At 69.6% G+C, this 112170-nt stretch carries 110 protein-coding genes, 6 tRNA genes, 1 other RNA gene and 1 pseudogene (2 of these 118 only partly in view); 52 read left to right on the forward strand and 66 right to left on the reverse strand.

All coding sequences use genetic code 11. The annotated features are described in order from the left end of the window. The 3 genes from OG766_RS16740 to OG766_RS16750 all read left to right on the forward strand — a co-directional run. Positions 1-1022, forward strand: partial view of a sensor histidine kinase gene (locus OG766_RS16740; protein ID WP_266379901.1) — the 3' portion only. The gene continues 325 nt to the left of window position 1, outside the view; 1022 of the gene's 1347 nt are visible here — the last part of the coding sequence; its start codon lies beyond the left edge, outside the window; it ends in the stop codon at positions 1020-1022. Continuing rightward, on the forward strand, positions 961-1602 hold the full coding sequence (locus OG766_RS16745) for a response regulator transcription factor (RefSeq protein WP_328725680.1): 642 nt from the start codon (positions 961-963) through the stop codon (positions 1600-1602). The genes OG766_RS16740 and OG766_RS16745 overlap by 62 nt, the downstream gene beginning before the upstream one ends. 22 nt (positions 1603-1624) lie before the next feature. Continuing rightward, positions 1625-1700: transfer RNA gene (locus OG766_RS16750), tRNA-Gly, on the forward strand. A 44-nt stretch (positions 1701-1744) separates the two neighbouring features. Here the strand turns inward: OG766_RS16750 and OG766_RS16755 are convergent. From OG766_RS16755 to ffs, 6 genes are all read right to left on the reverse strand, one after another. Next, positions 1745-2644, reverse strand: coding sequence for a phosphoribosylaminoimidazolesuccinocarboxamide synthase (locus OG766_RS16755; protein WP_266379907.1), 900 nt, complete (start codon positions 2642-2644; stop codon positions 1745-1747). 71 nt (positions 2645-2715) lie between these two features. Beyond that, positions 2716-4203, reverse strand: coding sequence for a N,N-dimethylformamidase beta subunit family domain-containing protein (locus OG766_RS16760; RefSeq protein ID WP_266379909.1), 1488 nt, complete (start codon positions 4201-4203; stop codon positions 2716-2718). 265 nt (positions 4204-4468) lie between these two features. Next, positions 4469-6289, reverse strand: a complete 1821-nt coding sequence (locus OG766_RS16765) for a hypothetical protein (protein ID WP_328725681.1) — start codon at positions 6287-6289, stop codon at positions 4469-4471. Between the two features lie 340 nt (positions 6290-6629). Next, positions 6630-7880, reverse strand: coding sequence for a phosphoribosylamine--glycine ligase (gene purD, locus OG766_RS16770; protein WP_266379912.1), 1251 nt, complete (start codon positions 7878-7880; stop codon positions 6630-6632). A 61-nt stretch (positions 7881-7941) separates the two neighbouring features. After that, complete coding sequence (locus OG766_RS16775) at positions 7942-10287, reverse strand: DNA polymerase III subunit gamma and tau (protein ID WP_328725682.1); 2346 nt, start codon at positions 10285-10287, stop codon at positions 7942-7944. Between the two features lie 96 nt (positions 10288-10383). After that, positions 10384-10478, reverse strand: an RNA gene (gene ffs / locus OG766_RS16780) — signal recognition particle sRNA small type. Positions 10479-10551: 73 nt separating this feature from the next. Between ffs and OG766_RS16785 the strand changes: the two genes are divergently transcribed. Then, positions 10552-10639: transfer RNA gene (locus tag OG766_RS16785), tRNA-Ser, on the forward strand. Between the two features lie 79 nt (positions 10640-10718). Here OG766_RS16785 and OG766_RS16790 read toward each other — a convergent pair. From OG766_RS16790 to OG766_RS16850, 13 genes are all read right to left on the reverse strand, one after another. Next, a complete protein-coding gene (locus tag OG766_RS16790) occupies positions 10719-11951 on the reverse strand; it encodes a tyrosine-type recombinase/integrase (RefSeq protein WP_328725683.1) in 1233 nt (410 codons plus the stop codon). Next, positions 11951-12193 carry a helix-turn-helix domain-containing protein gene (locus tag OG766_RS16795; RefSeq protein ID WP_328725684.1) on the reverse strand — a complete coding sequence of 81 codons (243 nt, stop codon included), beginning with the start codon at positions 12191-12193 and terminating at the stop codon, positions 11951-11953. Before OG766_RS16795 ends, OG766_RS16790 begins: the two co-directional genes overlap by 1 nt. Positions 12194-12427: 234 nt before the next feature. Next, positions 12428-13714, reverse strand: a complete 1287-nt coding sequence (locus tag OG766_RS16800; protein WP_328727487.1) for a replication initiator — start codon at positions 13712-13714, stop codon at positions 12428-12430. Between the two features lie 148 nt (positions 13715-13862). Beyond that, positions 13863-14051, reverse strand: a complete 189-nt coding sequence (locus OG766_RS16805) for a hypothetical protein (protein ID WP_266374137.1) — start codon at positions 14049-14051, stop codon at positions 13863-13865. 5 nt (positions 14052-14056) lie between these two features. Further along, positions 14057-14251 (reverse strand): hypothetical protein, encoded by a 195-nt coding sequence (locus OG766_RS16810; protein WP_328725685.1) that lies wholly within the window; start codon positions 14249-14251, stop codon positions 14057-14059. Positions 14252-14344: 93 nt separating this feature from the next. Beyond that, a complete protein-coding gene (locus tag OG766_RS16815; protein WP_328725686.1) occupies positions 14345-14710 on the reverse strand; it encodes a SpdD-like protein in 366 nt (121 codons plus the stop codon). 24 nt (positions 14711-14734) lie between these two features. Then, complete coding sequence (locus OG766_RS16820; protein WP_266374132.1) at positions 14735-14929, reverse strand: hypothetical protein; 195 nt, start codon at positions 14927-14929, stop codon at positions 14735-14737. A 19-nt stretch (positions 14930-14948) separates the two neighbouring features. Further along, the gene (locus OG766_RS16825; RefSeq protein ID WP_266374131.1) at positions 14949-15140 is read right to left on the reverse strand and encodes a mobile element transfer protein; all 192 of its coding nucleotides are present in this window, start codon (positions 15138-15140) and stop codon (positions 14949-14951) included. Positions 15141-15145: 5 nt separating this feature from the next. Then, complete coding sequence (locus tag OG766_RS16830; protein WP_266374129.1) at positions 15146-15328, reverse strand: hypothetical protein; 183 nt, start codon at positions 15326-15328, stop codon at positions 15146-15148. Positions 15329-15343: 15 nt separating this feature from the next. Beyond that, positions 15344-16039 carry a DUF2637 domain-containing protein gene (locus OG766_RS16835; protein WP_266374127.1) on the reverse strand — a complete coding sequence of 232 codons (696 nt, stop codon included), beginning with the start codon at positions 16037-16039 and terminating at the stop codon, positions 15344-15346. A 72-nt stretch (positions 16040-16111) separates the two neighbouring features. Further along, a complete protein-coding gene (locus tag OG766_RS16840) occupies positions 16112-16297 on the reverse strand; it encodes a hypothetical protein (RefSeq protein ID WP_328725687.1) in 186 nt (61 codons plus the stop codon). Positions 16298-16382: 85 nt separating this feature from the next. Beyond that, the gene (locus OG766_RS16845) at positions 16383-17750 is read right to left on the reverse strand and encodes an FtsK/SpoIIIE domain-containing protein (RefSeq protein WP_328725688.1); all 1368 of its coding nucleotides are present in this window, start codon (positions 17748-17750) and stop codon (positions 16383-16385) included. Between the two features lie 5 nt (positions 17751-17755). After that, positions 17756-18094, reverse strand: a complete 339-nt coding sequence (locus OG766_RS16850; protein WP_328725689.1) for an SCO3933 family regulatory protein — start codon at positions 18092-18094, stop codon at positions 17756-17758. A 349-nt stretch (positions 18095-18443) separates the two neighbouring features. Between OG766_RS16850 and OG766_RS16855 the strand changes: the two genes are divergently transcribed. Then, positions 18444-19577: a helix-turn-helix transcriptional regulator gene (locus tag OG766_RS16855; protein ID WP_328725690.1), complete on the forward strand. Its 1134-nt coding sequence runs from the start codon at positions 18444-18446 to the stop codon at positions 19575-19577. Here the strand turns inward: OG766_RS16855 and OG766_RS16860 are convergent. Together OG766_RS16860 and OG766_RS16865 are read right to left on the reverse strand one after the other, a co-directional pair. Next, positions 19561-20352, reverse strand: a complete 792-nt coding sequence (locus OG766_RS16860; protein WP_328725691.1) for an NUDIX domain-containing protein — start codon at positions 20350-20352, stop codon at positions 19561-19563. The two genes, OG766_RS16855 and OG766_RS16860, sit on opposite strands and share 17 nt — an antisense overlap. Positions 20353-20815: 463 nt before the next feature. Further along, positions 20816-21253: a hypothetical protein gene (locus tag OG766_RS16865; RefSeq protein ID WP_328725612.1), complete on the reverse strand. Its 438-nt coding sequence runs from the start codon at positions 21251-21253 to the stop codon at positions 20816-20818. Positions 21254-21515: 262 nt separating this feature from the next. Here OG766_RS16865 and OG766_RS16870 point away from each other — a divergent pair, with 262 nt between their 5' ends. Next, the gene (locus OG766_RS16870; RefSeq protein ID WP_328725692.1) at positions 21516-22592 is read left to right on the forward strand and encodes an HNH endonuclease; all 1077 of its coding nucleotides are present in this window, start codon (positions 21516-21518) and stop codon (positions 22590-22592) included. 735 nt (positions 22593-23327) lie between these two features. On the opposite strand, the gene OG766_RS16875 is transcribed toward OG766_RS16870, so the two are convergent. After that, positions 23328-24536, reverse strand: a complete 1209-nt coding sequence (locus OG766_RS16875) for a DUF262 domain-containing protein (protein ID WP_328725693.1) — start codon at positions 24534-24536, stop codon at positions 23328-23330. 653 nt (positions 24537-25189) lie between these two features. Between OG766_RS16875 and OG766_RS16880 the strand changes: the two genes are divergently transcribed. Further along, positions 25190-26011, forward strand: coding sequence for a ParB/RepB/Spo0J family partition protein (locus OG766_RS16880; RefSeq protein WP_328725694.1), 822 nt, complete (start codon positions 25190-25192; stop codon positions 26009-26011). Positions 26012-26120: 109 nt separating this feature from the next. Here the strand turns inward: OG766_RS16880 and OG766_RS16885 are convergent, their stop codons facing one another. Beyond that, positions 26121-27224 carry a hypothetical protein gene (locus OG766_RS16885; RefSeq protein WP_328725695.1) on the reverse strand — a complete coding sequence of 368 codons (1104 nt, stop codon included), beginning with the start codon at positions 27222-27224 and terminating at the stop codon, positions 26121-26123. Continuing rightward, the gene (locus OG766_RS16890) at positions 27221-28585 is read right to left on the reverse strand and encodes a DNA cytosine methyltransferase (RefSeq protein WP_328725696.1); all 1365 of its coding nucleotides are present in this window, start codon (positions 28583-28585) and stop codon (positions 27221-27223) included. Before OG766_RS16890 ends, OG766_RS16885 begins: the two co-directional genes overlap by 4 nt. Positions 28586-28701: 116 nt before the next feature. On the opposite strand from OG766_RS16890, the gene OG766_RS16895 reads away from it, so the two are divergent. Continuing rightward, positions 28702-29166 (forward strand): very short patch repair endonuclease, encoded by a 465-nt coding sequence (locus OG766_RS16895; protein WP_328725697.1) that lies wholly within the window; start codon positions 28702-28704, stop codon positions 29164-29166. Here the strand turns inward: OG766_RS16895 and OG766_RS16900 are convergent. The 3 genes from OG766_RS16900 to OG766_RS16910 form a co-directional block, all read right to left on the reverse strand. After that, positions 29141-29332 carry an AbrB/MazE/SpoVT family DNA-binding domain-containing protein gene (locus tag OG766_RS16900; protein WP_328725698.1) on the reverse strand — a complete coding sequence of 64 codons (192 nt, stop codon included), beginning with the start codon at positions 29330-29332 and terminating at the stop codon, positions 29141-29143. The genes OG766_RS16895 and OG766_RS16900 overlap by 26 nt on opposite strands. Positions 29333-30173: 841 nt before the next feature. After that, positions 30174-30683, reverse strand: coding sequence for a hypothetical protein (locus OG766_RS16905; protein ID WP_266379918.1), 510 nt, complete (start codon positions 30681-30683; stop codon positions 30174-30176). A 709-nt stretch (positions 30684-31392) separates the two neighbouring features. Continuing rightward, positions 31393-31842: a hypothetical protein gene (locus tag OG766_RS16910; protein WP_266379921.1), complete on the reverse strand. Its 450-nt coding sequence runs from the start codon at positions 31840-31842 to the stop codon at positions 31393-31395. 219 nt (positions 31843-32061) lie between these two features. Between OG766_RS16910 and OG766_RS16915 the strand changes: the two are divergent. Next, a pseudogene (locus OG766_RS16915) lies at positions 32062-32145 on the forward strand (methyltransferase); the annotation flags it as partial. Here OG766_RS16915 and OG766_RS16920 read toward each other — a convergent pair. Beyond that, complete coding sequence (locus tag OG766_RS16920) at positions 32146-32451, reverse strand: transcriptional regulator (RefSeq protein WP_266379924.1); 306 nt, start codon at positions 32449-32451, stop codon at positions 32146-32148. Next, complete coding sequence (locus tag OG766_RS16925) at positions 32448-32945, reverse strand: hypothetical protein (protein WP_266379927.1); 498 nt, start codon at positions 32943-32945, stop codon at positions 32448-32450. The genes OG766_RS16920 and OG766_RS16925 overlap by 4 nt, the downstream gene beginning before the upstream one ends. A gap of 128 nt (positions 32946-33073) precedes the next feature. Here OG766_RS16925 and OG766_RS16930 point away from each other — a divergent pair, with 128 nt between their 5' ends. The 3 genes from OG766_RS16930 to OG766_RS16940 are packed head-to-tail and all read left to right on the forward strand — an operon-like array spanning position 33074 to position 34564. Then, positions 33074-33430 carry a hypothetical protein gene (locus OG766_RS16930; protein WP_266379930.1) on the forward strand — a complete coding sequence of 119 codons (357 nt, stop codon included), beginning with the start codon at positions 33074-33076 and terminating at the stop codon, positions 33428-33430. A gap of 14 nt (positions 33431-33444) precedes the next feature. Continuing rightward, complete coding sequence (locus OG766_RS16935) at positions 33445-33813, forward strand: DUF6233 domain-containing protein (protein ID WP_266379933.1); 369 nt, start codon at positions 33445-33447, stop codon at positions 33811-33813. Positions 33814-33868: 55 nt separating this feature from the next. After that, positions 33869-34564: a DNA alkylation repair protein gene (locus OG766_RS16940; RefSeq protein ID WP_266379936.1), complete on the forward strand. Its 696-nt coding sequence runs from the start codon at positions 33869-33871 to the stop codon at positions 34562-34564. A 201-nt stretch (positions 34565-34765) separates the two neighbouring features. Here OG766_RS16940 and OG766_RS16945 read toward each other — a convergent pair whose 3' ends face one another. The 4 genes from OG766_RS16945 to OG766_RS16960 form a co-directional block, all read right to left on the reverse strand. Next, positions 34766-37159, reverse strand: coding sequence for an ATP-binding cassette domain-containing protein (locus OG766_RS16945; RefSeq protein ID WP_443045607.1), 2394 nt, complete (start codon positions 37157-37159; stop codon positions 34766-34768). A gap of 154 nt (positions 37160-37313) precedes the next feature. Beyond that, positions 37314-37724 (reverse strand): VOC family protein, encoded by a 411-nt coding sequence (locus OG766_RS16950; RefSeq protein ID WP_266379940.1) that lies wholly within the window; start codon positions 37722-37724, stop codon positions 37314-37316. A gap of 217 nt (positions 37725-37941) precedes the next feature. Continuing rightward, a complete protein-coding gene (locus OG766_RS16955) occupies positions 37942-38547 on the reverse strand; it encodes a GOLPH3/VPS74 family protein (protein ID WP_266379943.1) in 606 nt (201 codons plus the stop codon). Positions 38548-38854: 307 nt separating this feature from the next. Beyond that, a complete protein-coding gene (locus OG766_RS16960) occupies positions 38855-40294 on the reverse strand; it encodes a DUF6777 domain-containing protein (protein ID WP_328725699.1) in 1440 nt (479 codons plus the stop codon). Between the two features lie 958 nt (positions 40295-41252). Here OG766_RS16960 and OG766_RS16965 point away from each other — a divergent pair. The 7 genes from OG766_RS16965 (at position 41253) to OG766_RS16995 (ending at position 48835) form a co-directional block, all read left to right on the forward strand. Beyond that, positions 41253-42068 (forward strand): CAP domain-containing protein, encoded by an 816-nt coding sequence (locus tag OG766_RS16965; protein ID WP_266379947.1) that lies wholly within the window; start codon positions 41253-41255, stop codon positions 42066-42068. Positions 42069-42317: 249 nt separating this feature from the next. Then, the gene (locus OG766_RS16970; RefSeq protein ID WP_266379950.1) at positions 42318-42734 is read left to right on the forward strand and encodes a YciI family protein; all 417 of its coding nucleotides are present in this window, start codon (positions 42318-42320) and stop codon (positions 42732-42734) included. Positions 42735-42783: 49 nt separating this feature from the next. After that, the gene (locus OG766_RS16975; protein WP_266379953.1) at positions 42784-44031 is read left to right on the forward strand and encodes an RNA polymerase sigma factor; all 1248 of its coding nucleotides are present in this window, start codon (positions 42784-42786) and stop codon (positions 44029-44031) included. Between the two features lie 140 nt (positions 44032-44171). Continuing rightward, the gene (locus tag OG766_RS16980) at positions 44172-45440 is read left to right on the forward strand and encodes a YncE family protein (RefSeq protein ID WP_266379955.1); all 1269 of its coding nucleotides are present in this window, start codon (positions 44172-44174) and stop codon (positions 45438-45440) included. A gap of 251 nt (positions 45441-45691) precedes the next feature. Continuing rightward, positions 45692-46501 carry a class I SAM-dependent methyltransferase gene (locus OG766_RS16985; RefSeq protein ID WP_266379957.1) on the forward strand — a complete coding sequence of 270 codons (810 nt, stop codon included), beginning with the start codon at positions 45692-45694 and terminating at the stop codon, positions 46499-46501. A gap of 50 nt (positions 46502-46551) precedes the next feature. Continuing rightward, positions 46552-47133, forward strand: coding sequence for an HhH-GPD-type base excision DNA repair protein (locus tag OG766_RS16990; RefSeq protein WP_266379960.1), 582 nt, complete (start codon positions 46552-46554; stop codon positions 47131-47133). A 160-nt stretch (positions 47134-47293) separates the two neighbouring features. Continuing rightward, a complete protein-coding gene (locus tag OG766_RS16995) occupies positions 47294-48835 on the forward strand; it encodes a M28 family metallopeptidase (RefSeq protein WP_266384205.1) in 1542 nt (513 codons plus the stop codon). 192 nt (positions 48836-49027) lie between these two features. On the opposite strand, the gene OG766_RS17000 is transcribed toward OG766_RS16995, so the two are convergent. After that, positions 49028-50641, reverse strand: a complete 1614-nt coding sequence (locus OG766_RS17000) for a helicase HerA-like domain-containing protein (RefSeq protein WP_266379962.1) — start codon at positions 50639-50641, stop codon at positions 49028-49030. A gap of 109 nt (positions 50642-50750) precedes the next feature. Between OG766_RS17000 and OG766_RS17005 the strand changes: the two genes are divergently transcribed. Both OG766_RS17005 and OG766_RS17010 read left to right on the forward strand, forming a co-directional pair. Continuing rightward, positions 50751-51047: a type II toxin-antitoxin system VapB family antitoxin gene (locus OG766_RS17005; RefSeq protein WP_006377352.1), complete on the forward strand. Its 297-nt coding sequence runs from the start codon at positions 50751-50753 to the stop codon at positions 51045-51047. Between the two features lie 123 nt (positions 51048-51170). Further along, positions 51171-51794 carry a LytR C-terminal domain-containing protein gene (locus tag OG766_RS17010; RefSeq protein WP_266379965.1) on the forward strand — a complete coding sequence of 208 codons (624 nt, stop codon included), beginning with the start codon at positions 51171-51173 and terminating at the stop codon, positions 51792-51794. A gap of 61 nt (positions 51795-51855) precedes the next feature. Here OG766_RS17010 and upp read toward each other — a convergent pair whose 3' ends face one another. Beyond that, on the reverse strand, positions 51856-52491 hold the full coding sequence (upp, locus tag OG766_RS17015; protein ID WP_266379968.1) for a uracil phosphoribosyltransferase: 636 nt from the start codon (positions 52489-52491) through the stop codon (positions 51856-51858). 86 nt (positions 52492-52577) lie between these two features. Here upp and OG766_RS17020 point away from each other — a divergent pair, with 86 nt between their 5' ends. The 8 genes from OG766_RS17020 (at position 52578) to OG766_RS17055 (ending at position 58000) form a co-directional block, all read left to right on the forward strand. Continuing rightward, the gene (locus OG766_RS17020) at positions 52578-52781 is read left to right on the forward strand and encodes a hypothetical protein (RefSeq protein ID WP_266379971.1); all 204 of its coding nucleotides are present in this window, start codon (positions 52578-52580) and stop codon (positions 52779-52781) included. A gap of 188 nt (positions 52782-52969) precedes the next feature. Further along, complete coding sequence (locus tag OG766_RS17025) at positions 52970-53488, forward strand: tRNA adenosine deaminase-associated protein (RefSeq protein WP_266379974.1); 519 nt, start codon at positions 52970-52972, stop codon at positions 53486-53488. 62 nt (positions 53489-53550) lie between these two features. Continuing rightward, a complete protein-coding gene (gene tadA / locus OG766_RS17030; RefSeq protein ID WP_266384208.1) occupies positions 53551-54024 on the forward strand; it encodes a tRNA adenosine(34) deaminase TadA in 474 nt (157 codons plus the stop codon). 48 nt (positions 54025-54072) lie between these two features. Beyond that, a tRNA-Ser gene (locus OG766_RS17035) sits at positions 54073-54157 on the forward strand. Positions 54158-54605: 448 nt separating this feature from the next. After that, entirely contained in the window at positions 54606-54770 is a 165-nt protein-coding gene (locus OG766_RS17040) for a hypothetical protein (protein ID WP_266379977.1), read from the forward strand. A gap of 358 nt (positions 54771-55128) precedes the next feature. Next, entirely contained in the window at positions 55129-55959 is an 831-nt protein-coding gene (locus OG766_RS17045; RefSeq protein WP_266379980.1) for an RNA polymerase sigma factor SigF, read from the forward strand. Between the two features lie 234 nt (positions 55960-56193). After that, positions 56194-57120: an RNA polymerase sigma factor SigF gene (locus OG766_RS17050; RefSeq protein ID WP_266379983.1), complete on the forward strand. Its 927-nt coding sequence runs from the start codon at positions 56194-56196 to the stop codon at positions 57118-57120. 112 nt (positions 57121-57232) lie between these two features. Next, positions 57233-58000, forward strand: coding sequence for a hypothetical protein (locus OG766_RS17055; RefSeq protein ID WP_328725700.1), 768 nt, complete (start codon positions 57233-57235; stop codon positions 57998-58000). A gap of 35 nt (positions 58001-58035) precedes the next feature. On the opposite strand, the gene OG766_RS17060 is transcribed toward OG766_RS17055, so the two are convergent. After that, positions 58036-58254, reverse strand: a complete 219-nt coding sequence (locus tag OG766_RS17060; RefSeq protein WP_266379987.1) for a hypothetical protein — start codon at positions 58252-58254, stop codon at positions 58036-58038. 200 nt (positions 58255-58454) lie between these two features. Here OG766_RS17060 and OG766_RS17065 point away from each other — a divergent pair, with 200 nt between their 5' ends. The 4 genes from OG766_RS17065 to OG766_RS17080 all read left to right on the forward strand — a co-directional run bounded on the left by OG766_RS17065 (position 58455) and on the right by OG766_RS17080 (position 62836). Then, on the forward strand, positions 58455-58904 hold the full coding sequence (locus tag OG766_RS17065) for a MarR family winged helix-turn-helix transcriptional regulator (protein WP_266379990.1): 450 nt from the start codon (positions 58455-58457) through the stop codon (positions 58902-58904). Positions 58905-58919: 15 nt separating this feature from the next. Next, entirely contained in the window at positions 58920-61430 is a 2511-nt protein-coding gene (locus tag OG766_RS17070; protein ID WP_328725701.1) for an MFS transporter, read from the forward strand. Between the two features lie 110 nt (positions 61431-61540). After that, positions 61541-62356, forward strand: a complete 816-nt coding sequence (locus OG766_RS17075) for a YceI family protein (protein WP_266379995.1) — start codon at positions 61541-61543, stop codon at positions 62354-62356. A gap of 9 nt (positions 62357-62365) precedes the next feature. After that, positions 62366-62836 carry a PPOX class F420-dependent oxidoreductase gene (locus tag OG766_RS17080; protein ID WP_266379998.1) on the forward strand — a complete coding sequence of 157 codons (471 nt, stop codon included), beginning with the start codon at positions 62366-62368 and terminating at the stop codon, positions 62834-62836. Positions 62837-62929: 93 nt separating this feature from the next. On the opposite strand, the gene OG766_RS17085 is transcribed toward OG766_RS17080, so the two are convergent. The 9 genes from OG766_RS17085 to OG766_RS17125 all read right to left on the reverse strand — a co-directional run bounded on the left by OG766_RS17085 (position 62930) and on the right by OG766_RS17125 (position 72142). Further along, positions 62930-63697 (reverse strand): TetR/AcrR family transcriptional regulator, encoded by a 768-nt coding sequence (locus tag OG766_RS17085; RefSeq protein ID WP_328725702.1) that lies wholly within the window; start codon positions 63695-63697, stop codon positions 62930-62932. A gap of 100 nt (positions 63698-63797) precedes the next feature. Then, positions 63798-65984, reverse strand: a complete 2187-nt coding sequence (locus tag OG766_RS17090; protein WP_328725703.1) for an ArnT family glycosyltransferase — start codon at positions 65982-65984, stop codon at positions 63798-63800. After that, positions 65981-67327: a glycosyltransferase gene (locus OG766_RS17095; RefSeq protein ID WP_266380007.1), complete on the reverse strand. Its 1347-nt coding sequence runs from the start codon at positions 67325-67327 to the stop codon at positions 65981-65983. Before OG766_RS17095 ends, OG766_RS17090 begins: the two co-directional genes overlap by 4 nt. A 26-nt stretch (positions 67328-67353) precedes the next feature. Further along, complete coding sequence (locus tag OG766_RS17100) at positions 67354-68943, reverse strand: sensor histidine kinase (protein WP_266380010.1); 1590 nt, start codon at positions 68941-68943, stop codon at positions 67354-67356. A gap of 5 nt (positions 68944-68948) precedes the next feature. Beyond that, positions 68949-69689 carry a response regulator transcription factor gene (locus tag OG766_RS17105; RefSeq protein ID WP_328725704.1) on the reverse strand — a complete coding sequence of 247 codons (741 nt, stop codon included), beginning with the start codon at positions 69687-69689 and terminating at the stop codon, positions 68949-68951. 68 nt (positions 69690-69757) lie between these two features. After that, positions 69758-70702 carry an amidohydrolase family protein gene (locus OG766_RS17110; RefSeq protein ID WP_266380016.1) on the reverse strand — a complete coding sequence of 315 codons (945 nt, stop codon included), beginning with the start codon at positions 70700-70702 and terminating at the stop codon, positions 69758-69760. Between the two features lie 89 nt (positions 70703-70791). Continuing rightward, the gene (locus tag OG766_RS17115; protein ID WP_266380019.1) at positions 70792-71679 is read right to left on the reverse strand and encodes a DUF2797 domain-containing protein; all 888 of its coding nucleotides are present in this window, start codon (positions 71677-71679) and stop codon (positions 70792-70794) included. Positions 71680-71746: 67 nt separating this feature from the next. Then, positions 71747-71819: transfer RNA gene (locus OG766_RS17120), tRNA-Arg, on the reverse strand. Between the two features lie 232 nt (positions 71820-72051). Beyond that, a tRNA-Ser gene (locus OG766_RS17125) sits at positions 72052-72142 on the reverse strand. Between the two features lie 224 nt (positions 72143-72366). Between OG766_RS17125 and OG766_RS17130 the strand changes: the two genes are divergently transcribed. Both OG766_RS17130 and OG766_RS17135 read left to right on the forward strand, forming a co-directional pair. Further along, on the forward strand, positions 72367-72846 hold the full coding sequence (locus OG766_RS17130; RefSeq protein WP_266380022.1) for an SSI family serine proteinase inhibitor: 480 nt from the start codon (positions 72367-72369) through the stop codon (positions 72844-72846). A 260-nt stretch (positions 72847-73106) separates the two neighbouring features. Beyond that, positions 73107-77090, forward strand: coding sequence for a PAS domain-containing protein (locus OG766_RS17135; protein WP_328725705.1), 3984 nt, complete (start codon positions 73107-73109; stop codon positions 77088-77090). A gap of 149 nt (positions 77091-77239) precedes the next feature. Here the strand turns inward: OG766_RS17135 and OG766_RS17140 are convergent, their stop codons facing one another. From OG766_RS17140 to OG766_RS17175, 8 genes are all read right to left on the reverse strand, one after another. Continuing rightward, positions 77240-78892, reverse strand: coding sequence for a long-chain fatty acid--CoA ligase (locus OG766_RS17140; RefSeq protein ID WP_266380026.1), 1653 nt, complete (start codon positions 78890-78892; stop codon positions 77240-77242). Positions 78893-78982: 90 nt separating this feature from the next. Next, entirely contained in the window at positions 78983-79528 is a 546-nt protein-coding gene (locus tag OG766_RS17145; protein ID WP_266380028.1) for a SigE family RNA polymerase sigma factor, read from the reverse strand. Between the two features lie 224 nt (positions 79529-79752). After that, positions 79753-80919 carry a lipid-transfer protein gene (locus tag OG766_RS17150; protein ID WP_266380030.1) on the reverse strand — a complete coding sequence of 389 codons (1167 nt, stop codon included), beginning with the start codon at positions 80917-80919 and terminating at the stop codon, positions 79753-79755. Next, entirely contained in the window at positions 80916-81311 is a 396-nt protein-coding gene (locus OG766_RS17155; RefSeq protein WP_266380033.1) for a MaoC family dehydratase, read from the reverse strand. The genes OG766_RS17150 and OG766_RS17155 overlap by 4 nt, the downstream gene beginning before the upstream one ends. Continuing rightward, positions 81308-82420, reverse strand: a complete 1113-nt coding sequence (locus OG766_RS17160) for an acyl-CoA dehydrogenase family protein (protein ID WP_328725706.1) — start codon at positions 82418-82420, stop codon at positions 81308-81310. Before OG766_RS17160 ends, OG766_RS17155 begins: the two co-directional genes overlap by 4 nt. 1 nt (position 82421) lies before the next feature. After that, a complete protein-coding gene (locus OG766_RS17165) occupies positions 82422-83411 on the reverse strand; it encodes a bifunctional MaoC family dehydratase N-terminal/OB-fold nucleic acid binding domain-containing protein (protein ID WP_328725707.1) in 990 nt (329 codons plus the stop codon). Next, positions 83408-84571 carry an acyl-CoA dehydrogenase family protein gene (locus tag OG766_RS17170; RefSeq protein ID WP_328727488.1) on the reverse strand — a complete coding sequence of 388 codons (1164 nt, stop codon included), beginning with the start codon at positions 84569-84571 and terminating at the stop codon, positions 83408-83410. The genes OG766_RS17165 and OG766_RS17170 overlap by 4 nt, the downstream gene beginning before the upstream one ends. A 250-nt stretch (positions 84572-84821) precedes the next feature. Next, the gene (locus OG766_RS17175; RefSeq protein WP_266380042.1) at positions 84822-85133 is read right to left on the reverse strand and encodes a hypothetical protein; all 312 of its coding nucleotides are present in this window, start codon (positions 85131-85133) and stop codon (positions 84822-84824) included. A gap of 350 nt (positions 85134-85483) precedes the next feature. Here OG766_RS17175 and OG766_RS17180 point away from each other — a divergent pair, with 350 nt between their 5' ends. Next, on the forward strand, positions 85484-86353 hold the full coding sequence (locus tag OG766_RS17180; protein ID WP_266380045.1) for a bifunctional DNA primase/polymerase: 870 nt from the start codon (positions 85484-85486) through the stop codon (positions 86351-86353). A 7-nt stretch (positions 86354-86360) separates the two neighbouring features. Here OG766_RS17180 and OG766_RS17185 read toward each other — a convergent pair whose 3' ends face one another. Next, positions 86361-87239, reverse strand: coding sequence for a DUF817 domain-containing protein (locus tag OG766_RS17185; RefSeq protein ID WP_328725708.1), 879 nt, complete (start codon positions 87237-87239; stop codon positions 86361-86363). Between the two features lie 368 nt (positions 87240-87607). Between OG766_RS17185 and OG766_RS17190 the strand changes: the two genes are divergently transcribed. Further along, complete coding sequence (locus OG766_RS17190; protein WP_328725709.1) at positions 87608-89002, forward strand: LAETG motif-containing sortase-dependent surface protein; 1395 nt, start codon at positions 87608-87610, stop codon at positions 89000-89002. A gap of 142 nt (positions 89003-89144) precedes the next feature. On the opposite strand, the gene OG766_RS17195 is transcribed toward OG766_RS17190, so the two are convergent. Next, complete coding sequence (locus tag OG766_RS17195) at positions 89145-89957, reverse strand: DUF427 domain-containing protein (protein WP_266380050.1); 813 nt, start codon at positions 89955-89957, stop codon at positions 89145-89147. Between the two features lie 250 nt (positions 89958-90207). On the opposite strand from OG766_RS17195, the gene OG766_RS17200 reads away from it, so the two are divergent. The 4 genes from OG766_RS17200 to OG766_RS17215 all read left to right on the forward strand — a co-directional run bounded on the left by OG766_RS17200 (position 90208) and on the right by OG766_RS17215 (position 92614). Further along, a complete protein-coding gene (locus tag OG766_RS17200) occupies positions 90208-90903 on the forward strand; it encodes a L,D-transpeptidase (RefSeq protein WP_266380053.1) in 696 nt (231 codons plus the stop codon). Positions 90904-90958: 55 nt separating this feature from the next. After that, positions 90959-91192, forward strand: a complete 234-nt coding sequence (locus OG766_RS17205) for a hypothetical protein (RefSeq protein ID WP_266380055.1) — start codon at positions 90959-90961, stop codon at positions 91190-91192. 275 nt (positions 91193-91467) lie between these two features. Beyond that, positions 91468-92208: a hypothetical protein gene (locus OG766_RS17210; protein WP_266380058.1), complete on the forward strand. Its 741-nt coding sequence runs from the start codon at positions 91468-91470 to the stop codon at positions 92206-92208. A gap of 10 nt (positions 92209-92218) precedes the next feature. Further along, positions 92219-92614, forward strand: a complete 396-nt coding sequence (locus OG766_RS17215; RefSeq protein WP_266380061.1) for a hypothetical protein — start codon at positions 92219-92221, stop codon at positions 92612-92614. A gap of 430 nt (positions 92615-93044) precedes the next feature. Here the strand turns inward: OG766_RS17215 and OG766_RS17220 are convergent, their stop codons facing one another. Beyond that, positions 93045-93494 carry a hypothetical protein gene (locus OG766_RS17220; RefSeq protein WP_266380064.1) on the reverse strand — a complete coding sequence of 150 codons (450 nt, stop codon included), beginning with the start codon at positions 93492-93494 and terminating at the stop codon, positions 93045-93047. A 139-nt stretch (positions 93495-93633) separates the two neighbouring features. Between OG766_RS17220 and OG766_RS17225 the strand changes: the two genes are divergently transcribed. Next, positions 93634-93885 carry a hypothetical protein gene (locus OG766_RS17225; RefSeq protein ID WP_266380066.1) on the forward strand — a complete coding sequence of 84 codons (252 nt, stop codon included), beginning with the start codon at positions 93634-93636 and terminating at the stop codon, positions 93883-93885. A gap of 366 nt (positions 93886-94251) precedes the next feature. Here OG766_RS17225 and OG766_RS17230 read toward each other — a convergent pair whose 3' ends face one another. The 4 genes from OG766_RS17230 to OG766_RS17245 form a co-directional block, all read right to left on the reverse strand. Further along, positions 94252-94668 (reverse strand): TY-Chap domain-containing protein, encoded by a 417-nt coding sequence (locus tag OG766_RS17230; protein ID WP_328725710.1) that lies wholly within the window; start codon positions 94666-94668, stop codon positions 94252-94254. Then, the gene (locus OG766_RS17235) at positions 94665-95159 is read right to left on the reverse strand and encodes a DUF6301 family protein (protein WP_328725711.1); all 495 of its coding nucleotides are present in this window, start codon (positions 95157-95159) and stop codon (positions 94665-94667) included. Before OG766_RS17235 ends, OG766_RS17230 begins: the two co-directional genes overlap by 4 nt. Before the next feature lie 723 nt (positions 95160-95882). Further along, complete coding sequence (locus tag OG766_RS17240; RefSeq protein ID WP_266380076.1) at positions 95883-96038, reverse strand: hypothetical protein; 156 nt, start codon at positions 96036-96038, stop codon at positions 95883-95885. 162 nt (positions 96039-96200) lie between these two features. Further along, positions 96201-97034: a PIG-L family deacetylase gene (locus tag OG766_RS17245; protein ID WP_328725712.1), complete on the reverse strand. Its 834-nt coding sequence runs from the start codon at positions 97032-97034 to the stop codon at positions 96201-96203. A 554-nt stretch (positions 97035-97588) separates the two neighbouring features. Between OG766_RS17245 and OG766_RS17250 the strand changes: the two genes are divergently transcribed. Next, positions 97589-97885, forward strand: coding sequence for a hypothetical protein (locus OG766_RS17250; protein ID WP_328725713.1), 297 nt, complete (start codon positions 97589-97591; stop codon positions 97883-97885). Further along, positions 97882-98757: a tyrosine-type recombinase/integrase gene (locus OG766_RS17255; protein WP_328725714.1), complete on the forward strand. Its 876-nt coding sequence runs from the start codon at positions 97882-97884 to the stop codon at positions 98755-98757. Before OG766_RS17250 ends, OG766_RS17255 begins: the two co-directional genes overlap by 4 nt. A 143-nt stretch (positions 98758-98900) precedes the next feature. Here the strand turns inward: OG766_RS17255 and OG766_RS17260 are convergent. Further along, positions 98901-98987 (reverse strand) — tRNA-Ser (locus OG766_RS17260). A 101-nt stretch (positions 98988-99088) separates the two neighbouring features. Next, complete coding sequence (locus tag OG766_RS17265) at positions 99089-99280, reverse strand: hypothetical protein (protein WP_266380080.1); 192 nt, start codon at positions 99278-99280, stop codon at positions 99089-99091. 190 nt (positions 99281-99470) lie between these two features. On the opposite strand from OG766_RS17265, the gene OG766_RS17270 reads away from it, so the two are divergent. Beyond that, complete coding sequence (locus OG766_RS17270; RefSeq protein ID WP_266380081.1) at positions 99471-100604, forward strand: glutathione-independent formaldehyde dehydrogenase; 1134 nt, start codon at positions 99471-99473, stop codon at positions 100602-100604. Positions 100605-100721: 117 nt separating this feature from the next. Here OG766_RS17270 and OG766_RS17275 read toward each other — a convergent pair whose 3' ends face one another. Beyond that, complete coding sequence (locus OG766_RS17275; protein WP_266380084.1) at positions 100722-102182, reverse strand: S1C family serine protease; 1461 nt, start codon at positions 102180-102182, stop codon at positions 100722-100724. A 308-nt stretch (positions 102183-102490) separates the two neighbouring features. On the opposite strand from OG766_RS17275, the gene OG766_RS17280 reads away from it, so the two are divergent. The 3 genes from OG766_RS17280 to OG766_RS17290 all read left to right on the forward strand — a co-directional run bounded on the left by OG766_RS17280 (position 102491) and on the right by OG766_RS17290 (position 105087). Then, positions 102491-103282 (forward strand): glycerophosphodiester phosphodiesterase, encoded by a 792-nt coding sequence (locus OG766_RS17280; RefSeq protein WP_266380087.1) that lies wholly within the window; start codon positions 102491-102493, stop codon positions 103280-103282. Between the two features lie 107 nt (positions 103283-103389). Beyond that, positions 103390-103989: an ATP-binding protein gene (locus OG766_RS17285; protein WP_266380090.1), complete on the forward strand. Its 600-nt coding sequence runs from the start codon at positions 103390-103392 to the stop codon at positions 103987-103989. A gap of 126 nt (positions 103990-104115) precedes the next feature. Next, positions 104116-105087 carry a DUF5926 family protein gene (locus OG766_RS17290; RefSeq protein ID WP_328725715.1) on the forward strand — a complete coding sequence of 324 codons (972 nt, stop codon included), beginning with the start codon at positions 104116-104118 and terminating at the stop codon, positions 105085-105087. 299 nt (positions 105088-105386) lie between these two features. On the opposite strand, the gene OG766_RS17295 is transcribed toward OG766_RS17290, so the two are convergent. Together OG766_RS17295 and OG766_RS17300 are read right to left on the reverse strand one after the other, a co-directional pair. Next, on the reverse strand, positions 105387-105947 hold the full coding sequence (locus OG766_RS17295) for a hypothetical protein (RefSeq protein ID WP_328725716.1): 561 nt from the start codon (positions 105945-105947) through the stop codon (positions 105387-105389). A gap of 251 nt (positions 105948-106198) precedes the next feature. Then, positions 106199-106912, reverse strand: a complete 714-nt coding sequence (locus OG766_RS17300; protein WP_328725717.1) for a bifunctional DNA primase/polymerase — start codon at positions 106910-106912, stop codon at positions 106199-106201. Between the two features lie 453 nt (positions 106913-107365). Here OG766_RS17300 and OG766_RS17305 point away from each other — a divergent pair, with 453 nt between their 5' ends. Both OG766_RS17305 and OG766_RS17310 read left to right on the forward strand, forming a co-directional pair. Then, positions 107366-108889, forward strand: coding sequence for a PP2C family protein-serine/threonine phosphatase (locus OG766_RS17305; RefSeq protein ID WP_266380101.1), 1524 nt, complete (start codon positions 107366-107368; stop codon positions 108887-108889). A gap of 113 nt (positions 108890-109002) precedes the next feature. Then, positions 109003-110466 (forward strand): aminopeptidase P family protein, encoded by a 1464-nt coding sequence (locus OG766_RS17310; RefSeq protein ID WP_328725718.1) that lies wholly within the window; start codon positions 109003-109005, stop codon positions 110464-110466. 36 nt (positions 110467-110502) lie between these two features. On the opposite strand, the gene OG766_RS17315 is transcribed toward OG766_RS17310, so the two are convergent. Beyond that, positions 110503-110946: an ATP-binding protein gene (locus tag OG766_RS17315; protein ID WP_266380108.1), complete on the reverse strand. Its 444-nt coding sequence runs from the start codon at positions 110944-110946 to the stop codon at positions 110503-110505. Positions 110947-111160: 214 nt separating this feature from the next. Here OG766_RS17315 and OG766_RS17320 point away from each other — a divergent pair, with 214 nt between their 5' ends. Both OG766_RS17320 and OG766_RS17325 read left to right on the forward strand, forming a co-directional pair. Next, positions 111161-112012: a hypothetical protein gene (locus OG766_RS17320; protein ID WP_266380111.1), complete on the forward strand. Its 852-nt coding sequence runs from the start codon at positions 111161-111163 to the stop codon at positions 112010-112012. Between the two features lie 116 nt (positions 112013-112128). Then, positions 112129-112170, forward strand: partial view of a YcnI family copper-binding membrane protein gene (locus OG766_RS17325; RefSeq protein WP_266380115.1) — the start only. Its footprint extends 699 nt past the window's final position; 42 of the gene's 741 nt are visible here — the first part of the coding sequence; its start codon is at positions 112129-112131; its stop codon lies beyond the right edge, outside the window.

Here is a 112170-nt window from a genome sequence, read left to right on the forward strand (position 1 = left end):
CGGCCGTCTCGTCGACAGGGCTGCTGGTCATGATGCTGGCGACGGCGCTGCTGCCCTTCGTGATCAGCCAGTGCCTGATCACGAAGGGCAGCACCCTCGCTCTGACCCAGGGGGCGGTGCTGGCCGTGATCGCCGGGCTGCTTCCCCTGCGCGGGGCCACGTCGGCCGACGTGGCGCACTTCGCCGCTGTGGCCGGCTTCACCATCGCGTGGACCGCGTTCACCATCCGCGTCTCCATGTGGGTCCTCGCGGTGATGTGGGAGCTGCGCGAGGCACGCGACGTGCAGGCGCGTCTCGCGGTCGCCGAGGAACGGCTGCGGTTCGGACGGGACCTGCACGACGTGCTGGGGCGCAATCTCGCGGTGATCGCGCTGAAGAGCGAACTCGCCGTGCAACTGGCCCGGCGGGGACGGCCGGAGGCCGTGGAGCAGATGGCCGAGGTCCAGCGCACGGCACAGGAGTCGCAGCGTGAGGTGCGCGATGTCGTACGCGGATACCGTGCGGCGGACCTGCACACGGAACTCGCGGGCGCGCGAGGCGTGTTGACGGCCGCGGGGATCAACTGCTCGATCGGGTCGCCGGACTCGGACCTGCCGGCCGAGGTCCAGTCGGCGCTGGCGTGGGTCGTCCGCGAGGCGACGACCAACGTGCTGCGGCACGGGGACGCGGCGCGCTGCTCGATCCGCCTCGCGGTGTCCGCCGGCTCCGCGGTGCTGACGGTGGAGAACGACGGCGTACGCAACTCGACTGCTCCGGATGCCACGCGAGGGCAGGGCTCGGGACTCGCGGGACTCCGGGAGCGGCTGGCCGCGCTGGGCGGCACGCTGGACGCGGAGCGCACGGCGGGCGACCGATTCCGCCTCACGGCGGAGGTTCCGCTACCGCGAGCGGCCGTGGAGTGCCCGTCCCCGAACGCCGGCGGGACCGGCGATGCCCCAGAACAGACCGGCGGGACCGGCGATGCCCCGGAACAGGAGGACGACCGTGAACCAGGATCGCGTGCGGGTGCTGCTCGCCGATGACGAGCACCTGATCCGCGGCGCGCTCGCCGCGCTGCTCGCGCTGGAGGACGATCTGCTCGTCGTCGCCGAGGCCGCGTCGGGATCCGAGGCACTGGCCATGGCGCGGGCACACCGGCCCGATGTGGCCGTACTGGACCTGCAGATGCCGGGCGGGGACGGTGTGAAGGTCGCCACATCACTGAGGGCCGAGCTGCCGGAGTGCCGGACCATGATCGTGACCGGTCACGGCCGCCCGGGGCATCTGAAGCGCGCGCTCACCGCCGGTGTCCGCGGCTTCGTACCGAAGACCGTCAGCGCCCAGCGGCTCGCCGAGATCATCCGCACCGTCCACGCGGGAAACCGTTACGTCGACCCCGAGTTGGCCGCCGACGCGATCTCCGCCGGGGACTCCCCGCTGACCGCGCGCGAGGCCGAGGTGCTGGAACTGGCCGGGGACGGCGCGCCCATCGCGGAGATCGCCGAGCGGGCATCGCTGTCCCAGGGAACGGTCCGTAACTACCTGTCGTCGGCAGCCGTGAAGCTGGGCGCCGAGAACCGGCACACCGCGGTGCGTCTCGCACGCGAGCGCGGTTGGGTATAGTGGTCCTCGCGCTACGGCGCATGCGGACGTGGCTCAGTTGGTAGAGCATCACCTTGCCAAGGTGAGGGTCGCGAGTTCGAATCTCGTCGTCCGCTCCAGAGAAGAAGCCCCCCGGCCGATCGGCCGGGGGGCTTCTTCGTGACTACGACCAGGTGGTGCCGGTCAGCAGCTCGTACGCCTCCAGATACCGGTCGCGGGTCGCGTCCACGACGTCCTGCGGCAGTGCGGGCGGCGGCTGCTCGCTCTTGCGGTCCCAGCCGGAGGCCGGCGAGGTCAGCCAGTCGCGTACGTACTGCTTGTCGTACGACGGCTGGGCGCGGCCCGGCCGCCACTGGTCGACGGGCCAGAAGCGCGAGGAGTCCGGAGTCAGCACCTCGTCGGCGATGATCAGCTGCTCGCCGTCGAAGCCGAACTCGAACTTGGTGTCGGCGAGGATGATCCCGCGCTCCCGGGCGATGTCACGGGCGCGTGCGTAGACATCGAGGGTCGTCCGGCGCAGCACGGCGGCGGTCTCGGCGCCGACCTGGTGGGCGACCTTCTCGTACGACACGTTCTCGTCGTGGTCGCCGACGGCCGCCTTGGTGGCGGGGGTGAAGATCGGGGCGGGCAGCTCGGAGCCGTCCACGAGGCCCTCGGGCAGGGCGAGGCCGCAGACCGTACGGGTCTCGTTGTACTCGGCGAGGCCGGAGCCGGTCAGATAACCGCGGGCGACGCATTCGACCGGCACCATGTCGAGCGCCTTGCAGATCAGGGTGCGGCCGGCCCAGTCGGCGGGGGCGCCGGCCGGGAGGTCGGTGGAGATCACATGGTTGGGGACGAGGTCCACGAGACGCTCGAACCACCAGAGGGAGAGCTGGGTGAGCACCCGCCCCTTGTCGGGGATCTCGGTCGGCAGCACCCAGTCGTACGCGGACATGCGGTCGCTGGCGACCATCACGAGGTCACCGGTCCGGGTCTCGTACAGGTCGCGGACCTTGCCCGTGTGGAGATGGGTCAGCCCCGGAACCTGAATCGGCTCGGGCTTTTCTACGAATCCGGACACGGTTCCTCCGCGTAGGTTGATCCAGGAGCGCTTCGATTCTCTCGCACCCTGGGAGCGCGGCCGGTCGCGGGTCAGTCGCGTTTGCAGATCCGGTCGAGGAGGTTGGCGGTGGCCCGCTGGATCCGCTCGTCCACATGGCCCGGCCGGTCGAGCGCCGGAGACCAGGCGAAGGTGCCGGAGGCGAAGACGAGAGCGCCGGAGGGAGCCCGGTAGAGGGAGGTCTCCTGATGGCGGACGGCGCCCTCGCCGTCCGCGTAGGGCGAGTGGGCGAGCAGGATGCGGCCCTCGTGCTCGGGCAGCGGCGTGCGCGGGAAGTAGCGGTCGGCCTCGCCCGCGACCAGGCCGGGGATCTCGTCGCCGTCGCCGGCGCCGGTCGCCTCCCAGAGCCAGTGGTCGGCGTTGCGCACGACCAGGGGGTGGGGCTCGGGGACCCGGCCCGCGTACTGGATGCCGAGCAGCTGCTGTTCGGCCCGGTCGACCTCGCGCCAGAGTGCCGAGCGGCCGGGGCCCCGGCGCTTGCGGCAGGTCAGCAGCCGGTCGTCGACGCCGGACGCGGACGGGCCGAGCTCCACCTGCCAGTACATGGTGTTGGCGGAGAGGAAGACGAGGGAGGTCCCGTGCTCGCGGGCGAGTTCGGCGGTGCGGCGCATGGGCGCCGACCAGTACTCGTCGTGGCCGGGGAAGACGAGGCCCCGGTAGCGGGTGGGGTCGACCCTGCCGGCGTGCAGATCGCGGGTGTCGGCGTACGCGAGGTCGTATCCGTACCGCTCGGCCCAGCGGATGAAGTCGTAGGCGTGCCCGACATGGAGCGGGAGGCCCGCGCCCGCGTACGGACGGTCGAAGGAGACGGTGATCGCCGCGTCGTCCTCGCCGAGCAGCCTGCCCTGCTCGTCCCATGCGTGGTACAGGCTGGCGCCGGTCCGCCCGTCCTCCGGATAGAGGTTGTACGCCTGCCAGGTGATGTCGGGCAGCAGCAGGAGCAGATCGGCCGGATGACTGTCGCGGACGGTGAAGGGGATGTGCGAGCGGTAGCCGTCGGCGGTGGTGAGCACGGCGACGTACGCGCCGATGGACCAGTAGGACGGGATCTGCAGCCGCCAGGAGAGCCACCAGTGGTGGCAGGAGACCGTGCGGTCGGCGGCGAGCGGGGGCGGCTGGACGATGCCCGCGAGACGGGGGCTGGTGGTGATCTTGGCGGCGCCGTCGCCGCTGTAGTGACCGATCCGGTAGACGTCGACGGAGAACCGCTGCGGCGGGTCGACCGTCACATGGAAGTCGATGGCCTCGCCCGGGGCGACGGCGCCGGTGGACGCGAAGCCCTTGATCTGACGGTGCACGTCGTCGGCGGTACGCAGGCCTCGGGCACGCTTGACGCTGCCGGCGAGCGGGTCCGGGTCCACGTACCAGGGGACGACCTGGCCGGTGTCGTCGAAGTAGTGCTCGCTGCCGCGCAGCCAGGGCAGCGGGCCCTGGCCGAACGGATCCGTGACGGCATGGGCGAGGGCGCCCGATTCCCATCGTCGAATCTGCTCCGCCCGACGAATCTCCTCCGCCCCCATGGTGCGCCCCTCCCTCGGCCCCCCGGAACCTGTCCTGTCACGCCGACTGTCAGCGTCGTTGCCCAGCACATCACATAACGCGCGCACTCCGTCACCGTTCGTCGCGAATTGACGTGAACGGAACTCACTATTCCTGTTTCGACGGCACAAAAGGTGCGTATGGGGCGGCAGGCGCGGGTGAAGCGGGTGAAGCAGGTGGGACCGACGGGGGCTGCGGGGTGGCGGGGCTGCGATGCACCCGGGCCGTGGTCGGGTGGCGGGGTGGTCAGACCAGCCTGACGGGTTTCTCCGGGCGGATGCCCGTCGTCGTGAGCCAGGTGCGCAACGGCTCCGGGTCACCGTCCTCGACCAGGCTCAGCACCCGGGAGCCCAGGTCCGTACGCCGCTCGCCGTCGATCAGCAGGGCCGGCCCGTCGAGCCAGTCCATGCCGGGAACGGCGCCTGCCGTGTCGACGGCGGCGCAGCAGACCATCGCGGTGACATGGTCGGCGAGCAGCTCCCGTGCGGTACGGGGCGGCTGGAGCGGTACGAGCGGCAGCGGATCGGTGCCCCAGACGTCGAGGGCGCCCGCCGCGGAGTCCACGACCCGCGGCACCGCAGAGCGCTCACGGGCGGCCTCTTCTCGGGCCACGTCCGCGCTGATCCGGGCGGCAAGGACGGCGCCCGGGGCGGGGTTGGTCGGGTCGGCAGGGTCGGCGAGGTCGCCCGCGGCGAGGTCGGCGGGATCGTTCGGATCAGCCGGATCTGCCGGATCTGCCGGATCTGCCGGATCTGCCGGATCGGCCTCGGGAACGCCCTGCGCCATGGCCTCCGGCACGCCCCCGGACGGGCCCGTGGCGGTGACCGGACCGTCGCCGGAGAGGTGCTCCATCACCCGGGCGAGCGTCGGCCCCGCCGGGACGCCGGTGGCGGGCCGTACCCCCATCGCGTCCAGAACGCGGTGCAGCCTCGCGGCTTCCGTGCGCCATTTCCGGTCCACGACCTCTTCCGGGTACTGCTGCCAGTCCACCGGGGACCACTCGGGTCCGGCCTCGGCGGGCCCACCGTGGAAGAGGCGCGCGGCCAGCAGAGAGGCCGCTTCGTCGACCGCGCCCGGCTCCTCCAGCAGATCGCAGGCGGGACGCTCACCGAGCCGGGACGCGAAGCCCTCGGCGAGCCGGTCGCGGCGGGACAGCTCCGTCAGCGCCGAGACCACCCCGGCGTCGAGGCGGCTCGGCCACCGCCCCATCCGCCAGGCGGGCAGTGCGACGCGGGTCAGCAGCCGGTCCCAGCCCGCGTAGGCGAGGCCGACCTGCTCCTGGGCGACGATCCGCAGACCGTAGTCCACCGCCTGGGCGCGCTCGGACCCTGCCGCGGCGACACCCCGCTCCATCTCGGCGGCGTGGCGGCGACAGCCGTGCAGCAGCAGCCGGGCGATCCGGCCGACGAAACCGAACGCGAGCCGTCGTGCCGGATCGAGACCGGGGCGGGTGCCGAGCCCCACCGCCGCGTCGAGGCCGCGGACGAAGCGGCGGGCCGCGGCTATGTCCGGGTGCGCCGAAGGACCCGTACCGGCGACGACCGGGGCGAGGACGGCGCGCAGCTCGGCGACCCGCATCCACCACAGGAACGGGGAACCGATGACCAGGACAGGAGCACCGTCCCCGGTGGTGCTGCCGCGGGGGGTGTGCGACGGATGCGTACGGTCCTCGAGCCAGCTGTCGCAGTCAGGGGTGAGGGCTATCGCGGAGGGCGCCGGGACGTCCAGCCGGTCGGCCAGATCCTCCACCAGCCGGTACAGATCCGGGGCGGAGGCCTCGGCCAGCGGCACCGTCGGGCTGACGGCGGGCCTGGCCCTGGCGATCACGGCGGCGACGACGGCGGCCACCAGCAGCACGACCACGGCGGTCGAGGTCACCGCCCAGCGTGCGGCGTCCCAGGATTCGCCGCCGATCCGGCCGGTGACCTCGCCGACGAGCAGCACTACGGCGACGGCGGCGGGAACCAGCGCGAGGGCCAGTGCCCTGCTGCGCACGCGCAGCACGGCGAGAGCCCGGGAGCGCGCGGCCAGCGCGCCCACTTCCTCACCGAATACGGTTCCGGACACGGCCGGACTCACCCCCTCTGCCCCTCTGCCCTACGGCGGCGTTGCTCACTCCCCCACTGTGGCACCCGCCACAGACATCGCAATGCCGGTGGGCCAAGTGCCGGAACGCTTGCGCCGCACCCTAGTTGGGGCGCGAGCGGGCGTCATCCGGATGGGGCAGCGGTCACTCGATGGAATGCCTTTGGGCAAAGCTGCTGACAGCCGCTGACATGGGGTGAAGAGGCCTTCAGCCCCCGGGGACGGATGGTGCCGGGGCGGGGGCGGGGGCCGGGGCCGAGACCGAGGCTGGTGCGGGGGCGGAGGCCGGTGCGGGGGCCGGTGCGTGACCGGCCCCGCACGGTCAGGCTCGCGCGGCCTTCGCGGCGATGTCCTTGCGGTGGTGCGAGCCGTCCAGGTGAATGCGGTCCACCGCGGCGTACGCCCGGTCGCGGGCCTGTACGAGGTCCTCACCGGTCGCCGTCACCGACAGCACTCGGCCGCCGGCGCTGACGATGGCGTCGCCTTCCTTCCTGGTCCCGGCGTGCAGGACGTACGCGTCGGGGGCGTCCTGCGCCGCGACGGTGTCCAGTCCCTCGATCGGGTCGCCGGTACGGGGGGTGGCCGGGTAGTTGTGGGAGGCGATGACGACGGTGACGGCGGCTTCGTTGCGCCAGTTCAGCGGAGGCTCGTCGTCCAGCGTGCCCTGCGCGGCGTTGAGGAGGACGCTCGCGAGCGGCGTCTTCAGCCGGGCCAGGACCACCTGGGTCTCGGGGTCGCCGAAACGGGCGTTGAACTCGATGACCCGTACGCCACGGCTGGTGATGGCGAGCCCCGCGTACAGCAGGCCAGAGAAGGGCGTGCCGCGGCGGTGCAACTCGTCCACCGTGGGCTGGAGCACGGTCTCCATGACCTCGTCGACGAGCTTCGGGTCGGCCCAGGGAAGCGGCGAGTAGGCGCCCATGCCACCGGTGTTGGGGCCCTCGTCCCCGTCGAGTGCCCGCTTGAAGTCCTGCGCGGGCTGCAGCGGAAGCACCGTCTCGCCGTCGGTGATGGCGAAGAGGGAGACCTCGGGTCCGTCCAGGAACTCCTCGATGACGACGCGGCCGCAGGCGAGCGCGTGCTCGCGCGCCTCTTCCAGGTCGGGGGTCACGACGACGCCCTTGCCCGCCGCGAGACCGTCGTCCTTGACGACGTACGGCGCACCGAACGCGTCCAGCGCCTCGTCGATCTCCTCGGGCGTCGTGCAGACGTAGCTGCGCGCGGTCGGGACGTTCGCCGCGGCCATGACCTCCTTGGCGAAGGCCTTGGAGCCCTCCAGCTGGGCCGCCTCCCGGGACGGGCCGAAGCAGGGGATGCCTGCGGCCCGTACGGCGTCGGCGACACCGGCGACGAGCGGCGCTTCGGGGCCGACGACGACCAGCTCCGCCTGGAGTTCGGTGGCGAGCGCGGCCACGGCGTCGCCGTCGACGGCGTCCACCGGGTGCAGCTCGGCGACTCCCGCGATTCCGGCGTTGCCGGGCGCGCAGTGCAGAGCTGAGACGTCGGGGTCGAGGGAGAGAGCGCGGCACAGGGCATGTTCGCGGGCGCCGCCGCCGATGACGAGGACCTTCACGGCAGCCAGGGTAGCCCGCTCGCCACTCGTGACCTTGTGCGGGCCACCGAAGCGCCCGCACCTACTCGTTTGTGTATTCCTCCACAACCGTGGCACCGAGCTCCCGGACGATCAGGTCGTGGCCCGACAGCGCGGAGTCCACAAGGTCCGGATCGTCCTCCTCCGGGATGTCGTCCTCGGGTGCGACGGATCGCGGAGCGGCCGGGGCCTGCGGGGCGGGCGCACGCGGGGGCTCCGGGGCGGACGGCGTCTGCCGTGGAGCGGGCGCGGGGGCCGCCGCTGAGGTCTGCGGAGCCTGCTGCACCGGGCGGGCCGGCTGCTGGGCGGGCGCCGCCGGGGGGGCCTGGTCGGGCCTGCCGCCGTAACCTCCGCCGCCGCCACTTCCGTATCCGCCGCTGCCGCCGCCGTATCCGCCGCCTCCGCCCGCGCCGGGCGATCCCGCCGGGGGCTGTCCCGCGCCACCCGACGGATCGATGATCGCCTCGATCTTCCACTGGAGGTTGAACTGCTCGGCGAGCGCCTGCTTGAGCACGTCCTCGCTGCCGCTGCTCGCGAAGTTGTCGCGCGCGCCGGCGTTGATGAACCCGAGCTGGAGGGTGGTGCCGTCGAAGCCCGCCACCTGTGCGTTCTGACTGAGCAGGATCCACGTGAAACGGCGGCGGTTCTTCACCGCCTCCAGGATGTCCGGCCACATGGTGCGCACCTGGCCCGCTCCCTGAGCCGCGGCGGGGGCGACGGCCGCGGGCGCGGACTGGGGCGGAGGCGCGGCGGCGGGTGTGGCGGTCGGCGTGGCCGACGGCGTGACCGCGGGCGCGGGCTCCGGACGGCCCTGGCCCTGGCCCTGGCCGGGCGCGGTGGCGGAGGGCCAGGCACCGGGCCGGGACGCGGCGGACGCACCGGAGCCGGGGCTCGCGGCACCCGGCCAGGCTCCCGGCCGGGGAGCGGGGGGCTCCTCGGCAGGGGCGGCGGGCGTCGCGGGCGACGGCTGGGGAGCGGGGGCCGCGGGCTCGGCGGGCTGCGCCTGCGCCTGCGGAACCGAATGCGGCTGTGGCTCGGCCTGGACCTGAGGCGGGGCTTGGGGCTGGGGTTGAGCCTGGGGCTGAGGCTGGGGCTCGGGGGCCGGTCCCCCGCCCCGTACCGCCGCGCGCGCGGCAGCGGGACCGCCGCCCGGCACCATCGGCGCATGCGCCTCCGGCCCCGGTACGTACCCCATCGCCGGCCCGGAGCCCTGCGCCACGAACGCCGCCCCGCCGCCTCGCTCCAGCCGGTCGAGCCGCGCCTGCACGGAACGCTCGTCGTCGAAGGCCGCGGGGAGCAGCACCCGGGCACAGATCAGCTCCAGCTGCAGCCGGGGCGAGGTCGCGCCCCGCATCTCCGTCAGCCCGGTGTTGACCAGGTCGGCGGCCCTGCTGAGCTCGGCGGCCCCGAAGACCTGGGCCTGTGCCTGCATCCGCTCGACCGCGTCCGAGGGGCCGTCGATGAGCCCCTTCTCCGCCGCGTCCGGCACCGCCGCCAGGATCACGAGGTCCCGCAGCCGCTCCAGCAGATCCGCGACGAAGCGCCGAGGGTCGTTGCCGCCCTCGATGACCCGGTCCACGACCTCGAACGCCGCGGCCCCGTCGCCCGAAGCGAACGCGTCCACGACCGAGTCCAGCAGCGACCCGTCCGTGTACCCGAGCAGGGACGTCGCCATCGCGTACGTCACACCGTCCTCGGCGGCGCCGGCGAGCAACTGGTCCATGACGGACATCGAGTCACGCACCGACCCGGCCCCGGCGCGCACGACCAGCGGCAGGACACCGTCCTCGACGGGAATGGCCTCCTTGGCGCACACCTCTCCCAGGTAGTCCCTGAGGGTCCCGGGCGGCACGAGCCGGAACGGATAGTGGTGCGTACGCGAACGGATCGTCCCGATGACCTTCTCGGGCTCGGTCGTCGCGAAGATGAACTTGAGATGCTCCGGGGGCTCCTCGACCACCTTCAGCAGGGCGTTGAAGCCCGCCGAAGTGACCATGTGGGCCTCGTCGATGATGTAGATCTTGTACCGGCTGGACGCGGGCCCGAAGAACGCCTTCTCCCGCAGCTCGCGGGCATCGTCCACACCACCGTGCGACGCGGCGTCGATCTCGATGACATCGATCGACCCGGGCCCGTTCCGCGCGAGGTCGCGGCAGGACTGGCACTCGCCGCAGGGGGTCGGCGTGGGCCCCTGCTCACAGTTCAGACACCGCGCGAGGATGCGCGCGCTGGTCGTCTTTCCGCAGCCGCGCGGCCCACTGAACAGGTACGCGTGATTGACCCGGTTGTTCCGCAGCGCCTGCTGCAGCGGGTCGGTGACATGCTCCTGCCCGATGACCTCGGCGAAGGACTCGGGTCGGTAGCGGCGGTACAGCGCAAGGGACGACACGCATACGAGGTTATCGGGGCCCACCGACAACCGGCCCCGCCCACCGTCGTCCCGGCAGCCACCTCGCGGGAAACCCGGCGGTGAACGCACCGAAACGCAAACGCCCCCCACGCACCCGCCAGAGCCGACCTACCCTTGCTGCCTTCCGGCCCTGGGGGAGTTCAGTCAGATAGCGCCACGTGAGGGGCTCCGCACAGAGTACCTGATGACGGGGGCAGGGAACGAGTTCGCGAGCACTCCTCCCCGTCATGTAATGTTCCCAGCGGAGGATTCGCCTAGAGGCCTAGGGCGCACGCTTGGAAAGCGTGTTGGGGGCAACCCCTCACGAGTTCGAATCTCGTATCCTCCGCCAGTGCCTCACCGGGCACGAAGTCGAAGGGCCCCACCGTTCGCGGTGGGGCCCTTCGACGTGCGTGGTCTCATTTTTGGTCTCATTCGGCCCCGGAGGAGCCCCACAGCTTCTCGCCGACCTGATCCGCGACCTTACGGAGCATGGGGCCGGTCACATGCATGTAGCGAGCCCGCATCCGCGCGGCACCGCCCGGCTCCCAGCCCATGATCGCGTCCACGATCACGTCCGGGACCCCGAGCAGGAGGAGGACCGTGCCCGCCGTGTGCCGGGCATCGTGCAGCCGCCCGTCACGCACTCCCGCGTCCCGGAGAAGCCGCTTCCAGAGGTGGTAGTCGGTGTTCGGGCTCAGCGGCCCGCCAGTCGGTGAGGCGAAGACGTAGCCCTTGGCCTCCCAGTCGCCCCCGGCTTCTGCACGCTCCCGGTCCTGCTCCTCCTTGTGCTTGCGAAGCAACTTGATCAGCGGATCAGGCAGACCCACCGTGCGGCGGCCGGATCGCGACTTCGTGTTCTTGTGCTCGCGCCGGATCTGCTCGCGCTTTGGGCAGTAGCCAGGTTTCCTGCCGCATGGCTCACTACCGCAGCCGTGGCGGTACCGCGGCCGTAGCCGGTTCCGGCGGATTCGGACGTACCCAGCATCGAGGTCCACGTCCTCCCACTGAAGTCCGAGAGCTTCGCCCTGGCGAAGGCCGAGCGCCAAGGCGACGACCCACCGTGCGCTGTTGCGCAGCTTCGACGCCTCCAGGAGCAGGCTCTGGACCTCCTCGATGGTGTACGGCTCGATTTCCTCCTCTTCGATCCGGGGAGCCCGGGCGATCTCAGCGACGTTCCGGGAGACGTGGCCGCGCCGCCGGGCCTCAGCGAGTGCCACACGCACGGTGCGGTGCACGTGATGTGCGGTCCCGGCCTTGCTGCCGTCGCGCTGCATCTTGGCGTAGAAGGCTTCCAGGTGCTCCGGCTCCAGGCGGTCGAGCCGGTGTGCCCCAATGCCCGGGCCCAAGTGGACGCGCACGTCGACCTCGTAGCCGTCGTACGTGTTCTCGGAGACGTACTTCTTGGCGATCTCGTGCACCCAGTGTTCCAGCCAGTTCCCGAGCGTCCACATTTCGCCGGGCTTGCTTAGGTTGCCTGCGTCGCGCTTCCGCTCGATCTCACGGACTGCTTTGACAACCTCGGCCTTTGTCTTCCGGCCAACGTGTCGCCGGTCCGGCTTGCCGTCGGGGCGTACGCCGACCGAGACGCGACCATGCCACCGGCCATCGGCGCCCTTGTAGATGGAGGCGGCGCCGTTCGGCTCACGGCTCGTCTTCGCCATCACGCACCCCCAGCCCAGGGAGCGGCGGAAGCCTTGCGCAGGCGTGCCACGTACACAGCCAGGGCGTCAGCCGGGATGCGCCGCAGGTTTCCGACCTTGACCGACTCGATTTCGCCCGAGGCGATGAGCGCGAAGCACGTCGTTCGACCGATGCCTAGCCGACGAGCAGCTTCCTCGACAGTTAGGAGCAGGAGCGTTGGGTCGGCAGTCACAAGGGTCACTGCGGGCGCTGCTGGAGTCACATCCCCTCCCAAGGATCGAGGCCGAGCAAGGTCAGGACTTCACGTGTGGGCACAAACATGGAGCCACCGCAGACGGGGCACGGGAATCGCCGTTCGGTCGAGTGGCGGCCGTCGCCACCACACTCCAGGCAGGCCGTCCACTCCCCCGCGGCTAGGGCAGCGGAGCAGGCCGCGCGGTCGGTGCAGTCCTGTCGGCACACCGGGCAGTCCGTACCTGGCACGATCGGCAGACGATCAGACATGGTCAGCCCCTTCCTGGATGTCAGCTGACGCTGAAGCGGCGAGCCATTCCTCGGCGCGGCCGAGGCCCGTTCCGGCGAAGGTCCAGTGCGCGAGGACGAGGGTGGGGTCATCGTCGGCCGGTTCGGTCGGCACAGGGTGCGAGTCACCGTGCGCGATGGCGGCTTGGAGGCGTCGCCATTCGGCTCGGGCGGTGCGTAGGGCGCCGAGGGTGGTGGAGTAGCGGCGGGTTTTGGTGGAGAAGTGGCCGCGGAAGCCGAGCATGTGGGCCCAGGCGCGCAGGCGGAGGTCTTCCAGGTCTTTGCGAGCGCCGAGGGTCCAGGCGGTGCGGATGAGCCGGCGGGCGTGTTCGGGGATGGACTTGCGGCCGAGTTCGGCGAGGAACCGGAGGGGGCGGTCGAGGGTGCCGGTCGCTGTTTCGGCGCCCTTGGTGGCGTACTTGGCGATGTAGGCGGCGACGGCGCGTTCGGTCAGTTCGGCGGGGCCGTCGAAGTCGGCGGAGCGGATGGGCCGGATGTCGAGCTGGGTGCCGAAGGCGAACGTGTGGGCACGGCCGTCGACCACAGGGCCGGGGACGTCGGCGGCTTTGGCGGCTGCGCGGATCGCGTCGGTGAGGAGTTCGGCGCTGCCCCAGGCCGGGGGCGGGGTGTCGCCGCCTTCGGGGCCGTCGAGGCGGATGACGGCGTGGAAGTGGATGGCGCCGCGGCGCTGGTATTCGGCGACTTTGGCGAAGGAGACGCGGGCGTGTTCCTTGAAGTCGCGTTGGGTGAGTCCGGCGCGCTTGGCGACTTCGCGGCGCAGGTAGATGGAGAAGCGGGCCCAGATCTTGGAGGCGTGCGCGTTCCAGAGGACGGCTGCTTCGTAGTCGTACGTTTCGGGGTGGAGCGGGGTGCCGAGTTCGGGTGCGTCGTCGGGGTGTGGGGTGCCGCAGCGGCAGTGGCCGCGGGTGGGTCGGTTGTGGACGGGGCCGAAGCTGGGGGCGGTGAAGGTGGCGAAGACCCGGGGGTGGGTGGCGACGCGTTCGGGGGTGCCTTTGCCGCCGCGGAGGCCTGCGGTGATGAGTTGGTAGGTGTCGCGGCGGTAGGTCTCTGCGCAGGCCGGGCAGCGGGTGGTGCGGCGGTTGTTGCAGCGGACGAGGAGGTTCCCGGCGGGCAGGTCGGCCGCGGTCAGGTGGTGCAGGATTTCGCCGGTGCCGGTGTGGACGTCGGTGCGGTGGCCGTCGAGGCGGATGGGTGTGGTGCAGCCGCCCAGGCCCCGAAGTTGGCGCATGAGGCCGGGCATGGTGCCGAGTGAGGCGAGGAAGGCGAGGTCACGCACGGGAGGCGGCGCGGTCGTGGTCGTGGTCAAGGCAGAGTCCTCCTTTCAGAGGAAGCAGAGCGGGGCCGGGGCACCGGCCGGGGGGAACGGCGGCTGGTGCCCCGGCGGGTGGTCAGCGGTGGGGGCAGGTGTTGCGGTGGTCGATCCAGGCGGCGACCAGGTCGCGGACGTTGTCGTCGCCCTTGGCCCGTGCAGTGGCACCGCAGCAGCAGGCGTAGGAGCCGGTAGCGGGGACGTCCCGGGCGGGTTTGGCGACGTGGACGCCGGGGCGGTCGGCGGTGGGCGCGAGGTCGGCGGCCATGGCCGTCAGCGGGCGATTACGGCGGCGTCGGGCAGCTGGCGCAGGGGCGGGATGGTGCCGGTGCCCTGGCAGGTGCGGCAGTGGGCGGTGATGGTGCGGCGCTGGCCGCCTCGGTCGCGGCCGCCGAGGGTGACGGCGGCGGAGGCGAAGCCGTCGCAGGAGGGGCAGACGCGGGCCGGGGCATGGTTGTGCTGGGGCATGATGGTGGGTCCTTCCGGTTGATGAGATCGGGTAGGGGCTGGGCCGTCCGGGCGGCGGAGACTTGGCGGTTTCAGGGCCGCCCGGAGGGCCGGTCAGCGATGGCGCGGGTTGCCGTTGAGCAGGGAGCGCAGGACGACGGCGCAGACGGCGACCGAGGCCGCGGTGATGGCGACGGCGAGCAGCATGGAGACCAGGACCGCGCCGACCACGAGGACGACCGCGGCACCGCCGCCGATCGCGACGAGGAGACCGGTCGGGCTGAGCCGGACCGCAGGCGCCGAGGAAGCAGCCGGGGCCGGAACCACGGCGGGGGCCGGCGTGGTGTGCTGGCAGGCACACGCGGCGGACGACTGCTCGACGACCGCGGCCGGGGCCGGGTGGAGGGCGAGCGGGGTGACGATGCCGGTCGGGGTCGGCATGGTCGGGGTCGGCATGGTCGGGATGCGGGGTCGGAGCATTGTGGATCTCCCTTCTGGATTGGGTTACTTGGTGGTGCCGTTGACGGCGTCGACGCCGGTGCGGGTGCCGGACTCGATGGCCGGGGCCAGGAAGGTGTCGGCGAGGAGGAAGCCGCCGAGGAGGAGCACGACGATCAGCCACGTCGGCGGGCGCATGAGCTTGATCCCGAAGTAGCCGAAGATGGCGACCAGGACGATCAGCGGAAGTTCGACGTTCACGGCAGTAGCTCCCTGGTGGTCAGTTGGCGCGGCAGCGGTGGGTGCGGGCGGCGAGCTGGGCGGCGGACTGGCTGGAGTAGTCGGCGGACCAGCCGCAGTCGTCCCGGGAGCAGACGGCGGCGTGCTTGGTGCGGCCGTTCCGGTCGCGGTGGGTGGCGATCTGCACGGGGCCGATCCGCATCACGGAGTGGAAGAAGTCACGGGCAGGCATGGAGATCAGCTCTCCGATCGCAGGCTGAGTCCGGGGAACTCGGCGAGGATGCGGGCGGCGTCGGCCGGGTCGGTGACACGATTTGCAGCTTCTTCGGCGAGTAGCCGGGCCAGAGTCGTGCGACCGGAGTCGGCCATTTCGCGGGCTGCTGACAGGTATTCGTCTCGTGTCGGTTCGTGTCCGGGCATGGATAGTCCGTCCTTTCAGGCGAGGTGGGCGGCGAGCTGGTCAGCCATCGGGCCGGGCAGGCCGAGGCGTTCGCGCAGGGTGTTGGCATCGATCGGAGTGCCGGTCGCCGAGCGGTGTGCGTCGGCGAGCTTGCGGGCGTGGTCGACGAGCGCCGGAGGCACATCGGCAGGGGGCGGAGCGGCGGGCAGGGCCGGAACCGGCTCCGCAGCCTCGACCGCATCCGGGGCAGGGTTCGGGGCGGGCGCCGATTCGGCCGGCACAGCCACCGGCTCGACGACCGGCAGCGGCTCAGCCTCGACAGCCTCAACGGCACTGTCAGCAGCAGCAGCGGCCGGGGCGGTGGGTGAGTGGACGAGCAGGGTGCCGCCGAGGAAGGCGAGCGCGGGCCACCCGGCGACCAGGATGCGCAGCCAGTCCGGGACGTTGCTCAGGTCGAGCAGACCAGCGGTTGCGACGTTGGCGCCGAGCGAGGCAGCCAGGGCGACGGCGAACCAGGTCCACGCAGCACCGGCCGACTCGCCCTGTGCACGGAGGATCCGCAGGCGCCGCCAGGCAGCGACGAGCAGCAGATCCACGGAGACGGGGTAGGCCCACGCCTTCCAGCCGTCCTGTCCGGCAGCGGCAGCGAGGTCGTGCAGGTGGGCGAAGGACAGCGCCCCGGCGATCACGGCTTGCACGAGCACGGCATCCAAGCGGACCTTGCGGGTCATGTCTTCACCTCCTTGAGGAGTTGGGCTGGGGCCGGGCGGGGAGTCGAGTCCGGCCGCCCGGTCCCGGCGGGGTCAGTCGGTCGGGGTGCCGGTGCCGAAGCAGGTCAGGCAGAGTGCGGCCTGCCGGTCGGCGGTCTCCCTGGGCTTGCGGGCGGAGCCGACCCGGACGGTTACGGCGGTCTCGCCGGTGCCCTTGCAGTCCGGGCACTTCTTCGCCCGGGGCTTGCGGGCGGTGGTGGTGGTCTTGCGTGTGGTCATGGGTGGTGCCTCCTGCCGGTTTCGGGCATGGGCGGGGTAGGGACTTGGCGCGTAGCGGTCGCGCCGACCGGGATGGAGGTGCGGGTCAGGCTGTGGCGGGCTTGGTTGCCGCTGCCGGGGCCGGGAGTTTGACCGGGGCGAGGTCTGGCAGCACCGGGCGGAAGGGCTCCAGGCCCTCCAGTACGGGGGTGCGGTGGGCGTTGGCGGTGCAGGCGTTCACGGCTTGGCGCATCGTGGTGAACGGTGTGCGGATGCGGACCCAGCCGCCCGTGGAGTCACCGGCCACGGCCATGCCGGGGCGCTCGACGGGGATCTGTGTCGTGGCCAGCACGGCGTCAGGGGAGATGTCGCCGAAGGCCATCTTGGCGGAGGCTTCATCGTTGACCCGGTGCGAGATGCGGCCGGTGAGCTGGGCGCGGAGCATGGTGATCCCGTCGCCGAGTTCGGCACCGAAGCGCTGCCCGCAGACCTCGACGTAGATCCCTGCGGCGCGGCCGAGCTGGACGAGGCGGACCAGGGCGGTGATGATCCGCTCGCGGCGCTTCTTCTCCGCGGTGTTGGAGAACAGCGCCAGCTCGGCGACCTCATCGACGAGGAGGACCACAGGCACCGGTCGCAGATGCTCGGGCAGGCCCCAGATGTCAGCGGTGATCTCCGCGTCCGGGGTGTCCGCGCTGATCCGCTGCTCGCGCCGGATCACCTGATAGGTGTCGGCCATCCGCTCAACGAGGGCTTCGAGCAGATCGGCCGCGTCGTCGGGGTTGTCGGCCAGCGCGGAGAACCGGCGGGCCAGCGGGGCGAGTTCAACGCCTTGCTTGCAGTCGATCCCGACCAGGGCGACGTGCTGTGTGGCGAGTTCCTTGACCAAGCGGCGCTGGTAGACAGACTTCCCCGACTTCGTCGCGCCGAGGTCCAGCGAGTGCGGCACCTCCTGATAGTCGCGGTAGTGGACCTCTCCGTCTTCCCGCAACGCGACCGGGATCCGAAGCCCCTCACGCTCGACCTTCGCAGGCATCTGCACCCGCTGGAGCACGTCGTACCCGGTCATGCGCAGCTCGACCACACCCGACTTGATCTCACGGGAGGTGACGCCGTGCATGGAGAACGAGTGCCGCAGCCGGTCCGTGGAGGCCGCGAAGTCGAACGCGTCCTGACCAGGACGCAGCTTCACGCGCAGCATCAGCCCGGTACGGGTCGGCCGGATCCGCAGGATGCGCGGAGGACGGGACTCAGGCGCCGGACGATTGGCCAGGCGGGCCAGAGTGAGCCGGAACCGGGACGGCGGAACGGTCAACCCGCACGCGTCCATGACCGAGGCGTACCGCACGACCACCCGCACCAGCGCGAGACTGATGCCGATGCTCAGCCAGTACCAGGCCGGGCGCAGCCGCCGCAGCACCAAAGCTGCGGCGACCACCACCAGGGCTAAGACGAGGAACGTGTTCGTCGACATTCCGCTCAGCCCTTCGCGGACGGAGCGACCAGCGCAACCGCGCGGAACGCGATCCCGAACCGCTTCTCACCGTTGAACGTGTTCTCCCAGTCCCGAGCCTTGAGGCCGACGACCTTGATCGGCATACCGAGCGTGATCCCCTCCGGGACACCGGTCTCCGGAACCGACACGGTGTAGAGGTTCGCCTCACCCTCATCAGCAATGGTGAGACCGACCGTCATCATCTTCGCCTTGGTCTCCCGGTCCACGGCGATCTCACCGGTCTCCTTGTTGATGACCTTGTGCTTCGGCTCGACAGCGACGAAGACGACAGCGGTCGAGGTGTCGATCTTGAACGATGACATGATGGAAGCTCCCTGATAGGGGCGAGAAGCGGCGGCTTGCTTGGCGGTAGGGCGCCGCTTCTGCGTTGGCTTGTGGGAGTCCTGCGACAGCACCGCAGGACCTTCGCGTTCCAACTGGTGCGCACCAGTAGATTGCATCTGGTGCGCACCAGTTGTCAAGCGTTGCCGCCGTCCGGCTTTCTCAACTCGCCTTCCTGCGACGCTTCTAGAGAACCGCGTAGCTCAACCACCCGGTAGCCAACACAGGTTCACTGCGGTTCCGTTAACCCCTCCTGTTAACCCCTGCGGACCTGCGCTGATGTGAGGCATGCTGGTCTGGAGCTGTCAACGGCATGCGAGGGCGGTACAGGTGCTCAACCGGCTGCGAGAGGTGAGGAACGCGCGCGAGTGGTCGCAAGCGCGGCTCATCCACGAGATCGAGAAGTACGCGCGGAGGCATACGCTCGACGTTGGCTCGACCGCCAGCCTGCGCGTCTACGTCTCGGAGTGGGAGAACGGCAAGCGCTCCATCAGCGAGCGCTACGCGCAGATCCTGCGGCCAGTCTTGGGCGTCACCGATGAGGAGCTATTCGGCCGGCACGCTCCTACCGCACCACCCCCGGCCGTCGGCGGCTACGACGAGCTGATCAGCCGCATCGACTCGGCTCGCAGCGTGAGTCACACCATGGTGAAGACCTTCATGGACCAGACCGAGCTACTGCGCACCGTCGACCGCCAGATGGGCGCGGCATCCCTTGTCGACCAGATGACGGGGCACCTGACGACGCTGGAGGACGCGCTCACCTTCGCTGTGCTTCCTGAGACTCGCCGCCCTGTTGCTCTCGCGCTGGCCGGAGCCGCCACCCTCGCCGCGTGGCAGGCCCTCGATGCCGGGGGAGTCGAAAGAGCTTGGCGGCACTATGAGTTAGGCAAGCGCGCCGCGCAGGAGGCTGACGAGCCGATGTATCTCGCGCATGCCACAGCCGAGCAGGCGTATGTGCTCAACGACGCCGGGCGGCCGGAGATGGCGGTTCAGCTCGTACGGGAGGCTCAGCGCTTGGGTGGCAGTCAGATATCACCGCGGTTGCAGGCATGGCTGTACGCGGCCGAAGCGGAACTCTGCGCCAAGGCCGGGATGGCGGGCGACTGCCGCCACGCCATCGAGAAGGCCGACGCCGCCCTGCCAGCGGGCACCGAAGCACGCGATCCCGACATGCTGAGCATCTTCCTCAACGGCGGGCACCTCGCACGCTGGCGCGGAAACGCACTCGCTCTGTTGGGCGACGACGATGCCCTTGGCAGCCTGTACACCGCGCTCGATGAGGCCGACCCGACGTTCGTCCGTGCCACATCAGGTCTGCGGTGCGACCTCGCCCAGGCGCACGTTGCGCGCGAGGAGTACGCCCAAGCCCAGGAGCACTTGCAGCAGGCACGCCTGTTGGCCAACCGCACGGGATCTGTCCGCTATCGGAGGCGCGTGGAGCAGCTCATGCAGAGGCTGTAGGAACTCCCTGCCCATGCGAGGCCAGGAGGTGGAGCAGCGCTACGAGGGTGCCAGAGCCCATCAATTCACCCCGAGCCATCAGGCCGGGGATGTCCGAGAGTGGCACCCATGCGATGTGCCCCGCTTCCTCGATGTCGGTGGGGTCGCTAACGTGCTGGGCACCCTTGCCGACGAAGATCTCGTGTGGCGAATCGACCATGCCGATCATGGGTTGGTAAGTGACGACGTGATCGAGGGAGTCAGGGCGCCAGCCAGTCTCTTCCTCGACTTCGCGCAGCGCCGTTGCGTGCGGGTCTTCGCCCTCATCGACGATGCCGCCGGGAAGCTCCCAGCCCCACTTGTTGGGGACAAAGCGGTAGCGCCAGAGCATCAGCACGCGGTCGTGATCATCGAGCACAGCCGAGATCGCGACGTGGTGAAGCCGCACAACGTGGTGCTCGAATCGCTCAACGCCCGGCGGCTCGACATCGACTAGTGCGAGCTTCACCCAGCGGTTGTCGTAGACCGTGCGCTCACCGTGGATCCGCCAGGGCTCCAGGTCGCTTGGCGCCTTGGTAGTCACCTCGCGCGACGGGACGCGGTAGGAACTGCGTCCGTGGACCTCAATCACCTTCTCGGCCACAAGCTTCGCCAGGACGCGGCGAAGTTGAGTCCGACCAATGTCGAGGTCGTCCACCAGGGTGCGCTCCGATGGCAGCTTGGAGCCAGGCGCCAGCTCCCCAGACGCGATCCACTCTCGGACCGTCCGGTAGACCCTCGCGGACTTCGTTTCCATCCCCTCGGCACACTCCCCAACTCATTGACTAGCCGCGACCAGGGTAGCCGCCGGTACTGACCCCCGACAGGGAGGACGATCACGAGGTGGCCCAGGCGCCGAGCCGGTGTGAGTAGAAATCTTCTCTACGGGTTCAAGGCGGCTCGCTCCGCTCGCCGCGCGCGGCCCCGGCTCCAGCGCCGGGCCCCGACGCTCCTGTCTCCGCCCCGCTCCGGGCCCCGGCTCCGCCGGCCGCGCGGCTGGAGCGAGCACACCAGATGCAGTGGACGGTAGCCCGATGTGGCTGGGGCCGGTCGGCTCCACGGCTTTAGGCAGCCACCATGGGGCGAGCCTCGAAGATCGGGGCCCACATCGGGCTTTAGCGGGCAGGTCCACAGACTGCCCGAGTCGCGGCAAGCTTACGGGCCCCGATCTCTCGCCCCATGGCAGCTCCCGCCCAAAGCCGCTCCACCGACCTCGTCTCCTAGTGGCCGTAGATGTGCCCTCGCACCAGTGGGTCGTTCTCCAGGATGAAGTCCGACACCTTCCAGAACTCGTTCAGCTGCGGGTGCTGCAAGGCCGCTTCGCGATCGAGCTTGAGCCCGAAGAGCGGGCCATCGGGGTGGGCCAGGCCGGCGGTCACAAGCGTGGAGGCAGGCGTGGTCTGCCCCAACACCGGACCGATGCGGCAGGCGAAGGCGACGTGGTCACTCCACTGGTCAGATCCCCCGCCCCACGTCCCGAAGATGACGTCTATCCAGGCATCGTGGTCGCGGTCGGTGTGGTGGTAGCAGTTCGCGAAGTACACGGCGTGCGGAGCACCGTCGGCATAGATGAAGTCCCACGCTCGCTCGATGGGAGCATTGCAGCAGTCGCAGGTGAACTCGCGCGTTTGGCGGTCGGGACCGAAGGTCAGCAGCATGCGCACATGATGCTCGATCCCGCGAGAAGCGCTCCTGGCGGGTGCCGCGTGCCCCACGCGTGCCCGATCGGTCGGAGGCGGGCGGGGAACCACGGGGAACCAGAGTGACGACGGCACTCCCCCGCAGGTCAGCAAACTGCCAGGTCAGCCGTCACCCGCATACGGCGTCTTCCAAACTGGTGCTCCAGAAGACGCGCGGTGGCGCTTGGCCAATAAGGCTCCGCCGACCTTGTGTGTCAGTGGCCGGCCGTAGTCTTCGGCCATGCGCAGAGGAGCAATCACACGGGAGTCCGTACTCAAGGCAATCGCTGAGCATGATGACTTGGGCCGCGAGGCGTTCCTGTCGACGTACCACTTCGGCAAGGCCCGTTCATACGTTCTAGTGCACGAGGGACGGGAATACGACTCGAAGGCCATCGCCGGAGTCGCGCACAAGTGGGATCAGGAACGAGCGCTGGCTCCCAACGAGTTCAGTGGCGGAAAGGACCACGCAGCCGCCTGGCTGAAGCGCCTCGGCTTCCAAGTCAGGGCCGTCAGCAATCCCGACTGGGCGCGGGACGAAGTCATCCTTGCCTGCCACCTCGTCATGACGAACGGCTGGAAGGGGCTAGATGCGCAGGACAGCCGAGTCATCGAGTTGTCCGCCCTGCTCCAGCTTCTACCTATCCACGCGGACGAGGACCGCAACGAGAAGTTCCGCAACCCCAACGGTGTGGCCCGCAAGACGTTCGACATCGCTACCCGGCACCCTGACTACCGCGGAAAGCCCACGAAGGGCGGTGTCGTCGATATTGAAGTCCTGCATGAGTTCCTTGCGCGCCCGGACCAGATGACTGAGGTGGCGCACCTCATCCGGGAAGGCGTCAGCACTGGTGAGCTTCAGGACCTCGCCCAGACTGGCGACGAGGAGTTTGACGACGACATCAGCGCACCCGAAGGTAGGTTGCTGCTGCGCCGGCACCGGGCACGAGAACGGAACAAGGGGCTGCGCAAGAAAAAGATCGACTCCGTCCTACGGAAGGGCGGCAGTCTCGCGTGCGAGGCATGCGGCTTCGACTTCGAAGCGGTCTACGGCGAGCGCGGAGCCGGATACGTCGAGTGCCATCACGTCGTGCCTCTACACGAAGCCGGCGAAGGAAAAACCAAACTTAGCGACCTAGCCCTCATCTGCGCGAACTGCCATCGCATGATCCATCGGCGCGCACCCTGGCCCACCCCCGCTGAACTCAGGCTCACCATCGAACACCGCCGTACCTCATGGGTCCGCGGCACCGCCGCGATCGTGAAGCAGCGTGGCCAGACCGCGGAACGTTCCTCCGCCCCGGAGGCTCCGCAATGAGGGAACCGACGGACTGTGCCTCTCGTCGACGAGGGACGCCTGTACGGGCTGCATGATTCTTGGCGAACACTCTGTGCCAACCTGAATCAAGAGAATCCGCCTCAGGAGCCAATGTCGGTCCTCATTTGCTGTCTAGGAGGACATCTAGGTCCTTGAATCCGTCACGTATTTCCTTTACTTTCCTGTACTCTTTGGCCGGATCTGGCTGCTGCTGGACCTTCCCAGTCTTATGGGCTGAATCACCTCGGAGAGTCGCCCAATCCTCGACAGATTGGAGCCAAATTGCGTTTATCTCTGATTCGATGACTCCGACAGTAAAAAGCAAGTACAGGAGGTTCTTCTCCTTGATTCCATGGTTCTTCGTACGAATGTGACTCGTAAAATCCGTGCGAGCCTTTGCGATTCGATCCTGCAGGCTAGGGGCTTGCTTCTGGGGTGGTGTAAGAATTGAAGTCGGACGCGGCCACCCATGTTCGTAGTGTCCAATCAAAGCAAGCAACGACGGCCTAATCGCCCCCTGCCCGGCGAAAGTCGCTGACGCCCGTGAAACTACATCTATCACTCGATCTTCTATATAGGACTCGAATTCTGCATGCGCGAGGACACGAAAAGCCCTAGTGCGCTCATATACGCGATCAGAATAAAGCCCGGTTGGATCGAAAGGTCTAGGGAGGAGACTGTTTCGCAGCTCAGTGATACGCCGAGACATAGCGTTGTACCGAATTGATGGCATAGCTAGCTCCAGAACACAAGGCGATTGTCCTGCAGTTCCGGAATGTTGAGCTGGTGACCGATGATCTCCTGAAGCCTCGATCCCCAGATAGAAAGCCTTCGATGGGTTGCCTCGGGCGTTTTTGTAGTGGTCTGCAGGGACTCATTGAAGTCTCTACTGGAGTCACACAGATCCTCGAATGCGCGCTTCACCTCCTCCTCCCTGCCATGTACGCGTTCACGCACCGCAGGTTCCTTGAAGTAAAACGCCATAATGTCAAAGACAGCTCGGTTGAAGCGACCTTCGTAATCCCCGTCTGACCATCGATAGAACGCGGATTTACCGAAGATTGCAAGCGTCGCCTCGATGGCTCGTTCACATTCAAACGCGATTCCGCGAATCTGATTGGCCCGCATCTCCCAATCCATGTTCATTCGATTCACGGTCTCGTCAAGGAAAATCTTAAGGTTACCGGAATACGACACGAGATACTCGGAGAACGCGAAGTACCGAAGGAGGATCTCCACGTCGCGCATCCGAAAGTCTGGGGATTTGAGCCGAAGCGCCTGTTGCAGCCAATGGCTTTCTGATGCGAAGTCATCAAGGAAGTCGGTAAAAGGTCCGGGGTGAAGAGCCTGGCGTAGTTCCTGAGGTGAGAGTCGAACACTTCCGGTGTTCAGCCGCAAGAATACGAGGTTTAGAAAATCCTCGTTCGGCCAACTCCGAACAACCACGGTGCGAATTGTTTGATTGAGCAACTCATTGAGATCGTCAACACGGTCCGGGTCATCCTCCAACTTCTTGAGTGTGTAGAGGCGGAGATCTGGCCGCACATCGAGACCTGTGAGACTGAATCCGTCATACGTCCCCGAGTCATCTCCAGCCAGAGAGGAGCCAGTAGCGAACTGACGGAGGGCCAACAATCGCTGCTTTCCGTCGATGACGATGAATTTGCCCCGCCGCTCTTTGTCTTCAGCCAAGACAATCTGAGGAATAGGCAGCCCCAAGATCAACGACTCGATGAACCGACTCTTTCGCGGCTTATCCCAGGCATCTCGGCGCTGGAAACGGGGGTTTAGTTGGATGTTTCCACGCCGAAGCTGACTGAGGATCGTCTCCGCAGTCCAGTCCGTATCGGTTACGACTGCACGCTCCACGTCGCGTGGGTGGACTTCACTCAGGTCAGTGTTTTCTTCGCCATCGAGGTCGCCCCACTCTCCGTTGTTGTTCACGTCGGTCTCCGCACGGCTAGACGATTGAGGCATAGGCGTAAGCATAGGTAGGATCATGCACCTGTACAGGGTGAACGCTCCAGCTTCCCTGGTCAGTTACTCGCTCTCACGATCAGACGACGACAGCCAGGGCAGCGCGGCCGGACGAGATGATGGCCAGCAGCTGGGTACTGCGTGGCCCCCGGTGCACCGTTGGTCGCAGGACAGAAGCCGACCCGAAAAGGTCGGGCATACACACCGTATGATCTGCCGCCATTGCCCCCTGGCCAAGGCCCGCTGAGCTCAAAGGCTGTCATCGACTACCGCCGATCAGTGGACAGCCGCGGCTTGGCAAGCATCGTGCAACAGCGCGGCACGGCCACAGAGCAAGCCTCGGCATCGGAAGGCTGACCTGGCCTCAACTGGCGGCTGAAAACAAGGAAGTGGGCCCCTGAGTAGGGCACAGCTTGGTGCGAATCGTCACTTTTTATGACTCAGGCCGCAACTGCTGTTTTGCCCAACAAGTCTGATTAAGCGTCACACGCCACCGCCATCACCCAAACTGGTTGAACAGCGGATATCCAAGCTGATTAGATGTCACCTGCGCTGCCATCCCATTAGGTTCATAAAGGACCGACTTCCCTAGCGCGGTGCGGAAACGAGGGGGCGCCACCATGGCGAAGAAGTACCGGTACGACCTGCCCGAGCACCCTGTTGACCACGGAGTGGAGGTCAGAGCAAGCGACCTCAAGATTGACCCCGAAGCTCAGCGGACGCTCAACCCGTCCCGGGCCCGCGCGATTGCTGCCGACATCAAGCCGCACGCGCTCGGGTCGGTCATCGTCTCCCAGCGGAAGAACGGCGATTTGTACATCGTCGATGGACAGCACCGCCGCGAAGCCTGCCGGATCGCCGGCATCGATACGCTCATGGCCGAAGTCCACCGCGGGCTTACGCTCCAGGAGGAAGCCACCCTGTTCCTGATCAAGAACAGGGAAGCGTCCAAGACCAACGCGCACGACGAGTATCGGATCGGGCTGACGGCCGGACTCCCGCTGTTTGTCGACACCGAGAAGGTCCTCGTCTCGCACAAGCTCAAGATCGGCAGCACCTCGTCCAACCAGGTAGGCGCCGTCCAGGGAATCCTCGCGATCACCGACAACTACGGCCCCGACGTTCTGGACGACGTGCTCACCGTCGCAGAAGAGGCCTACGGGCGCACCGCGGAGACGTGGGATGGGATCATCATCGGCGGGCTGGGAGAGTTCATCGGCCGGCACCGCGACGTCGTCAACACCCCACCCGTGCTCGACGAGTTGGCTCGCAAGTTGGGGAAGCGATCTTCGGCAGCGCGGCTGATCGGGGATGCCCGTAGCAATGCGACGGGATTCGGCGCCAAGGCCGACGGGACCGGGTCTCGGAAGATGGCAGCTTACCGGCTGATCCTGGAGGATGTGTGGAACAAGGGACGTCGTAAGAACCGGATTGAAATCTAGAAGCCAGCAGCCATGATTGTGCCTCGTGGGCCGGATCGATAATCCGGGCACGAGGCACAATCACAGACGCGCCCTTGTGATCGGGTCAGCCACGCTGTCAGCTGCTGCCCTACGCCCGCATAAGATCTGTAAGCCACGCCTCGAGAGAAATTAGGCGCTTGCTTTCTATCCGGTTACGCATTTCGGGGACCTGGCCACGAGCGTCAGTTCCATACGCAACAACGGGTCCTGCCGGGTTCAAGTGAACAACCCGTGAGAACAGGGGAGCATTCTGGGCCCTGTTATCGCAGGCACGGACCAACCGTGCTGCGTCAAATTCGTTGGTCACCAATACGTAATCGAAGTCTTGACCATACGATTCTAGATCGGCATAGTCCGCAAAATCGGCCCTAAACTGCTCCTCGCGGTCGCTACGAACGCTCCATTTCGCGGTGACCAAGATTCGGTGGCCATCCGCTCTAACAAGCGCTAGATCAACTTGGCGGTCCTTCATGGTTTTACGGGCCGGCCTGAATCCCGGGATCTCGTGAAGCCACTTACGGACTAGGATTTCATGAGTCTGGGCGACCGCAGGTATCCTGCGCAGAATCTGAGCAAGTGTATCTTCGAACCCCTCACCTAGCAGGTTCTTTCGCTTGTTCTCGTTAGCAAGGTGGGTCGTCACGCGCTCAGAGACTTTCCTACGAACATCAGCCGGCAACGGCTCTCGCAGAAAATCGCCCAGGGTGTTAACTATGATGTCTACGAGTTCAGGATCTTCGCCCGGCTCCGGAAAGGACCGGCCTTCGAACGGGCGTCTTTGAGCAGCGGCCTTTCCCAAGTTCTGAGATAGGATAGTCTCCGAGGCGGCCGTCAACGATTGAATTGCCTGGTTGAAAAGCCAGTCTATCTGCTGCTGAAGCGTGTCGGGAGTAGCTCCAAGACCTTGCGTCACCCAATCGTGGAACCTAAGTGAGCGCAGATACCACGGACGTCCAGGCTGACATTTATCACTCTCGTAACAGTGAGCCAGTCCAATTCTTCTATCGATCCACAAGAGCAGCCGATAGGCATGGAGCCAAGCGTTCTCCGCAGAGACAGGGCCATTTTGCTCGAAGTATTGGTTCAGCAATCGGGCCCGACTCTCGACGCCGAAGGCACCTTTAGCGGCTTCCTCCGCACGCTGAGGCAGATCGAAGTTAACTTCCAGAGGAATCTGCGTCTCGTCGGTCATGCCGTCAATCCAGCCGCGATAGCTGACTTGATCGCGTGACAGACCTCCCGCGCCACCGCTACAGCAAGCAGCGGAGGAACTGCGTTCCCGACTTGCCGATACCGCGAGTGAGCCGCCCCTCCATCGATCCGCCCGGGCAAAGGGCCCTTCCTGTCATCCGTTGTAAAGACAAACCGGTCAGGGAAAGACTGGATCCTGGCAAATTCCCGGACGCTCAATGATCGAGGCGCTGAGAAATGATAGACCGAGTCAGCCTTCGTGTTCAGCGTCCAAGCCCACATATCAGGATGCAGTCGACGGTACGCATAATAATGCCGACGCCCCAATTTCCCAGTCCCGTTACTGGGACCCCATTTCTGCCCCGAAATGTATCGCTCCAAGAGGCGATCTGGCAGATCGCGGTGGTTTCCTCCTGGAGGAATTTCTCGAAGACGCAGAGCAGTGTCAGAATTTACGCGGGGCAGGCTAACATTTCGCAGCTGGCAATCGCTATCTCCACGCATGAGCTTCTGATATGCAGACTCAGGTTCAGGGAGCCTGTTGAACGGCACTTCATCCGTGCGACGGCCTGCTTTCATGCCTCGCAGATCAGAAATGGCCTGGCCGGCGTTCACGACGCCGGTGTCTTGAGCATCCAGCAGACTGCTGAGCAGCTGAGAGGCACTCTCTCCACGCGCCTGGATTTCGTATCCCTCGTCACTGCGGATGAGGGTCAGAGCGGCCACCGCCCCAGAACCGATGATTTTCGGAGGGGAGACAGCGAGATCACGACGGATCCCGATGAAGATAATTCGCTTACGCGTCTGCGGCACCCCGAAGTCCGCAGCATCCAATACTTGTGGCAGTACCGAATAGTCACCATCAATGGACAGGTCAGTAACCACCTGTTCCAGGACGCCCATCTGAGCCATGCCCGGGACGTTCTCCATGACGAACGCTCTGGGCTTTATGGCGCCAATGGTGTCAACAAACTCGCGGTACAGAGAATTCCGCGGGTCATCGATGATTCTAGAGTGATTGCGGACCTGTGAAAACGCCTGACAGGGCGGTCCACCAACTAGCACATCCACCGATTTGCCGACATCGAGAATCTGTTCACGCAATTCTGCTTGACGGATGTCTCCGTTGATGCACACGGCCTCCGGGAAGTTCTTCCGGTATGTGGCACACGCATCCGGGTCCACATCGGAGCCGGCGATAATCTGAGCCCCCGCTTGCCGGAACCCCTCCGAGAGGCCCCCAGCACCAGCAAAGAGATCCATGACGAACAGACCAGCCCCCGGGCGCATGCCCGCGGCACTACGATCAGCCCCTGGCGCATCACCCACGGCAAACAGCGGCACCTGCTCAACAACGGTCACTGTCTCTCCCTGGCAGTCGGCCCAAGTTGATGAGGGGCACGAGTGACCGGGGTAGCTTACCTGGCTATGTCGAGGACGGAGTCACGTGGGTGAAAGATTTGGCTACGGTGTAAGCGATGACCCCCAGCACTGACCCCGCAACGTCAACACCGCCGACCCCCGGCCGTTCGCGCAACATGGCTGCGATCAAGCGGCGGGACACCAAACCCGAGCGGACCATCCGATCGTTGCTTCACGCCGCCGGGAAGCGGTACCGCGTTGACGTCCGTCTGCAGCTGGAGTGTGCGCGACCACGGCCGGACATCGTCTTCACACGCGCACGAGTCGCCGTCTTCGTGGACGGCTGTTTCTGGCACTGCTGCCCCGAGCACGGTCGGCAGCCTGGCGTCAATGGTGGCTACTGGGGACCGAAACTAGAGCGCAACGTCGCCCGGGACAGAGCCGCCGACGAGGCCCTTGCAGCCGCCGGCTGGACAGTCGTCCGCGTATGGGAGCACGAGGCTCCACAGGAGGCCGCGGAGCGCATCCTCGCGGTTCTAGATACCGCTGGCCCGGCTAGTCGAGGCGCCCGAACTGGATGAGGTCCTGCACCGCATCCTCTTCCCTGCGCAACACGATCCGCCCGTCGCCATTGCTGTAGGCCAGCACGGAGCTCCCGGGCGACAGCCCTGCTTCCGCCAGCACCCCCAAGGGGAGGACGACCGAGCCGTCTTCTGCGATCGTCAGCTGGATAGGTTCCCTGAGCACGGGATAGAGCCTTCTATGTCGCGGCCGCCGTCGCAAGCAGCGGGTCATGTTGCAGGTCAGGACGCCCGGTCGGACGTGTTCGATTTTCCGGCAGCCCAACAGTGCCGGTCCCGGTCGTGGTTTCACTTCTGGTCTCATTCGCACGCGTACCGCCCCGTCCGGATGAGTACGGCGGGAGGCCAGGCTGCAGCGCAACGAGCACACATAAACGCAGGTGAACGACTCCGTACGGCTCCCCAGCGGGCACGAGCACACTTGGAAAGCGTGTTGGGGGCAACCCCTCACGAGTTCGAATCTCGTATCCTCCGCCAGTGCCTCACCGGGCACGAAGTCGAAGGGCCCCACCGTTCGCGGTGGGGCCCTTCGACGTTGTCCGTCTCACTTTCCGTCTCAGTCGGTCTTGGGCGTCTCCCAGAGCGCATCGCCGACTTGCTGGGCGACCTTCCGCAGCATCGTTCCGGTGACATGCATGCACCGAGCCCGCAAGCGTGCCGCTCGCCCGGCTCCCAGCCCATGATCGCGTCGACCACGACGTCCGGGACACCGAGGAACAGGAGGACTGTCGCGGCGGTGTGGCGAGCGTCATGGAGACGGCCGTCCCATGCCCCCGAATCCCGAAGCAGACGCTTCCAGACGTGGAAGTCGGTGCTCGGACTGATGGGGCCGCCGGTCGGGAGGCGAAGACGTATCCCTTGTCCTCCCCATCGGCGCCGGCGGCGATCCTCTCCTTCTCCTGCTCCTCCCGGTGCTGACGCAGGAACTTGATCAAGAGGTGGGGGAGACCGACCGTGCGCCGTCCGGCGCGGGCCCTGATGCGTTGTGCGCCCTTTGTGTGCCCTCCTCAGCCGGGGAGCTTCGCCAGCTGCGCCTCCAGCAGGGGCCGCGGAAGCGTGTCCGTGATCACCACCATCGTGGTGAGGATGTGGTCGGTGCGAACGACGGCGTAGGTCGCGGGACTGCTTACGCCGGAGAGGTTGGTGGTGAACCGGAAGCCGACGGATTCGTCCCCGAGATCCGGGGCCTGGGCCGGTTCGAGGTCCCGGTAGATCATGGGGGCGCCGGGAACCTTGAAGCTGCCCGAGCACTCCGTGAGCGCCTTGCGGACATCGTCGAGCGCCGAGCGGGCATCGTCGCCCTGATGGACAGTCACCCACATCGCCCCGACGGTGGAGGGCAGCTCGCCAGGACCCGAGAATTCACGGACGGCCCGGGCGGTCGCGGGGCGCGGCGTATCGGTGAAGGCCAGCTGCGCAATGGGTAGGCACTCGTCCTTGTCGGCCCGGTACGCCCCCTCCGGAAGCGAGTCCTCGGCCGGCTCGGTCACCCGGAGGCCGGCGACGGTCCCCAGCATGGTGAGCTTCTCAAGGGTGGCATCGGACGGAGAGGGCCTGGCCGCGGGCCTGTCTGCCGGGCCGCTGTACTCGGAGCTGCTGCAGGCAGTAAGGAACAGAGCGGTCGAAAGGGCAGCAACGGCAGCGGTACGGCGAAGGCGCATGAAGAGTGCTCGGTTCTCTGAACGTCGCCTCCAGCAAGAGGCAAGGCGGAGGTGGGCAGGATGTGTTGAGCCTCCGGCGGTGGGGCGCCCAGACGTTCGACAAGCGAAGATCTAAGGCCAGAAGTCCCCAGGCGTCAAAACCCTTCGGGGGTGCCTGGCCGTCCCCGACACCTCCAGGGCACCGGAGTCTTTCGCACCCAGCAACCGCCCCGTCCAGTAGCGCCCCTCCGGGGCCTCGAAGCGACCGGAATGGCCGTCGCTGACCGATCCGGCTGGAGCTACGGACCAGAAGGTTCCCCGCACCAGAACCGCGCCCCATGAGGCAGGGACTCACGAGAAACCGCAGCTGCCGACGGGGCCGCGGCGAGCAGATGCAGTGCTCGGCGTCCCGCAGGTCAGCTCCCAACTCGCCACAGCTCGCTCCCAGGCAGCCTGATCCATGCCCGGCGTGGCTCGACAGGCGTTCCGGACCGGGGAGGTGGCTGAAGCCGCGGAGTCGACTGGCACCCCAGCCGGCCGACCAAACCCGCTCCGCCGACATTCGTGAGCGATCAATGTTGATCGCCTAGCTTTTCTGGGCTGACTCTGGGCGTCGAAGCGTGAATCGGACAAGAGCGGCGAGCACCACGCGACCTTGCCGCCGGAGCTGAGATGGACCCAGAAACGGTGTCCGCATCACACAGAAGGCGAAGATGAGCTGGCCCATAGCAGGGAAGGGCAGGATCGGTGGGAAGAAGAGCAGGAGCGAGACGGGGAGGAGCAAGAGCCCAGCAAGCCGGCCCCGGAAAGGGATGCCGGTTCGGGTACTGGTCAGGCCGTAGACGAAGCTGATCAGTATGGACGGGATCCCGATGATCACGGCGAAGGCCATCCAGTCCGTGATGCGCATTTCCTCCGACAACGACGCCTCCACAGCGCCCCAGGTGATCGCAAAGGTGATGGCGTAGCGGACCACCAGGTCGACAAGCCGCAGTCCGATGACCCCCAGATTCCGCCACGGTGTGCTCGCGTCCACAACCTCCTCCCCCACGGCATGCCTGATCAAGGCGGCGTGCCAGAGCGGCAACCCTTGCGCGACAGCCTGCCATAGCTATTGAACGCGTTCAACTGCGAGCGTGATCACAACGGCCTGTCCGTTCCGGCCCATGCCGCCGTCTCAGTTTCCGTCTCATTCAGCACCGTTCACGGCCGTTCAGAGGGGACCGCACTCCGGCAACCCCTCACGAGTTCGAATGAGGGGCCCACGGATGAGCTGGTCGCCTCCGCCATGGAGGCAGCGCGGATGGCGGGGCCGTACCCGGAACTGCTTTGGGCGGCGCTATGGCCCGACGATGGCGCGCAGGGCGGCGAGGTGCGCCTGGTACGCCTCCCACCCGTGCCGGGTCAGGCGGAGCCAGACGCGTTGGCGGGTGTCGCGCACGGCCTTGCGCTGCTCGACGTAGCCAGCCTCCATCAACACCGCGACGTGCTTGCTCAGTACGGAGGCGGAGACGTCGAGCTGCCGCTGGACCAGGGCGAACTCGGCCTCGTCGGCCGCGTCGAGCAGCGCGCAGATGCGCAGCCGGACGGGCGCGTGGATGGTGGCGTCGAAGCCGTCCATGGGGTCGGCGGCAGAGCTGTTCATGAGGCTTTCCGGTGCATGCGTACGAAGACGAGGTGGAAAGCGATCGACACCGCGGCGCCGACGGCGGAGGCGGCGAACAGCCACAGCGGCTCCCGGCTGGCGCGGAAGGCGAAACCCGAGCCCACCAGCAGGGCGGGCAGCCCGATCGCGAGCGGCACGGTGGCGCGCTTGGGCAGCACATCCAGGCGCAGCGCCACACCGGTCTTCTTGCGCCAGTTCACACCCGCGACCCCGAACAGCACCAAGTACGCCGCGGTCATCACCAGCATGATGACGCCCCAGGCGAGGTTGGGAAGCAGCCATCGGGGACTTGCCAGCGTGCCCCCGTAGACCGGTGGTACGGCAGCGATGTACAGCGTGAGCGTGGTGGCGAACCAGCGGGGCCAGGGGGTGGCGGACAAGGCGGTGGCGGATGCCCGGACCTGCTCGATGTCGGCCAGTGCGGCGCGGGCCTGTTGTGCGGTCGGGCGGATGGCGTCCCCGTTGGTTTCCATGACGGAAAGACTAGCGGCGTGTTTCCGGTACGGCAAGTCGAGAATTTCCGTCATGGAAAGTCTTTTGCGCCGCGACCTCTGAGCGCGTCACTCCCCGCATGCATTCGAACAGGCGTATCATTCTGGCTGTGGCTGATACCTTTCCGTCCGACCTGATCGACGCCCAGCGTCGCCTCCACCGGGCCAACGCCGAGTACAGAGCCCTGTGCCAGGCCTTGCCCTGGTCGGTAGAGCCGTTGGAGGGCTGGGCGGGTGAGGAGCACCCTCATACCGGCGTCGTCACCGGGGGCCGCGCAGGGAGTCCGGGTTACACCGACGAGCAGAAGACGGAAGAGGCTCGTCTCTGGGCCCTGGTTCGGGAGCTGTCGATCGAGGTGTCGACGCATCCGTACTGGTCGACCGTGGAGGGCGAGCCGCGGGTGAAGGCCCGTATGACGCTGAAGAACCACCCCGACACCGCGCCGGCGGACACCGCGACCGCGTAACGAGGCGGCAAGCCATGCCCGAGCTGACGCCTCAGGAGCGTCTCGACAAGCAGAAGACGTTGCGCGACTGGCTTCGGTGGCAGCTCTCCCAGTCCGACGAAGCGATTCGGCGCCTCGAACGGCAGGTGGAGGAAGACCGGCGGCGTCGCGACGTCGCCCGCATCGAGATGAGCTGGAAGCTCCAACCACCGCGGGCAGACGGCGCGCAGCCCATGCTGCACCGCGGGAACTGCGGGCTCTTCAAGACCCTGACCGGATACCTGGACAAAGACCACGTCGTGATCGCGTTCGATCAGTTCCCGGACCTGGAGATGTGCGAGATCTGCGCGCCCTGGGGACTCCTGGGGATACCGAAGCCGACGCCACGGAAGCCGTCGCCCTAGGCGCCTTGGTGTACGCACCGGTGCGAGGTCACCGTCAGCCGTAGGCTGGGGCCTCATGCGCGACGGACAGGAGGCCAAGGTGGCCGGGACGACGGTGGCCGAGGTGATGGCCGAGTTGGCCGCGCTCGAGGACCCGAAGATGCGCGAGGCGAATGAGAAGCGCGGTGACGATCACGGCGTGAACCTCGGCAAGCTGCGCGCGCTCGCGAAGCAGCTCAAGACGCAGCAGGATCTCGCGCGCGAGCTCTGGAAGACGGATGACACCGCGGCGAGGCTCCTGTCGATCCTGATCTGCCGTCCGAAGGCATTCGAACGGGACGAGCTGGACACCATGCTGCGGGAGTCGCGCGCCCCCAAGGTCCACGACTGGCTCGTGAACTACGTGGTGAAGAAGAACCCGCACTCCGAAGAGCTGCGCCTCGCCTGGTCCGCGGATCCGGATCCGGTGGTCGCGAGTGCCGGCTGGGCCCTGACCACCGAGCGGGTGGCGAAGAAGCCCGAGGGCCTCGACCTCGCGGGACTGCTCGATGTCATCGAGGCGGAGATGAAGGACGCCCCGGACCGTCTGCAGTGGGCGATGAACCACTGCCTGGCCCAGATCGGCATCGAGCACGCCGAGTACCGCGCCCGTGCGATCGACATCGGCGAGCGCCTGGAAGTGCTCAAGGACTACCCGACTCCCCCGAACTGCACGTCCCCGTTCGCTCCCGCCTGGATCGCCGAGATGGTGCGCCGTCAGCACGCCGGCTAGAACCGGATAGAGCCGGAAAGAACCAGACAGAACCGGCCGGCTGCAACGCAAGGTCCGCGCACCGGACGACTGAAACGCTCGGACCGTGCACCGGCCGGCTGCAACCCTCGGTCACAGCCGGCCGGCGCGGCGCCGGTCGGGATCCGTCGTCACGCGACTCCGCCTCCGTTCCGGCGACGGTGTCCGCGAGAGCGCCGTCGCTCAGGCGCCGACGTACTCCGCGAGATGCTCGCCGGTGAGGGTGGAGCGAGCGGCGACCAGATCGGCCGGTGTGCCCTCGAAGACGATGCGGCCCCCGTCGTGGCCGGCGCCGGGGCCGAGGTCGATGATCCAGTCGGCATGCGCCATGACCGCCTGGTGGTGCTCCACGACGATCACCGACTTGCCGGAGTCGACGAGCCGGTCCAGCAGGCCGAGGAGCTGCTCGACGTCGGCGAGGTGGAGGCCGGCGGTCGGCTCGTCGAGCACGTAGACGCCGCCCTTCTCCGCCATGTGGGTCGCCAGCTTGAGCCGCTGCCGCTCGCCGCCCGACAGTGTGGTCAGCGGCTGGCCGAGGCTGAGGTAGCCGAGCCCGACGTCGGCGAGCCGGACCAGGATGCGGTGCGCTGCCGGCGTGTGCGCCTCGCCCGCGCCGAAGAACTCCTCGGCCTCGGTCACCGACATCGCCAGCACCTCGCTGATGTCGCGGCCGCCGAGGTGGTACTCCAGCACCGACGCCTGGAACCGCTTCCCCTCGCAGTCCTCGCAGGGGGTGGAGACACCGGCCATCATCGCCAGGTCGGTGTAGATGACGCCGGCACCGTTGCAGGTGGGGCAGGCGCCTTCGGAGTTGGCGCTGAACAGCGCCGGCTTCACGCCGTTGACCTTCGCGAACGCCTTGCGGATCGGTTCGAGCAGTCCCGTGTACGTCGCCGGGTTGCTCCGCCGCGAGCCCTTGATCGGGCTCTGGTCGACCGACACCACACCCTCGCCGGCGGGGATCGAGCCGTGCACGAGCGAGCTCTTGCCGGAGCCGGCCACGCCGGTGACGACGGCGAGCACCCCGAGCGGGACGTCGACGTCGACGCCCTGCAGGTTGTTCGCCGTCGCGCCGCGGATCTCCAGCGCGCCGGTGGGCTTGCGCACCGTCTCCTTGACTGCGGCCCGGTCGTCGAGATGGCGGCCGGTGACGGTGCCGCCGGCCCGCAGGCCCTCGACGGTGCCCTCGAAGCAGACGGTGCCGCCCTCCGTACCGGCGCCGGGGCCGAGGTCGACGACGTGGTCGGCGATCGCGATCACCTCCGGCTTGTGCTCCACGACGAGCACCGTGTTGCCCTTGTCCCGCAGCCGCAGCAGCAGGTCGTTCATCCGCTGGATGTCGTGCGGGTGCAGGCCGATGGTGGGCTCGTCGAAGACGTACGTGACGTCGGTGATGGAGGAGCCGAGGTGACGGATCATCTTGACGCGCTGCGCCTCGCCGCCGGACAGCGTGCCCGCCGGCCGGTTGAGCGAGAGATAGCCGAGCCCGATCTCCACGAACGAGTCGAGGGTCTGCTGCAGCGCGGTCAGCAGCGGCGCCACCGACGGTTCCTTCAGTCCGCGGACCCACTTGGCGAGGTCCCTGATCTCCATCGCGCAGGCGTCGGCGATGCTGATCTTGTCGATCTTCGACGACCTGGCGCCTTCGCTGAGCCGGGTACCGTCGCACTCGGGACAGACGGTGAAGGTCACCGCCCGCTCCACGAACGCCCGGATGTGCGGCTGCATCGCCTCCTTGTCCTTGGACAGGAACGACTTCTGGATCTTGGGGATCAGCCCCTCGTAGGTGAGGTTGACGCCGTTGACCTTCACCTTGGTCGGCTCACGGTAGAGGAAGTCCTGCATCTCCTTCTTGGTGAACCTGCGGATCGGCTTGTTCGGGTCGAGGAAGCCCGACTCGGCATAGATCCCCACGGTCCACACGTTGTCCGACTTCCAGCCGGGGATGGTGAACGCGCCCTCGGCGATCGACTTGGAGTCGTCGTAGAGCTGGGTCAGGTCGATGTCGGAGACCGTGCCGCGGCCCTCGCAGCGGGTGCACATGCCGCCGGTGCGCTCGAAGGTCGCCTTCTCGGACTTGGTCTTGGCGCCGCGCTGCACGGTGATCGCGCCGCTCGCCCGGACCGAGGCGGTGTTGAACGAGTACGCGCTGGGCGGACCGATGTGCGGCTTGCCGAGCCGGCTGAAGAGGATGCGCAGCATGGCGTTGGCATCGGTGGCGGTGCCGACCGTGGAGCGCGGGTCGGCGCCCATGCGCTGCTGGTCGACGGAGATCGCGGTGGTCAGTCCGTCGAGGACGTCGACCTCGGGTCGCGCGAGCGTCGGCATGAAGCCCTGGACGAAGGCGCTGTAGGTCTCGTTGATCAGCCGCTGCGACTCCGCGGCGATCGTGTCGAACACCAGCGAGCTCTTGCCCGAGCCGGAGACGCCGGTGAACACCGTCAGCCGGCGCTTCGGGATCTCGATGCTGACGTCCTTGAGGTTGTTCTCGCGCGCGCCGTGCACGCGGATCAGATCGTGGCTGTCGGCAGCGTGCAGCGCAGGCGACTGCGTGTCCGTCCTCTTGGCCATGCTTATCGTTTCTCCATCTGTCGGGCGGGGCCGCTTCTCGCGGTCTCCGTCGGCGTCGCCTGGCTCGATCCGACCAGCCTCGAGCAGTATGTCTGGTTGTCGCACGTCGTCACCGGTCGCTGTCGTACGTCGTCACCGGTCGCCGCGACCGCCGCATCCCTCAGCGCAGCTCCTGGATGCGGATCAGGTTGCCGGCGGGATCGCGGACGGCGCAGTCGCGGACACCGTACGGCTGCTCGGTCGGTTCCTGGACGATCTCGGCGTCGTCGGCCTGCAGCCGCGCGAAGGCGCCGTCGAGATCGGCGGTGGCCAGGAGGACGCGGGCGTAGGTGCCCTTGGCCATCATCTCGGCGACGGTACGGCGCTCGTGGTCGGTGACGCCGGGGTCGGCGACCGGCGGCTCCAGGACGAGGGACGTGCCGGGCTGATCGGCGGGGCCGACCGTGATCCAGCGCATCCCGTCGTACCCGACGTCGTTGCGGACCTCGAAGCCGAGGGTGTCGCGGTAGAAGGCCAGGGAGGCGTCCGGGTCGGTGTGCGGGAGGAAGCTCGCGTGAATGCTGACGTTCATGGCAGCCACGCTAGGCGCGGCCCAGGGGCCGGCGCTTCTCGATTCCTGACCGGTCCGGCCGGCGTTCCCCCGCAGCCGGCGCGACCGCATGAGCAGCCCCTTGCAGCTCTGCCGACCGGTGCCGGTCTTCACCGTGGAGCCGAACGACCCGCACCATTCCCGTTGTTACGCAGCAGATCCGCGACGTTGCGCGACACCGGCGACGGTTCACGCCTCGTCACTCGCCACGCCAGACGTTGTCGAAGGCGGCGTCCTCGATGCCGCGGCGCTGACGGACCGCTTCCAGTTCCCTCACCGCGTCGTTGACGGCGGCCAGAACGGTCACGGTCGCGTCGTCGGCGAGGTGGTCAAGATCTTCGGTCGGCTCGTCGCGGAGTCCGGCGGCGGCCCCGAGGACGGCGAGGACGGGCTCGCCCGACGTCCAGCGGTCGTCCGCGCGGCGGCGGGCCGGTGAGTCGACCAGGGTGATTCGGTCGGACCGGAGCGGGATCCAGCGGTGGCGCTGCCGGGTGACCTGTCCTTCGGCCTCCAGGGCGGCGAGATAGGCCGAGGAGAGACCGCGGCCTCGGCGCCACAGCCAGTCGTCGACGGACTCGTACGGCGTCTCTCGGGTGAGCGACGACGCCGCCTCCTGCAGCAGACGATCATCGATCTGCGGCTGAAGGCCGGGCACGATGCGCTCGCCGTCCACCGTGACGGTCTGACTGTCGATGAGGTCGAGCAGTTCGGCTCCTGCGAGCGCGAGCGACAGCTCGCCCTGCTCGACAGGACGGTCGGACGCGACGTCCATGGTGACGATCAACAGGTCCCACGGTGTGGTCATGACGGGGCTCCACGTCGAAGGCTTGGATGGCCGTACGTCGCCGGAAGGCCGACCTGGCGCCCCGTGCGGGACCGGGGCGCGACGGCCGCGTGCGACGGGTCCGGCCCGGCCCGGCGCCGCGGACAGGGTCCGACGACGGGACCTGCGAGCGGTTGACCGACTGCGGCTCGAGGGGACGCTCGTACCGGTTCGGCATGTCGTCCAGCATGCCCTACCACCACTATGTGGCGCGAGGGACCGATGCGCAGCACGACAGCGGCAGCGTTTGCGGGGACGGCTGAGTTCGACCACGGACAGTTCCTGGCTTCTAGTCCTGCTGCGGCTGCTGTTGCGGTTCCTCCGGCTGTTGCGGCTGCTCGGGCTCATTCGGCTCCTCGGGCTGCGCGGGGCGCTCCGGGAGCTGCTGCTCCGATTGCTTTGGTTCCTCCGGCTGTTGCGGCTCTTCCGGCTCGACCGGCTGCTGAGGCTGCTCGGGCTCGACCGGCTTCTCGGGCTGCTGCGGCTCGACGGGCTTCTCGGGCGCAACCGGCTTCTCGGGCTGCTGCGGCTTGTCCGGCTCAACCGGCTTCTCGGGCTCAACCGGCTTCTCCGGCTGCTTCGAGGGCCCCTCGTCCTTCTTCTCGTCCTTGCCCTTCTCCTTGTCCTCGTCCTTCTTCTCGTCCTTGCCCTTCTCCTTGTCCTCGTCCTTCTTCTCGTCCTTGCCCTTCTCCTTGTCCTCGTCCTTCTTCTCGTCCTTGCCCTTCTCCTTGTCCTCGTCCTTCTTCTCGTCCTCGTCCTTCTTCTCGTCCTCGTCCTTCTTCTCGTCCTTGCCCTTCTTCTCGTCCTTGCCCTTCTTCTCGTCCTTGCCCTTCTTCTCGTCCTCGTCCTTCTTCTCGTCCTCGTCCTTCTTCTCGTCCTCGTCCTTCTTCTCGTCCTCGTCCTTCTTCTCGTCCTCGTCCTCGCCCGAGGACTCCTCCGGAGTCTCGGTGGCTGGCTCCGGCAGGACCGGGACCGATGTACCTGGGGGTTGGCCCTTCGGGGGAGGAACGCGGTGGTCGCTCTTGCCCTGCGTGTCTCCGCTCGGGCGCTCGAACCATCCCTTGGTCGCACGGTCGAACATCGTCACCGTCTTCATCGGCTTGGCCGCCGGAACGACCGCGACGATGTTGGCGGGCTGGAACGACGACCACTTCTCGCCCGTGAGCTTCTGATCGCCCTTGACGGCGACGGCCGGGGCCAGGGGGTTGCCGCAGGCGCAGCGGACGCGCGGTACGCCGCGGTTGTCGACGAGGACGGCCGTGCCGGACTGCAGGATGGCTTGGTAGCTCGTGGCCGCGCCGTTCTTGTAGCCGTGGTTGGTGACCCGCGTGTCCCAGCTCAGCCGCGCAGGTGTCAGCGACCGCAGATACGAGGGGATTTCAGGCTGCTGGATGTCCAGAGCACCGGCGAAGGCCTTCCCTTTGGTGTCGTTCTGGACGAGGAACGTGATCTGCTTCTCCACGTCGCAGCTCGCGACGTTCTGCGTGCCCCCGTAGAGCCCCGGATGCGCGCCGCTGACCGCGACGGCGCGTGCGCCGATTCTTGATGTATCCGAGCCGGACGGGACTTCGGTGCCCGTGGTGTCCGTAGCGGCCGACGGGGTGAACGGATCGCGGCCGGCGGCCGAGGCGGTCTGGAGGAAGATCTCTCCGCCGGCCTTGGTCCCGCCCATGAGCGTGAGGGCGAGGATCACCGCCATCGCCACGACGACCGCGGTGCCGGCGCTCACCAGGGTGAGCCGTGTCCGCCACCACGACGCGGGTCCTCCTCGGCCGCGGTCGCGGCCGGGCTCGTCGGGTTGGCCGGGGTGGTCGCCGACGGTCGGTGGGCCGGGAGGTCCCGGAGGGGGTGGAGGCCCAGGAGACCCAGGAGGAGGAGGCGGCGGGCGCAGCTCGTCCGTCGGCCGGTCGGACAGCGGACCGGACGGGGGGCCGGACGGCGATCCGGACTTGGGGTCGGTGGGGCGCTCGGAGGGAGGAGGCACGGAACTCACGGCTCTCTCCCCGAGAACAGAGACATCGGGAAAATGATGATTACCCTCATTTGCCCTCCTTCTGGCCATTATGGTCGCCGCACCCGGGAGATGTGGATCATGAGGGCACGGAGGGCGCTCTCGAAATGCGCCCGCACCCCATTAGGCCCCGGCCGCACAGGCGGCGTCATGCCGCTGCTTTTCGGGGCTTGACAGGCGACAGCGACACCCCTGGACCGTCCGCGACCCCTCGGAGAGCCGCGCCGCACGGGCACCGAAGAGCCGGCGCGGTTCCAGGATCACCTGGGCTATTTCGTGACATCCGTCACGCCCGATTCGGCACTAGGTCTGCCGAATAGTAGAGAGCCTCCATATGGACATATGAGACTTGTCCGTCTTGAAAGAGACATGTCCCGCAGGGGATGTGGGGGCATTCGACCCGCTCGCCGGATCCGCCCGTTTGTCGAACTCTCAGGGGATTCTGACGACCCGACAGATGGAGCCGATCATTCCGGAAGTCGGTCCAGCACGCCTGTGCGCTCATTTCAAGAGGCGTCACGCCCTACGAGCCGCAGTAGTACCGAGGCTCATTGCCCTGTGCGCGCGGCGCTCTTAACAATGGCGGCCCGCAAAGGCGTCTCCGCAGCTCAGCGCAGGACCAGTGCTGAGCCGAACCGTTCCGGGGGCGCTCCGCGAATACCGAGTGAGGTCAGGCATGAGGAAGCACCGCAGGAAGACGCATTACCGGAAGATAACCATCGCCGCCGTCGCCTTGAGCGCTGTGGCCGTGCCTTCCGTAGCCATGGCCTGTATGGATCCGCAGGAAACCCCCGGAAGCCAGGAGACCCAGGGAAGCCAGCAGAGCCGGGGCGGCAAGTCCTGGGGCGACTGGCAGAACGCCTCCGCCGACGAGCAGGGACAGCGGGGGCAGCACGGCCAGCGCTGGCAGCACGGCGGCTGGGACTGGAAGAAGAAGTCCGGCGGTGAGCAGGGCGGCTCGGAAGAGACCGGTGCTCAGCCCACCGCACCGAACGCGCCCACCGCACCGAGCGCACCGACCACGTCGGCTCCCGAGGCTCCCAAGGCCCCCGCTTCCCCGAGCGCCCCGAAGCCCGCCGCGTCCCCGAGCAAGCCCGCGGCCGCCGCTCCCGCGTCCGGTGCCGTCGCCCGCGTCGTCCAGCTCGTCAACAGCGAGCGCAGCAAGGCCGGGTGCAGCCCGGTGACGGTGAACGCCAAGCTGACCAAGGCCGCCCAGGACCACAGCAAGGACATGGCCGCCCACCGCAACATGTCCCACGACGGCTCCGACGGCTCGAACCCGGGCGACCGGATCACGCGCGCCGGCTACAGCTGGAGCACGTACGGCGAGAACGTCGCCTACGGTTACGACACCCCCGAGCAGGTCATGGCGGGCTGGATGTCCAGCCCGGGCCACAAGCGCAACATCCTGAACTGCGAGTTCAAGGAGATCGGCGTCGCCCTCGCGCAGCCCGACAACTACTGGACCCAGGACTTCGGCACGGCGCGATAGCCGCCCCGCCGGCACCCGGCGACGTACGAACGCACCTGGCGACGTGCGAAACGCCGAAGGGCCCCGACCGTGACGGTCGGGGCCCTTCGCCGTGGCGTCGCCCATCCCGCACGGGAGTGATCACGGGAGCGATCACGGGAGTGATTCCGGAAGAATCCTCCGCGAGGTGTCGAGAAGCGCGCATCGGCTCCGACGTCCCCTGTGAGAGTTGCCCACGACGGGTGACGACGCATCCGAGGGAGCGAAGTCATGAAGTATCTGGTGATGGTCCAGAGCACGCAGGCCGACTACGAGGCGATGCGCGGACGGCCGTCGCAGCACAGCCCGGTCTGGAGCGAGAAGGATCTGCAGGCGATGTTCTCCTTCATGGAGGGGATCAACAACGACCTGGCCGAGTCCGGTGAGCTGGTGGACGCGCAGGGCCTGGTCGAGCCCGCGAAGACCCGATTCGTGAGCGTGGACGCCGAGGGGCGGCCGGTGATCTCGGACGGTCCGTACGGGGAGACGAAGGAGCTGCTCGCCGGATACTGGGTGCTGGACTGCGCGAGCCTGGAGCGGGTCACGGAGATCGCCGCCCGGGTCGCCCGCTGCCCGGTCCCCGAGGGCACGCCCGACCACCCGGTGGTGATCCGGCCCATCCAGGACGGCGCGGGCGATCTGTGCTGACGCGACCGGGACCCGGCGGGTCCGGCCCGAGGCGATCCGTGAGGCGCGCGTGAGGCGTACGACCGAGGTCGAGGACCTGCTGCGGCTGCACGCCCCGCAGGTCCTCGGCGCGCTCGTACGCCGCTACGGACACTTCGGGCCCGCCGAGGACGCGGTACAGGAGGCGCTGCTCGCCGCCGCGCAGCAGTGGCCGGAGACCGGCGTGCCGGTCAATCCGCGTGGCTGGCTGATCAGGGTCGCCTCGCGCCGGCTGACCGATCAGCTGCGCAGCGACGAGGCACGGCGACGGCGCGAGGAGACGGCCGCGCAGCTCACGCCACACGACGCGTTCACGGCGCCGCCGCCCGGTGAGGGCCGGGCCCCGTCCGAGGACGACACGCTCACGCTGCTGTTCCTGTGCTGCCACCCGGCGCTCACGCCCGCCGCGCAGATCGCGCTGACACTGCGCGCGGTCGGCGGTCTGACGACGGCCGAGATCGCCCGCGCGCTCCTCGTCCCCGAGGCGACGACGGCACAGCGCATCAGCCGGGCCAAGGCGAAGATCAAGGGCGTGCCGTTCCGCCGGCCGGGGCCCGAGGACCGCGACGAGCGACTGGCCGCCGTCCTCCAGGTGCTGTATCTGATCTTCAACGAGGGCTATACGGCCACGTCCGGGGCCGCTCTGCACCGTGCCGACCTCGCCCAGGAGGCGATCCGGCTGACCCGGGCGGTGCGCCGGCTGCTGCCCAGGGAGGGGCAGGTCACCGGGCTGCTGGCCCTCATGCTGCTCACCGACGCCCGCAGCGCGGCACGCACCGGGCCGCACGGCGAGCTGATCCCGCTCGACGAGCAGGACCGCACGCGGTGGAACCGCGACGCGATCACCGAGGGCACGGCGCTGGTGGAGGAAGCCCTCTCGGAGGGCCCGGCCGGCGCGTACCAGCTGCAGGCGGCGATCGCGGCCCTGCACGACGAGGCGGCGCGGGCGGAGGACACCGACTGGCCGCAGATCCTCGCCCTGTACGACGTGCTCGTGCGCCGTGCGCCCGAGCCGATGGCCCAGCTGGGCAGGGCGGTGGCGCTCGCCATGGTGGAGGGGCCGGAGGCGGGACTGGCCGAAGTGGCCGGGCTGGAGGACCGGTTGGCGGACCATCACCGGCTGGACGCCGTACGCGCCCATCTGCTGGAGAGGGCCGGGGACCGGGAGGGCGCCCACGCGGCCTACCAGCGGGCCGCCGAGCGGACGCTCAGTGCCCCCGAGACCCGCTATCTCCAGATGCGGGCCGCCCGGCTGCGGCAGGACCACGACGGGGAGTGAGGCGGGGAGTGAGGCGGGGACCGCGACGGGAGTGCGGCGGGAAGTCCTGACCGGACTCTGGCCATTCACCCGACCCGCCAGTAGCTTACCGCCGGTAACTCACTGTCCTTCTCCTGCCCCACGCCCTTCAGGAGTGCGCCGTGAAGACAGAACTGTCCCCTGCCGTCGCCGCCCTCGCCGCAGCACTGGCGCTCACCGTGGCTTCCGCCGCCCCGGCCTCCGCGACCCCACCGGTCACGGCCACGGCCGACGCCGCCGGACTCCGCGAGGTGCTGTTCGTCGGGAACAACTGGGAAGGCACCGCCGACGTGCTCGAATCGTCCGGAGCGCTGACGAAAGTCGGCCGGATCAACGTCGTCCCCGACAAGGACGAGCGGCTGCTGGAGATCTACCTCAACCCCGTGAAACTGGCCTACTTCCTGGGGATACGGACGACGGTGGGCGAGGGCCACGACCAGTTCGTGGACGACATGTACTCGACCCCCGACGGGTCCGCCGTCGTGGTCTCCCGCCCCAGCTTCGCCGACGTCGTGTCGATCGATGTCACCACGGGCAGGGTCAACTGGCGGTTCCCCGTGTCCGGTTACCGCGCCGACCACATGGCCGTCTCCCCGGACGGCACGCGCGTCGCCGTGTCCGCCTCGACGTCCAACACCGTCCATGTCCTCGACATCGGCACCGGCCGCCAGACCGGCTCGTTCAGCACCGGCGACAAGCCGCACGAGAACGTCTTCAGCAAGGACGGCAAGCACATCTGGAACATGGCCATCGGCGAGGTCAACACCGCGCTCGACGACCCGTTCTGGGACTGGACGAAGGGCGACCGGAAGATCACGGTCGTCGACGCGAACACCTACGAGACCGTCAAGGTCATCGACATGCGGCAGCGGCTGGACGCCTTCGGCCGCGGCGACCTGTCCGACGCGGTACGGCCGGTGGCCTTCTCGCCCGACGAGTCGAAGCTGTACTTCCAGGTGTCGTTCTTCAACGGCTTCCTGGAGTACGACGTGGCCGCCGACCGGATCACCCGCCAGAAGACGCTCCCGAAGAACCCCGCCACCAGCGAGGACCGCACGACCTGGGTCAACGACTCGCGCCACCACGGCATGTCGATGAGCCCGGCGGGCGACAAGATCTGCATCGCCGGGACGATGGACGACTACGCGACGGTCGTCGACCGGGCCACCCTCCAGGAGGGGCCGCTGGTCCCGGCATCGAAGCCCTACTGGGCCACGGTGAGCGGGGACGGGAAGTCCTGCGTCGTCTCCGAGAGCGGCTCCGACTCGGTCACCGCGATCGACTTCGCGACCGGCCGGAAAGTGGCGTCCGTGCCGGTCGGGGACCATCCGCAGCGGGTACGGCTCGGCCATGTACCGGCCGACTGGACGAGCCCCTCGGCCGCGCGGTAGCAGCCCGCACGGCACGACCACCGGCACATACCGTCCGACGGCGGGGTGACGCTGCTCAACGGCGTCACCCCGAAGGCGGCGTTCCCTCCGGCCCGACCGCACCCCGGGGACAGGCCGTCTCTCTCCGGCCCAGCCTCGCCCCGGTGGCGGCGTTCCCTCCGGCCCGACCGCATCCCGAGGACAGGCCGCCCCTCCGCCCGGGCCTCGTCCCGGGGCTGGCGGTCCCTTCGTCCCGGCGGCACGATCGGAGCATGACACGCACGTTTGACCACCTGGTCGCCGAGGCCGAGTCCGTGTCCGTGGCCGGATGGGACTTCTCCTGGCTGGACGGGCGCGCCACCGAGCAGCGTCCCTCCTGGGGCTACCAGCGGCTCATGAGCGAGCGGCTGGCGCAGGCCTCCGCCGCCCTCGACATCCAGACCGGCGGCGGCGAGGTCCTCGCCGGAGCCCCGAAGCTGCCGCCGCTGATGGTCGCCACCGAGGCCTGGCCGCCGAACGTGGAGAAGGCCACCCAGCTGCTCCACCCGCTGGGCGCCGTCGTCGTCGTGGACCCGGACGAGCCGCCGCTGCCGTTCGGCGACGAGGCCTTCGACCTGGTCGTCAGCCGGCACCCGGTGACCGTCTGGTGGGACGAGATCGCGCGCGTACTGCGGCCCGGCGGGACGTATCTCTCCCAGCAGGTCGGACCCGCCAGCGTCTTCGAGCTGGTCGAGTACTTCCTCGGGCCCCAGCCGCAGGAGGCGCGCCGCGCCCGTCATCCCGACGACGCGCGCACCGCCGCCGAGGCCGCGGGGCTGGAGATCACCGACCTGCGGTCCGAGTCGCTGCGCACCGAGTTCTTCGACATCGGCGCGGTGATCTACTTCCTGCGGAAGGTCGTGTGGATGGTGCCGGGCTTCACCGTGGCCCACCACCGCGACCGGCTCGGGGAGCTGCACGACCGGATCGAGGCGGAGGGCCCGTTCGTCGCCCGTACCACTCGCTTCCTGATCGAGGCCCGCAAGCCGGCCCGCAAACCGCCCGGCGGACCGGCCCGCGAACCGGCGCGCGAACCCGCCTGACGCCGGACGCCGGACGTGCGTCGCGCCCGCGCGGGAGGGATCATCAGGGAATGAACCCCACGATTCATCTCGCCCAGCAGGCCGACGCCGACGAGCTGCTCGGACGCAGTCCGCTCGCCGCGCTCGTCGGCATGCTGCTGGACCAGCAGGTCCCGATGGAGTGGGCCTTCGCGGGCCCGTACACGATCGCCCAGCGCATGGGCACCGAGGACCTCGACGCGCACGACATCGCCGCCCGGGACCCGGAGGCCTTCGTCGCGCTGCTGTCCGAGAAGCCGGCCGTGCACCGCTATCCGGGGTCCATGGCCAAGCGGATCCAGCAGCTGTGCCAGTACCTGGTGGACGAGTACGGCGGCGACCCGACCGCGCTGTGGAAGGACGTGGCGACCGGCAAGGAGCTGCTCGCGCGGCTGAACGCGCTGCCCGGATTCGGCAAGCAGAAGTCCCAGATCTTCCTGGCCCTGCTGGGCAAGCAGTTCGGCGTCACCCCGAAGGGCTGGAGGGAGGCGGCAGGGGCGTACGGCGAGGCCGGCTCGTACCGTTCGGCGGCCGACATCACCGGTCCGGAGTCACTGGCCAAGGTCCGTGCGCACAAGCAGGAGATGAAGCGGGCGGCGAAGTCAGCCAAATGACTCACAAGTACGCCCGAAGACGTACCAGTTGATGACGATGCTGCTGAATATCACGTGAGTTGTGGCACATCTGTTCACAGAACCCTCAGAGATCGCTAACTTCCCATCAACCTCGTTCACACCGGGAAGGACCTCTGTGAAGGCAACCCATCGCAGAGCAGTGGCCACCGTGGCCGCAGCCGCACTCGCGACTCCGCTCCTGCTGGCATCAGCCTCGCCCGCCACCGCTCACCGGCACGACCCTGCCAAGGAAGCGGCGAAGGAAGCGGCCAAGCTCTCCAAGAAGCTGGTCCGCGAATCGTCCGCCAAGGACGCTTTCAAGCACCTGCAGAAGCTGCAGCAGATAGCCGACAGCACCGGCGGCCACCGCGCCGCCGGATCGCTGGGCCACGACGCCTCTGCCGCGTACGTCTACCAGCAGCTGAAGAAGGCCGGGTACGACGTCTCGTACCAGAACTTCGAGTTCATCTACACCGAGACCCAGGCAGAGAAGCTGTCGGTGGTCTCGCCCGCGCCCCGCGACATCGCGATATCGGCGATGACGTACACCAAGTCGACGCCCGTGGGCGGCATCAAGGCCGATCTGGCCGCCGTGCCCGTCGACGCCGACGGCACCACGGGCTGTGAGCCCGGCGACTTCGCGTCCGGGACCTTCACCGGCAAGGTCGCGCTGGTCCAGCGCGGTGGCTGCACCTTCGCCATCAAGCAGGAGAACGCGGCGGCCGCGGGCGCGGTCGGCGCGATCATCTACAACAACACCGAGGGCGCGCTGTCCGGGACGCTCGGCGACCCGGCGGCCGGGAAGATACCCACCGGCGGCATCACCCGGGCCGAGGGCGTCAAGCTCGCCGCCGACCTGGCCAAGGGCCCGGTGAACATCAGCTTCGAGGTGCGCCAGCTCCAGGAGAAGCGCACCACCCGCAACGTCATCGCGGAGACCCGGCACGGGAACGCCGCCAACACGGTGATGCTCGGCGCCCACCTCGACTCCGTGACGGCCGGCCCCGGCATCAACGACAACGGCTCCGGCTCGGCCGGTCTGCTCGAAGTCGCCCTGGAACTCGCCGAGTCCCACAAGCGGCCCGCCAACAAGGTGCGGTTCGCCTGGTGGGGCGCGGAGGAGAACGGTCTCCTCGGCTCGGAGCACTACGTCGCGAACCTCAGCGCCCTGGGCAAGAAGGAAATCAAGCTCTACCTGAACTTCGACATGATCGCGTCGCCGAACTACGGCCTGTTCGTGTACGACGGCGACGACTCGGACGGCGTCGGCTCGCCCGCCGGACCGGCCGGCTCCGCCCAGCTGGAGCGCGACATCAACGAGTTCATGGACAAGCAGGGCAGGCCGCACGAGGGCACGGACTTCACCGGCCGCTCCGACTACGGCCCGTTCGTCGAGGCCGGCATCCCGTCCGGCGGCACCTTCACCGGCGCGGAGGGCATCAAGACCGCCGCGCAGGCCGCGAAGTTCGGCGGCACGGCCGGTGTCGCGTACGACGCGTGCTACCACGCCAAGTGCGACGACATCAAGAACGTCAACATGAAGGCGTTCGACGCCAACGTGGACGTCATCGCCAACGCGGTCGGCACCTACTCGCAGGACCTGAGCTCGCTGCGCAAGCCGGTGACCACCGTCCCGACGGACGGCGACGCGGGCAGCGGTGGCGGTCTCCACGACGGCCACGACCACGAGGTCACCGAGTAACCGGGTGACTGAATGACCGGGGCTCCGCCCCGGACCGTTCCCCGCGCCTCCGGGCACGGGGAACCCTCACCACGAACGCCGGTGGGGCTTCTCCCGAAGCCCCACCGGCGCTTTCCGTACGGCACTCCCTTTCCGTACGGCACTCCGCTTCCCGTACGGACCTCCCGGGCGCTCCCCGGCCCGTCCCGGCCCTCACCGCCGGCGGCGTGACGCCGTCCCGAAGAGCGAGCGCGAGATCTCGCGGCCCAGTTGGGTGCCGACCGAGCGGGCGAGCGACTTGAAGAGACCACTGCCCATCACCTGGCCGACGAGCGACTCGTCCCGCGCGGCGCGTGGGGCATGTGCCTCACGGGCCGCCTCCTTCGCCGCCTCGGCCTCCTGCGCGGCCCTCAGCGCCGCCGCCTCCGCCGCCTGCTGCTCCGCCGTCAGCTTCTCGTACGCCGACTCCCGGTCCACAGCCTGTGCATAGCGTGCGTACAGCACCGAGGACTTCACCGCCGTGTCCAGCGCGGTCGCGTCGACCGGACCCATCAGCGACTGCGGAGCCCGCAGCCGCGTCGCCGCGACCGGCGTCGGCACGCCCGTCTCGCTCAGTACGGTGACGACCGCCTCTCCGGTGCCCAGCGAGGTGAGGACCTCCTCCAGGTCGTACGCCGACTTCGGGAACGTCCGCACCGTCGCCTTCAGCGCCTTCTCGTCGTCCGGTGTGAACGCCCGCAGCGCGTGCTGCACCCGGTTGCCGAGCTGCGCCAGCACATCGCCCGGCACGTCCTTCGGCGTCTGCGTCACGAAGAAGACCCCCACCCCCTTCGAGCGAATCAGCCGCACCGTCTGGGTGATCGACTCCAGGAACGCCTTCGACGCCCCGCTGAACAGCAGATGCGCCTCGTCGAAGAAGAACACCAGCTTGGGCCTGTCGAGGTCGCCGACCTCCGGCAGCCCGCCGTACAGATCCGCGAGCAGCCACATCAGGAAGGTGGAGAAGAGCTGCGGCTTGTCCTGCACGGCCGGCAGTTCCAGCACGGACACGAGCCCCCGCCCGTCCGGCGCCGTCCGCAACAGCTCGCCGGTGTCGTACTCGGGCTCCCCGAAGAAGTCGCCCGCGCCCTGCTGTTCGAACGCCGTGATCGCCCGCAGGATCACTCCGGCCGTCGCCGTCGACAGCCCGCCGATGCCCTTCAGCTCCGGCTTCCCGGTGTCGGAGACGAGGAACGCGACCACGGCCCGCAGATCCTTCAGATCCACCAGCTCCAGGCCCTTGGTGTCGGCGTAGTGGAAGATCAGGCCGAGCGACTGCTCCTGCGTCTGGTTGAGCTCCAGCACCTTGGAGAGCAGCACGGGGCCGAAGTCGGTGACGGTGGCCCGGACCGGGATGCCGTGCCCGATGCCGCCCAGCGCGTAGAACTCGCAGGGGAAGCCCGCCGCCTGCCACTGCTGGCCCACCTGCCCAGCCCGCGCGGTGGTCTTCTCCCCGCGCTGCCCTGGCGCGGAGATGCCCGAGACATCGCCCTTGACGTCGGCGAGGAAGACGGGAACGCCGTTCGCCGACAGCTGCTCCGCGATCAGCTGGAGCGTCTTGGTCTTGCCGGTGCCGGTCGCCCCGGCGACCAGACCATGGCGGTTGAGCATGCCGAGCGGGATCCTGATCCGCGCCTGCGGGAAGCACTGTCCGTCCCAGAGCAGGGCGCCCAGGTCGAGGGCGGGTCCCGGGAAGGCGTAACCGGCGGCGATCTCCCCGGCCTCGGGGGACAGCGTTCCAGCCCCGGAGGGGCCAGGGGACGGCGGCGGCTGGTCGGACTCAGTCATGACACGGCCCCTACTTTCCCGGTTTGATCGGCTTTCGCGGGGTTTTGACCAGCATCGCACCGGCGCCGCCTGGCTGCGCCGACCGCCGCTTGCCCGGTAGGCTTTCCGTGTGATCTTCAAGCGCATCGGTAACGGGCGGCCGTATCCCGACCACGGCCGGGAAAGCACCCGGCAGTGGGCGGATGTCGCGCCGCGCCCGGTCCGCCTCGATCAGCTCGTGACCACCAAGGGCCAGCTGGATCTCGAGACCCTGCTCGCCGAGGACTCCACGTTCTACGGCGACCTCTTCGCCCATGTCGTGAAGTGGCAGGGCGATCTGTATCTCGAGGACGGACTGCATCGCGCCGTGCGCGCCGCGCTCCAGCAGCGCCAGGTGCTGCACGCGCGGGTGCTCGAAATGGACTGAGGGCCGGGCCTGCCGCCGCGGGGTGCCGTTTCACGACCCGTACGGCGGAGCTTCCCGTCCATACGGACGCAGCGGGATGATCGTTAAGTAGGCATAGCCCCGGGACCGCATTACGCTGCGCCCATGAGCATGCTCACTCCCCCCGGCATGGGCGGAAAGTACCGCATTACGGGCAATGCCTATCCGCGCATGCGCCGCCCTCGTCGCCGCCGCAGGATCGTGCTCGCAGTCGTCGCCGCCGTGGCCGTCCTCGGCGTGGGTGGCTGGGGAACGCTGCAGCTCATCGACGTCTTCTCGGGCGACGGCACGAAGACCACGGCGAAGAGCCGCGCCACGGCCGCCTGCAGGCCACAGCCCGCCCCCTCCGCCGCCCCGGCGCCGCCGAAGCCCGGCCAGATCACGGTGAACGTCTACAACGCCACCCCGCGCAGCGGCCTCGCCAAGGCCACCGCCGACGAGCTGCAGAAACGCGGCTTCACCATCGGCAAGGTGGGCAACGCCCCGGCGGCCTACGACAAGAAGGTCCCCGGCGCCGCACTGCTGCTGGGGGCGCCGACCGCGTACGACGGACCCTTCCGGGTGCTCGGTACGCAGCTGGCCGGGGCTCAGCCGAAGGCCGACGCCCGTACGACCACGGACGTCGACCTGATCATCGGCACCGCCTTCAAGACGCTCAACACCAAGCCGGTCGCCGACAAGGCACTGGTCGCCCTGACGAAGCCCGCGACGGTCCCGGGGAAGTGCTGAGCCGATGCTGCCCGGCAGGCGCCCGCTGAGCGCGCCTGCCGAACGCGGCTGACGAGCGCGGCTACTCCGCCGCGCCGTACATCCGGTCGCCCGCGTCTCCCAGGCCCGGGACGATGTAGCCCTGCTCGTTGAGCCGCTCGTCGACCGAGGCCGTCACGACCGTCACCGGCGTGCCCGCGAGGTCGCGCTCCATCAGCTCGACACCCTCCGGCGCCGCCAGCAGCACCACCGCGGTCACGTCGTCCGCGCCGCGCTTGATCAGCTCCTGGATCGCCGCGACCAGCGTGCCGCCCGTGGCGAGCATCGGGTCGAGGACGTACACCTGGCGGCCCGAGAGGTCCTCCGGCATGCGCGTCGCGTACGTCGACGCCTCCAGGGTCTCCTCGTTGCGGATCATGCCGAGGAAGCCCACCTCGGCGGTCGGCAGCAGCCGCACCATGCCGTCGAGCATGCCGAGACCGGCCCGCAGGATCGGCACGACGAGGGGGCGCGGCCGGGAGAGCTTGACGCCCGTGGTCCGCGCCACCGGTGTCTGGATGTCGATCTGCTCGGTGCGCACGTCGCGCGTGGCCTCGTACGCGAGCAGCGTCACCAGTTCGTCGGCGAGGCGCCGGAAGGTGGGGGAATCGGTGCGCTGGTCGCGCAGGGTGGTGAGCTTGTGCGCCACCAGAGGGTGGTCGACGACGTGGATCCGCATGGACCCAACAGTAGCCGGGGCCGGCATCGGAACGCCCCGGGGAGGGAAGGTGGGACATAGCCTTCCAGCGCCTAGGTGGTGTGCCGATGCCCGAGCGGGAACAGCAGGACCAGGAGCAGCGGCGGGAACCGGAGGAGGATCCGGTGAGCGACGCGGAGCGCAGGCGCCGGCGCGCCCAGTTCCTCCGCGAACTGCACGAGGCGAAGGCCCTGCGTGACCGCGTCCAGCCCCGCCGGGCCCGTGCGGCCCGGATGCGCCAGGTGATGCGTATGCGTTCCTTTCGCTGGTGAGCCTCGGTGTGCCCCCGATGGACCCGCACGGCGCATTCGGTGAGCCCTCTCACTGAACGCGTGCACGACGCAACGCCGGAAGACCTCTCGCGAAGCCGCTGTTTCTGCCACGATTCCGAGTGGGCGGGGCACGAGCAGCGCACCGCCGGTCGTCACAACTCACAACTCTGATCAGTGGGAGAGTCACGGTGTACTTCGCCGCACTGCTCGCGCGCACCGAAGACGGGTGGGAAGCGAGCGACACAGAGCTCGACGATGTGGAGACCCTGTCGGATCTGACCGACTTGGCCCGCGAGGCCTCGGTGAGCGAGGACACGGTGCTCGTCTTCATCGAGCAGGAAGACGCATGGTTCGGCATCGTCCGGGTGGACGGCGAGGAAGATCCTCGCATCTGGGTCTCGGACGCCGCCTCGGCAGCCCGCTCCTCCTACGGAGCGATGCTCACGGATGAGCTGATCGGCAAGGACGAGGAGGAGGACGACGAACTGGACTCGCTCAACCTCGACGGCACGGAGGACGGCGAGCCCGAGTCCGAGGACGACTCGGCCGAGGAGTCGGACGCGGTCCCGGCGGGGCCGCTCGGCGACTCCGATCTGCTCGCGGACCTCGGAATGTCCGCGAGGCAGCTGAGCGCGCTCAGCACGGACGCGCTGACCGAGATCGCCGACACGCTCGGCGCCTCCGAGATCCTGGAGGCCGTCCGCTAGTGACGGACCCGAAGGACCCGCACGACCCGCAGGACCCGGTGCGGGCGCCGTGGGAGGCGTCCATGCGACTCGCGCTCGACGAGGCCGCGCGTGCGCCGCTGGCCGAGGACGTCCCGGTCGGCGCCGTCGTGCTGGCCGAGGACGGCACGGTCCTGGCGACCGGCCACAACGAACGCGAGCTGACGGGTGACCCGACCGCGCACGCGGAGGTGCTCGCACTGCGCCGGGCGGCCGCCGAGCGTGGCAGCTGGCGGCTGACCGGCTGCACGCTCGTCGTCACGCTGGAGCCGTGCACGATGTGCGCGGGCGCGCTGGTGCTGTCCCGGGTGGACCGGGTGGTCTACGGGGCGCGGGACGAGAAGGCGGGTGCCGCCGGCTCGCTCTGGGACGTCGTGCGCGACCGGCGGCTCAACCACCGGCCGGAGGTGATCCACGGGGTGCTGGAGGCGCAGTGCGCGGAGCAGCTGACCGCGTTCTTCCGCGGCCCCCGTGACGGTGTCGTGGACGAGGCGCGGGACGGCCTCGCGGACCGCTGATCGATACCGATTTCAGAGCACGGCCCACCTTGGGCTAAGCTCTCTCCCGGTAGCGTGTCCGAGCGGCCGAAGGAGCTCGCCTCGAAAGCGAGTGTGGCGCAAGTCACCGAGGGTTCAAATCCCTCCGCTACCGCTCTTATGAAGGGCCCCGGTGCTGACTCAAGCCCGGGGTCCTTCATCATGTACGCGTGCGCCCCCGCGCGCGGGCGCGTCCGGACGCGGTCGCATCCGGCCGCGGGTGTGGCGCACGCATGAGGAAGCCCCGGCCGTTCGGGGGATCGGGCCGGGGCTTCCGCTCTGGTCGGGGGAAGCGGCATTCGGGGGGACTCGCCGCTTCCCCCGATGAGACCGGCCCACAAGTCCAGCGCCGTACCGGGGGAAGCACACGGCGCGGAACCCCGCAGTGGGGCACGGTTCCTCACCCATCGGATTCCTGCCAGATCCTCCGGGTTCACCCTCAATACTGCTGGTGGGGAAGGCTGGTACGGCCAGGCGAAGGACCCCGATCTCAGGGTCCTTGGTCCCTAAACGCTCGGCTAGACTCACGCGTCCGCACAGGGGTCGCACGGGAGGCAGGACTGATGGTGCAAACGAAGAAGATCGCTCTCTATGTGGTCGTCGTCTTCGTGCTGTACACGATCATCACGTCCCCGGCCCGGGCGGCCGACCTCGTCCAGGTGGGCTTCGAGGGCATATCGAGCGCCGCGCAGGGTGTCGGCGAGTTCATGACCGAGCTCATCAACTAGGCCGCCACCCCTCCGAGGCCGACCGCGACACCCCGCGACCCTCGGACGGCCGCCGGGCAGTGGCGTGAGATCGCCGGCCGGGCGATCACCGACTACGACAACCGAACCGCCGGCTCACCCCTGGCTTCCCGGGCTCCCACCGTAAAGGTGCGGGGCCTTTTGTTACTTCTGCACCAACTTGCCCTCAACACGGCGTTATGGGGTGCTTGAACACAGCGGACATGTCTTGTGATGCTATGACCGCTTTTTGATGGATGAGTTGACCCGTCGTTGACCACTGACGTTGACCGCTCACGTTGACCACTGACGTTGACCGCCGACGTTGACCACTGTTCGACCGCGAAGGGGTGGCGTGACCGTGCCGGCCAGTACTGCGCCTCAAGTGCCGCCCCAGAACGAGAGCGAGGGCAGGGCCAAACCCCAGAGCCGGGGCGCGGACACCAGGGCGCTGACCCAGGTGCTGTTCGCCCAGCTCAAGGACCTGGAGCCGGGCACCCCCGAGCACACCCGGGTGCGGGCCGCGCTGATCGAGGCCAACCTGCCGCTGGTGCGGTACGCGGCGGCGCGCTTCCGCAGCCGCAACGAGCCGATGGAGGACGTGGTCCAGGTCGGCACGATCGGCCTGATCAATGCGATCGACCGCTTCGACCCGGAGCGCGGGGTGCAGTTCCCGACGTTCGCCATGCCGACCGTGGTTGGCGAGATCAAACGTTACTTCCGGGACAACGTACGGACCGTGCACGTACCCCGCCGACTGCACGAGCTGTGGGTGCAGGTCAACGGCGCGACCGAGGACCTGACCACGGCGCACGGCCGGTCCCCCACCACCGCCGAGATCGCGGAACGGCTGAAGATCTCCGAGGAGGAGGTCCTCGCCTGCATCGAGGCGGGGCGGTCGTACCACGCGACCTCACTGGAGGCCGCGCAGGAGGGTGACGGGCTGCCCGGCCTGCTCGACCGGCTCGGCTACGAGGACCCGGCGCTGGCCGGAGTCGAGCACCGCGACCTCGTACGCCATCTCCTCGTACAGTTGCCCGAACGGGAGCAGCGGATCCTTCTGCTGCGCTACTACAGCAATCTGACGCAGTCCCAGATCAGCGCGGAGCTGGGGGTGTCGCAGATGCATGTGTCAAGGCTCCTCGCCCGTAGCTTCGCACGATTGAGATCCGCAAACAGGATCGAGGCGTAACCGAAACGGGTAGACCCCTTTCGGCCCATTTCGAGGCGCACGAAAGCCACAAACCCCCTTTTTCCTGCGGTGATCTGACGCTCCGTTGTCGACATGTCACTACAGCGTGTTGCCGACATGTGACATTCTGCGGGAACCGCGTTTGCCGCGGGCCTGCCTCCGGTATTCAGGTGGAGGCTGCGTTCCACCGATGGTCGCGGCCCACGCGACCGTCCGCGACCTCCAGGGGGTGGCATGTCCGCAGAACAGGGCAGCTCGAAGGTGCTCACGCTCACGCAGAGCGCTCCCTCGCCCGACGCGCCCCCGGCGCCCGAGCCGATGTCCGCGCCGGAGCCGGCGCCCGCCGCCATGGACGCACCCGTGGCCATGGACGCACCCATGCCGGTGGACGCGCCGGGAGCCATCGACACCCGCACGCTCTCGCGCTCGCTCTTCCTGCGACTGGCCGCCCTCGACGAGGACAGCCCGGAGCGTACGTATGTACGCGACACCCTGATCGAGCTCAACCTGCCGCTGGTGCGGTACGCGGCGGCCCGCTTCCGCAGCCGCAACGAGCCGATGGAGGACATCGTCCAGGTCGGCACGATCGGCCTCATCAAGGCGATCGACCGCTTCGACTGCGAACGCGGCGTGGAGTTCCCGACGTTCGCCATGCCGACCGTCGTCGGCGAGATCAAGCGCTTCTTCCGTGACACGAGCTGGTCGGTGCGGGTGCCGCGCCGGCTGCAGGAGCTGCGCCTCGCGCTGACGAAGGCGAGCGACGAGCTGGCCCAGAAGCTGGACCGCTCGCCGACGGTGCCCGAACTCGCGGCGGTGCTGGGCGTGTCGGAGGAGGACGTGGTCGACGGCCTCGCCGTCGGCAACGCGTACACCGCGTCCTCGCTGGACTCGCCCTCCCCCGAGGACGACGGCGGCGAGGGTTCGCTCGCGGACCGCCTCGGATACGAGGACAGCGCGCTGGAGGGCGTCGAGTACCGCGAGTCCCTCAAGCCGCTCCTGGCCAAGCTCCCGCCGCGCGAGCGCCAGATCATCATGCTGCGGTTCTTCGCGAACATGACGCAGTCGCAGATCGGCGAGGAGGTCGGCATCTCCCAGATGCACGTCTCCCGCCTGCTGACGCGCACGCTGGCGCAGCTGCGCGAGGGCCTCATCGCGGACTGAGCGACCGCGACTTGCGGTGGGGGCCCACGGCCCCCACTCCCCACCGACGGGGTGCCTGACACGTCGTCGGCGGGGGGTTCCTCATTGACGAAGCGTCAGGGACACTGGCGCGATGCGACGTCGACGGGTCGGGTACGGGCTTGCGGGGGTCGCGCTCTGCCTCGGCGGGGTGCTCGCCGCCAGCGGTGGCGACGGCCAGGGTGACGGATACGCCGCGGTCGGTGCGGCGGGCGGTGAGGGCCGACCCGAAGGGGTCGTGCCACCGTCCGGGAAGGTCGTGCTCGTACCGCTCGACGGGGCGGCAACCGGCACTGGCACCGGCGCGACGACGGGACCGAGCGCGAGCACGGACGCGGGCTCGAACGCGGGTGGTGGCGCGGGTACGGATACGAGCACGGGCGCTGGAGCGGGTGCGGGGACGCCGGCCGCACCGGGTACGCCGGGTGCTTCCCCAGCGCCGCCGGGGACACCAGGGACGCCAGGAACTCAGACCCCCGTACCGCCGACGCCGGGCGGGAGCGAGCCCGCACCGCCGGCCCCGGCCCCGCCGACGGCCACGCCGCCGCCAGGACCGGCCGTCTTGGTGGTCGCGGAGGTGCGGCGCGCGCCCGCGGACAAGCGGTGGTGCGAGAACGTCACCGTGGAGTTCCGCAACACCGGTGGCTCATCGGTGCGTTCCGGCACCGTCGCCTTCGGCACGCACATCATCGGCGCGCTCGGGATCGACTGGGCGACGATCGACTCCGCCCAGCCGCTGCCCGTGCCCATCGCCGCCGGAGCGGCGAGGACGACGACGTACACGGTGTGCGTGGACTCCTGGCGCGTGCCCCTGGGCATGCGCATCGAGACCCAGGACGTCCGCGCGGAGCATCCGTCCTAGGGGTTCGTCCTACGGCCTGTCCTGAGGACGCGGCCTCAGCCGAGCGCGAGCCAGACGACCGCGCCGACGATCGCGAGGGCCGCCACGACTCCGACGATCAGGCCGACCCGCGGCCCGGACTGCGCGGGCGCCGAAGCAGCGCGGCTTCCTTGCTGCGGACCACCCTCGTCGACGAAGGCGCGGAACATCTGCGTACTGCCCGCGGGGTCGTAGTTGCCCTCGGGACCCTGGGGGGCTTGGGGGTTGTGTGCCATGGAGCAGGACCTTAGCGAACCCGGGTGACCCGCCCAACCCCCGGTCCGATGCCATCGCGACATGCCCGCAACATATCCGCACCATGCCTCGCATATGCAAATCCTTTTGCCTTCCTTTACCCCCCATGGCCCCTTTTAGTTTGCCTGCAGCAACCAACCGCTTCTATGGTTGCCCTAAGCAACAAGATGGGGGTGCGTCCATGGCCGAGCGAAGCCAGTACGAGGAGCTGGCCCGGCAGATCAGCACGATGGGCGCGGTGAAACGGGGCCTCTCACGCCTGCTCCCCGCCGAGTGCCCGTCCGGATCAGCGGCCGTGCTCTCCCTCCTCCACAGGTACGGAGAGATGCGGATGAGCAGGCTCGCCGAGCTCCTCGCCGTCGACATGTCGGTCACCAGCCGACATGTGGCGCACGTCGCCGACCGCGGCTGGATCGAACGGTCACCCGACCCGGACGACCGTCGCTCCCGCATCCTGCGCCTCACCCCCTCGGGTGAGGCGCAGGTCGACGAGCTCGGCCGGCGCACCGCCGACATGTTCGCCCACCACCTCAAGGACTGGACCGACGACGACGTCGGACAGCTGAACGCGCTGCTGGCCCGCCTCCGCGACTCCGTCGGAGACTGCCGGATCGCCCGCACCTACCCGTAAAAGACAAGGAAGTACATGGCTACGACCACACCGACCGGTGTGCGGGGCGGCCACGCCAAGCATGGGGGGACCACAGCCTCCGAAAGCGGCGCGCCGATGACGCACCGGCAGATCATGGAGGCGCTGTCCGGGCTGCTGCTCGGCATGTTCGTCGCCATCCTGTCCTCGACGATCGTCTCCAACGCCCTGCCGGAGATCATCACCGACCTCGACGGCGGCCAGTCCGCCTACACCTGGGTGGTCACGGCCGCCCTGCTGTCGATGACCGCGACCACCCCGCTGTGGGGCAAGCTCGCCGACCTCTTCAGCAAGAAGCTGCTCGTCCAGATAGCCCTGGTCATCTATGTGGCGGGCTCCGTGGTCGCCGGACTGTCCCAGAACACCGGCATGCTCATCGCCTGCCGTGTCGTCCAGGGCATCGGCGTCGGCGGTCTCACCGCCCTCGCGCAGGTCATCATGGCCGCGATGATCGCGCCGCGGGAGCGCGGCCGGTACAGCGGCTATCTCGGTGCGACGTTCGCCGTCGCAACGGTCGGCGGTCCCCTGCTCGGCGGTGTCATCACCGACACCGAGTGGCTCGGCTGGCGCTGGTGCTTCTACGTCGGCGTGCCCTTCGCCCTCATCGCGCTGCTCGTGCTGCAGAAGACGCTGAAGCTCCCGGTCGTGAAGCGGCAGGTCAGGATCGACTGGGCGGGCGCCCTCTTCATCAGCGCCGCCGTCTCGCTGCTGCTGCTCTGGGTGACCTTCGCCGGCGACAAGTACGCCTGGCTGTCCTGGCAGACGTACGCCATGACGGGTGGCGCCGTCGCCCTGGGCGTGATCTTCCTGATCATCGAGGCCAAGGCGAGCGAACCGATCATCCCGCTGCGGCTGTTCCGCAACCGCACCATCACTCTCGCCTCGCTGGCCTCGCTCTTCGTGGGCGTCGCGATGTTCGCCGGCACGGTCTTCTTCAGCCAGTACTTCCAGCTGGCCCGGGGCGAGTCGCCGACGATGTCCGGCGTCATGACCATCCCGATGATCGGTGGCCTCTTCGTCTCCTCGACGGTCAGCGGCATGGTCATCACCAAGACCGGCAAGTGGAAGGCCTGGCTGGTCAGCGGTGGCGTCCTGGTCACCGGCGGCCTCGGTCTGCTGGGCATGATCCGCTACGACACCGAGTACTGGCGCATCGCCGTCTTCATGGCCGTCATGGGTCTCGGCCTCGGCATGATGATGCAGAACCTCGTGCTGTGCACCCAGAACCAGGTGGCCCCGAAGGACCTGGGCTCCGCCTCGTCGATCGTGACCTTCTTCCGGTCGCTGGGCGGTGCGATCGGCGTCTCGGCGCTCGGCGCCGTGCTCGGCAACCGCGTCACCCACTACGTCCAGGACGGGCTCGCCGAACTCGGACCGCGGGGCGCGGCGATGGGCCACGGCGGTACGGGCGGTGGCGGCATCCCCGACCTGGACGCGCTGCCCGCGCCGGTCCGCACGGTCATCGAGAGCGCGTACGGACACGGTGTCGCCGATGTGTTCCTCTACTCCGCGCCGTTCGCGCTGCTGGCCTTCCTGGTGACGCTGTTCATCAAGGAGGTGGCGCTGAAGAGCGCGTCGTCGGCGGCTCCGGATGCCGCCTCCGCCGAGGGCCGCGAGTCCGCGGACACCAGGTCCGTGGACGCCGGGTCGGAGGAATCCAGGGCAGAGGAATTCGCCGGGGAAGCCGGGTCCGGGGAAACCGGGTCCGGGGAAACCGGGTCCGGGGAAACCGGTGCCACCAGCGGCACCGCCGTACGCGGTGTGGTCCACAGCTCCGAGGGCACGCCTGTCGGACGGGCCGCCGTCACGCTGATCTCGCCGGCCGGGCGCCAGCTGGGCCGTGCCGTGGCCCAGCCGGACGGCTCGTACACCCTGGACGCGCCGGGCGCGGGTTCGTACGTACTGATCGCCTCCGCCGACGGCTTCCAGCCGCAGGCGTGCACGGTCGTCGTCGGCGACGAGCCGGTGGCGTACGACATCCTCCTCGCCGGGACGAGCGGGCTGACCGGCTCCGTGGTCGCGGCCGACGGCGGCGCCCCGGTCGACGGCGCGATGGTCATCGTCACCGATGTCCGCGGCGACGTGCTGGCGGCCGGGAAGTCCGGGCCCGACGGCGGCTTCGCCTTCACCGAGCTGGTGCCGGGCGCCGTGACCGTCGCGGTGAACGCGACCGGATTCCGCCCGCTGGCCCTTCCCGTGGAGATCGGCGGCCAGGGCGCGACCCGGATCGAGGCCGCCCTGCAGGCCGGGGCCGTGGTCCAGGGCACCGTACGCGCCGGTGCCGCACGGCGGCCACTGATCGACGCGCGGGTGACCCTGATCGACGCGGCGGGCAACGTGGTCGCCACCGCGACGACCGGCGAGGACGGCGCGTACGCCTTCGCCGATCTGAACGCGGGCGACTACACGGTCATCGCGACCGGCTATCCGCCGGTGGCCGGCACGCTCTCGGTGGCCGGTCGCGGAGTGGACGGCCACGACATCGAACTCGCCCACGCGGGCGAGTGATTCGACCCCCGGGCGGCGTTCTCGAGCGGAGGCGCCGCCCGGGGCCGGGGCGGCAGGCAGGGGACGGCCTGCCGCCCCGGCGACTTTCCGGCAAGGAGACGTGAAACGGGATGGGACTGCACGCACAGGTACGGACACGGGACGGCTGGGCGGTCCGGCACGCGGTGGTGACCGTGACGGACATGGCCGGTACGCAGGTGCTGCGGACCGAGGCCGACGCCCACGGGGCCGTACGCGCGGACACGACGCTGGCGCCCGGCCCGCACACCGTGATCGTCACGGCGCTCGGCTACGCCCCGCAGGCCTCGACCGCGCTGGTCACGGCGAGCGGCCGGGCCGAGGTCGGCACGGTGACGCTGACCCGGCAGGGCGGGACCGACCTTCCCCCGCCGGGCGACTGGTCGCTGGACCCCGCGCACTCCTCGGTGGGCGCGGTCGCCCGGCATCTGGGGATCTCCAGCGTGCACGGGCGGTTCACGGAGTTCGGCGGCCGGATCGCGATCGCCGAGGACGTCTCCCGCTCCCGGGTGGACGCGGTGATCGGCGCGGCGTCGATCGACACGGGCAACGGGACGCGGGACACACACCTCAGGTCCCCGGACTTCCTCGACGTGGAACGCTTCCCGGAGATCACCTATCGCAGCCACGGGCTGTCGGCGGCCCCCGGCCAGGACCGCTGGACCGTGCACGGGCTGCTGTCGCTGCACGGCGTCGAGCGCGAGGTGGACCTGTCGCTGTCGTACCTCGGCACCGGCCCTGACCCGTGGGGCGGACTCCGGGCGGCCTTCCACGCCACCGCCGAGCTGCGCCGCGAGGACTTCGCGATGACGTACAACCAGGTCGTACAGGCGGGGATCTCGGCCATCGGGACGACACTGAAGGTGGAGCTCGACATCCAGGCGGTCAGGAGCGAGACCCTGCCCTAGGGTGCGGGTATGGCTGCCGACATCGCGAGCAACACCCGTGTGGACCTGGACCAGTTGCTGGAGTTCGTACGCCCCCGTCACCGCGCCGTCCTGCTGACCCGCCGCGCCGACGGGACCCCGCAGGGCTCCCCGCTGACCTGCGGCGTCGACGACTCGGGCCGGATCGTCGTCTCGACCTACCCCGAGCGCGCGAAGACGCGGAACGCCAAGCGGGACGAACGGGTCGCCCTCATCGTGCTGAGCGACGACTGGAACGGGCCGTGGGTGCAGATCGACGGTACGGCGGAGGTCATCGACGCGCCGGAGTCGGTGGAGCCGCTCGTGGAGTACTACCGCAACATCGCGGGTGAGCATCCGGACTGGGACGAGTACCGCCAGGCGATGATCAAGCAGGGCAAGTCCATCATCCGCGTCACTCCGGTGCGGTGGGGGCCGGTGGCGACGGGCGGCTTCCCGGCACGGTCGGCTCCGCAGGCGTGAGACCTCGGGAGGCGTGGGGCCTCCGTGGCACTCCGGAGGCGCGTGAGACCTCCGGAGGCGAGTGAGGGCTCCGGGCCTTTCCCCTGAACGCCCCTACGCCCTCGACACCATCGTTTCGATGCCCGCGATCACCAGCTCCAACGCGTACTCGAAGTCCCGGTCGAGCATCTCCTCGACCGTGCCCCCGCCCCGCGCCTCGATGACCTTCTCCGCGTCCTCGAGCATGTCCGAGAGCTCCGGCATGCTCCGGGTCGCGCCCATGGCCTCCGCGTAGAACGCGTCCAGCGTCATCCCGGCGTCGGCGCAGCGCCTCTTGACGTGGCCCTCGACGGTGCCGAGGCCGTACACGAACTGGAAGACCGCGGCCATCCCGGCCGCCTGCCGGTTCAGCGGCAGTCCCGTCTCGCCGATGAGCCGCTGCACGGTCCGTACGAAGGCCAGCGCGTTCGGGCCGATGTTCAGATACGTGCCGATCAGCGCGGAGACCCAGGGGTGGGCGACCAGCAACTTGCGGTACTCGACGGCGAGTTCGCGGATCTGCTCGCGCCAGTCCGCGCCCTCCCGCGCCGGGTCGGGCAGCCGGATCTCGCCGTGGACGGAGTCGAGGCCCAGCTCCAGCAGGTCGTCCTTGGTGTCGACGTACCAGTAGACGGACATCGCCGTGACACCCATCTCCGCGGCGAGCCGGCGCATCGAGAACTTCGCCAGGCCCTCCGCGTCGAGCAGCCGTACCGTCACCGCGACGATCCTGTCCCGGTCGAGCCCCGAGGGCTGCTCGGCCTTGCGACCGCGGGCGGCCCTGCCCTCCAGCCAGACGCTCGCCACCGCCGGTCGCTTCGCGCGGTCGGCTGCCGACACCATGGCGTACCCTCCTCGTTCTGCCGGGCGGTCCGCCCGGTTCAGATGCTATGCCGCCGAGCCGGCACCGCGGATGGCCGCCGTTGCCTCGTGCGCTGTATGGCTATTTCGCTGCGGTGAGGTCGTAGAGCGTGGTGCCGTCCACAGTGACCTTCGTGAAGTTCTCTTCGACCCACGTGGAGATCTCGCTGCTGGTGCCACCGCCGGGGCCACCGCCCCGGCCACCGTCCTGGCCACCGCTCGCGACGAGGTAGTGGATCTTCCCGGCGGCGACGTACTGCTTGAACCGGGCGAGAGTCGGGGACGGGTCGCTGCCGTTGAAGCCGCCGATCGCCATGACCGGCAGCTCGGTGGCGAGCTGGTGACCGGCCGCGTTCTGGGAGCCGACGGCCGCGGCGGCCCAGGTGTAGTCGGAGGCGTTCTGCTTCAGCCTGGCCGTGACGGCGGAGCTGACGTCCGCGCCGTTGAGGAGGCCGCCCATGCCGGCACCTCCGGCACCACCGGGCCGTTCACCCTGGCCAGGCATCCGGCCCTGTCCCTGACCCTGACCCATGCCGGGGAGCTGCCCGCCCTGGCCCTGGCCAGGCATCTGACCAGGCATCTGACCAGGCATCCGGCCCTGGCCGACGGTCGTTCCGGGTGGTGTCATCCGTGTCCCGCCACCGTCACCACCTCGGCCACCGGGACCGCCCGGGCCGCCGCCGGGACCGCCGCGCATCGAGGCGGGCCCCGCCGTCACGATCGAGCCCTGATGGCCGGTGTCCAGCGTGGACAGCGTGTAGGCCACCGGACCGGCGAGCGATGCCGCGAGACCGAGACCCGCCGCCGCCAGCGACAGCCGCCGCCCGAGCCGCCCCGCGAACAGCATCGCCGCCGCGGCCACCAGCCCGCCGGCGAGCACCGTCGTACGCAGCCACGGCACGAAGTCCTCGGTACGGCCCAGCAGTTCGTACGCCCAGACCACCGTCACCGCCGCCGTACCGGCCAGTGCGGCGCGCGCCGCGAACTGCGCGCGCTCCTCCCACAGCACGGTGGTGCCCATCCCGACGAGTGCCGCGACGTACGGAGCCAGCGCGACCGTGTAGTACTCGTGGAAGATCCCGGCCATGAAGCTGAAGACCGCGAGGGTCGTCAGCAGCGAACCGCCCCAGACGAGGAACGCGGCCCTCGCGGTGTCGGTCCTCCCGCTGCGCCAGGTCACGACGAGGCCCGCGACCAGCAGGATCAGCGCGGCCGGCAGCAGCCACGAGATCTGGCCGCCGATGCTGTCGTTGAACATCCGCCCGATGCCGGTCTCGCCCCATCCGCCGCCCTGACGGCCACCACCCCCGCCGCCGCCTCCCACGCTCCCGGTCTCGTTGCCGTTGATGCGGCCGAGACCGTTGTAGCCGAAGGTCAGCTCGAGGAAGCTGTTGTTCTGCGAGCCGCCGATGTACGGGCGCGAGGACGCGGGCCACAGTTCGACGATCGCGACCCACCAACCGCCGGACACGACCAACGCCACTCCCGCGAGGGCGAGTTGTCCGAGCCGGCGCCGCAGGGTCGTGGGGGCGCACACCGCGTACACGAGCGCGAGCGGCGGCAGGATCAGAAACGCCTGCAGGGTCTTGGTGAGAAACGCGAACCCGACCGCGACGCCCGCCCACACGAGCCACTTCGTCCGCGCGTCTTCGAGGGCGCGGAGCACAGAGTGGACGGTGACGGTCATCAGCAGCGCGAGCAGCGCGTCCGGATTGTTGAACCGGAACATCAGCGCGGCGACCGGGGTGAGTGCCAGCACCGCACCCGCGATCAGTCCGGCGGCCGCGCTGAAGCGCCTGCGCACGGCCGCGTACACGACGCCGACCGCCGCCACGCCCATCAGGACCTCGGGCAGCAGGATCTGCCACGAGCCGAGTCCGAACAGCCGCACCGACAGCGCCATCGGCCAGAGCGCGGCGGGCGGCTTGTCGACGGTGATGGAGTTCGCGGCGTCGGACGAGCCGAAGAAGAAGGCCTTCCAGCTCTCGCTGCCGGCTTGAACGGCAGCGGAGTAGAAGGAGTTGGCGTAGCCGGAGGCGCTGAGGTTGTACAGGTACAGCACCGCGGTGAGCAGGAGCAGCGCGAGCAGGGCGGGGCGCGCCCAGACGGGGTCCTCGGCCCGGCCCCGCCACAGACGGGCGGCCGCCCCGCGCGGCGGGACGCCGGTGGTGCCGGGCGCCGCCCCGGAAGCGGGCAGCTCTCCGTCGTTCCGCAGCCCTCTGTCGTTCCGCAGCTCTCCGTCGTGCTGGTCGTGCGGTGTCGTCGTCATCGTCGGGTCCCCGTGGTCGAAGTGTTGGTGCCGTCGCCGTACGCAGGGCCTGCGGCCGGCGCGGCCGAAGCGGCCGGGCCGTGCGGCGCCGTGAGGGTGTCGCCGCGGCGGTCCGGGAAGACCCACGCGCGGAAGAGCAGGAAGCGGAGCACCGTCGCGGCGAGGTTGGCGACGATCAGGACCGCCAGCTCCGTGCCGTGGGACGGGCCGCCGGCCGCCGCGTCGAGTGCGGCCAGCGAACCGCTCGTCAGGGCGAGGCCGATCGCGAAGACCACCAGCCCCTGGGCCTGGTGGCGCATCACGCGCTCACGGCCGCGCACGCCGAACGTGAGCCGCCGGTTCGCCGCCGTGTTGGCGACGGCCGAGACCAGAAGCGCGGCCGCGTTCGCCGGCTGCGGACCGGCGCCGGTGCGGAAGAGGGAGTACAGCAGCAGATAGAAGAGCGTCGAGAGCGCGCCGACGACGCAGAAGCCGACCAACTGCCTGGTCAGCCCGCCCGGCACACCGCTGAGGCCCCGGTCCCTCGGGTCGTCGCCGAACGGCCGGGCGAGCCGGTCCAGCGGCAGCGCGCCGACGGCCAGCGCACACCCCACCCGCCAGACGCCCTTCAGGTCGTCGACGGCCGTCCGCACGAGGTGCACGGTGGAGTCGGGGTCGTCGACCCAGTCCACCGGGACCTCGTGGATCCGCAGCCCGGCCCGCTCGGCCAGCACCAGCAGCTCGGTGTCGAAGAACCAGCCGGTGTCCTCGACCATCGGCAGCAGCCGCTCGGCCACATCACGCCGTATCGCCTTGAACCCGCACTGGGCGTCGGAGAACCGCGCGGCGAGCGAGCCCCGCAGGATCAGGTTGTACGTACGCGAGATGAACTCCCGCTTCGCGCCCCGCACCACCCGCGACGACCGCGCGAGCCGCGAGCCGATCGCGAGGTCCGAGTGCCCGGAGATCAGCGGGGCGACCAGCGGCAGCAGCGCGTTGAGGTCGGTGGACAGGTCGACGTCCATGTACGCGAGGACGGGCGCGTCGGACGCCGCCCACACGGCCCGCAGCGCACGGCCGCGCCCCTTCTGCTCCAGCCGGTACGCCCGTACCCCGGGGAGCGACGCCTCCAGCGCGGCCGCCACCTGGGGCGTACGGTCGGTGGACGCGTTGTCCGCGACGGTGATCCGGAAGCCGTACGGGAAGGTGCGTGCGAGGTGGCTGTGGAGCCGCATGACGCACGGCTCCAGGTCCTTCTCCTCGTTGTAGACGGGAATGACCACGTCGAGTACGGGCGTGCCCCCCGGCCGCACGGGCAGATGCTCCCGCGCCGGCAAGGTGCCCGGTGCAATGTCGGTTCGCATGGCCCTGACTCTCGCCAGAGCCGCTGTCAAGGCAGTGTGGTGAGCCTGTGCGCCGACTGTGAGTCGTGTGCCGGGTCCGAATCGACTGCCGGCCGTGGGTCGTGCGCCGACCGTGGGTCGTGTGCCGGCTGTGAGTCGTGCCTCGGGTGGGCCAGAGGCAGCCGTACGGAGAAGACCGTGCGTCCCGGGGCGCTCTCGACGCCCACCGTCCCGCCGTGCGCGGCGACGACCGCCTGCACGATCGCGAGCCCGAGTCCGGTGCTCCCGGCGTGCCGTGAGCGTGAGGCGTCGCCTCGCGCGAAGCGTTCGAAGACACGCGGGAGCAGCGCCGCCGGGATGCCGGGCCCGTCGTCGCGGATCTCGATCGTGACGGCACCGCGCCGGTCGAGCGGCCGGACGCACGCGGTCACCGTGGTCCCGGGCGGCGTGTGCGTACGGGCGTTGGCCAGCAGATTGACCAGGACCTGCTGGAGCCGCGCAGGGTCGGCCCGTACCGTCGCGGGCTCGTCCGGCAGTTCCAGGCGCCAGGCGTGGTCAGGCCCCGCGGCCCGGGCGTCGCTCACGGCGTCCACGACCCGGGGGGACAGATCGGTGCTCTCGTACGACAGCGGCCGCCCGGCGTCGAGCCGGGCCAGCAGCAGCAGATCCTCCACCAGCCCCGTCATCCGGGTCGCCTCCGCCTCGATCCGGCCGAGTGCGTGCCGGGTGTCGGGGCCGGTCCGCTCCCGGCCGCGGCGCGTCAGCTCGGCGTAGCCGCGGATGGAGGCCAGTGGTGTACGCAGCTCATGGCTGGCGTCGGCGACGAACTGCCGTACCCGTGTCTCGCTCTCCTGGCGCGCGTCCAGAGCGGAGTGAACGTGGTCGAGCATCCGGTTGAGCGCCGCGCCGACCTGCCCGACCTCGTTGCGCGGATCCGCCTCCGCGTCCGGTACGCGCTCGTGCAGCGCCACCTCACCGCTGTGCAGGGGGAGTTCGGAGACCCGGGTGGCGGTCGCGGCGACGCGCCGCAGCGGTCGCAGGGCGACCCCGACGAGCGTCCCGCCCGCGAGTCCGGCGGCGATCAGCCCGGCGGCGGTCACCGAGATCTCGACGACCACGAGGGTGCCGATGGTGCTGTGCACCTCGGCGAGCGGTACGCCGACGAGGAACGCGCCGTTGCCGCCGGCCGTGTACTCGACGCGGTAGTCACCGAGCCCGGGCAGCTCCACACTGTGCGCCCGGTCGTCGCGCGGCACGGCGGCGAGCGCCGCCTTCTCCGCCTCCGACAGGGCCCGGTCGGTGACCCGCGGCCCCTCGTCCGTCGTTTCCTGCTGGGCGGAGACGAGCCCGTCCCCCAGGGAGCCGTCGGCCGCCACCTCCAGCCCGACCGTGCCGAGCGGTGCGCCGCCGCCGGTGACGAACCGCAGCGGCTCCACCTGCAACCGCGGTTCGCGCGGGGCGCCCGGTGGCGGACCCGCCGCCCGCAGCGCGATGCCGTGCAGCTGATCGTCCTTCTGCCCGTACAGATAGGTGCGCAGCGCCAGTGTGGTCACCGTGCCGATCACCGCCGCGACCACCGCGATCAGCGCGACCGCGGAGACGACCAGCCGGGCCCGCAGCGACCACCTTCCGCTCATGCCGCTCATTCACCCGGCTTGATCAGGTATCCCGCGCCGCGCCTGGTGTGGATCATCGGCGAGCGGCCCGCGTCGATCTTCCGCCGCAGATAGGAGATGTAGAGCTCGACGACATTGGCCTGGCCGCCGAAGTCGTACGACCAGACCCGGTCGAGGATCTGCGCCTTGCTGAGCACCCGCCGTGGATTGCGCATCAGATAGCGCAGCAGCTCGAACTCGGTCGCCGTGAGGTGGATCGACGTACCGCCGCGGGCCACCTCGTGGCTGTCCTCGTCAAGGGTCAGATCGCCGATGGCGAGCACCGATTCGCCGCGTGCGGCGGCCGCCGTACCGGACCGGCGGATCAGGCCGCGCAGCCGCGCGACGACCTCCTCCAGGCTGAACGGCTTGGTGACGTAGTCGTCGCCGCCCGCCGTGAGGCCGGCGATCCGGTCCTCGACGGCGTCCTTCGCCGTCAGGAACAGCACGGGCACGTCGGGCAGTTCACGGCGCAGCCTGCCGAGCACCGCCAGCCCGTCCATGTCGGGCAGCATCACGTCGAGGATCACGGCGTCGGGCCGGAAGGCGCGCGCCGCGCGCACGGCGCCCGCGCCGTCGCCCGCGCTGCGCACCTCCCACCCTTCATAGCGCAGCGCCATCGAGAGCAGCTCGGTCAGGGAGGTCTCGTCGTCCACGACGAGTACCCGGACGGGGCCGCCGTCCGGCCGCCGGAGATCGGTACGTCCCTGGGCTGAGATCGTCGTCATGGTGCCCACCCTGGGACCGTGCGGTGAGAGCCACCTTTCCCTTACCTGTGAATTCCCTGAGAACCGTCTCAGGAGGTCAGCGAGAAGAGCCGGGCCGCGTTCCCTTGACAGACCGCGCGCAGCCAGTCGTCCCCCAGCTCCAGCCGCTCCAGCGCCCGCAGCTGGTGCAGATACGGATACGGAATGTTCGGGAAGTCCGTCCCGAACAGCACCCGGTCCCCGAGCCCGGCCAGCCGCGCCCGCTCCTCCACCGGGAACGGGCTGAGCCGCTCGCTGAAGTCCGTGAACGCCATCGTCGTGTCCAGCCGCACCTCCTCGTACCGCTCCGCGAGGTCCAGGAAGTCCGTGTACTCCGGCATCCCCATGTGCGCGACGATCAGCGGCAACCGCGGATGGCGCGCGAGGAGCCGGCCGACCGGCTCCGGCCCGGTGTACTTGCCGGGCGCCGGTCCCGAGCCGCAGTGCATCACCACCGGGACGCCCGCCTCGGCGAGCAGCCCCCACACCGGGTCGAGCAGCGCGCCGTTGGGGTCGTACGCCCCGACCTGGACGTGCGACTTGACGACGCACGCGCCGCTCTCGAGCGCCCGGCGGACATAGTGCTCCACACCCTCCTCGGGAAAGAGCGTCGCCGTGTGCAGACAGCCGGGCGTACGGGCGGCGAAGTCCGCGGACCAGCCGTTGAGCCACTCGGCCATGCCCGCCTTGTGCGGGTACAACATCGAGGTGAAGTTCCGTACCCCGAACTCCCGGAGCAGCGCGACCCGCCGGTCCTCCTCCTCGCGGTAGGTGATCGGCCACTTCATGCCGGTCAGCGGCCCGGCGGCGTCGAAGTACGCCCACACCTTGTCGAGGACCCGCTCCGGCATGAAGTGCGTATGGACGTCGACGAGTCCCGGGAGCCCGAGCCGCTCCCAGAACGCCCGCACCTCCCGGGCCTCGGTGACGTACGCGGAAGCCGAACGTGAGGGGGCGGCGGGGCGGTTCGGTTCCGCCACGGGGTGATCGCTCATGCCGGCCACCCTCCGACGTGCGCCGATCAGCTGTCCAGGCCCCGGGTGCGGGAACCCGGACTCGGAAGAGCCCGTCCTGGACCCGGGACTCAGAAGAGTCCGTCCTGAACCCCCGACGGCAGTTCTTCGGCCGGGACGGTCAGCGGGGCACGCGGATCGGCGGCGACGAGCTCCCAGCCGGACAGCAGTCGGGTGTCCACCACCGTCACCCGCCCGTCACCGGTGCGCAGATGCAGATCGGGCCCGGCCGCGGCGACCAGCCGCCCGGCGACGGTCCCGCCGTCCACCAGCTCCCGCACCACACGCGAGGCGGCCGGCAGCACCGCCGGCCGGTCCAGCCCGAACACCCCTGCGTGGTCGACCGCCTCGAACGCGATCGGCTCCAGCGCCTCCGGCCATCCCGTGAGCGCCACGGCCCGCGCGTACAGCTCCGTGACCTCCGCCGCCCGATCGACCGCACGGTCCGCCAGCACCGCACGTACCGCCCGCTTCCGCGCGTACGGGATGCGGTCCGGCACCCCCAGCGCGGCCCGCAGCAACTCCTCCGTGCGCCGCGCCGCCATCAGCGGCCCGCGCCCCAGCCAGCCGAACACCACCGCCCCCTGCTCCAGCAGTCGCGCCGTGCCCCGTTCCTCGGCGGTGATCCCGACCTTCACCATCCCGGGCCCGAACCAGGCGAGATACACGCGGTACGTCCGGGGATCGTCGGCCACGGTGTCGGCGGCCACCGAGTGCACCCGGTCCAGCCGCGCGCACTCGGCACACAGCCCACCGGTACTCCGCCCGGACACCACGGCGCCGACCGGACACACGTTTCCCCGCGCCCCACCGCACCGCCGCTCCCCGACGGCCCGGAACCCGATCTCCTGCCCGTACCCGAGCCGGCTCTCCCGCAGCTCCGCCCCCCGCGCCCACCGGAGCACGGGAGCCCCCTGGACCCACCTCATCCCCCGGCACTGCCACCGGTCGCCGCCCATGCCGCGTACTCCTCAAGCGCGTCCAACGCAAGAGGCCCCCGGATCATCTCCGGGGGCCTCTCAGCTGTGCACTCGGCAGGATTCGAACCTGCAACCTTCTGATCCGTAGTCAGATGCTCTATCCGTTAAGCTACGAGTGCTTGGCGTTCCGGGCTTTTCTGCCCGGTCGGCGTTGCGGGAACAACATTACATGACCTGCGCCGCCAGGCGAAATCCATTACCCGCACCCCTTCTGACCTGCACAAACACCCGTACGGCCGTATGAGCGCCCGGCGCTGGCGAAGTGCCAAGGAGCGGCGGCGCAGGGGCGGCAGACGCAGCGGCGGGAACGACCGAAGCCCCGGCCGTCGGGCCGGGGCTTCGGTGATCGCGCGGAGGCGGAGGGATTTGAACCCTCGATGGGCTTTAAGACCCAAACCGCATTAGCAGTGCGGCGCCATAGACCGGACTAGGCGACGCCTCCAGCACACCCGCGCGGGCGCGAGTGGTGCGTGCAGATGATGACACAGCCGGGTGGGCTGTCACCAATCGCTCCCCACGGTACTAGGCGCCCGGGCTCCTGGGCAAAGAGCCTCTCGTCCCTCGTTCGCCCCGGTCGGCCCACCCCGGTTGCGCAACGGACGGGCGAGCGGAGCGTTAGAGATGCCGGGGCGCCGCCCCAAGATCCTTCGCTCTCCAGGAGTACGCATGCTGCGCCGCTTCGTCCTCATCGTCGCCGCGACCGCCACGGCCTCCGTCGCCGCGCTGACCGTCGCCGTTCCCACCGCGGGGGCGGCCCCCTCCGCACCGATCCCGCTGCCCCTGCTGGAGTCCGAACCCGGGGACCAGCTCACCGTGATCACCTCGGACACCGGGAACCCGGAGGCCAACGGCACCTACGAGCTGAAGTGCGGGCCGGCCGGCGGTACGCACCCCGAGGCGCAGGCCGCCTGCGACAAGCTGGCGGAGTTCGCCTCCGCGGAGGAGGACCCGTTCACGCCCGTCGACCAGGACCGCATGTGCACGATGCAGCACGGCGGCCCGGCCACGGCCCGGGTGACCGGCACCTGGCAGGGGCGGAGCATCGACGCCACGTTCGACCGCACCAACGGCTGCGAGATCAAGCGCTGGGAGACGCTGGAACCGGTCCTGCCGACCGCCCGCAACGAGGAGCCGGACACGGCTTGAAGGTGACTCTGCGGCCCGGCCGGACCGGGCCGCAGAGGCCGCGGCCGGGACCGGATTCCGGGCCGCAGCCAGGTCAGCGGGTGTTTCAGGGGACACGGAGCCGCTCCGTGTACACAGAACCTTGGTGAGAGCTCCCCCTCATCCGCCGCCGCCGGCGTATCCCCTGCCTTTAGACTCCCTCCAGTGACAGGCTGCGGCCCGAGGGGCAAGATGGGGTCGGCCGTCCGAAAGATGCTGTAGGTCAGGGAGGAAGCGTCGTCGTGAGCAGCAGGCCATCCCGAGGCGCTGCTCGCCTCGCAGCCATACTCGACGCGCTGCCTGACGGGCTCGTCCTTGTCAACTGCAATGGCACGGTCGTCAACGCCAACACCATCTCCCTCGAGATGTTCGAGACCCCCGGCACGGCACTCGTCGGGCGCGGGCTGCTCGATCTGCTGCCGTCCTTCGACTCGAAACTCATCCCCGGCTCGATGCGGCGGCCCGACGCCGCCGACGAGCGGGGCCGTACCAAGCCGACCCGGATGGTGGCGCGGCGCACCGACGGCAGCGAGTTCCCCGTCGAGGTGACCAGCGCCAGCCTGGAGGACGGCCGCGAGGCGTACGACTCGTACAGCGGCGGCAGCGGCGCCGGAAGCAGCTACACCGGCGACGAACTGCTCATGCTCGTCGTGCGCGATCTGTCCGGCACGGTGGACACCGAGGCCGAACTCGCCCGCTCCCAGCGGCAGACCGAGATGATCCTGCGCGCCGCCGCCGAAGGTGTCGTCGGTACGGACACCGACGGGCGCGTCGTCCTCGTCAACCCGGCCGCCGCGCAGATCCTCGGGTTCCGCGCCAGCGACCTCGGCGGCAAGGAACTGCACCCGCTGATCCTGCACTCGCGTGCGGACGGCGAGCCGTTCCCGTACGACGAGTCGCCGCTCGCCGACACGCTCAGGTCCGGGCGCAAGCACCGGGTCCGCGGGCAGGTGCTGTGGGCGAAGAACGGCGAGGAAGTGCCCGTCGATCTGACGACCGCGCCGGTCCGGGACGGGGAACAGCTGGTCGGAGCGGTGATGACCTTCACCGACCGGCGGCCGTACGAGGACATGGCGGAGCGGCACGCCGCGGAGATCTCCGAGCGGGACGAGAAGTACGCCACCGACATCGCCGAGCGTGACGAGAAGTACGCGACGGACATGGCCGCGCGTGACGAGAAGTACGCCACCGACCTGGCGGAACGCGACGAGCGGCACGCCGCGGAGATCGCGGACAGGACGGAACGCCACGCGGCGGAGATCGAGGAGCGGGACGAGCGGGAGTCCGCCCTGGCGGCCCGGCACAGCCAGCTGGCCGCCGTGCTCGGCGACTCGCTGCGCGGACCGCTGGACGAGCTGCGTGGTGAGCTGGGCAAGCTGGCCGCCGACCCGGCCGGTCAGCTGTGGCCGGAGGCCAACCAGATCCTGCACCACCTGGCCGCGGGCTATGCCCGGATGACCACACTGGTCGACAACGTCCTCGGCTTCCAGCGGCTGGACTCCGGCGCGGAGGAGCTGCGCAAGGGCGTCGTCCTGCTCGACTCGGTCGTGGCGGCCGGTGTCGAGGGCGCGGTCGAGCTGATCGGTCCCGGCCGGGCCCAGTTCGCGGTGCACGCTCCGCCGATAGAGGCGGAGGTCGACGGTGGGCGGCTGGCGACGGCCCTGGCCCATCTGATCGCGGATGTCGCGGGCGTCGACTCGACGGGCAAGGCCCGGGTCGTGCCGGGCGCCGGATACGTCGACTCGACGATCGTGGTCGCGGCGGCACAGCGCGGCGACGTCGTACGGATCGAGGTACGCGGGCCGTACGCCGGGGGCGACCCGGTGCACGAGCCGATCGTCCGCGGGATCGTGACCGCCCACGGCGGCGTGCTGCAGACGCACGAGGTGCCGGGGATGAGCGGCAGCGCGTACGTGCTGGAGGTGCCGCTCGGCGACGGGGCGGGAACGGTGACGCCTCCGGCTGTCCCGGCGGAGCTGGAGACCGCCCCCGCGCAGGCCACGTCCGGCGGCGGGCGGCGGCGGGCGCGGCGGGCCTCCACGGACGCGTTCCTGGAGAGCCCCGTCGAACCGGAGCAGCCGTCCGGCGAACCCTCCGGCCGGCGCCGGGCCCGTACGAACACGGACACGGAGGCGCAGGCCCCGGCGAACACGGGCGGCACGGACGGGGGCGCCGGCACCGGCGCCGGCAGCGGTGGCACGGGCCGTCGTCGTGGCCGTCCGAGCCCCGCGGAGGCGGAGATGCCCGCTCTGCCGGCGCAGGGTGGCTCGGTCGTCACCGCCGCGGAGGCGGGAGCGGGCCGTCCGGCGCTGGGCGACACGGTCCCGCCGCAGGGAGTCGGCCCGGAAGTAAACGATCAGCCGGGCACCGGCCGCCGCGCCCGCCGCGGCCAGGCCGCGCTTCCCGCGCTGCCTTCGGCCGCTTCGGCCCCGACGGCTGCCCCGACTGCTCTTGCCGCTCCGGCCGCTCCTGCCGCTTCGGTGACCGACGCCTCCGTGAACGGTTCCGGCTCCGCCGGCCGGCGCACCGGGCAGGGCGGTGATGTGGGCGCCGCGGCGCTGGAGCCCGCCGGTACCGGTGCGCAGCAGAGTGGGCGACGGGCGCGGCGCGCGCTCTCGACCACCCAGGAACGGCTCAGGCCCGCCGAGGAGGCGCGGAGCGCCTTCGCGCTGCCGCCCGCCGAGGCCGACCGCGTCCCGGCGCCCGCCCCGGCTCCGGCCGCCCCTGCTCCGGTCCCGGCCGCGATCGAGGGTGACGACGGCCGCCACGACGCCGTTCACGCCGAACCGGACGCCGACCACACCCCGCCGCAGCCCCATCCCGTGGCGACCGGGCGCCGGCGTGCCCGCCCGGCCGCGGGCGAGACCTCCGGGCAGGCTCTCGGCACGATGAACCCTGCGACTCCGGCCCCGGCCCCGGCCCCGGTCGCGCCCGAGGCCGGCGACACCGGGTCCGTGCCGCTGCCGCCCGCCGTCCCCGCCGCCGCACAGGCCGAACCCCGCCGGGCCGCGCAGCCGCTTCCGCCCGCGCAGCCGCTTCCGGCCGAGGCACCGGCAGCAACCCCTGCGCCGGCACCGGCACCGGCACCGGCACCGGCACCGGACGCGGTCGACCCCGACGCGTCACAGGGCAAGGCGTTCAGCGTGCGCACGCTCGGCCAAGGCGTGCCGTTCGCGCAGCAGATCGCCCAGCAGCAGAACCGGCAGCCGGCGGCGCAGAACCAGACCCTCGGCTCCGGTCGCCGCCGCAAGCTGGGAACGCCCCCGGCCGGGGAGCGCGGCGAGCTTCAGGTGCCGGAGACGGCCGCGCGGCCGTCTCCGCAGCCCGCGCCCGCCCCTGCCCCCGCGCAGCCGCACCAGCGGCTCGCCGCTCCCACCGAGGGCCGTTCGTACGCGATCGGCGCCCCGGACGAGGGCGCGGAGGGGCCCGAGCCGCTCGACGGCCCCGGTGGTGCCGTCGAGGTGGCGAACCGGCCCGCGCATCTGCCCATGGACGACGAACTGCCCCCGGAGCCGCTGGACAATCCGCGCCGGCTGCTCGTCTGGCCCGCGCCGGACGTCGCCACGCAGCAGGCGCTGAGCGACCGCGGCTACCGGCCGGTGATCGTGCACTCGCGCGAGGAGGTGGACGCGCAGATCGCCGCGTTCCCGGCCGCGCTCTTCGTCGACCCGCTGACCGGGCCCATCACCCGTACCGCGCTGCAGTCGCTCCGCCAGGCCGCGGTGGCGGCCGAGGTCCCGGTGCTGCTCGCCGCCGGTCTGGGGCAGGCGACGCGCGAGGCGGCGTACGGTGCCGACCCCGCCGTCCTGCTGAAGGCACTGGCGCCGCGCGACAGCGAGCAGCACCCGTCCCGGGTGCTGCTGATCGAGGAGCACGACGACATCGCGGCCGCGCTGAGGGCGACGCTGGAGCGGCGCGGGATGCAGGTCGCACGGGCCGCGGCTGACGCGGAAGCCGTGACGCTCGCCCAGCAGATGCGGCCGAACCTGGTGGTGATGGACCTGATGCAGGTACGCCGCCGGCGTGCCGGGATCATCGACTGGCTGCGGGCGAACGGGCAGTTGAACCGCACCCCGCTCGTCGTCTACACATCGGCCGGCCTCGACCAGGCGGAACTGCCCAAGCTGTCGTCGGGCGAGACCGTCCTCTTCCTGGCGGAGCGCTCCACGAACGCCGAGGTACAGGACCGGATCGTGGATCTGCTCGCGAAGATCGGCACGAACTAGCCGGGGCCGACGGGCACCGGGCCCGACGGGCGGCACGGCACGGCCCGGTACGCGTCACGCGCACCGGGCCCGGAACACCGCCGCCGGAGCACCGCCGGTTCAGATCACCGGCGGTTCAGAACACCGTGGATCCGTAACGCCGCCCGCCACTAGCGGACTTCGGTGACCTCCAGCTCGCCGTCCGCGTACTGCCGGCGGATCACCTTCTTGTCGAACTTCCCGACGCTCGTCTTCGGCACCGACGGGATGATCGCCCAGCGCTCCGGCAGCTGCCACTTCGCGATCTTCCCGGCGAGGAAGTCCTTCAGCGACGCGTAGTCCGCGGTCGAGCCGTCCCTCAGCACCACCGTCGCCAGCGGCCGCTCGCCCCACTTGTCGTCCGGTACGGCGACGACGGCGGCCTCGGCCACCTCCGGGTGCGCCATCAGCGCGTTCTCCAGCTCCACGGAGGAGATCCACTCACCGCCGGACTTGATCACGTCCTTGGCCCGGTCGGTGAGCGTCAGGAAGCCGTCGGAGCCGATGACGCCGACGTCACCCGTCTTCAGCCAGCCGTCCTCGCTGAACTTGTCCTCCGGCTTGAGGGGCTCGCCCGCCGCGCCGCCGTAGTACGCGCCGGCGATCCACGGGCCGCGCACCTCCAGCTCGCCGGCGGACTCGCCGTCCCACGGCAGGAACTCGCCACCGGGTCCGCGCAGCCTCGCCTCGACACCGGCCGGGAAACGGCCCTGGGTGAGCCGGTACGCGAACTCCGCCTCCGTGCCCACCGCATGGGCCGGCGGCCGGGCCACCGTGCCCAGGGGCGAGGTCTCCGTCATGCCCCAGGCGTGGCAGACGCGCATGCCCAGCGAGTCGAACGCCTCCATGAGCGACGGCGGGCAGGCCGAGCCACCGATGGTGACCTGCGTGAGCGAACTCACATCGCGCGGCTTGGTCATCAGCTCGGCGAGGAGGCCCTGCCAGATGGTGGGGACGGCCGCCGCATGCGTCGGACGCTCGCTCTCGATCATCTCGGCGAGCGGGGCCGGCTGGAGGAAACGGTCCGGCATCAGCATGTTCACACCGCTCATGAGCACCGCGTGGGGCAGGCCCCAGGCGTTCACATGGAACTGCGGGACGACGACGAGGCTGGTGTCGGCGTCCGTCAGACCCATCGACTGCGCCATGTTGACCTGCATGGAGTGCAGATAGATCGAGCGGTGCGAGTAGACGACGCCCTTGGGGTCGCCGGTGGTCCCGGAGGTGTAGCACATGGAGGCGGCCGTACGCTCGTCCAGCTCCGGCCAGTCGTACGTGGCCGGCTTCCCGGCGAGCAGCTCCTCGTACTCGTGCACCTGGGCCCGCGCGCCCTCCAGCACCGACCGGTCACCGGGGCCCGAGACCACGACGTGCTCGACCGTCGGAAGATGCGGGAGCAGCGGCGCGAGCAGCGGAAGCAGCGAGCCGTTGACGATCACGACCCGGTCGGCGGCGTGGTTGACGATGAACACCAGCTGCTCGACGGGCAGTCGCAGATTGAGCGTGTGCAGGACCGCGCCCATACAGGGGATCGCGAAGTACGCCTCGACGTGCTCGGCGTTGTTCCACATCAGGGTCGCGACCCGCTCGTCCCCGGTGACTCCGAGGTCGTCGCGCAGGGCGTGCGCCAACTGGGCCGTGCGCTCGCCGATCTCTCGGTAGCTGCGGCGCTGCGGCTCGCTCTCGCCGGTCCATGTGGTGACCTGTGAACTCCCGTGGATCGTCATCCCGTGCTTCAGGATGCGGGTCACGGTCAGTGGTACGTCCTGCATGGTGCTCAGCACGGCGTCCTCCCGGTGGGCGCGCAGCTCTTAAGGGTGTGCCGATTCTGCGCACGTACCGCGCGGTATGTCACTACCCCCGGGTAAGAAAGCTCAGCGCACCGGCGAGAGTTCCGGGTCCTCCCGGAGCTTGCCGAGCGCCCGGGACACCGCGCTCTTGACCGTGCCGACGGAGACCCCGAGCACCTCGGCGGTCTGGGCTTCGCTGAGGTCCTCGTAGTACCTCAGGACGACCATCGCCCGCTGCCGGTCCGGGAGTTTCATCACGGCACGCCACATCGCGTCGTGCAGCACCTGCTGCTCGGCCGGGTCGGGCTGGGGAACCCCGGAGGGCTCGGGCAGGTCCTCGCACGCGAACTCGTCCACCTTGCGTTTGCGCCACTGCGACGTACGGGTGTTGAGCAGCGCGCGGCGGACGTATCCGTCGAGGGCACGGTGGTCCTCGATGCGCTCCCAGGCGACATAGGTCTTGGTGAGCGCGGTCTGCAGCAGGTCCTCGGCGTCGTTCGGGTTGGCGGTGAGGGAGCGGGCGGTGCGCAGCAGCACGGGCCCCCGCGCCCGTACATACGACGAGAACGACGGGTAGGAGGTCGGCGGCACGGCGGCCGTGGAGGCGGTCGTGCAGACTGGCGTGGTCATGGCTCCACGCTAGGAGCGGGGCCCGCCACGGGGATCGGCCCCAGGTCCCGAAAGCGGATCCGCCTCAGGTTGTAGGGGTGAAGCGGGCCCGACCTCCTTTGGGTGGAGGAGGTATCAGCTCCGCCTCAGGGTCGGCGACCGCCCTCACACCCGCGTGCAACGTCGTCCGCGCCGCCACGCCTCGACCGTCCGCGCCGTGTTCCTCAACCGTGCGCACCGGCTCCTCAACCGTCCGCGCCGAGGATCAGCGCCGAGGTCGGGACGCCCGTGCCGGCCGTGACCAGGGTCCGGGCGGCGCCTGATATCTGGTTCACGGAGGTGCCGCGCACCTGTCTGACCGCTTCCGCGATGCCGTTCATACCGTGCAGATACGCCTCTCCCAGCTGGCCTCCATGGGTGTTGAGGGGGAGGGCGTCCGCGGCCACGAAGTCCGCCGCTTCGCCCGGCCCGCAGAAGCCGAACTCCTCCAGCTGCATCAGCACAAAAGGCGTGAAGTGGTCATAGAGGATGCCCACGTCGATGTCACCGGGGGTCAGCCCGGAGGTCCGCCAGAGCTGCCGCGCGACCACGCCCATCTCCGGGAGTCCGGTGAGATCGTCGCGGTAGTAGCTGGTCATCTGCTCCTGCGCCCGGCCCGCGCCCTGGGCCGCGGCGACGATCACGGCGGGTGGTCGCGGCAGGTCCCGGGCCCGCTCGACGGAGGTCACGACGAGGGCCTGGCCGCCATCGGTCTCCTGGCAGCAGTCGAGCAGACGCAGCGGCTCGACGATCCACCGGGAGGCAGCGTGATCGGCGAGGGTGATCGGCTTCCCGTGGAAGTACGCCGCGGGGTTACGGGCGGCATGGCGCCGGTCCGTCACGGCGACATGTCCGAACGCCTCGGGGGTGAGCCCGTAGGTGTGGAGATAGCGCTGGGCCGCCATGGCCACCCAGGAGGCGGGGGTCAGCAGCCCGAAGGGAAGGTTCCAGCCGAGCGCCGCACCCTCCGCCGACGGCTCCCGGTGCTGAACGCCCGAGCCGAATCTGCGCCCCGACCGTTCGTTGAACGCGCGGTAGCAGACGACGACTTCGGCGACTCCGGTGGCCACCGCGAGAGCGGCCTGCTGGACGGTGGCACAGGCCGCGCCGCCGCCGTAGTGGATACGGGAGAAGAACGACAGCTCGCCGATGCCGGCCGCCTGGGCGACGGTGATCTCGGGGCTGGTGTCCATGGTGAAGGTGACCATGCCGTCCACGTCGGCGGGGGAGAGGCCCGCGTCGTCGAGGGCGGCCCGGACCGCTTCCACGGCCAGTTTCAGCTCGCTGCGCCCGGAGTCCTTGGAGAACTCGGTGGCCCCGATGCCGACGACCGCGGCCCGGCCGCCGAGCGTGTCCGCCCTGCGCACACTCATGATCCCGCCTCCCGGGGCAGGCTCACCGTCACCGTGCCGGTCACGTGGTTGCCCATGCCGTTGGCGCCGATGACGCGGACCAGGGCGGTGTCGCCCTCGACCTCGGTGATCGTGCCCGTCAACGTCATCGTGTCGCCGGGGTGGTTGGGGGCACCCAGCCGTATCGCGACCTTGCGGAGCACGGCCGTCGGGCCGAAGTGGTCGGTGATGAACCGCCCGACCAGGCCGTTCGTCGTGAGGATGTTCATGAAGATGTCCGGAGAGCCCTTCTCCTTCGCGAGCTCGGCATCGTGGTGCACGTCCTGGTAGTCCCGTGAGGCGATGGCCCCGGCGACGATCAGCGTGCGGGTGATGGGGATGGTGAGCGGGGGCAGCTCGTCGCCTGCCTTCATGCCGCCTCCTCAGCGAGCAAGGATCCGAGTTCGTCGAGCAGTTGGGCGCCGCTGCCCAGATACGCGTCGAGCTGGCGGCCCCACAGGAAGTGCCGGTGGACGGGGTGCTCCAGGTCGGCGCCTATACCGCCGTGCAGATGCTGGCCGGTGTGGACGACCCTTCTGCCCGCCTCGGACGCCCACCATCCGGCGGTCAGCGCATGCGTCACGCATGGCAGCCCTTCGTCGAAGCGCCATGCCGCCTCGTACACGGTGACCCGGATCGCCTCGGTGTCCATATGGGCGTCGGCCGCACGGAGTTGGACGGCTTGCCGGGTGGAGAGGGGCCGCCCGAACTGCTCCCGCACCGATGTGTGGTCGACGGCCCTGGCGAGCGCCCCCGCGCACACCCCGGCCTGCAGTCCGGCGAAGGCGATACGGGCGGCGACGAGCACATCCTCATAAGCCCCGCCCGCAACGGCCCTGTCAGCAGCCGCCCTCTCAGTGGCGGCCGTGCCGTCGACGGACCCGGCCGCACTCCGCCCGTCCGTGGCGCCCCTGTCGCCGAGCCGCTCCCCCCGTGTGCCGTCCAGGACGAGCCGGCCCGCCGCCCAGGGGGCCGTGGTCTCCACGGGGACGGTCTCCGCCTCCGCCGCCCGCACCAACCAGAGATTCCGCTCGGCGTCCGGCACCAGGACGTGGGTGGCGTCCCGCAGCCAGGGCACCCACCCGGCCGTTCCGCTCAGCCGGCCGGCACCGTCGGCCCGTATCGACCCATGGCCCAGGAACGCGCCGGTCACCACGGCCGTACCGTCCCGCAGGGCCGGCAGCAGCCGGGCCCGCTGCTCCTTCGTGCCGTGCCGGTCCACCGCCAGCAGCCCGTACACACAGCTCACCGCGAGCGGCACCTGCGCGGTCGTGCGGCCCTGCTCCTCCAGCAGCAGCACCAGACCGAGGAGTCCGATCTCCTCCAGCGCTCCGGTCAGCCCGGCCGCGCACAGCGCCTTCCACAGCTCGGCGTCCGTCCCGGTCCCGGCGGCGGCCAGGCGCTCATGCGTGGACAGATCACCGAAGATCCGCGCGGCGAGGTCACGGGCCGCCGCCTGCTCCTCCGTGGGCGTGAAGTCCATGTCAGCCCACGCTCTCTTCCACGGCCCGGAACACCGGCTCCTCCACGGCCCGGAACACCGGCAGCTCCAGCTCCTCGTCGACCCGCAGGAACTCCAGCCGGACGGGCATCCCGATCCGCACCTTGTCGTACGGCACGCCGACGACATTGCTGACCATCCGCACGCCCTCGGCCAGTTCGATCAGCCCCACCGCGTACGGCCCGGCAGTGTCAGCGGCACCGTCGGACACGGCGAAGGCGGGGAAGGAGGGGTGGTGCATCACCACATACGAGTAGACGCTTCCCTCGCCGACCGCCTCGACCGTGTCCCACTCAGGCGAGCCGCACGCCACGCACCCCGGCAGCCAGGGCAGCCGCAGCTCCCCGCATGCCCCGCAGCGCTGGATCAGCAGTCTGTGCTCGGCGACCCCGTCCCAGAATCCGGCGTTGTCGCGGTTGATCACCGGACGGGGCCGCCGCGGCCGCGGCTTCCGCGCAGCGGCCGGTGCGTACTTGAGGATGCGGAAGCGGTGCGTGCCCGCCAGCTCGCCGTCCGCCAGGATGTCCATCCTCGTCGTGACGAAGTGCCCCGTCCCCAGCCTGGTCGTCTTGCGTGGCGACACCGATTCGATCACCGAGTCGTAGGTGATCCGGTCGCCCGGTCGCAGCGGTCGCAGGTACTCCTGCTCGCAGTCGGTCGCCACCACCGAGGTGAACCCGGCGCCGTCGAGCAGGGCGGACAGTTCGTCGTACGCTCCCGAGCGATCGGAGTGCCCCGAGAGGCCGCCCATCGTCCACGCCTGGAGCATCGTCGGCGGGGCGATGGCGTCCGGCCCTCGGTACGCCGGGTTCGCATCCCCCATCGCCTCGCACCAGTGCCTGATCATCGGCTCGTTGACGAGGTCCTTGCCGGTGCCGGCGATGTCCGCCGCCCGCACCCCTTCATACGCCCTGAGCAGCTCATACAGCTCGTCCGCGCTCGCCGCTGCGGCACCCGACGCCTCCGCGCTCACCGCTTCCCCCTCCTCATGCCGAGTCGCATCGTCGCGACGATCTCCCGCTGCACCTCGCTCACACCGCCCCCGAAGGTGTTGATCTGTGCCGCACGGTTCATCCGCTCCAGCTCGCCGTCCCCCACGGCACCCGGCGAACCGGCCCTCACCAGCCCTGCCTCCCCCGTGATTTCCTGGCACATTCGATACACCTCGACGGCCGATTCGGTTCCCATGAACTTCACGCCGCTCGCGTCGCCCGGGGCCAGCCGGCCGGCCCCCACATCGCCCACCAAACGCCAGTTGAGCAGGCGCGTTGCCGCGAGCCGGGCATGCACTTCGGCGATCCTCGATCGCACCCACGGCTCGTCAACCGGACGCGTACCCGTCACCGGATCGAGGGTGCGGGCCCGCTCCAGCGCCGCCGCCGCGAAGTCCTCGGCCTGCATGCCGATCGCGGCGAGCGCGACCCGCTCATGGTTGAGCTGGCTGGTGATCAGCCCCCAGCCACCGTTCTCCTCGCCGACCAGATGCGACCCGGGGACCCGTATCCCGTCGTAGTAGGTCGCGGTCGTCGTCAGCCCGCCGACCGTCTCGATCGGCGTCCACGAGAAGCCGGGCGCGTCGGTCGGCACGAGGATGATCGAGATGCCCTGGTGCTTGGGCGCCTGCGGATCCGTACGGCAGGCGAGCCAGATCCAGTCGGCGTTCTGGGCGTTGGAGGTGAAGACCTTCTGCCCGTCGACGAGCCAGTTCGCGCCGTCCCGCACCGCCTTCGTACGGAGCGAGGCGAGATCGGTACCGGCCTCGGGCTCGCTGTACCCGATCGCGAAGACGGCCTCGCCGCTCAGGATCCGCGGCAGGAAGAAGGCCTTCTGGTCATCGGTCCCGTACCTCATCAGGGTCGGGCCGACCGTGTTCAGCGTGACCATGGAAACGGGCGCACCGGCGCGGTACGCCTCGTCGAGGAAGACGAACTGCTCGTCCGCGCCGCGCCCCTGGCCTCCGTACTCGACGGGCCAGCCGAGGCCGAGCATCCCGTCCGCGCCGATGCGCCGCAGCAGTGTGCGCTGCTCCGCGGCGTCCTCGGCGGCCGGTGGTCCGTACGGCATCAGGTCACGGAAGTACGAACGGAGTTCGGCGCGCAGCCGCTGCTGGCGCGCCGTCGGGGCGAGGTGCACGGCGGCGGCCTCCCGGAACGGCACAGGGGTGAGGATTTCTGACTGTCCGTCAGATGCGACACCCCTGTCAAGGTCATGAGCACACCCGGGCGCCGGGGAGGGCGCGACCGGCACCGGCACCGACACCGGGAAAGGCGCATCCGGGGCTGGCAGGGAAACGGGAACGGCCTGCGCGACCGGTGCCGGAGCACCTTCACGCAGGCCGTTGTTCACCCCTCACGTCACCCAGGACCCCCGACGGGCCGCGCGCTTACCAGAGCGGAAGGAAGGTGATCGCGATGTTCTCGTTCGACTGGTCGATCGCCGTGAACGCCGATCCGTTCACATTGGCGGTGTTGTTCTGGTTGGACGCCCCGGCGCCGGTGGCCACCTGCTGGGTGGTCGTCGAGTTGCCGAGGTTGTGGCCGCCCACGCCGCTGCCGCTGATCGTGGCCACGGACGCGTTCGATCCGTCGCCCGCGAAGGCACCGTTGTCGGCGTGCGCCACACCGGTGAAGAGGGCGGCGGCGAAGGGCAGCGCGGCAACGGCGGCCAGAGTGCGGGCGGTACGGATGCTTGCCATGTCAATTCCTCCAGGAATGGCGAGTACACCGGAGGTGCACCGGAGAAAGGCACACCGGGAAGTTCGAAACTACGGCTGAAATCAGGGTGGTTGGCCGACCACCTCGATCGTTCCTCACGACGTCGCGAGTCCAGAGTTGCCCACGAATCCCTGGCGAACCACCCCGGAGATGCCGATTCCCTCTCAAGCGTGAGGACATGTCGATAAACCCCCTTCACGCCCTCAGACGCGCAGCTCAGCCGCCGTACGACCGCGAAACCCCCGCCCCCCCAGGAGGAAAAGCGTTCCGCCACATTTTCGGCCAATCCCTCCCTCTTCCCTTACTCGAACAAACGTACGAACATAGAGCCATGGCCACCACCGACCGGCACAGTGCCACCCTGGCCCTCGCCCACGCTCTCTCCGCCGCCGAGCGCGGGCTCCCCGTGATCCCCCTGTCCCCCACGAAGCTCCCCGCCCTGCCCTCACCCCACCGCCACGACCCGGAGCCGGCCCACTGCCGCGGCGAGTGCGGGCTCCTCGGGCACGGCGTGTACGACGCCGCATCCGACCCCGTCGCCGTACGCGCGCTCTTCGCCGCCGCGCCCTGGGCCACCGGGTACGGCATCGCCTGCGGCCGGCCGCCCCACCATCTGATCGGCATCGATCTCGACACCAAGACCGCCGCGACGGGCGGCACGGACTCGGTCGCGGCCCTGCGGCAGCTGGCACTCCAGCATCTGTTCACGGTCCCCGAGACGGTCACCGTGATCACGCCGAGCGGAGGCCGCCATCTGTGGCTGGCCGGCCCGCCGGACGTCGTCGTACCGAACTCGGCCAGCCGTCTGGCCCCCGGGATCGACGTCCGGGGAGCGGGCGGCTACCTCGTCGGCCCCGGGTCGGTCTCGGCACACGGCGCGTACCGGCTCGCACCCGGCTCGGCGGAACTCGCCCCCGCACCGTGTCCCAGCGCCCTGCTGCGACTGATCGCGCCCCCCGCGCGCCCCCACCACCCCGCACCCGCCAGAGCCCCGCGCGGCCAGGGCCTGGTCCAGTTCGTGCTCGCCGCCCATGAGGGGCAGCGCAACACACGGTTGTTCTGGGCGGCCTGCCGGGCCTACGAGAACGGCATCGGCGAAGCCCTCGCGGACGCCCTGACGGACGCCGCCGTACGTACCGGCCTGACCGAACGCGAGGCACGCGCCACGATCGCGTCGGCGGCACGGCTCACGGGACGGTGAAGTGTTTTCACGGGCCGGTGAGTGTTCTCGCGGGCCGGTGACGGCTTTCACGGGCCGATCGCACCCCGCCGGCCCAGTCCCAGCCCCGCCCGAGGCCCCGTACTCCCCGCCCCCTCACACGCTCGGCCATCACGAACGTCACGCTGATCAGCAGCGCCCAGGCCCCGAACTTCGCGACCGACACCGGCTGCCAGCCGTCCAGCTGGTCCGGATAGCTCCACGCGCCGGCGTACGTCGCCGCGTTCTCGGCGACCCAGAGGAAGAACCCGATCAGGACGAAGGCGAGCGCGAGCGGCATGCGGTAATGCCGCTCGCCGACGGTGTAGCGCACCCACGTCCCGGCGGTCGCGCACAGCATCGCCACCGCGAGCACCCATCGGGCGTCCGGCAGCCAGTGATGGCTGAAGAAGTTGACGTAGACCGCACCGGCGAGCCAGGCCATCACGGAGGGCCGGTAGCCGCTCAGCCGCAGATCGAGCAGCTCCCAGGAACGACAGACATAACTCCCCACCGCCGCGTAGAGAAACCCGCCGTACAACGGGACGCCCGCGACCTTCGTCACGGCGTCCTCCGGGTAACTCCACGACCCGAGCCGCACCTTGACCAGCTCGAAGAGCAGACCGACGAGATGGCACCCCGCGATCACCACGGTGTCCCGCGCACTGTCCCAGCCCACCCAGCGCGCGACGACGGCCAGCCCGATCCCGTACAGCAGCACCAGGTCGTAGCGCGCGAGGGGCAGCTCCGGCAGCAGGCCCGACACCGCGATCCCGCCGACCAGCGCGACCGCGAAGGCGCAGCAGCGTGCCTGCAGCAACCCGAAGCGGACGAGCTGACGTACCCCCTCGTAGATCTTTCCCATGCCCTGTAGACGCCAGGTACGCATCGAGCGGTTGTACGAGGCGGCGGGCTCTCTCCAGCCTCTCTCCAGCCTTCTCTCCAGCCCTGGCGTCCCGGTGACATGCCTCACAGAAGAATCACGGGAATCGAGGGCAACTGCCCGGCTTGGGCACTTTCACCCACCCTGTGGGCCGACGTCCCCCGCCCTGCTCACCGGACAACGTGCTTCCTTCCCGCAGGGAGCGGTCATACGATCACCCCCACCAGTCGCGCTGCGTGAGGGAACCGCGGCGGCTGTCCTGTGCTTTCAGGCCTCAGAACTCGAACCCGTCGAACCCGTCGAACCCATCGAACCCATCGAACCCTCGAAGTCGAGTCCTCGAACTCAGGCCTCGGACCCCGGAAAAGGTGCTCGTGACAATCCGCCGCATTCTGGCAACGGCCGTCGCCGCTGCCGTGACCACGCCTGCCGTGCTGCTCTGCGCCACCCCCGCGCTCGCCGACGCCAAGCCCGCCACCTCGGCCACCTCGGCCACCGCGGAGGCCGGGCGGGCGCACGCCGACAAGCTGCGGGCCGACACACGGGCGGACAAGGTGCGCTCGGGCCGGGACGCCGGCAGGCAGCGGGCCGGCACGCCCTCCATCGAGGAGTTGGAGAAGGCCGCCGCACAGGCACAGAAGGCGTACGACGCCGCCGTGGCCGCCGAGAACACCGCGCGCGAGGCCATGGAAGCCGCCCTCTCGAAGGACTCGCCCCTCGCCGTCGCGGAGCGGGCCGCCGCGAAGGACGCGGCCGACGCCGCCATCGCCAGGACGAACGCCGACAAGACCCTCGCGGACGCCGAGGCCGCGCTCGCCGCGCTGCCCGAGACCGCCACCGCTGAGGAGCGGGCCGCTGCGGAGAAGGCGGTGGCGGACGCCAAGACCGCCGCCCAGGCCGCCGCCACCGCCAAGATCGCGGCGGACGAGAAGGCGGCGAAGGCCGTAACGGCCCTGAACGACGCCCGCGTCGCCTCGGTGCAGGAGTGGTCCAAGGCCAACCAGGCCCTGAAGGACGCGAAGAAGGCGAAGGAGGCGGCCGAGAAGGCGCTCGCCGACGCCCTCGAGGTGGAGCCCGTCCCCTGCGACGCCGAGAACAGGCTCACCACGACCCTCACCGGCCTGCCCGCCAAGGTCGTCGCCGGTTCGACCGTCGACCTCAAGCTTCGCGTGACCAACGGCACCGACCGGACCCTGGACGAGGTCTGGCCGTACGTCTACTTCCACGGGGTCGAAAAGGGCGGCTACGAGCCCATCGACGACTACATGCACCTGCAGTGGTCCTCTGCCGTACAGGACTGGACGGACGCCGGCGAGGACTACACCGCCGGTGTCGTCACCTCCCTGAAGGCCGGTGGCCACGCGGAGATCAAGCTGCGCCTGAAGGTCGACGCCGAGGCGCCCGCCGCCGCCGGCGTGGCCTTCATCGCGGCCGACTACCTCAACAACGACGGCTCCTGCGGCGGTTCCCCCGACGTGGACGCGTACGACTTCGAGGTCGCCGCCGCCGGCAGCAGCCCCGCCCCGTCCGCCACGTCCGGCACGGCGGGCGGCACGGGAACGCAGACGCAGACCACCTCCACCCAGCCGCTGAGCACCACGACCGGCACCCTCGCCAGCACCGGCTCCTCCTCGGCCCTGCCTCAGCTGGCCGGAGCGGCAGGCGCGGCCATGGCTCTCGGCGCCGGCGCGGTCATCCTCGTGCGCCGCCGGCAGACGCCCGCCGTGGTTTCGGCAGGCTCTGCGGGTTCCCCGGGATCCGCTTCCTGACCTCCGCACACGCCATCGGCGTGGAGAGGGCGTCCCCGGCTCCGGGGGCGCCCTTCTCCTGTCCTGCGGCGCAGCGGCCCGTCGAACGATCCCGACCGCCACCGGACAGACGCACCGGACAGACGCACCGGCCAGATGTCGCCTACTGGTGGCCGAAGACGGTGTCGGGCCGCGTCTGCCGTTCCCCGTCGACGATGACGTCGACGAACTCGTCGTAGAACGCCACCAGGTCCTTGATGACACCGACGGCCGGCAGCGGATCCGGGTAGCTCCAGGCGATGCCGGGCCGCACATCGCCGCCGCCCGCCCATGACCAGTACTCGGTGGCCACACCCTTGTACGGGCAGCGGGTGCGCGTGTCGGTCGGGGTGAAGAGTTCGAGGCGTACGTCCTCGCGCGGAAAGTAGTAGCGGACCGGAAGGCCCGTCTCGAACAGCAGCACCGGCGTCCGCGTGTCCGCGACGACCGTGCCCTCGATCTCGACCTGGACGTGGCGGGAGCTGGGCAGCGCGTCCACGCGCTTGTGGGGATCACGAGGATGCACGAAGACCTCCTCGTCCTCCTCGTACCAGTGGTCGAGCACCTCGTGTCCGAACCAGGCGAAGCACACGTATCCGGCCAGCTCCTCGCCGGGACATTCCCAGGCGGCCGTCCGGACGATCTCGTCGCCGATCACGAGGTCGTAGTAGACCGTCGCTCCTCCGTGACGCCGCGAGGCGGGGCGTTCGAACCTCCGCAGCAGGTCCATCCGTACGTCCTCGACGGGAAAGGCGTACAGCGGCACGGGACGTCCCGGTTCCCACAGCAGAACGGCACGGTGGCTGTCGACGACGGTGACGTCGCCCTTCGTCCCTCGCACCCAGCGGTCACTGGGCTCCCAGACGACGCTGTCGGCCGGATCCGGTCCGCGCCGGACCACCGGCACCGTTTCCGGGGTTTCACCTGGTGTGGTCATGACCCTCTCCTCGGGCTGTTCCGACGGGCTTCACCGCTTCCACAGCCATCACTAACCCCTCGGCAGCCGTTCACGAACGTCCTGACCGGAAAAGGGACGGCATGCGCTCCGCCGTCGCCCGATCCGTCGGGCAGGGCCGACGTGAAACGGCCTCCGTTACGGAACCGTCGTCTTCTCCCGTGCAACTCCCTCCTCCCCTGCACCGTCTACCAGGCGGAACTCGCACCTCGCGCAGAAGGAGTCGACAGCCGTGGGGGACATTCGCCGACGAATAGTCGTCGCACTCGGGACCACCGCCCTGGTGGCCCCGCTCACTCTGGCCCTCGGGACCACGCCCGCCCAGGCCGCTTCGTGCACGACGCAGACCGGGGCGTACCAGAAGCAGGTCGAGAAGTTCCTCGGCCGCCCGGTGGACGGGAAGCAGTCGGCGGCCGACTGCAAGGCGATCCAGGCATTCCAGACGAAGCACTCGATCAGCCCGAACGCCGGGCTGGCGGGTCCCATCACCTGGGGCGTCATGGATCTCATGAACAAGCAGAAGGCGGTCGGGAAGAACCCGAACAAGGCCGGCAAGTGCCCGACGAACAAGGGCCGGATCGCCTGCGTCGACCTGACGCTCCAGCTCAGCTGGATCCAGGACGGCAGCAAGCTGGTTTACGGACCGGTCGCGGTACGCACCGGGCGGGACGGGCACGAGACCCGCACCGGCCTGAAGAAGATCTCCTGGCGCCACATCGACCACGTGTCCAGCCTGTACAACGTGCCGATGCCGTACAGCCAGTTCTTCGACGGCGGCCAGGCCTTCCACTCCGTCGGCATCAGCGTCTGGGCACCGCCCGGCTCCCACGGCTGCGTCAACATGACCAAGACCGACGCCGCCAAGTACTGGAGCCTGCTGCGCAACGGCGACGACGTCTTCGTCCACGGCCGCAAGCCCGGCACCTGAGACCCGCGCTCCGACGCCTCGCGTGCGGTCCCGCGAGGCGTCGGCCTGCCCGTGGATGGCCACGTTTCACAACGCGATGGTGGCCGCCTTCGGCTCCGGCATGGCCCTCACCCTGACGGGCGTCGGCCTGATCGTGCTATGCGGCCGGGACGCGCTGCTCGACCGCGTCTCGCGTTCCTCGCTCCTGCACACCTGGACCCCGAGGATCCCCCTCTTCGCCGCCTCGGCGGTGGTGGCCGGAGGCGTGGTGGCTTCGGCACTCGCGGCGGGACAGATCCTGGCGTCGTAGGTCGTCGGGTGAGACACCTGACGACCACAGAGGGCCCGGCTCCGGACAGGAGCCGGGCCCTCTGGCTTGTCGGCGACCGCGGTCTCGCCGGTCGGGGTGAGGCCGTAAGCCGAAACCTTGAGCAACTTCTGAGGCGGAATCATGGCCTCCCTCACATTGGTTGCGATGGCCTCATGATCGGATTGGCAACGACCAAGCGGGCGCAGTCCCCCTGGGCAGTTGACCTGGGGCGGGGGAAGCTGTGCCCGGACAACTAGATACGGAGCATTACGCACATGACCAGTGCCATCTCCACCAAGCAGCCGCGTCGAGCGTTCCGCGGCACCAGCGCGATGTTCGTCGCCGCAGTGACCGCCGGCGCCCTCTTCGCCACCGTTGCCGGCGCCAACGCGTCAGAGTCCTCCGCGCACCAGACCGAGGTCAGCGTCGCGGCGTCGGCGGACGAATCGGGGTTCACGCCTGCGGAGCAGGCTCAGGGTGCGGCGATCGCGAAGGGCATAGCCGAACTCGGCGTGACCGAGGACCAGTTCGCCTCGGCCCTTGAGGTCGTTCTCTCCCGACCGACTCCCGACTCCGAAGCCATGCAGTCCCGTCTGGCTGCCCTGCCTGCCGAGCCGACCGCGCAGCAGATCGTGGAGGCGGCGTACCCGAACGACAGCGCAGCACAGGCCGCGCTGGCGCCTCTGTTCGCCAACGAAGAGGTGCGCCACACCCTCCTGGCCCAGATCACGGGTGGGAAGAAGAACCACAAGATGGCCGCCGCCGACTGGTGGGACGAGACGAAGTTCATCGTCAAGTGCAGCGCCGCCATCGCCGCTGTGCTGATCTCGTTCGCACCGGCCGGTTCCAGCATCAAGGTGGTGCGGGCCGTCGCGCTGTTCAAGCGCTACGGCGCGAAGAAGACGGCGAACATCATCTGGCGTTTCGTGAACGGCAAGAGGGTCGGCTCGGCGGAGCGCGAGGCAGTGAAGGCGTTCATCGGCATTTCCGCCATCTCCGCAGCATGCAGCCGGTAAGGAAGATGTCATGACGATCGAGCATGTGGCTGTGATCGCCCTGGTGGTGGAGGTGACGATCATGGTGCTGGCACGCTTCGGCACCGAGCGGCGTCACTGGATCCACCACAAGCGTGGCGGCCCCGCCCCGCTGAAGAAGGACGACATCACGGATGTCCCTGTGGTGTTGTATGCGCTCGCTGCCGTGGCCGTAGCGGTCGGCGCGGTGACGACCCACGTCGAGCTGACGCTGTCGGCCGTCGGCACGTTCGCCTTGTTCGGCATTCTCCTTCCGGCCTTCGCCGCCAACTCCGTCATGGTGCTGGCCACACGAGGCCGTCCTGGCTCGGTCGCCCGCTGGCAGCAGAGCATCGCCTGGGCGGTGGCCGTCGGCGGCGGCATGGCATCCGCCGGCCTCGTCAGCTGACAAAGTCCGCGCGGAAACACGGGTCTTGGAAGCGGCCGACGCACTGGTCGTGAACCACGACGGCGCCACCCTCACCTCATGCCGGGGAGGGTGGCGCCTTCACGTTGTTCTCGAGATATGCGGCCGGACTGCCGGAACGACGCGGTACAGCAATCGACTTCAGACAACGGTGACGACGCCCCAGGGGCTATGGCTCGGGCTTCGGTTCGGTGGCGTACAGGAGCTCTCCGCCTTTGCCGTAGACAGCAGCCCGCACCGTAGTGTCAGCGTTGTCTTCCCATCCAGCCAACGCCTCGGCAACCGTCTCGGCCGGACCGTCTTGGATTCTCCGCCCCTTGGCACGGCTCGCACGACACCTGACGGTCAGGACACGATCGCGCCAGTGGTGGAAGCAGAGAACGAACGGCGATCGGCCCCGCTCGATCGTGCCTCAGAGGGCGATCGGCTGGTACCTCAGGGCCTCGTCGACGATCTCCTCCGCCGATACGTCGTCGGCCGAGGGGGCGAAGATCAAGCCGGTGACTCCGGGATGCATCACGTTCACTTCAAGGAGATGCAGGAAGTAGTCGCTCTCCTGGTCACCTGCAAGGACTCGGCCAACGATTTCGACGAGCTCCGCTCTGGTGATGTCCGCAACCCGCGGGCGAGCCGGCCGCGCCGCTTCCCTGGCGAACTCCTCCGCACTCCGGCTTCCCGAGTACCCGGCGAAGTCGTAGGCCACGTAGTCGTGACCGGTCATCGCGTTGAAGGCCCGGATCGCCTCCTCAGCATCCTCGGAACGCTCAGCCAGGAGGTCAGCGATCCGGTCGATCTCAGCGCTCAACTCATCCAACTGCTGCCGGCCCACAGGCGGGGGCAGCAACTCCGGTCTCAGGTCCACAGGCCGGATTATGCCGGGCAGGCATCACCATGCTGGGCGAAAGACCGCCCACCCGTTCCGCCGACCCACGTCCAGGGCGCAGGTCTGGGCGAGGATCTCGCCCTTGGCAGCGAGGGCGGACACCTGTCACGATCAAGCCGTGGTCAACCTTGCAAAGATCGCGGCGCGGATAGACATCCTCAGCCCAAAGATCGCGAGGCAGGTGGGTATCTTCCTCGACCTGGTGGGCGGCCCGATTGTCGGTGCACTGATGCTGTCCATAGGTATCGAGACCTACCGCGACGGTGGATCCGTAGGCTGGCCCATCGCGGGATCAGCTCTGCTCCTGACCAACTTGTTGGTGGCCTGGCGACGATTCTCCCGGCTCAGGAAGCGCGCTACGTCGCCGTAGCGGCGCACAGACAGCCGCCCACGGTTCTCAAGACCTTTCTGTGATCGAGGGCTGGCTCCGCTCGCCGCGCGCGGCCCCGGCTCCCCGCTGTGGCTGAGGCGGTCGGGGCCCGTGTCGGTGCCGACGTACACAATGCGCCCATGAGTGATCACCACGAAGTCGTCTTCTCCTGCTTCCTACGCGACGACACGCCAGAATCGGTGATGACCGCCCTGCGTTGGCATACGGCACTACGGTGACTGTCTTCACTTTCCGCAACGGGACGTACGAACCCATCGAGATCTTGGGCTATTGACCGGCCATGACACCGCCTTGGGCCGTGTCTGCCGCGCGGTCGCGACCCTCTCCGACAAGCTCGCGGACCGCTCAAGCTGCGATGGAGAGGCTCAACGGCTCGTGGGTCTTGTCGCTCCACGCTTTGATCGTCAGGTCCGACGGGCTCGGCACGCCCAGCACGTCGCGCAGCGTCTGCACCGACCTGGACGTCGTGGCGTCGTACTGCGCCGCGGTGGCGGGCCAGGGCAGCTCGAGGTGCCAGTTCGTGAAGTGGGGCACGTCAGGCGGGCTCCAGCCGAGCGCGACCAGCGCCGCGTGCTCCTGTTCCGGCAACGGCTGCGCGGGGATCGGGCCACCCGGGCTGATGATCGCCTCGGTCAGCAGCATCCGCGGGGTCTGCGCGAACTGCACACCGCGGCCGCTGTACAGCAGGATCACGATGTCTTCGTCGGCCAGGTCCGCCAGGTCGCGCCGCAGCCGGCCGAAGAAGTCGCTCCAGTCGTTCACAGGGCGCTCATGTCCAGGTCGTGCCGCTCTTCGAAGTACTTGCGCTCGGCCCAGTGGGCGGTGACCCCCGCGGTGGTGCGGGTGATCCGCACGACGCAGCCGGGCAGGCGCCATACCCGCGAGGGCGTCCTGCCCGGGTGCGACTCCTCGGCGGGGCCGAACACCGCCTCGGCTGCGGCAAGCACCTCGACGAAGCTGTCGTTGATCGGGGCGGCGTCCTCGTCGACGGCCGGCCAGTGGCTGATGCCCGAGAACCGGATGTCGAGGTTGCGGACCTGCCCGTGGGACATGTTGATCGTCTGCAGCGGCTTTCCGAGGTCCCAGGTCGCCCGGGCGATGATCGGGCCGTCGGGCACCGATTCGACGGTGGTCCAGCCGAGGTGCGCCATGAGCGCGGGGATCTCGTCGGCTGACCAGGCCCATTGCCAGTCGCGGACGACGGCCAGCGTCGCGTGCACGGCGGCGGTGCCGGCGGTCTTGAAGTCGGTCACGGCTGCTCCTCGGGCTCGTAGCCGGTGCGGGTCGAGCGTGGCCGTCCGAAGCATGATCGTGCCGTCAGGCCGTCCGCGTACACAGGAACGGCCAGCAAGCACGACAACGGCCCCCAACCGGATTGCCTGGTCGGGGGCCGTTCACGTGCGGTGGGTGTGGGATTTGAACCCACGGTGACGTCGCCGCCACGACGGTTTTCAAGAGCGCTACGGGTGCAGGTCCCGCAGCGCCTTGACCTGCGCGGCAAGTCTCGTAGCTAGTGGTGTGAGCGGTCCTGGCCCACACATGGCCCACAGACTTGATGGACAGCCTGGCACACCTGCCAGATACGTGATCAGCCGCAGATGCCGGGCTACGCAAGGCCGGGGGAGTCTGTCCCCCGTTTCCTCATCGGGAATGCTCGGAAAGTGCCCAACGGTCTAGAACTTGGGCGCCTATCCGCGCCTGGCGATTTCAGGTGTGTGCTTTTTAGGGCAGCCATGGCCTTAACGGCCTCGACGATGCAGCGATTGCTTTGGTGAATGCCCTCTCTAGGCAGCCAGCCTCAATGCTCCGCTCCACGGTCCAACCGGCCCAGGAGATAGACCATCACTCCTGTCGAGATCGCCGTGAAAACGAGCTCGCCCCAGACCGGTTCTATGAGGAACTTGTTTACTGCTGCCAGAATGGCGAACCAAACGACGAAGACGAGAACCTTGCGGAGCATTTGACGTACCTCAGACTCAGTTGATCAGAGAGGAGAGGCAGGCCGCGGCACCTGCACCCACTGTGTTGACTGCAATTTCCCGCGCAGCCTTCTTGTTGACTCGGCCCACAATCAGGGCTGCTGCGCTGCCGACTCCCGCCCTCAGCAGGCAGTTCTTGGCTGTCTTGGTCATCGGGCGGCCTTGGAAGAGCCTGGCGCATCCGGGCGGCGGTGGCCGCGTGGTCTGGGTCGAGTCACCACGGCCCATTTGCCCCAGGACCGCTGAGACGGGCGATGATCTGGCACTCGCCGTGCGGCCGATGAGCTTTCCCGGGCTCCGCTTCGGATGGGTGGATCAGCGCAGTCCGGCGAAGAGATCGTTCTCGGGTACGGCCGCGCCGGTGGCGTCCTGGACACGTACGAAGGTCTCCATGCCCATCAACTCGCCGAACTTCTCCTTGCCCATCTTGAGGAAGAAGATGTTCTCGCCCTGACTGGCATGCGCGGCCAGCGCGTCGAACTTCTGACCGCTGAACGCGGTGGTGTCCACCCACGTGGTGATCTCATCGTCGGGGAGGCCGATCTCGGCCATCGCGGCGGCCTCGGCAGGATCCGGCTCCGGCATGTCCGGATGAAACTCGCGCATGATCTCCCCGAACCGCTGCATCCCCGAGCGGGGCATAGTGGTCCAGTACACCTTCGGTGTCAGCGCGGTCATCTCGAGCGCCGCCATCGTGATGCGGTGGGCCTGGATGTGATCGGGGTGGCCGTAGAAGCCGTTCTCGTCGTAGGTGACGACCACATCAGGTCGGTAGTGCCGCATGAGTTCCGCGAGTCGGGCCGCGCCTTCCTCCACGGGGGTCCGCCAGAAGGATCCGGGGGCGTCGTTGCTCGGCCAGCCCATCATCCCGGAGTCGGCATAGTTCAGCATCTCCAGATCGCTGACCTTCAGCACGTCACGGCTCGCCTCAAGTTCTTGACGGCGTATCAGGGCGACCGCCGCCGGATCGTGCCCGGGATCGCCCGGCTTGACACCCCCCGGTCCGTCACCGCAACTGCCGTCGGTACACGTCACGAGAACCGTGCGGATGCCTTCCGCCGCGTACCGCGCGAGGACTCCTCCGGTTCCGGTGGCCTCGTCGTCGGGGTGGGCGTGTACTGCCATGAGTGTCAAGGGCCGGTCAGTCATGAAACAATCCTCCTGCAGAGATACGTCTTGGTCCGACTGCGCGGCGGGCGTACCGCTCCTGGGGCCCGGATCCTGGTGGGGCGGACGACCCTCTGGTCTCCGTGTTCCCCGCCCGTGCGGCGCCGGTCCCTCTGTCGATGCAACCGTGCCCACCGGACCGGCTGTTCCCGGCGCGGCCGCTTAGCCTTCCAGGCGTCGGCGTTTCAACGCGAACGAGGTACAGGTGCGACCTGCATTGTCCTGTCGCACTGCGTCTGGCGTGCGGTGGACTGCTGACCTGCGCGGTTGCCAGGTTGTTTGAGAGCGCCAGTGGCCAGCGCTCTCAAAAGACCTGGACTTCGCGGAAGTCTCGTTCGTGATAGATGGAGGGAGCGCCGTCAAAATCGCCAACGGTATCCGTCGGAGATCGCCGTCTCCATGGTGCTGCGATGTGGAAAGCCCCGAACCCGCCCTCGCCGCCTCGGATCTGCACGTGGTGATGTGCTGTGCGATGTGCACCGTTTGTCGAACGCGCGCCCCTGAGTCGCTCTGTGCCCCGACTCCCCATCGAGGCGTTGACCACGCCGACCTGGTTCGAGCACGCCACCACGTACGTGCTCATGAAGTGGCCCAAGGCAGCGGCCAAGCACCGCGCGAGCATCGCCGAAACATTCGCCACCGTGACGCCGACCTTCGTGGCCAGCTCGCGCGGTGCCCCGGCCTCCGACGTACTTCGGAAGGCGCTGTACGGCTGGGCCTTTCGCGCCGTGGAGGACAAGGACGGGACCCTTCGCCTTCGGCATGAGGTCGAGGATCCGCCGGCCGACATGCCGAGGCACTCGCGTGGATCGCTAAGAACACTTTCAAGATGACCGAGGTCGCCCGCTCGGAGCGGCTCCGCGCTGCGCTGGACGCCATCTCCAAGAAGGTCGACGGGAAGCCCGCGGCCGACAACACGGTGAACCGCAAGCGCATGGTTCTGAGCAACGCTCTGCGGTACGCGGTCGAGCGCACGATCCTCCCCGCCAATCCACTGGGCCGCGTGGACTGGACGGCAGGGGAGAAGGACGACGAAGTCGACTTCCGGTACGTCCCCAACCCCAAACAGGCCGCCGCCCTCATCGACTCCGTACGGCGGCTCAGCAGCCGCGGGGATCACCTGGCCGCTTTCTTCGGCTGTCTCTACTACGCAGCCATGAGGCCCTCTGAGATCGCGGCCCTGCGTGCTGCCGACTGCACTCTCCCGGAGACAGGGTGGGGTGAACTCGTTCTCGCCGGCAGCCGTCCCGAGGTCGGATCGGGGTGGACCAACGACGGGCAGTCCTACGAGCAGCGCGGGCTCAAGCGCCGGGCCCGCAAGGCGACCAGGTCGGTGCCCATTCCGCCCGTGCTCACAGCCATGCTCCGGGAGCACAAGGAGAAATACGGGGTGGCTGAGGACGGCCGGCTCTTCCGGGCCGCGATGGGCGGTCGCGTCCGGTCCACTGAGTACTGCGACCTCTGGGACTCGGCACGTCTCAAGGCTCTTTCAGCGGAGGAGGCAGAGACGCCCCTTGCCGACGTTCCGTACTCCCTCCGGCACGCAGGGGTGTCCCTGTGGATCAACTCCGGTGTGGACCCGGTGGAGGTCCCACAGCGCGCAGGTCACAGCCTCACTGTGCTGTTCCGCTTCTACGCCAAGATCCTCAAGGGCCAACAGTCTCGGGCGAACGCGCTCATCGAGAAGGGTCTGAACGGCGGCTGAGTCCCCCGTCCGTGGCCCACACATGGCCCATACGTGCTGGTCAACAGCGGGATACGGGCGATCCAGGGTGAGACAGGGCGAACGCAGAGGGCGGTCTCCGATTCGGAGACCCGCCCTCTGACCTGCCACTTTCGTGACCTGCGCGGTGGGTGTGGGATTTGAACCCACGGTGACGTCGCCGCCACGACGGTTTTCAAGACCGTTCCCTTAGGCCGCTCGGGCAACCCACCAGCGCCCCGCCTCACCTGCTGCGGAGCGGGCTACAGCCTACCGGCTGCGGATCTCGCGTGATGCGGGATGGGGGGAGTACGGCCAAAGGGGAGCCGCCGGGTCAGCGGTCGGCGATGTCCTCGCGGAGGCCGTCGGAGAACTCCCACCACGACAGGGGGAGCCAGTCGCCGTCGACGAAGGCATCGACCGTGGCGCCGCGACCGCGGACGGTCACCGTCGTGCCTGCCGGATAGGTGGCGCCGGACAGGCCGGGCACGGGGACGAGCAGGGTCCCAAGCCGATGTGCTGCCACTTCTCGCCCTCCTTCTTGATTCAGCGGTCGGTGCGGCGTCAGTGGCACACCGGGAAGATTTCCTCCCGAGATTACCGGGTTGTCCGATCCTGTGGGGCGGAGAATCATGAGATATGGGTCATATGGAAAGGAGGGGCGGGGGCGGGACGGGGGTGGCAATCAGATGTGCATCGCGAGCGGAGGTCGCAGCATGAAAGCCGTCGTGTACAAGGAACCGTTCAGTGTGGCGGTCGAGGACGTCGACAAGCCCACGATCCAGCATCCGAACGATGTGATCGTACGAGTCACCTCCACCGCGATATGCGGGTCCGACCTGCACATGTACGAAGGCCGTACCGCCGCGGAGCCCGGCATCGTCTTCGGCCACGAGAACATGGGGATCATCGAGGAACTCGGCCAGGGCGTCACCTCGCTCAAGGAGGGCGACCGCGTGGTCATGCCCTTCAATGTCGCCTGCGGGTTCTGTACCAACTGTGTAGAGGGATTCACCGGGTTCTGCCAGACCGTCAATCCCGGCTTCGCCGGTGGCGCCTACGGCTACGTCGCCATGGGGCCCTGGCCGGGCGGGCAGGCGGAGTATCTGCGCGTTCCCTACGCCGACTTCAACTGTCTGAAGCTGCCGCCGGGCAAGGAGCACGAGACCGACTTCATGCTGCTCGCCGACATCTTCCCCACCGGCTATCACGGCTGTGAACTCGCCCAGGTCCGCCCGGGCGAGAGCGTCGCGGTGTACGGCGGAGGGCCCGTCGGGCTCATGGCCGCGTACTCGGCCCTGCTGCGCGGGGCGAAGAAGGTCTTCGTCGTGGACCGGGTCCCCGAGCGGCTGGAGAAGGCACGGGAGATCGGCGCGGTGCCGATCAACTTCGCCGAGGGCGACCCGGTGGAGCAGATCAAGGAGCAGACCGAGGGAGTCGGCACCGACAAGGGTGTGGACGCCGTCGGTTACCAGGCGATGGGACACGGCACCGACCGCGAGGAGCCGGCGACCGTGCTGAACTCGCTCGTCGGCACGGTACGGGCCACCGGCATGCTCGGCGTACCCGGCCTGTACGTGCCGTCCGACCCCGGCGGCCCCGACGAGCAGTCGAAGCGCGGCATGCTCCTCGTCTCCATCGGCAAGCTCTTCGAGAAGGGCCTGAAGATGGGTACGGGGCAGTGCAACGTGAAGCGCTACAACCGGTACCTGCGCGACATGATCATCGAGGGGCGGGCGACGCCGAGCTTCGTCGTCTCGCACGAACTGCCCCTGGACCAGGCGCCGTCGGCGTACGACAAGTTCGACAAGCGGATAGAGGGTTACACCAAGGTCGTGCTGCATCCGTAGCAGCGGAAGACGAACAACTCGAAAAGCACGAAGAACACGAAGGGGCTGCCGAATCGTTCGGCAGCCCCCTCTCACGCTCCCGGCGCCTCTTCGGCGCCGTCATCGCGGCCCCAGCCGTCAGCCGTCGCCCTTGCGCTCGCCCAGGGTGACCGTCGCCGTGACCTCGCGGCCGTCACGTTCGAAGGTGAGCTTGACCTTGTCGCCCGGCTTGTGGTTCCAGATCTCGCTGATCAGCGTCGGGCCGCTGTCGATCGGCTTGCCGTTGAACTTGGTGATGACGTCGCCGGGCTTGAGCCCCGCCTTGGCCGCCGGTCCGTTCGGGGTGATCGCGGGCGTGCCGCCCGAGCCCTGATCGGCGATCGTCGCGCCGGCGCCCTTCTCCGCCATGCTCACCGTCGCACCGATGACGGGGTAGACGGGCCGGCCCGTCTTGATGAGCTGCTCCGCCACGTTCTTGGCCTGGTTGATCGGGATGGCGAAGCCGAGACCGATGGAACCCGCCTGGGACTGCTGGCCGAAGCCGTTGCCGCCGGCGGACTGGATGGCCGAGTTGATGCCGATGACCGCGCCGCGGGCGTCGAGGAGGGGGCCGCCGGAGTTGCCCGGGTTGATCGACGCGTCGGTCTGCAGCGCGCTCATGTACGAGTTCTTGTTGCTCGTGCCGTCGCCCGAGGCCACCGGGCGGTTCTTCGCGCTGATGATGCCCGTCGTGACCGTGTTGGAGAGGCCGAAGGGCGCGCCGATCGCGATCGTCGAGTCGCCGACCGCGACCCGCTCGGAGTCGCCCAGCGGCAGCGGGGTCAGCCCGGAGGGAGCGTTCTTCAGCTTCAGCACGGCGACGTCGTAGCCCTGCGCCCGGCCGACGACCTCGGCGTCGTACTTCTTGCCGTCGGAGAAGATCGCGGAGAGCGTGCCGCCGTCGGCCGCGGAGGCCACCACGTGGTTGTTGGTGAGGATGTGGCCTTCCTTGTCGTACACGAAGCCGGTGCCCGTGCCGCCCTCGGCCTCACCCTCGGCGCTGCCTCCGGACTGCGCCTCGATCGTGACGACGCTGGGCAGTGCCTTGCCCGCCACGGCGGCGACCGTGCCCGGCTCGCGCTTGAGGTCGACGGGGGCGTCGCCGGAGGCGACGGTCGTCGAGATGTTGGCGTCGTCGTTGCTTTCGGCGGCCCAGTAGCCGATTCCGCCGCCGACGCCGCCCGCGACGAGCGCGGCGGCGAGTACGGACGCGATCAGTCCGCCCGATCGCTTACGCGGGGACTGCGGGCCCGGCGCGTGCGCGGCCGCGCCCCAGGGCGAGACCGGCGGCGGGGGCGGGGGCGGCCACGCTCCCTGCGGGTACTGGGCCGTCGCGGGGGAGACCGTCGTGTCGGCGGGGGAGGGGGCCTGGGCGCCCGGGGGAGGCAGCGGGGCGGTGGGCGGCGCTGGCGGCACCGGGCGGTTCGGCTGCGTCGGCGCGTCCTCGCCGGCGGCCTGATGCTCATGATCGTGCGCGGCAGCGCTTTCGGGAGCGGCCGCCGGCACAGGAGGTACGGACGGGCCGGCGTGAGCCGGGGTGCCCTCGTTCTCAGTGCTCACAGCTTCCTCTCCTCAGATCCACGATCCACAATCCACGATTCCCACGGGGTTCCACGGGGTTCAGTCGGTTCCTTCAGGACCCCTGGGCCCCTCGGGCAGGACCCTGAGGTCCCACGGTTCTACCGTTCCACGGCCCGCTGCCGCGGCTCCGTAGCTCCGCGACTCCGCACCGATGTGCTGCGGACAGCTTTTCCCACAGCCTGTCAGGCCACTGTAAGCAGGACCTGTGCGTATGTGCGCCATCCCTTATCCCAGACATTACGGACGCGGCCGCAGCGTCCGCTTTCAGACGATGACACCATGACGCGGTGACCCAACACCGGATCCAGGTCGTCGCCCATCGAGGCGCCTCGGAGGACGCTCCCGAACACACCCTGGCCGCCTATGTGAAGGCCATAGAGGACGGGGCGGACGCCCTCGAGTGTGACGTACGCCTGACGGCGGACGGCCATCTCGTCTGTGTCCACGACCGCCGCGTGAACCGCACCTCCAACGGCCGCGGCGCCGTCTCCGCCCTGGAACTCGCGGAACTCGCCGCGCTCGACTTCGGCTCCTGGAAGGACAGCGAGGAGAGTCCGGACTGGAAGGACCCTGAGTTCACGTCCGTGCTGACGCTGGAGCGATTGCTCGAACTGACCGCCGACGCCGGTCGGCGCATCGAGCTGGCCATCGAGACCAAGCACCCCACCCGCTGGGCGGGCCAGGTCGAGGAACGGCTGCTCCAGTTGCTGAAGCGCTTCGGCCTGGACGCCCCGGCGGCGCCCGCCGAGTCGCCCGTACGCATCATGAGCTTCTCGGCGCGCTCGCTGCACCGGATCGAGGCCGCGGCGCCGGTGATCCCGACCGTGTATCTGATGCAGTTCCTCCCGCTCCGCTCGCGTGATGCACGGCTGCCCGCGGGTGCCCGGATCGCCGGGCCCGGCATCCGGCTCGTACGCAATCACCCCTCCTATGTGGAACGGCTGCACGCGGCGGGCCATCAGGTGCACGTCTGGACCGTGAACGAGCCGGAGGACGTCGACCTCTGTGCCGGCCTCGGCGTCGAGGCGATCATCACCAACCGTCCCAAGCAGGTGCTGGCCCAGCTCGGCCGCCACTGACGCAGGCCCGTGCGGGCCCTTGCAGGCCTCTGCGGGCCCTTCCTGTCCGCGACGTGCCCACTACAGGGAGTGCACCGGCGCGTTCGATCCGTATTCGATCGTTACGAGTGCGTCACCAGACACGGATTGGCCGGTTTCCGGTCCAGTTCAGTGGGGCATCCACACCGTGGCGTGGGGCGAAGGAGGTCTCGGGGGTGGCGTTGGTGGTGGCACAGGAGGTGCCCACGTCGTCGAGCATGGCCGTACCCCATGGCCCTGCGGGCGTGGGTGAGGCAAGGCACCGGATGCGTGAGCAGTTGCGACGCAACGGGCTGTCCGAATCGGTCGTCGACGATGCTGTTCTGATCCTTTCCGAACTGCTGAGCAATGCCTGCCGGCACGGCAGACCGCTCGGGCACGCGGAGATCGGGGACGGCGACATCCGCGCCGCGTGGCGCGTCGACCAGGCGGGCGGCCTGACGGTCGAGGTGACGGACGGAGGGGGCCCGACCCGCCCGATTCCGTCCACGCCGTCGGTAACGGCGCACGGCGGCCGCGGACTCAACATCATCAGCTCGCTCGCCCAGGACTGGGGCGTACGGGACAGCGCGTCCGGCGAGGTCACGGTGTGGGTTCTCGTCACCGAAGGGCATCGTCGCGACGATTTCGCTACGCGCGTCACTGCCCCCGGGTTCGATTTCGCGGACGCCTACGACGACATGGACTGAGCGTCGATCGAGGCGGCCTCTTCGGCGGCGCCCGCGCCGTGGAGCGCCGCTGTGACCGTTGCCACGGTCGTAGCGGCTAGGCTCGCGCCCGAGACAAGCACGCCGTCATCGGGAGAAAGCCACATCATGGCCAAGAAGCGCCCCCAGACGAAGGCCGCCGCCAAGCCACAGATCGCCAACGGCGAGATTCCTGTGGTCGGCGCCCGCGAGCCCTGCCCCTGCGGCTCGGGCCGTCGCTACAAGGCCTGCCACGGCCGGGCCGCCGCGCACGCCGTGACCGAGCTGGTCCAGCGCCCCTTCGAGGGGCTGCCCGCCGAGTGCGACTGGGTCGCCCTCCGCGAGCTGGTGCCCGCCGCGACCGCCGAACTGACCCTGAAGGACGGTCTGCCCGAGGACGTTCCGTCGCTCATGCTCGCGACCGTCCTTCCCATGGCCTGGCCCGCGCTGCGTCGCGAGGACGGCTCCGTACTCCTCGCCCTGCAGAACGACACGTCCTCCGGTGACCTCAGCCGCGATCTCGCCGACACGCTGCAGCGCGCGCTGACGACGAAGCCCGGCAACGCGGTGCCTCCGCGCCGGGCGCCGGCGGACGGCCCCCGGCTGCAGGACCTGATCGACGCGGACGCGCCGTTCGAGCCGGTCGTCCACAGCGGTTTCGAGTTCTGGATCCCGGAGTCGGTCGAGACCACGAGCGCGGAGGTGACCGCTTCGCTGGAGCGTGCCAACGCCGCCGCGATCCCGACCGTGAAGCTGGCCGGGGTGGACGCCGCGTACTGGTGCGAGACGCCGGAGAAGAACCATCTGCGCTGGGTCATGCCCCACCCCGAGGAAGAACTGCTGGACGCTCTCGCCCGGCTGCAGGCCACGGGCACGTCGAGCCTCGGCGAAGGCACCCGCCTCGTCGGCTCGTTCCGGGCGCACGGGCTGATGGTCCCGGTGTGGGACCTGCCGAGCGGCATGGGCGCCGAGGAGTGCGAGAAGCCGGCGGCGGAGTTCGCGGAGCGGCTGACCGCGGCGCTCGCGGCGGACACGCCGCTGACGGGCGACGAGCGCCGGGCGCGCGGCGGGCTCACCAACCGCCAGGTGACCCTCAGCTGAGCAGCTGACGGGCCGCACGGCGACGCCGGGCGGGCGGCGACGCACGGGCCGCGAAGGGTGCCGGGACGACGGCTTCGGTCGTCGCCCGCGCACGCCGTGACGATTTCTGTCGTGTGACAGGTGATCCCTGTCACAACTGCCCGTACGGGCAGGTAATTCGCTGTCCGAATACCCGAGATCGAATTTGCGAACAGCAGATCTCTTGTTACCGTTCTAGAAGCCCGGTCGCTGGTGCATCCCCCGTCGCCAGCGACCGGGCGTTGCTATTTCCCGCAATCCCCTCGCCGCTCGGCCGGGCGTCAACTTCCCCCGGCATCAGGAGAGTTGCTCCCGGAGCGCAGCAGCAACGGACTGTCGGCATCGCCTCCGGAACCAGCGAACTCCGCGACCGCGGAATACGCGTCCGCTTCACCAAGAGCCTTCTCACGCGGTGTTTCACAGGCCGCGGGCTCGTCTCCCGCCTCGATCGCACAATGTGTCCGTACGGTCCTGTCGCCGGGGCCCATGAGGCTCAGTACGGACATCAGCTCATCGCCGGTCCCGTTGCGGAAGTACGTTCGCGCCCACACGTCCGGGCCCTCGGTCAGCACGCAGGTCTGGGCCTCGACGCCCGCCGGTGAGGTGACTTCCGGGCCGCAGTGTTCGCTTGTGCGTCGTCCGCGGATCGCTTCCACGGCCGCGTCAGGAGCCTTCTCCGGGTCGTGGGACACATGCATTCCGGCCAGAATTGCCGGCGTGCCCGCCCTCTTGCCATCCGGCGTTCCCGGCTCGGGCGTGTCCGCCGGTCCGGCGGCGGCGGCCAGTGGGAGCAGTGCGGCACAGACGGCGGCGAGCGTGAGCCCGGTCAGGCGCTGATTCATGGTGGGCCGAAGATACCGACGGTCGACGGGCGCCCGCGGCGTCGCGCGCCCAATTCCCGTACAAGAGGGCCCGGCTCCTACCCGTACGAGTGAGTCACCGGGCCCGCACGGTCCGTACGCGAGCCCCCACGTGGCACCTCACCGCGCGAGTCGTCGGTCCTCCGGCCGGTCGGTACGTGCTCCGTCACCGCCGGCCGGTCGGTACGCGAGCCGTCACCCCCGGCCGTTGCGCGAGCGGGGGAAGCCGGCCGTCAGTAGGTGAGCCGGGATCCTTCCCCGGTCTCCGGAGGCGTCACCCCACCCGAGGGCGCGCTGACGCTCGCCTCCACGAGGGCGTCGACGACCGCTTCGACGTCCGGCAGCCAGGGCGCGGCCGAACCGGGCAGCGGCGCGCGCTCCCAGCGGACCTGTCCCGTGCCGGTTTCGGAGGGCGGAAGCATCAGATAGCCGCCCTCGCCGTGGAAGCGGAGCGAACTCGGCACCCAGTCCTTGGCATGGAGCAGCTCGCCGAGCTGCTCCATCGAGTACGGGGCCACGAGCAGCGACCACCGCGTCGGCGTGGCGACGACGGGACCGAGCCGCATGCCCATGTGGTCGAGCACGGAGAGAGCCCGTGCTCCGGCGACCGCGGGCAGGCTCACGGCACAGGGCGCACGGCCCCCCGTGGCGAGCACGATCGGAGCCGTGGGCCGCTGGGTCCACCACCAGCGCACCATGCGCTCATCGGTGGTCGCCGCCAGGATCCCGGGGTCGAAGGGGTGCGCGCCGGGTACCACGCACTCGGGGTCGGGGCAGGCACAGCCGCGCCCGCGGTCGGTCCGACCGCCGACCGCCTTGAGTCCCACACCGGGAAGCACGGGCCATTCCCATGCGGTGGCGCAGGTGAGCGCCGCGTCGAGCTGAGGAGCAGGCCTCCCCTTGCGCCGGAACCGGAGCCTGCGTCGCCTTCCGAGGATCTCGCGCATGAGCGCTCGTTCCTTTCCGTTGAACGCCGAGGTCCATATCACACCATGTGTGCATCACGTCACTGCGCGTACAGGCGGCGTCTCGCCGCCCTTGCCGTAGGCACGGGCGATCCCATGGGCTGTGTCCATTAAACGCATGGCGAGGGGTGGCGCGCGCCTGGCGCTTGCTGTCCCGCTGTACTCGTCCCGCCGCACGGGATGGGGCGGCGGCCCACGGCGGTTAAGACGCCCGGGCTCCCCGCCAGGTTCCGGGACTGTCCCAACTGCCCCTGGCCATCACCGTTTACGTACCCATCACGCTCGGGATGACTCCCCCCTGGGGCTTCGCCTCGGACTTCACCCTGGGTGGGATCCCCATGTCGAACGGCCCTAGTCGACCGCAAATACCGACCACGGGGGGCATTTTTTGGCCAAGTTCACGACCCCTTGGACACCAGCATTCCCACGAGGACGATGCTGGACATCCCCCTTTGTGTGCGTGTAGATGTGGATGCAGTGATAGCGGCGCAGATTGACATGGGGGTTTGCGATGCTATTGGGCAAAACGCACCAGCCGGAAGGCCGGCGATCATGAGCGCCCCGCACCTGCCGAAAGTGGCTGGAATCGACTCAGCGGTTCCGGCCGCTGCGCACACTGCCGCGTCCCTCACGTCCTCCGCCGCCGCTGCCACCGCGCCCGGCGCGATGATCCAGGACCGGCTGGCCGGCTGGGTCTCGGACCTCACCACCCTCCACGAACTCACCGAACGCCTCGCCAGAACCGGAACGCTGGACGAAGCGCTCCATGAACTCCTGCGCGCGGGCGCCGCCCTGGTCGGCGCCCGCCGTGGCATGGTCGTCCTCGAACCGGCCGACGGCCGAGGCCCCTCCAGCACCGTCGGCCTCGGTCTCGCCCACGCCGACCTCGGCCACATCGAGACCGTCCCGCGCAGCGCCACCGCGTACGGCCGGATCCTCGACGCCCGGACGACCGGGGTCCCCGGACCCGTCGCCCAGGCCGACCTCTTCCACGACGAGTCGCTCGACCCGCGCCACCGCGAGGTCGCCGCCCGCCTCGGCTATGCCGCGAGCTACGCCCTGCCGCTCGCCACCGACGACGCGGGAAGACTGGGCGTCGCCGTCTGGTTCTACGACGAGCCCGCCGAGCCGGTGGACCGCCAGCGCCATCTCGTCGGCCTCTACGGCCGGTACGCCACCGAGCATCTCGCCCGGCTGCTGGAGCTGGACCGGGCCCGCCGGCAGATGGCCACCATCGCCGACGAGCTGCTGCCCAGCCGGCTGCCCCGGGTGCCCGGCGTGCGGCTCGCCGCCCGCCATCTCAGCGGACCGCGCGGCGGCGGCGAGTGGTACGACGCACTGCCGCTGCCGGAGGGTGCGCTGGGTCTCGCCGTCGGCTCCGTCTCCGGTTCCGGACCGAGCGCGCTGGCCGCGATGGGCAGGCTCCGGGCGAGCCTGCGGGCGTACGCGGTGATGGAGGGCGAGGACCCCGTCGCCGTACTGTCCGACCTGGAGCTGCTGCTGAGGCTGACGGAACCGGCCCGCTCGGCGACCGCGCTGTTCGCGTACTGCGAGCCGGCCGCCGCCCCGCACCCCGAAGGCCACGAGAGCAGGATCGTGCTCGCCGGCGCCGGACACACCCCGCCGCTGATCGTGGGACAGCACCGCACCGAATTCGTGGAGACCTCGCTGTCGGCGCCACTGGGGATGCTGGCCTGCTGGGAGGCGCCGAGCGTGGAGTTCTCCCCCGCCCACGGAGAAACGGTGCTGCTCTACACCGACGGGCTGCTGCGGCGCACCGGCGACCCCATGGACCGGGCGTTCACACGGCTGCACGCGGCCGCGGCGAGCGTGCCGAAAGCGGCCCGCGACGATCCGGGAGCGATCGCCGACCACGTCCTGCGCACGGTGCTGCCCGACGGTCTCGGTGCCGGGGACGACGGTGAGGACGTGGTGATACTGGCCGCGTGGTTCGAGTGATGCTCCGGTGATGTCCCGGTGACGCAAGCCATGGGGCGCAGGGCCCCGGGCCGCTGACGCACGACCGTACGATGGGTGGGGGTTCAGCGTCGTACCAACAAGGAGGCAGACCCGTGGCAGAGGAGCTCACCCCGGAGACCCCGGACGAGTCGAGTGAAGAGCCGATCAAGCAGCGCAAGAACGGCCTGTACCCGGAGGTCTCCGACGAGCTCGCGGAGAGCATGAAGTCCGGCTGGGCCGACACCGAGCTGCACGGTCTGGAGCCGATCGCGCAGTCCGCGCACACCGCACGCCGCCGTGCCGCCCTCTCCGCCCGCTTCCCGGGCGAGCGTCTCGTGATCCCGGCGGGCAATCTGAGGACCCGCTCGAACGACACCGAGTACGCCTTCCGCGCCTCGACCGAGTACGCCTACCTCACCGGTGACCAGAGCCACGACGGCGTCCTGGTGCTGGAGCCCGTGGGCGACGGACACGAGGCCACCGTCTATCTGCTGCCGCGCTCCGACCGTGAGAACGGCGAGTTCTGGCTCGACGCGCAGGGCGAGCTGTGGGTCGGCCGTCGCCACTCGCTGGCCGAGGCGGGACAGCTGCTCGGCATCCCGGCCAAGGACGTGCGCGAACTGCCGCAGCAGCTTCGCGAGGCGACCGGCCCGGTCCGCAACGTCCGCGGCCACGACGCCGGCATCGAGGCCGCCCTGACCGACAAGGTCACCGCGGAGCGCGACGAGGAGCTGCGCGTCTTCCTCTCCGAGGCCCGCCTCGTGAAGGACGAGTTCGAGATCGCGGAGCTGCAGAAGGCGTGCGACGCCACGGCCCGCGGCTTCGAGGACGTCGTCAAGGTCCTGGACAAGGCCGAGGCCACCAGCGAGCGCTACATCGAGGGAACGTTCTTCCTGCGCGCCCGCGTCGAGGGCAACGACATCGGCTACGGCTCCATCTGCGCGGCCGGCCCGCACGCGACCACGCTGCACTGGGTGCGCAACGACGGCGCCGTGCGCCCCGGCGAGCTGCTGCTGCTCGACGCCGGTGTGGAGACCACCGAGCTCTACACCGCCGATGTGACGCGCACGCTGCCGATCAACGGCCGCTTCAACGAGCTGCAGCGCAAGATCTACGACGCGGTGTACGAGGCCCAGGAGGCCGGTATCGCCGCGGTGCGCCCCGGCGCGGCCTACCGCGACTTCCACGACGCGGCGCAGCGCGTGCTCGCCGCCCGGCTCGTGGAGTGGGGCCTGCTCGGCGACCTCGACGTGGAGAAGGTCCTGGAGCTGGGTCTGCAGCGCCGCTGGACCCTGCACGGCACCGGCCACATGCTCGGCATGGACGTCCACGACTGCGCGGCCGCGCGCCGTGAGACGTATGTGGGGGCCACGCTGGAGGCCGGCATGTGCCTCACGGTCGAGCCGGGTCTGTACTTCCAGGCCGACGACCTGACCGTGCCCGAGGAGTACCGCGGCATCGGCGTCCGGATCGAGGACGACATCCTCGTCACCGAGGACGGCAACCGGAACCTGTCGGCCGCGCTGCCACGCAGGTCCGACGAGGTCGAGGCCTGGATGGCCGACCTCAAGGGCTGATCCCGAGCCGCACGAAGCAGGAGGAGGGCGCTCCGCTCAGACCACTCTGAGCAGGGCGTCCTCCCGCCATTTCAGGACCTTGTCGAAGCTCACCACCGCGCCCCGGCCCGGCCGGTTCCGCAGATAGACGTGATCGGCGAGCTGCTCGATGAGACAGAGCCCGCGGCCGCCCTCCGCCGAGAGGCCGGGGACCGCGACGTGCGAACAGTCCGGGAAACCCGGCCCGCCGTCCACGACTTCGATACGGCACTTCTCGCCGTCCAGATACGCCGTCACCCGGTACGCGTCGGACGACGAACCGGCCGCGGCGCTCCCACCGTGTTCGACGGCGTTGGCACACGCCTCGCTCAGTGCGACCGAGAGATCGTAGGAGATGTCGGGATCGACACCCGCGGTGTCCATGGCACCGAGCAGAAGACGTCGAGCGAGCGGAACGCTCGCAGCCTCGCGCCGCAAATGGAGAGACCACCAGATGCTCATGCTCCAGCCTCCTGGCTGCGGCTCGACATACCGTTACGTATTGCCGGGTGGGCACGTTCGTAAGCGTGGAGTTGACGTGATTGCCCTCATTCGGCGGATGCGTGAATCGCCCATGCCGGTGTATGCCCACGCCACATCGCCGGAGCGTTCCCAAACGTGACCTTCCGGACCTGCCGCACGAACGCGATGGGCTCAGTGCGATGATGTCCCGGCCATGTCTGCCCAACCGTCGGTCGCATCCGACGACGCACCCGCCGGAGCCGGTTGCCGGCTGCTGAGGGCCGCGGTGTTCGCCGCGGTCTGCGTCGTGCTGTCCGCACTGGGACATGTGCTGGCCGCCTGCGCGACCGTCCCGTGGTGGACGCTGCTCGCCGGGTTCCTGATCGTCCTCGCCGTGGCGGCGCCGCTCGCCGGACGATCGCGCTCGCTGACCGCCGTCGTCGCCGCGCTGGCCGGCGGGCAGCTCGTCCTGCACACCCTCTTCGGTCTCGGCCAGCGCCCGCTCGCCGTGTCCCCGAGCGCCGACGACGCGCTGATCAGGATGGCCGCCAAGCTCGTCTGCGGCGCCGGCGGCAACGCGCTGAGCCCCGCCGACGCCCACCGGATCGTCGCCGGCGCCGGCATCGACCCGGCGACCGCTGTGCAGGCCACGCACGCGGGGCACGCCGGACACGCCGCCGCGCCCGCCGCGGCCCTCGGATCCGCCGGGCTGCTGCCCAGCGTTCCCATGGTGCTCGGCCATCTGCTGGCCGCACTGGCCACCGGCTGGCTGCTGCGGCGCGGCGACCTCGCAATGTTGCGGCTGGCCGAGCTGTCCGCACAGGGTGCGCACGACGCGGGTGAGGCGGTGGCCGAAGCGGCGCTCGTCCGTGCCCTGCGCGCCGCGCTCGTACTCGTACGGGAACTGCTCGCCGGACTGCCGGGGGCGCCCGGTGCCCGTCCGCGCCCCGTCCGTACGGACCGCGACCACCCCGCGCCACCGGTGGCGGGGGCACTCCAGCACACCGTGATCAGGCGGGGCCCGCCCGCGCACCGCGCCCTCGCGTCCTGCGTCCTCGCAGCCTGACGCGGCCCACTCGACGGGAGTCCCGGAGGGAGTCCTGAGCGCGGTGGTGCCGCGGCGTCCCCGCGCACCCGCGCGCGGACCGATCACCTTCCTGCTCACGTGGAGTGTTCTCTGCCATGAACAAGATCTCTCGCCTCGCCGTCGCCTCCGGTGTCGCC

Source organism: Streptomyces sp. NBC_00259 (assembly GCF_036181745.1).
GTDB classification, from domain to species: domain Bacteria; phylum Actinomycetota; class Actinomycetes; order Streptomycetales; family Streptomycetaceae; genus Streptomyces; species Streptomyces pratisoli.

Bases quoted from the DNA above. Each gene is read 5' to 3' on its own strand.
- tadA (WP_266384208.1), top strand. From the start codon at position 53,551: ATGCGACTCGCGCTCGACGAGGCCGCGCGTGCGCCGCTGGCCGAGGAC.
- OG766_RS17085 (WP_328725702.1), bottom strand. From the start codon at position 63,697: ATGGTGTCGGCAGCCGACCGCGCGAAGCGACCGGCGGTGGCGAGCGTC.
- OG766_RS17180 (WP_266380045.1), top strand. From the start codon at position 85,484: ATGGCCACCACCGACCGGCACAGTGCCACCCTGGCCCTCGCCCACGCT.
- OG766_RS17255 (WP_328725714.1), top strand. From the start codon at position 97,882: ATGACCGAGGTCGCCCGCTCGGAGCGGCTCCGCGCTGCGCTGGACGCC.
- OG766_RS16870 (WP_328725692.1), top strand. From the start codon at position 21,516: ATGCGCAGAGGAGCAATCACACGGGAGTCCGTACTCAAGGCAATCGCT.
- OG766_RS17215 (WP_266380061.1), top strand. From the start codon at position 92,219: ATGACGATCGAGCATGTGGCTGTGATCGCCCTGGTGGTGGAGGTGACG.
- OG766_RS16850 (WP_328725689.1), bottom strand. From the start codon at position 18,094: ATGTCATCGTTCAAGATCGACACCTCGACCGCTGTCGTCTTCGTCGCT.
- OG766_RS16920 (WP_266379924.1), bottom strand. From the start codon at position 32,451: ATGAACAGCTCTGCCGCCGACCCCATGGACGGCTTCGACGCCACCATC.
- OG766_RS17145 (WP_266380028.1), bottom strand. From the start codon at position 79,528: ATGACCACGCCAGTCTGCACGACCGCCTCCACGGCCGCCGTGCCGCCG.
- OG766_RS17050 (WP_266379983.1), top strand. From the start codon at position 56,194: ATGTCCGCAGAACAGGGCAGCTCGAAGGTGCTCACGCTCACGCAGAGC.
- OG766_RS16810 (WP_328725685.1), bottom strand. From the start codon at position 14,251: ATGCCCCAGCACAACCATGCCCCGGCCCGCGTCTGCCCCTCCTGCGAC.
- OG766_RS17150 (WP_266380030.1), bottom strand. From the start codon at position 80,919: ATGAGTGTGCGCAGGGCGGACACGCTCGGCGGCCGGGCCGCGGTCGTC.
- OG766_RS16880 (WP_328725694.1), top strand. From the start codon at position 25,190: ATGGCGAAGAAGTACCGGTACGACCTGCCCGAGCACCCTGTTGACCAC.
- OG766_RS17195 (WP_266380050.1), bottom strand. From the start codon at position 89,957: ATGACCACACCAGGTGAAACCCCGGAAACGGTGCCGGTGGTCCGGCGC.
- OG766_RS16950 (WP_266379940.1), bottom strand. From the start codon at position 37,724: ATGAACGTCAGCATTCACGCGAGCTTCCTCCCGCACACCGACCCGGAC.
- OG766_RS17060 (WP_266379987.1), bottom strand. From the start codon at position 58,254: ATGGCACACAACCCCCAAGCCCCCCAGGGTCCCGAGGGCAACTACGAC.
- OG766_RS16760 (WP_266379909.1), bottom strand. From the start codon at position 4,203: ATGGGGGCGGAGGAGATTCGTCGGGCGGAGCAGATTCGACGATGGGAA.
- OG766_RS16790 (WP_328725683.1), bottom strand. From the start codon at position 11,951: ATGGCGAAGACGAGCCGTGAGCCGAACGGCGCCGCCTCCATCTACAAG.
- OG766_RS16905 (WP_266379918.1), bottom strand. From the start codon at position 30,683: ATGCTGGGGACCGTCGCCGGCCTCCGGGTGACCGAGCCGGCCGAGGAC.
- OG766_RS16745 (WP_328725680.1), top strand. From the start codon at position 961: ATGCCCCGGAACAGGAGGACGACCGTGAACCAGGATCGCGTGCGGGTG.
- OG766_RS16825 (WP_266374131.1), bottom strand. From the start codon at position 15,140: ATGCCTGCCCGTGACTTCTTCCACTCCGTGATGCGGATCGGCCCCGTG.
- OG766_RS16845 (WP_328725688.1), bottom strand. From the start codon at position 17,750: ATGTCGACGAACACGTTCCTCGTCTTAGCCCTGGTGGTGGTCGCCGCA.
- OG766_RS17185 (WP_328725708.1), bottom strand. From the start codon at position 87,239: ATGCGTACCTGGCGTCTACAGGGCATGGGAAAGATCTACGAGGGGGTA.
- upp (WP_266379968.1), bottom strand. From the start codon at position 52,491: ATGCGGATCCACGTCGTCGACCACCCTCTGGTGGCGCACAAGCTCACC.
- OG766_RS17315 (WP_266380108.1), bottom strand. From the start codon at position 110,946: ATGAGCATCTGGTGGTCTCTCCATTTGCGGCGCGAGGCTGCGAGCGTT.
- OG766_RS17290 (WP_328725715.1), top strand. From the start codon at position 104,116: ATGGCCAAGAAGCGCCCCCAGACGAAGGCCGCCGCCAAGCCACAGATC.
- OG766_RS17155 (WP_266380033.1), bottom strand. From the start codon at position 81,311: ATGAAGGCAGGCGACGAGCTGCCCCCGCTCACCATCCCCATCACCCGC.
- OG766_RS17300 (WP_328725717.1), bottom strand. From the start codon at position 106,912: ATGCGCGAGATCCTCGGAAGGCGACGCAGGCTCCGGTTCCGGCGCAAG.
- OG766_RS17175 (WP_266380042.1), bottom strand. From the start codon at position 85,133: ATGGCAAGCATCCGTACCGCCCGCACTCTGGCCGCCGTTGCCGCGCTG.
- OG766_RS16935 (WP_266379933.1), top strand. From the start codon at position 33,445: ATGCCCGAGCTGACGCCTCAGGAGCGTCTCGACAAGCAGAAGACGTTG.
- OG766_RS17110 (WP_266380016.1), bottom strand. From the start codon at position 70,702: ATGAGCGATCACCCCGTGGCGGAACCGAACCGCCCCGCCGCCCCCTCA.
- OG766_RS16955 (WP_266379943.1), bottom strand. From the start codon at position 38,547: ATGACCACACCGTGGGACCTGTTGATCGTCACCATGGACGTCGCGTCC.
- OG766_RS16985 (WP_266379957.1), top strand. From the start codon at position 45,692: ATGACACGCACGTTTGACCACCTGGTCGCCGAGGCCGAGTCCGTGTCC.
- OG766_RS16865 (WP_328725612.1), bottom strand. From the start codon at position 21,253: ATGCTGCTGACCTTCGGTCCCGACCGCCAAACGCGCGAGTTCACCTGC.
- OG766_RS17210 (WP_266380058.1), top strand. From the start codon at position 91,468: ATGACCAGTGCCATCTCCACCAAGCAGCCGCGTCGAGCGTTCCGCGGC.
- OG766_RS16815 (WP_328725686.1), bottom strand. From the start codon at position 14,710: ATGCTCCGACCCCGCATCCCGACCATGCCGACCCCGACCATGCCGACC.
- OG766_RS17270 (WP_266380081.1), top strand. From the start codon at position 99,471: ATGAAAGCCGTCGTGTACAAGGAACCGTTCAGTGTGGCGGTCGAGGAC.
- OG766_RS17040 (WP_266379977.1), top strand. From the start codon at position 54,606: ATGGTGCAAACGAAGAAGATCGCTCTCTATGTGGTCGTCGTCTTCGTG.
- OG766_RS16925 (WP_266379927.1), bottom strand. From the start codon at position 32,945: ATGGAAACCAACGGGGACGCCATCCGCCCGACCGCACAACAGGCCCGC.
- OG766_RS16990 (WP_266379960.1), top strand. From the start codon at position 46,552: ATGAACCCCACGATTCATCTCGCCCAGCAGGCCGACGCCGACGAGCTG.
- OG766_RS16895 (WP_328725697.1), top strand. From the start codon at position 28,702: ATGACCCCCAGCACTGACCCCGCAACGTCAACACCGCCGACCCCCGGC.
- OG766_RS17065 (WP_266379990.1), top strand. From the start codon at position 58,455: ATGGCCGAGCGAAGCCAGTACGAGGAGCTGGCCCGGCAGATCAGCACG.
- OG766_RS16965 (WP_266379947.1), top strand. From the start codon at position 41,253: ATGAGGAAGCACCGCAGGAAGACGCATTACCGGAAGATAACCATCGCC.
- OG766_RS17160 (WP_328725706.1), bottom strand. From the start codon at position 82,420: ATGGACTTCACGCCCACGGAGGAGCAGGCGGCGGCCCGTGACCTCGCC.
- OG766_RS17055 (WP_328725700.1), top strand. From the start codon at position 57,233: ATGCGACGTCGACGGGTCGGGTACGGGCTTGCGGGGGTCGCGCTCTGC.
- OG766_RS17010 (WP_266379965.1), top strand. From the start codon at position 51,171: ATGAGCATGCTCACTCCCCCCGGCATGGGCGGAAAGTACCGCATTACG.
- OG766_RS16835 (WP_266374127.1), bottom strand. From the start codon at position 16,039: ATGACCCGCAAGGTCCGCTTGGATGCCGTGCTCGTGCAAGCCGTGATC.
- OG766_RS17075 (WP_266379995.1), top strand. From the start codon at position 61,541: ATGGGACTGCACGCACAGGTACGGACACGGGACGGCTGGGCGGTCCGG.
- OG766_RS16800 (WP_328727487.1), bottom strand. From the start codon at position 13,714: ATGCCCGGCCTCATGCGCCAACTTCGGGGCCTGGGCGGCTGCACCACA.
- OG766_RS17245 (WP_328725712.1), bottom strand. From the start codon at position 97,034: ATGACTGACCGGCCCTTGACACTCATGGCAGTACACGCCCACCCCGAC.
- OG766_RS16830 (WP_266374129.1), bottom strand. From the start codon at position 15,328: ATGCCCGGACACGAACCGACACGAGACGAATACCTGTCAGCAGCCCGC.
- OG766_RS17130 (WP_266380022.1), top strand. From the start codon at position 72,367: ATGCTGCGCCGCTTCGTCCTCATCGTCGCCGCGACCGCCACGGCCTCC.
- OG766_RS16970 (WP_266379950.1), top strand. From the start codon at position 42,318: ATGAAGTATCTGGTGATGGTCCAGAGCACGCAGGCCGACTACGAGGCG.
- OG766_RS17090 (WP_328725703.1), bottom strand. From the start codon at position 65,984: ATGACGACGACACCGCACGACCAGCACGACGGAGAGCTGCGGAACGAC.
- OG766_RS17070 (WP_328725701.1), top strand. From the start codon at position 58,920: ATGGCTACGACCACACCGACCGGTGTGCGGGGCGGCCACGCCAAGCAT.
- OG766_RS16885 (WP_328725695.1), bottom strand. From the start codon at position 27,224: ATGACCGACGAGACGCAGATTCCTCTGGAAGTTAACTTCGATCTGCCT.
- OG766_RS17100 (WP_266380010.1), bottom strand. From the start codon at position 68,943: ATGAGCGGAAGGTGGTCGCTGCGGGCCCGGCTGGTCGTCTCCGCGGTC.
- OG766_RS17080 (WP_266379998.1), top strand. From the start codon at position 62,366: ATGGCTGCCGACATCGCGAGCAACACCCGTGTGGACCTGGACCAGTTG.
- OG766_RS17320 (WP_266380111.1), top strand. From the start codon at position 111,161: ATGTCTGCCCAACCGTCGGTCGCATCCGACGACGCACCCGCCGGAGCC.
- OG766_RS17205 (WP_266380055.1), top strand. From the start codon at position 90,959: ATGGCCACGTTTCACAACGCGATGGTGGCCGCCTTCGGCTCCGGCATG.
- OG766_RS17095 (WP_266380007.1), bottom strand. From the start codon at position 67,327: ATGCGAACCGACATTGCACCGGGCACCTTGCCGGCGCGGGAGCATCTG.
- OG766_RS16805 (WP_266374137.1), bottom strand. From the start codon at position 14,051: ATGGCCGCCGACCTCGCGCCCACCGCCGACCGCCCCGGCGTCCACGTC.
- OG766_RS17105 (WP_328725704.1), bottom strand. From the start codon at position 69,689: ATGACGACGATCTCAGCCCAGGGACGTACCGATCTCCGGCGGCCGGAC.
- OG766_RS17240 (WP_266380076.1), bottom strand. From the start codon at position 96,038: ATGACCAAGACAGCCAAGAACTGCCTGCTGAGGGCGGGAGTCGGCAGC.
- OG766_RS16940 (WP_266379936.1), top strand. From the start codon at position 33,869: ATGCGCGACGGACAGGAGGCCAAGGTGGCCGGGACGACGGTGGCCGAG.
- OG766_RS17000 (WP_266379962.1), bottom strand. From the start codon at position 50,641: ATGACTGAGTCCGACCAGCCGCCGCCGTCCCCTGGCCCCTCCGGGGCT.
- OG766_RS17305 (WP_266380101.1), top strand. From the start codon at position 107,366: ATGCTGGACATCCCCCTTTGTGTGCGTGTAGATGTGGATGCAGTGATA.
- OG766_RS16840 (WP_328725687.1), bottom strand. From the start codon at position 16,297: ATGACCACACGCAAGACCACCACCACCGCCCGCAAGCCCCGGGCGAAG.
- OG766_RS17020 (WP_266379971.1), top strand. From the start codon at position 52,578: ATGCCCGAGCGGGAACAGCAGGACCAGGAGCAGCGGCGGGAACCGGAG.
- OG766_RS17115 (WP_266380019.1), bottom strand. From the start codon at position 71,679: ATGGGCGGCGACCGGTGGCAGTGCCGGGGGATGAGGTGGGTCCAGGGG.
- OG766_RS16860 (WP_328725691.1), bottom strand. From the start codon at position 20,352: ATGGAAACGAAGTCCGCGAGGGTCTACCGGACGGTCCGAGAGTGGATC.
- OG766_RS17295 (WP_328725716.1), bottom strand. From the start codon at position 105,947: ATGAATCAGCGCCTGACCGGGCTCACGCTCGCCGCCGTCTGTGCCGCA.